The sequence below is a fragment of the Microbacterium aurugineum genome, from assembly GCF_023101205.1.
Lineage (GTDB): Bacteria > Actinomycetota > Actinomycetes > Actinomycetales > Microbacteriaceae > Microbacterium > Microbacterium aurugineum.
Genome location: NZ_CP078078.1, coordinates 565,309 through 678,017 on the forward strand (window position 1 = coordinate 565,309; position 112,709 = coordinate 678,017).

At 69.0% G+C, this 112,709-nt stretch carries 108 protein-coding genes and 1 pseudogene (2 of these 109 only partly in view); 60 read left to right on the forward strand and 49 right to left on the reverse strand.

Features of this window, described 5'->3' with window-relative positions; translation table 11 throughout:
• On the reverse strand, positions 1–823 hold the 5' portion of the coding sequence (xylA, locus tag KV397_RS02695; protein ID WP_131492297.1) for a xylose isomerase. Its footprint begins 368 nt before the window's first position; the window shows 823 of its 1,191 coding nt (coding positions 1–823); it begins with the start codon at positions 821–823; the stop codon falls past the left edge of the window.
• A gap of 123 nt (positions 824–946) precedes the next feature.
• On the opposite strand from xylA, the gene KV397_RS02700 reads away from it, so the two are divergent.
• The 3 genes from KV397_RS02700 to KV397_RS02710 all read left to right on the forward strand — a co-directional run bounded on the left by KV397_RS02700 (position 947) and on the right by KV397_RS02710 (position 4,658).
• Complete coding sequence (locus KV397_RS02700) at positions 947–2,101, forward strand: ROK family transcriptional regulator (protein ID WP_261812110.1); 1,155 nt, start codon at positions 947–949, stop codon at positions 2,099–2,101.
• Between the two features lie 74 nt (positions 2,102–2,175).
• Entirely contained in the window at positions 2,176–3,069 is an 894-nt protein-coding gene (locus tag KV397_RS02705) for a formylglycine-generating enzyme family protein (protein WP_261812651.1), read from the forward strand.
• Positions 3,070–3,155: 86 nt separating this feature from the next.
• Entirely contained in the window at positions 3,156–4,658 is a 1,503-nt protein-coding gene (locus tag KV397_RS02710; protein ID WP_047524431.1) for an arylsulfatase, read from the forward strand.
• 100 nt (positions 4,659–4,758) lie between these two features.
• On the opposite strand, the gene KV397_RS02715 is transcribed toward KV397_RS02710, so the two are convergent.
• Complete coding sequence (locus KV397_RS02715) at positions 4,759–5,772, reverse strand: LacI family DNA-binding transcriptional regulator (RefSeq protein ID WP_261812111.1); 1,014 nt, start codon at positions 5,770–5,772, stop codon at positions 4,759–4,761.
• Between the two features lie 127 nt (positions 5,773–5,899).
• Between KV397_RS02715 and KV397_RS02720 the strand changes: the two genes are divergently transcribed.
• The 7 genes from KV397_RS02720 (at position 5,900) to KV397_RS02750 (ending at position 15,385) form a co-directional block, all read left to right on the forward strand.
• Positions 5,900–7,135, forward strand: a complete 1,236-nt coding sequence (locus KV397_RS02720; RefSeq protein WP_197055682.1) for an amino acid ABC transporter substrate-binding protein — start codon at positions 5,900–5,902, stop codon at positions 7,133–7,135.
• Positions 7,136–7,145: 10 nt separating this feature from the next.
• Entirely contained in the window at positions 7,146–8,030 is an 885-nt protein-coding gene (locus tag KV397_RS02725; RefSeq protein ID WP_047524433.1) for a branched-chain amino acid ABC transporter permease, read from the forward strand.
• A gap of 73 nt (positions 8,031–8,103) precedes the next feature.
• A complete protein-coding gene (locus KV397_RS02730) occupies positions 8,104–9,129 on the forward strand; it encodes a branched-chain amino acid ABC transporter permease (RefSeq protein ID WP_047524434.1) in 1,026 nt (341 codons plus the stop codon).
• A gap of 20 nt (positions 9,130–9,149) precedes the next feature.
• Entirely contained in the window at positions 9,150–9,890 is a 741-nt protein-coding gene (locus KV397_RS02735; protein ID WP_131492331.1) for an ABC transporter ATP-binding protein, read from the forward strand.
• A complete protein-coding gene (locus KV397_RS02740; protein ID WP_131492300.1) occupies positions 9,880–10,632 on the forward strand; it encodes an ABC transporter ATP-binding protein in 753 nt (250 codons plus the stop codon). The genes KV397_RS02735 and KV397_RS02740 overlap by 11 nt, the downstream gene beginning before the upstream one ends.
• A gap of 100 nt (positions 10,633–10,732) precedes the next feature.
• The gene (locus KV397_RS02745; RefSeq protein WP_261812112.1) at positions 10,733–14,914 is read left to right on the forward strand and encodes a PQQ-dependent sugar dehydrogenase; all 4,182 of its coding nucleotides are present in this window, start codon (positions 10,733–10,735) and stop codon (positions 14,912–14,914) included.
• A 99-nt stretch (positions 14,915–15,013) separates the two neighbouring features.
• Positions 15,014–15,385, forward strand: coding sequence for a hypothetical protein (locus KV397_RS02750; protein WP_261812113.1), 372 nt, complete (start codon positions 15,014–15,016; stop codon positions 15,383–15,385).
• Here KV397_RS02750 and KV397_RS02755 read toward each other — a convergent pair.
• Positions 15,354–16,088, reverse strand: coding sequence for a GDSL-type esterase/lipase family protein (locus KV397_RS02755; RefSeq protein ID WP_261812114.1), 735 nt, complete (start codon positions 16,086–16,088; stop codon positions 15,354–15,356). The genes KV397_RS02750 and KV397_RS02755 overlap by 32 nt on opposite strands.
• Positions 16,089–16,174: 86 nt before the next feature.
• Here KV397_RS02755 and KV397_RS02760 point away from each other — a divergent pair, with 86 nt between their 5' ends.
• On the forward strand, positions 16,175–16,936 hold the full coding sequence (locus tag KV397_RS02760) for a glycosyltransferase family 2 protein (RefSeq protein WP_131492302.1): 762 nt from the start codon (positions 16,175–16,177) through the stop codon (positions 16,934–16,936).
• A gap of 1 nt (position 16,937) precedes the next feature.
• Here KV397_RS02760 and KV397_RS02765 read toward each other — a convergent pair whose 3' ends face one another.
• Both KV397_RS02765 and KV397_RS02770 read right to left on the reverse strand, forming a co-directional pair.
• Positions 16,938–17,828, reverse strand: a complete 891-nt coding sequence (locus tag KV397_RS02765) for an alpha/beta fold hydrolase (protein WP_261812115.1) — start codon at positions 17,826–17,828, stop codon at positions 16,938–16,940.
• Between the two features lie 65 nt (positions 17,829–17,893).
• A complete protein-coding gene (locus KV397_RS02770) occupies positions 17,894–18,493 on the reverse strand; it encodes a TetR/AcrR family transcriptional regulator (protein ID WP_261812116.1) in 600 nt (199 codons plus the stop codon).
• A gap of 34 nt (positions 18,494–18,527) precedes the next feature.
• On the opposite strand from KV397_RS02770, the gene KV397_RS02775 reads away from it, so the two are divergent.
• Both KV397_RS02775 and trpS read left to right on the forward strand, forming a co-directional pair.
• Positions 18,528–19,496 (forward strand): DMT family transporter, encoded by a 969-nt coding sequence (locus KV397_RS02775; protein ID WP_248570251.1) that lies wholly within the window; start codon positions 18,528–18,530, stop codon positions 19,494–19,496.
• Positions 19,497–19,636: 140 nt separating this feature from the next.
• Positions 19,637–20,680: pseudogene (gene trpS, locus KV397_RS02780) on the forward strand (tryptophan--tRNA ligase).
• A gap of 36 nt (positions 20,681–20,716) precedes the next feature.
• Here the strand turns inward: trpS and KV397_RS02785 are convergent.
• Complete coding sequence (locus KV397_RS02785; protein ID WP_261812117.1) at positions 20,717–21,472, reverse strand: class I SAM-dependent methyltransferase; 756 nt, start codon at positions 21,470–21,472, stop codon at positions 20,717–20,719.
• A gap of 106 nt (positions 21,473–21,578) precedes the next feature.
• Between KV397_RS02785 and KV397_RS02790 the strand changes: the two genes are divergently transcribed.
• Both KV397_RS02790 and KV397_RS02795 read left to right on the forward strand, forming a co-directional pair.
• The gene (locus KV397_RS02790; RefSeq protein ID WP_131492305.1) at positions 21,579–23,291 is read left to right on the forward strand and encodes a DHA2 family efflux MFS transporter permease subunit; all 1,713 of its coding nucleotides are present in this window, start codon (positions 21,579–21,581) and stop codon (positions 23,289–23,291) included.
• Position 23,292: 1 nt separating this feature from the next.
• A complete protein-coding gene (locus KV397_RS02795) occupies positions 23,293–23,748 on the forward strand; it encodes a MarR family winged helix-turn-helix transcriptional regulator (RefSeq protein WP_047524442.1) in 456 nt (151 codons plus the stop codon).
• A 556-nt stretch (positions 23,749–24,304) separates the two neighbouring features.
• On the opposite strand, the gene KV397_RS02800 is transcribed toward KV397_RS02795, so the two are convergent.
• Complete coding sequence (locus KV397_RS02800) at positions 24,305–24,460, reverse strand: hypothetical protein (RefSeq protein ID WP_261812118.1); 156 nt, start codon at positions 24,458–24,460, stop codon at positions 24,305–24,307.
• A gap of 53 nt (positions 24,461–24,513) precedes the next feature.
• On the opposite strand from KV397_RS02800, the gene KV397_RS02805 reads away from it, so the two are divergent.
• The 3 genes from KV397_RS02805 to KV397_RS02815 all read left to right on the forward strand — a co-directional run bounded on the left by KV397_RS02805 (position 24,514) and on the right by KV397_RS02815 (position 26,488).
• Positions 24,514–25,011, forward strand: coding sequence for a MarR family winged helix-turn-helix transcriptional regulator (locus tag KV397_RS02805; protein WP_261812119.1), 498 nt, complete (start codon positions 24,514–24,516; stop codon positions 25,009–25,011).
• Between the two features lie 37 nt (positions 25,012–25,048).
• Positions 25,049–26,137: an alkene reductase gene (locus tag KV397_RS02810; protein WP_261812120.1), complete on the forward strand. Its 1,089-nt coding sequence runs from the start codon at positions 25,049–25,051 to the stop codon at positions 26,135–26,137.
• Positions 26,138–26,227: 90 nt separating this feature from the next.
• Positions 26,228–26,488, forward strand: a complete 261-nt coding sequence (locus KV397_RS02815; protein WP_134352170.1) for a type II toxin-antitoxin system prevent-host-death family antitoxin — start codon at positions 26,228–26,230, stop codon at positions 26,486–26,488.
• Between the two features lie 128 nt (positions 26,489–26,616).
• Here KV397_RS02815 and KV397_RS02820 read toward each other — a convergent pair whose 3' ends face one another.
• The 3 genes from KV397_RS02820 to KV397_RS02830 are packed head-to-tail and all read right to left on the reverse strand — an operon-like array spanning position 26,617 to position 29,014.
• Positions 26,617–27,402, reverse strand: a complete 786-nt coding sequence (locus tag KV397_RS02820; RefSeq protein WP_261812121.1) for a DNA/RNA non-specific endonuclease — start codon at positions 27,400–27,402, stop codon at positions 26,617–26,619.
• Between the two features lie 32 nt (positions 27,403–27,434).
• Positions 27,435–28,175 carry a cache domain-containing protein gene (locus tag KV397_RS02825; RefSeq protein ID WP_261812122.1) on the reverse strand — a complete coding sequence of 247 codons (741 nt, stop codon included), beginning with the start codon at positions 28,173–28,175 and terminating at the stop codon, positions 27,435–27,437.
• 35 nt (positions 28,176–28,210) lie between these two features.
• Entirely contained in the window at positions 28,211–29,014 is an 804-nt protein-coding gene (locus KV397_RS02830) for a FadR/GntR family transcriptional regulator (RefSeq protein WP_261812123.1), read from the reverse strand.
• A gap of 117 nt (positions 29,015–29,131) precedes the next feature.
• Between KV397_RS02830 and KV397_RS02835 the strand changes: the two genes are divergently transcribed.
• From KV397_RS02835 to KV397_RS02850, 4 genes are all read left to right on the forward strand, one after another.
• On the forward strand, positions 29,132–30,199 hold the full coding sequence (locus KV397_RS02835) for an ABC transporter ATP-binding protein (RefSeq protein WP_261812124.1): 1,068 nt from the start codon (positions 29,132–29,134) through the stop codon (positions 30,197–30,199).
• 60 nt (positions 30,200–30,259) lie between these two features.
• Positions 30,260–31,441 (forward strand): extracellular solute-binding protein, encoded by a 1,182-nt coding sequence (locus KV397_RS02840; RefSeq protein WP_261812125.1) that lies wholly within the window; start codon positions 30,260–30,262, stop codon positions 31,439–31,441.
• A 76-nt stretch (positions 31,442–31,517) separates the two neighbouring features.
• Positions 31,518–32,345, forward strand: a complete 828-nt coding sequence (locus KV397_RS02845) for an ABC transporter permease (protein WP_261812126.1) — start codon at positions 31,518–31,520, stop codon at positions 32,343–32,345.
• Positions 32,346–32,350: 5 nt separating this feature from the next.
• Entirely contained in the window at positions 32,351–33,163 is an 813-nt protein-coding gene (locus KV397_RS02850) for an ABC transporter permease (RefSeq protein WP_047523422.1), read from the forward strand.
• 4 nt (positions 33,164–33,167) lie between these two features.
• Here the strand turns inward: KV397_RS02850 and KV397_RS02855 are convergent, their stop codons facing one another.
• The 6 genes from KV397_RS02855 to KV397_RS02880 all read right to left on the reverse strand — a co-directional run bounded on the left by KV397_RS02855 (position 33,168) and on the right by KV397_RS02880 (position 38,150).
• The gene (locus KV397_RS02855) at positions 33,168–33,374 is read right to left on the reverse strand and encodes a CDGSH iron-sulfur domain-containing protein (RefSeq protein WP_261812127.1); all 207 of its coding nucleotides are present in this window, start codon (positions 33,372–33,374) and stop codon (positions 33,168–33,170) included.
• Positions 33,371–34,411: an iron-containing redox enzyme family protein gene (locus tag KV397_RS02860; RefSeq protein ID WP_261812128.1), complete on the reverse strand. Its 1,041-nt coding sequence runs from the start codon at positions 34,409–34,411 to the stop codon at positions 33,371–33,373. The genes KV397_RS02855 and KV397_RS02860 overlap by 4 nt, the downstream gene beginning before the upstream one ends.
• 90 nt (positions 34,412–34,501) lie before the next feature.
• Positions 34,502–35,359: an endo alpha-1,4 polygalactosaminidase gene (locus tag KV397_RS02865; RefSeq protein ID WP_261812129.1), complete on the reverse strand. Its 858-nt coding sequence runs from the start codon at positions 35,357–35,359 to the stop codon at positions 34,502–34,504.
• Positions 35,356–36,753 carry an MFS transporter gene (locus KV397_RS02870; protein ID WP_131492319.1) on the reverse strand — a complete coding sequence of 466 codons (1,398 nt, stop codon included), beginning with the start codon at positions 36,751–36,753 and terminating at the stop codon, positions 35,356–35,358. The genes KV397_RS02865 and KV397_RS02870 overlap by 4 nt, the downstream gene beginning before the upstream one ends.
• Before the next feature lie 45 nt (positions 36,754–36,798).
• Positions 36,799–37,875 carry a carboxylate-amine ligase gene (locus tag KV397_RS02875; RefSeq protein ID WP_261812130.1) on the reverse strand — a complete coding sequence of 359 codons (1,077 nt, stop codon included), beginning with the start codon at positions 37,873–37,875 and terminating at the stop codon, positions 36,799–36,801.
• Between the two features lie 8 nt (positions 37,876–37,883).
• On the reverse strand, positions 37,884–38,150 hold the full coding sequence (locus KV397_RS02880; RefSeq protein ID WP_131492321.1) for a DUF7218 family protein: 267 nt from the start codon (positions 38,148–38,150) through the stop codon (positions 37,884–37,886).
• 123 nt (positions 38,151–38,273) lie between these two features.
• Here KV397_RS02880 and KV397_RS02885 point away from each other — a divergent pair, with 123 nt between their 5' ends.
• Positions 38,274–38,438, forward strand: a complete 165-nt coding sequence (locus KV397_RS02885) for a hypothetical protein (protein WP_017201713.1) — start codon at positions 38,274–38,276, stop codon at positions 38,436–38,438.
• Positions 38,439–38,518: 80 nt separating this feature from the next.
• Here the strand turns inward: KV397_RS02885 and KV397_RS02890 are convergent, their stop codons facing one another.
• Positions 38,519–38,728 carry a CsbD family protein gene (locus KV397_RS02890; protein WP_047524645.1) on the reverse strand — a complete coding sequence of 70 codons (210 nt, stop codon included), beginning with the start codon at positions 38,726–38,728 and terminating at the stop codon, positions 38,519–38,521.
• Positions 38,729–38,944: 216 nt separating this feature from the next.
• Here KV397_RS02890 and KV397_RS02895 point away from each other — a divergent pair, with 216 nt between their 5' ends.
• Complete coding sequence (locus KV397_RS02895; RefSeq protein ID WP_240740505.1) at positions 38,945–39,322, forward strand: hypothetical protein; 378 nt, start codon at positions 38,945–38,947, stop codon at positions 39,320–39,322.
• Positions 39,323–39,334: 12 nt separating this feature from the next.
• Here KV397_RS02895 and KV397_RS02900 read toward each other — a convergent pair whose 3' ends face one another.
• Positions 39,335–39,754, reverse strand: a complete 420-nt coding sequence (locus tag KV397_RS02900; protein WP_261812131.1) for a DUF1380 domain-containing protein — start codon at positions 39,752–39,754, stop codon at positions 39,335–39,337.
• A 223-nt stretch (positions 39,755–39,977) separates the two neighbouring features.
• On the opposite strand from KV397_RS02900, the gene KV397_RS02905 reads away from it, so the two are divergent.
• A complete protein-coding gene (locus KV397_RS02905) occupies positions 39,978–40,472 on the forward strand; it encodes an FBP domain-containing protein (RefSeq protein WP_131492322.1) in 495 nt (164 codons plus the stop codon).
• On the opposite strand, the gene KV397_RS02910 is transcribed toward KV397_RS02905, so the two are convergent.
• The 6 genes from KV397_RS02910 to KV397_RS02935 are packed head-to-tail and all read right to left on the reverse strand — an operon-like array spanning position 40,469 to position 47,253.
• The gene (locus KV397_RS02910; protein ID WP_131492323.1) at positions 40,469–41,308 is read right to left on the reverse strand and encodes a PaaX family transcriptional regulator; all 840 of its coding nucleotides are present in this window, start codon (positions 41,306–41,308) and stop codon (positions 40,469–40,471) included. The two genes, KV397_RS02905 and KV397_RS02910, sit on opposite strands and share 4 nt — an antisense overlap.
• Positions 41,298–42,536 carry a kynureninase gene (locus tag KV397_RS02915; protein WP_131492324.1) on the reverse strand — a complete coding sequence of 413 codons (1,239 nt, stop codon included), beginning with the start codon at positions 42,534–42,536 and terminating at the stop codon, positions 41,298–41,300. Before KV397_RS02915 ends, KV397_RS02910 begins: the two co-directional genes overlap by 11 nt.
• Before the next feature lies 1 nt (position 42,537).
• On the reverse strand, positions 42,538–43,575 hold the full coding sequence (locus tag KV397_RS02920; RefSeq protein ID WP_261812132.1) for an amidohydrolase family protein: 1,038 nt from the start codon (positions 43,573–43,575) through the stop codon (positions 42,538–42,540).
• On the reverse strand, positions 43,575–44,426 hold the full coding sequence (locus KV397_RS02925; RefSeq protein WP_131494227.1) for a tryptophan 2,3-dioxygenase: 852 nt from the start codon (positions 44,424–44,426) through the stop codon (positions 43,575–43,577). Before KV397_RS02925 ends, KV397_RS02920 begins: the two co-directional genes overlap by 1 nt.
• A 59-nt stretch (positions 44,427–44,485) precedes the next feature.
• On the reverse strand, positions 44,486–46,213 hold the full coding sequence (locus KV397_RS02930; RefSeq protein WP_261812133.1) for an amidase: 1,728 nt from the start codon (positions 46,211–46,213) through the stop codon (positions 44,486–44,488).
• Complete coding sequence (locus tag KV397_RS02935) at positions 46,213–47,253, reverse strand: agmatine deiminase family protein (RefSeq protein WP_261812134.1); 1,041 nt, start codon at positions 47,251–47,253, stop codon at positions 46,213–46,215. Before KV397_RS02935 ends, KV397_RS02930 begins: the two co-directional genes overlap by 1 nt.
• Before the next feature lie 80 nt (positions 47,254–47,333).
• On the opposite strand from KV397_RS02935, the gene KV397_RS02940 reads away from it, so the two are divergent.
• Together KV397_RS02940 and KV397_RS02945 are read left to right on the forward strand one after the other, a co-directional pair.
• Positions 47,334–47,993, forward strand: coding sequence for a TetR/AcrR family transcriptional regulator (locus tag KV397_RS02940; protein ID WP_261812135.1), 660 nt, complete (start codon positions 47,334–47,336; stop codon positions 47,991–47,993).
• Between the two features lie 10 nt (positions 47,994–48,003).
• Positions 48,004–49,377, forward strand: a complete 1,374-nt coding sequence (locus tag KV397_RS02945; RefSeq protein WP_131494233.1) for a pyridoxal phosphate-dependent decarboxylase family protein — start codon at positions 48,004–48,006, stop codon at positions 49,375–49,377.
• Positions 49,378–49,523: 146 nt separating this feature from the next.
• Here KV397_RS02945 and KV397_RS02950 read toward each other — a convergent pair whose 3' ends face one another.
• Positions 49,524–50,048 carry a TetR/AcrR family transcriptional regulator gene (locus KV397_RS02950; RefSeq protein ID WP_153242871.1) on the reverse strand — a complete coding sequence of 175 codons (525 nt, stop codon included), beginning with the start codon at positions 50,046–50,048 and terminating at the stop codon, positions 49,524–49,526.
• Between the two features lie 80 nt (positions 50,049–50,128).
• Here KV397_RS02950 and KV397_RS02955 point away from each other — a divergent pair, with 80 nt between their 5' ends.
• Complete coding sequence (locus tag KV397_RS02955) at positions 50,129–50,836, forward strand: MBL fold metallo-hydrolase (RefSeq protein ID WP_261812136.1); 708 nt, start codon at positions 50,129–50,131, stop codon at positions 50,834–50,836.
• Between the two features lie 17 nt (positions 50,837–50,853).
• Here KV397_RS02955 and KV397_RS02960 read toward each other — a convergent pair whose 3' ends face one another.
• The 3 genes from KV397_RS02960 to KV397_RS02970 all read right to left on the reverse strand — a co-directional run bounded on the left by KV397_RS02960 (position 50,854) and on the right by KV397_RS02970 (position 54,200).
• Entirely contained in the window at positions 50,854–51,411 is a 558-nt protein-coding gene (locus tag KV397_RS02960; RefSeq protein ID WP_261812137.1) for a cysteine hydrolase family protein, read from the reverse strand.
• Positions 51,408–52,850 carry a purine-cytosine permease family protein gene (locus KV397_RS02965; RefSeq protein ID WP_261812138.1) on the reverse strand — a complete coding sequence of 481 codons (1,443 nt, stop codon included), beginning with the start codon at positions 52,848–52,850 and terminating at the stop codon, positions 51,408–51,410. Before KV397_RS02965 ends, KV397_RS02960 begins: the two co-directional genes overlap by 4 nt.
• A 66-nt stretch (positions 52,851–52,916) precedes the next feature.
• On the reverse strand, positions 52,917–54,200 hold the full coding sequence (locus KV397_RS02970; protein ID WP_261812139.1) for a M18 family aminopeptidase: 1,284 nt from the start codon (positions 54,198–54,200) through the stop codon (positions 52,917–52,919).
• A 152-nt stretch (positions 54,201–54,352) separates the two neighbouring features.
• Between KV397_RS02970 and KV397_RS02975 the strand changes: the two genes are divergently transcribed.
• The 4 genes from KV397_RS02975 (at position 54,353) to KV397_RS02990 (ending at position 63,392) form a co-directional block, all read left to right on the forward strand.
• The gene (locus KV397_RS02975; protein ID WP_261812140.1) at positions 54,353–59,893 is read left to right on the forward strand and encodes a COG1361 S-layer family protein; all 5,541 of its coding nucleotides are present in this window, start codon (positions 54,353–54,355) and stop codon (positions 59,891–59,893) included.
• A gap of 236 nt (positions 59,894–60,129) precedes the next feature.
• A complete protein-coding gene (locus tag KV397_RS02980; protein ID WP_261812141.1) occupies positions 60,130–60,993 on the forward strand; it encodes an EamA family transporter in 864 nt (287 codons plus the stop codon).
• 108 nt (positions 60,994–61,101) lie between these two features.
• On the forward strand, positions 61,102–62,529 hold the full coding sequence (locus KV397_RS02985; RefSeq protein ID WP_261812142.1) for an HNH endonuclease signature motif containing protein: 1,428 nt from the start codon (positions 61,102–61,104) through the stop codon (positions 62,527–62,529).
• Between the two features lie 113 nt (positions 62,530–62,642).
• Positions 62,643–63,392 carry a TIGR00266 family protein gene (locus tag KV397_RS02990; protein ID WP_134352147.1) on the forward strand — a complete coding sequence of 250 codons (750 nt, stop codon included), beginning with the start codon at positions 62,643–62,645 and terminating at the stop codon, positions 63,390–63,392.
• A 68-nt stretch (positions 63,393–63,460) separates the two neighbouring features.
• On the opposite strand, the gene KV397_RS02995 is transcribed toward KV397_RS02990, so the two are convergent.
• On the reverse strand, positions 63,461–64,117 hold the full coding sequence (locus KV397_RS02995; protein WP_227991794.1) for a response regulator: 657 nt from the start codon (positions 64,115–64,117) through the stop codon (positions 63,461–63,463).
• A gap of 227 nt (positions 64,118–64,344) precedes the next feature.
• Between KV397_RS02995 and KV397_RS03000 the strand changes: the two genes are divergently transcribed.
• Positions 64,345–65,490, forward strand: a complete 1,146-nt coding sequence (locus KV397_RS03000; RefSeq protein WP_131494250.1) for a sensor histidine kinase — start codon at positions 64,345–64,347, stop codon at positions 65,488–65,490.
• A 243-nt stretch (positions 65,491–65,733) separates the two neighbouring features.
• Here KV397_RS03000 and KV397_RS03005 read toward each other — a convergent pair whose 3' ends face one another.
• On the reverse strand, positions 65,734–66,477 hold the full coding sequence (locus tag KV397_RS03005) for a GntR family transcriptional regulator (RefSeq protein WP_227991793.1): 744 nt from the start codon (positions 66,475–66,477) through the stop codon (positions 65,734–65,736).
• 169 nt (positions 66,478–66,646) lie between these two features.
• Here KV397_RS03005 and KV397_RS03010 point away from each other — a divergent pair, with 169 nt between their 5' ends.
• The 6 genes from KV397_RS03010 to KV397_RS03035 all read left to right on the forward strand — a co-directional run bounded on the left by KV397_RS03010 (position 66,647) and on the right by KV397_RS03035 (position 73,211).
• Positions 66,647–67,576, forward strand: coding sequence for a phosphate/phosphite/phosphonate ABC transporter substrate-binding protein (locus KV397_RS03010; protein WP_047524604.1), 930 nt, complete (start codon positions 66,647–66,649; stop codon positions 67,574–67,576).
• Between the two features lie 107 nt (positions 67,577–67,683).
• Entirely contained in the window at positions 67,684–68,514 is an 831-nt protein-coding gene (phnC, locus tag KV397_RS03015) for a phosphonate ABC transporter ATP-binding protein (protein WP_047524603.1), read from the forward strand.
• On the forward strand, positions 68,511–70,265 hold the full coding sequence (phnE, locus tag KV397_RS03020; RefSeq protein ID WP_261812143.1) for a phosphonate ABC transporter, permease protein PhnE: 1,755 nt from the start codon (positions 68,511–68,513) through the stop codon (positions 70,263–70,265). The genes phnC and phnE overlap by 4 nt, the downstream gene beginning before the upstream one ends.
• Positions 70,262–71,407, forward strand: a complete 1,146-nt coding sequence (locus tag KV397_RS03025) for a TIGR03364 family FAD-dependent oxidoreductase (RefSeq protein ID WP_248570226.1) — start codon at positions 70,262–70,264, stop codon at positions 71,405–71,407. Before phnE ends, KV397_RS03025 begins: the two co-directional genes overlap by 4 nt.
• Positions 71,404–72,111, forward strand: coding sequence for a phosphonatase-like hydrolase (locus KV397_RS03030; protein WP_261812144.1), 708 nt, complete (start codon positions 71,404–71,406; stop codon positions 72,109–72,111). The genes KV397_RS03025 and KV397_RS03030 overlap by 4 nt, the downstream gene beginning before the upstream one ends.
• Before the next feature lie 11 nt (positions 72,112–72,122).
• Entirely contained in the window at positions 72,123–73,211 is a 1,089-nt protein-coding gene (locus KV397_RS03035) for an alcohol dehydrogenase catalytic domain-containing protein (RefSeq protein ID WP_153242862.1), read from the forward strand.
• Positions 73,212–73,277: 66 nt separating this feature from the next.
• Here the strand turns inward: KV397_RS03035 and KV397_RS03040 are convergent, their stop codons facing one another.
• Together KV397_RS03040 and KV397_RS03045 are read right to left on the reverse strand one after the other, a co-directional pair.
• On the reverse strand, positions 73,278–73,691 hold the full coding sequence (locus KV397_RS03040) for a CBS domain-containing protein (RefSeq protein ID WP_131494260.1): 414 nt from the start codon (positions 73,689–73,691) through the stop codon (positions 73,278–73,280).
• Positions 73,688–74,167 (reverse strand): FHA domain-containing protein, encoded by a 480-nt coding sequence (locus tag KV397_RS03045; RefSeq protein WP_047524595.1) that lies wholly within the window; start codon positions 74,165–74,167, stop codon positions 73,688–73,690. Before KV397_RS03045 ends, KV397_RS03040 begins: the two co-directional genes overlap by 4 nt.
• A 189-nt stretch (positions 74,168–74,356) precedes the next feature.
• On the opposite strand from KV397_RS03045, the gene KV397_RS03050 reads away from it, so the two are divergent.
• The 3 genes from KV397_RS03050 (at position 74,357) to KV397_RS03060 (ending at position 76,658) form a co-directional block, all read left to right on the forward strand.
• Complete coding sequence (locus KV397_RS03050; RefSeq protein ID WP_021201203.1) at positions 74,357–74,704, forward strand: DUF7882 family protein; 348 nt, start codon at positions 74,357–74,359, stop codon at positions 74,702–74,704.
• 100 nt (positions 74,705–74,804) lie between these two features.
• Positions 74,805–75,689 (forward strand): SDR family oxidoreductase, encoded by an 885-nt coding sequence (locus KV397_RS03055; protein ID WP_131494262.1) that lies wholly within the window; start codon positions 74,805–74,807, stop codon positions 75,687–75,689.
• Between the two features lie 51 nt (positions 75,690–75,740).
• Positions 75,741–76,658 carry an EamA family transporter gene (locus KV397_RS03060; RefSeq protein WP_261812145.1) on the forward strand — a complete coding sequence of 306 codons (918 nt, stop codon included), beginning with the start codon at positions 75,741–75,743 and terminating at the stop codon, positions 76,656–76,658.
• On the opposite strand, the gene KV397_RS03065 is transcribed toward KV397_RS03060, so the two are convergent.
• Both KV397_RS03065 and KV397_RS03070 read right to left on the reverse strand, forming a co-directional pair.
• Entirely contained in the window at positions 76,630–77,409 is a 780-nt protein-coding gene (locus tag KV397_RS03065; protein ID WP_248570223.1) for a YidC/Oxa1 family membrane protein insertase, read from the reverse strand. The two genes, KV397_RS03060 and KV397_RS03065, sit on opposite strands and share 29 nt — an antisense overlap.
• Before the next feature lie 66 nt (positions 77,410–77,475).
• Positions 77,476–77,748, reverse strand: a complete 273-nt coding sequence (locus KV397_RS03070; RefSeq protein ID WP_047524590.1) for a DUF6412 domain-containing protein — start codon at positions 77,746–77,748, stop codon at positions 77,476–77,478.
• A gap of 133 nt (positions 77,749–77,881) precedes the next feature.
• Between KV397_RS03070 and KV397_RS03075 the strand changes: the two genes are divergently transcribed.
• Complete coding sequence (locus KV397_RS03075; protein WP_261812146.1) at positions 77,882–78,928, forward strand: NAD(P)H-dependent flavin oxidoreductase; 1,047 nt, start codon at positions 77,882–77,884, stop codon at positions 78,926–78,928.
• Positions 78,929–78,981: 53 nt separating this feature from the next.
• On the opposite strand, the gene purU is transcribed toward KV397_RS03075, so the two are convergent.
• On the reverse strand, positions 78,982–79,833 hold the full coding sequence (purU, locus tag KV397_RS03080) for a formyltetrahydrofolate deformylase (protein ID WP_047524587.1): 852 nt from the start codon (positions 79,831–79,833) through the stop codon (positions 78,982–78,984).
• A gap of 86 nt (positions 79,834–79,919) precedes the next feature.
• Here purU and KV397_RS03085 point away from each other — a divergent pair, with 86 nt between their 5' ends.
• Both KV397_RS03085 and KV397_RS03090 read left to right on the forward strand, forming a co-directional pair.
• The gene (locus KV397_RS03085; RefSeq protein WP_047524585.1) at positions 79,920–81,134 is read left to right on the forward strand and encodes a cation:proton antiporter; all 1,215 of its coding nucleotides are present in this window, start codon (positions 79,920–79,922) and stop codon (positions 81,132–81,134) included.
• The gene (locus KV397_RS03090; protein WP_261812147.1) at positions 81,131–81,601 is read left to right on the forward strand and encodes a glutaminase; all 471 of its coding nucleotides are present in this window, start codon (positions 81,131–81,133) and stop codon (positions 81,599–81,601) included. Before KV397_RS03085 ends, KV397_RS03090 begins: the two co-directional genes overlap by 4 nt.
• 1 nt (position 81,602) lies before the next feature.
• On the opposite strand, the gene KV397_RS03095 is transcribed toward KV397_RS03090, so the two are convergent.
• The 4 genes from KV397_RS03095 to KV397_RS03110 form a co-directional block, all read right to left on the reverse strand.
• On the reverse strand, positions 81,603–82,319 hold the full coding sequence (locus KV397_RS03095; RefSeq protein WP_261812148.1) for a glutamine amidotransferase-related protein: 717 nt from the start codon (positions 82,317–82,319) through the stop codon (positions 81,603–81,605).
• Positions 82,320–82,359: 40 nt separating this feature from the next.
• Positions 82,360–83,049 carry a substrate-binding domain-containing protein gene (locus KV397_RS03100; protein ID WP_261812149.1) on the reverse strand — a complete coding sequence of 230 codons (690 nt, stop codon included), beginning with the start codon at positions 83,047–83,049 and terminating at the stop codon, positions 82,360–82,362.
• A gap of 61 nt (positions 83,050–83,110) precedes the next feature.
• Entirely contained in the window at positions 83,111–83,425 is a 315-nt protein-coding gene (locus tag KV397_RS03105) for a hypothetical protein (RefSeq protein WP_261812150.1), read from the reverse strand.
• Positions 83,425–84,963, reverse strand: a complete 1,539-nt coding sequence (locus KV397_RS03110) for a PspC domain-containing protein (RefSeq protein WP_261812151.1) — start codon at positions 84,961–84,963, stop codon at positions 83,425–83,427. The genes KV397_RS03105 and KV397_RS03110 overlap by 1 nt, the downstream gene beginning before the upstream one ends.
• 115 nt (positions 84,964–85,078) lie before the next feature.
• On the opposite strand from KV397_RS03110, the gene KV397_RS03115 reads away from it, so the two are divergent.
• From KV397_RS03115 to KV397_RS03125, 3 genes are all read left to right on the forward strand, one after another.
• A complete protein-coding gene (locus tag KV397_RS03115) occupies positions 85,079–86,323 on the forward strand; it encodes an ATP-binding protein (protein WP_261812152.1) in 1,245 nt (414 codons plus the stop codon).
• On the forward strand, positions 86,316–86,972 hold the full coding sequence (locus KV397_RS03120; RefSeq protein ID WP_047524580.1) for a LuxR C-terminal-related transcriptional regulator: 657 nt from the start codon (positions 86,316–86,318) through the stop codon (positions 86,970–86,972). The genes KV397_RS03115 and KV397_RS03120 overlap by 8 nt, the downstream gene beginning before the upstream one ends.
• 103 nt (positions 86,973–87,075) lie before the next feature.
• Positions 87,076–88,275, forward strand: a complete 1,200-nt coding sequence (locus tag KV397_RS03125) for an Ig-like domain-containing protein (protein WP_248570218.1) — start codon at positions 87,076–87,078, stop codon at positions 88,273–88,275.
• Positions 88,276–88,294: 19 nt separating this feature from the next.
• Here the strand turns inward: KV397_RS03125 and KV397_RS03130 are convergent, their stop codons facing one another.
• On the reverse strand, positions 88,295–88,702 hold the full coding sequence (locus KV397_RS03130; RefSeq protein WP_047524579.1) for a DapH/DapD/GlmU-related protein: 408 nt from the start codon (positions 88,700–88,702) through the stop codon (positions 88,295–88,297).
• 98 nt (positions 88,703–88,800) lie between these two features.
• Positions 88,801–89,541, reverse strand: coding sequence for an alpha/beta fold hydrolase (locus tag KV397_RS03135; protein ID WP_248570217.1), 741 nt, complete (start codon positions 89,539–89,541; stop codon positions 88,801–88,803).
• A gap of 73 nt (positions 89,542–89,614) precedes the next feature.
• Here KV397_RS03135 and KV397_RS03140 point away from each other — a divergent pair, with 73 nt between their 5' ends.
• On the forward strand, positions 89,615–90,316 hold the full coding sequence (locus KV397_RS03140) for a helix-turn-helix transcriptional regulator (protein ID WP_131492428.1): 702 nt from the start codon (positions 89,615–89,617) through the stop codon (positions 90,314–90,316).
• Here the strand turns inward: KV397_RS03140 and KV397_RS03145 are convergent, their stop codons facing one another.
• The 4 genes from KV397_RS03145 to KV397_RS03160 are packed head-to-tail and all read right to left on the reverse strand — an operon-like array spanning position 90,317 to position 98,253.
• Positions 90,317–91,090 (reverse strand): DNA-formamidopyrimidine glycosylase family protein, encoded by a 774-nt coding sequence (locus tag KV397_RS03145; protein ID WP_131492427.1) that lies wholly within the window; start codon positions 91,088–91,090, stop codon positions 90,317–90,319.
• A complete protein-coding gene (locus tag KV397_RS03150) occupies positions 91,090–91,884 on the reverse strand; it encodes an EI24 domain-containing protein (protein WP_131492426.1) in 795 nt (264 codons plus the stop codon). The genes KV397_RS03145 and KV397_RS03150 overlap by 1 nt, the downstream gene beginning before the upstream one ends.
• A gap of 23 nt (positions 91,885–91,907) precedes the next feature.
• The gene (locus KV397_RS03155; protein WP_261812153.1) at positions 91,908–96,512 is read right to left on the reverse strand and encodes an ATP-dependent helicase; all 4,605 of its coding nucleotides are present in this window, start codon (positions 96,510–96,512) and stop codon (positions 91,908–91,910) included.
• 49 nt (positions 96,513–96,561) lie between these two features.
• The gene (locus tag KV397_RS03160) at positions 96,562–98,253 is read right to left on the reverse strand and encodes an ABC-F family ATP-binding cassette domain-containing protein (RefSeq protein WP_261812154.1); all 1,692 of its coding nucleotides are present in this window, start codon (positions 98,251–98,253) and stop codon (positions 96,562–96,564) included.
• Positions 98,254–98,536: 283 nt separating this feature from the next.
• Here KV397_RS03160 and KV397_RS03165 point away from each other — a divergent pair, with 283 nt between their 5' ends.
• Positions 98,537–98,821: a hypothetical protein gene (locus KV397_RS03165; protein WP_261812155.1), complete on the forward strand. Its 285-nt coding sequence runs from the start codon at positions 98,537–98,539 to the stop codon at positions 98,819–98,821.
• On the opposite strand, the gene KV397_RS03170 is transcribed toward KV397_RS03165, so the two are convergent.
• A complete protein-coding gene (locus KV397_RS03170; RefSeq protein WP_194239287.1) occupies positions 98,822–99,478 on the reverse strand; it encodes an alpha/beta hydrolase in 657 nt (218 codons plus the stop codon). It lies immediately after the preceding gene.
• A gap of 72 nt (positions 99,479–99,550) precedes the next feature.
• Here KV397_RS03170 and KV397_RS03175 point away from each other — a divergent pair, with 72 nt between their 5' ends.
• The 9 genes from KV397_RS03175 to KV397_RS03215 all read left to right on the forward strand — a co-directional run bounded on the left by KV397_RS03175 (position 99,551) and on the right by KV397_RS03215 (position 108,492).
• Positions 99,551–100,156: an NUDIX hydrolase family protein gene (locus tag KV397_RS03175; RefSeq protein ID WP_047524563.1), complete on the forward strand. Its 606-nt coding sequence runs from the start codon at positions 99,551–99,553 to the stop codon at positions 100,154–100,156.
• A 259-nt stretch (positions 100,157–100,415) separates the two neighbouring features.
• Positions 100,416–102,140 (forward strand): dihydroxyacetone kinase family protein, encoded by a 1,725-nt coding sequence (locus tag KV397_RS03180; RefSeq protein ID WP_261812156.1) that lies wholly within the window; start codon positions 100,416–100,418, stop codon positions 102,138–102,140.
• A 1-nt stretch (position 102,141) separates the two neighbouring features.
• Positions 102,142–102,597 carry a ribose-5-phosphate isomerase gene (locus KV397_RS03185; RefSeq protein ID WP_194239286.1) on the forward strand — a complete coding sequence of 152 codons (456 nt, stop codon included), beginning with the start codon at positions 102,142–102,144 and terminating at the stop codon, positions 102,595–102,597.
• 13 nt (positions 102,598–102,610) lie between these two features.
• Complete coding sequence (locus KV397_RS03190) at positions 102,611–103,351, forward strand: triose-phosphate isomerase family protein (protein ID WP_261812157.1); 741 nt, start codon at positions 102,611–102,613, stop codon at positions 103,349–103,351.
• Between the two features lie 30 nt (positions 103,352–103,381).
• Positions 103,382–104,104: a GntR family transcriptional regulator gene (locus tag KV397_RS03195; protein ID WP_131492420.1), complete on the forward strand. Its 723-nt coding sequence runs from the start codon at positions 103,382–103,384 to the stop codon at positions 104,102–104,104.
• Between the two features lie 112 nt (positions 104,105–104,216).
• A complete protein-coding gene (locus KV397_RS03200; protein ID WP_131492419.1) occupies positions 104,217–105,164 on the forward strand; it encodes a sugar phosphate isomerase/epimerase family protein in 948 nt (315 codons plus the stop codon).
• Positions 105,165–105,186: 22 nt separating this feature from the next.
• Positions 105,187–106,161 carry a 3-hydroxyacyl-CoA dehydrogenase family protein gene (locus KV397_RS03205; RefSeq protein ID WP_131492418.1) on the forward strand — a complete coding sequence of 325 codons (975 nt, stop codon included), beginning with the start codon at positions 105,187–105,189 and terminating at the stop codon, positions 106,159–106,161.
• Positions 106,162–106,172: 11 nt separating this feature from the next.
• Complete coding sequence (locus KV397_RS03210; protein ID WP_261812158.1) at positions 106,173–106,943, forward strand: SDR family NAD(P)-dependent oxidoreductase; 771 nt, start codon at positions 106,173–106,175, stop codon at positions 106,941–106,943.
• Positions 106,944–107,097: 154 nt separating this feature from the next.
• Complete coding sequence (locus KV397_RS03215) at positions 107,098–108,492, forward strand: MFS transporter (protein WP_261812159.1); 1,395 nt, start codon at positions 107,098–107,100, stop codon at positions 108,490–108,492.
• 83 nt (positions 108,493–108,575) lie between these two features.
• Here KV397_RS03215 and KV397_RS03220 read toward each other — a convergent pair whose 3' ends face one another.
• The gene (locus KV397_RS03220; RefSeq protein ID WP_261812160.1) at positions 108,576–109,643 is read right to left on the reverse strand and encodes a threonine aldolase family protein; all 1,068 of its coding nucleotides are present in this window, start codon (positions 109,641–109,643) and stop codon (positions 108,576–108,578) included.
• A 55-nt stretch (positions 109,644–109,698) separates the two neighbouring features.
• On the opposite strand from KV397_RS03220, the gene KV397_RS03225 reads away from it, so the two are divergent.
• Positions 109,699–111,162: an MFS transporter gene (locus KV397_RS03225; RefSeq protein WP_261812161.1), complete on the forward strand. Its 1,464-nt coding sequence runs from the start codon at positions 109,699–109,701 to the stop codon at positions 111,160–111,162.
• Positions 111,163–111,186: 24 nt separating this feature from the next.
• On the opposite strand, the gene KV397_RS03230 is transcribed toward KV397_RS03225, so the two are convergent.
• The gene (locus KV397_RS03230; protein ID WP_261812162.1) at positions 111,187–111,846 is read right to left on the reverse strand and encodes an SDR family NAD(P)-dependent oxidoreductase; all 660 of its coding nucleotides are present in this window, start codon (positions 111,844–111,846) and stop codon (positions 111,187–111,189) included.
• 131 nt (positions 111,847–111,977) lie between these two features.
• Positions 111,978–112,709, reverse strand: the 3' portion of a protein-coding gene (locus KV397_RS03235; RefSeq protein WP_261812163.1) for a DUF6421 family protein. 708 nt of this gene lie beyond the right edge of the window; the window shows 732 of its 1,440 coding nt (coding positions 709–1,440); its start codon lies off the right edge, out of view; it ends in the stop codon at positions 111,978–111,980.

The window sequence follows — 112,709 nt, forward strand, 5'->3', positions numbered from 1 at the left end:
GCAGGTCCACCAGGGAGAAGGCGTTGTGCAGGTCGCCGTGGCCGAACACGAGGTCCTGGTCGTACTTGATGCCGCGCTGGCCGTTGAGGTCGATGTGGAAGAGCTTGCCGTGGTACAGGGCCTGGGCGATGCCGGCCGTGAAGTTGAGACCCGCCATCTGCTCGTGTCCGACCTCGGGGTTGACGCCGACGAGCTCGGGGCGCTCCAGGGAATCGATGAACGCGATCGCGTGGCCGAGGGTGGGGAGCAGGATGTCGCCACGCGGCTCGTTCGGCTTCGGCTCGATCGCGAACCGGATGTCGTAGCCCTTGTCGGTCACGTAGTCGCCGAGCAGGTTGACGGCTTCCCGGTAGCGCTCCAGCGCGGCACGCACGTCTTTCGCCGAGTCGTACTCCGCGCCCTCGCGGCCACCCCACATGACGAACGTGCGCGCACCGAGCTCTGCGCCCAGGTCGAGCTGACGGAACACCTTGCGCAGCGCGAAGCGGCGCACCTGGCGGTCGTTCGAGGTGAAGCCGCCGTCTTTGAAGACGGGGGCGCTGAACAGGTTCGTGGTGACCATCGGCACGACGAGACCCGTGTCGGCGAGCGCACCCTTGAGGCGGTCGATCTGCGTCTGGCGCTCGGCATCCGTCGACCCGAAGGCGAAGAGGTCGTCATCGTGGAAGGTGAGCCCGTAGGCGCCGAGTTCCGCCAGCTTCTCGACGGCGTGCACGACGTCGAGGGCCGGACGCGTCGGACCGCCGAAGGGGTCGGAGCCGTTGTATCCGACGGTCCAGAGACCGAACGAGAACTTGTCGGCGCGGGTCGGGGTGAGGCTCATGATGCTCCTTCGCACGGGCGCACGGCGGCGTGCGCGTATATGTTGTTGACAGCAACTTATACGGAGAAGAGCAGGATGTCCAGCCTCCTAGACTGAGACACCGAGCGGGAATGCGAGGACCACGTGACCGAACCCGGGGAGGGCGCCGCCGCCAAGGACGCGAACGGCGGGGTGCGTGCCGGCAACCTCGCCCGTGTGCTCCGTCTCGTCCATCTGGGCGGCGAGCAGTCGCGCGCCCAGCTGACCGCCGTGACCGGACTGAACCGCTCGACCATCGCGGACCTCGTCGCAGAACTCGCCGGTGACGGCTGGGTCGTCGAGCGCGAGCCGGGACCGGTGGGCCGGGTGGGGCGCCCGTCGCCCGTGGTCGCCGCAGCTCCGACGACGGTCGTGATCGCCGTGAACCCCGAGGTCGACGCGGTCGAGATCGCAGCGATCGACCTCGCGCGCACGATCGCGGTGCGGGAACGGATCGAGTCGACCTCGCTGCTCGGTGCGGACGAGGTGGCGCCCCTCGTCGCCGGAGTGATCGACCGCTGGACACGCGGTGCGCTCGCAGGGATGCGCGTGATCGCGGTGGGGGTGGCGGTGCCCGGTCTGGTGCGTGCCGCGGACGGACTCGTGCGCAATGCGCCGCACCTGGGATGGACCGATCTGCCGCTGCGTGCATCCATCGCCGCGGCGACCGGGCTCCCGGTGGCGGTGGGCAACGATGCGAGTCTCGGTGCGCTCGCCGAGCACCTGTTCGGTGCCGCCCAGGGCGTGGACGATCTCGTCTACCTCAACGGCGGCCCCTCCGGCATCGGCGGGGGGATCATCGTGCACGGGGCGCCGGTGGGCGGTGTGGGCGGATTCGCCGGTGAGTTCGGCCAGAACCGCGTCGACGTCTCCTCCGATGCGGTCCTGGAAGACGTCGTCAGCAGGGCGCGGTTGCTGGCGGCGCTCGGTCTCGCGGTGGCAGACGAGGCGACGCTCGCCAGCGCGCTCGCCGCGGCGGCCGATGAGGACGCCGTCCGCGCCGAGTGCTCCCGCCAGCGGGCCTTCCTCGCGCAGGCGATCGCCGACGCCGTCAACATCCTGAACCCCTCCGTCGTCGTCCTCGGCGGATTCCTCGCCCTCCTCGCGAGCGTCGACGTGGAGGGCTTCGCCGCGGACGTGGCAGCTCGAGCGATGACCGAGAACGCGGAAGGTCTGCGCATCCTCCCCGCCTCCCTCGCGGCAGACCGCCTGCTGTTGGGTGCCGCCGAACTCGCGTGGACGACCGCCCGCGTCATCTGACACCCCCTCCGAGAACACCCTGCAGCCGCGGAGAGTCGGACACTACGCTGAGTCACGTGACGAACTCGCGCGACATGGTCCACATCCCGGGCGGCACGTTCCTGATGGGGTCCGAGGACTTCTACCCCGATGAACGCCCGGTGCACGAGCGTGAGGTCGCCTCGTTCTTCATCGACCGCTATCCGGTGACCAACGCGCAGTACGCCGAGTTCGTGGACGCGACGGGGTACGTGACCGTCGCCGAACGGGAGCTCGATCCGGCCGCATTTCCGGGCGCCGACCCTGCCGACCTCGTGCCCGGAGCGATGGTCTTCACGCCGACGTCGGGACCGACGAATCTCGGGGACTGGCGCAACTGGTGGCGTTGGCAGCCCGGAGCCTTCTGGCGTCGACCCTTCGGACCGGACTCCTCGATCGACGACCGGATGCAGCATCCAGTCGTGCACGTCGCGTTCGAGGACGCGGTGGCGTACGCGGACTGGGTCGGGATGCGGCTGCCCACGGAAGCCGAGCACGAGTACGCGGCGCGCGGCGGCCTGGAAGGCGCGCCGTTCGCGTGGGGGGACGAGCCGTACCCGGGCGGCGTCGCCCAAGCGAACTCCTGGCTCGGTCGTTTCCCCTACGACAACCAGGGTGTCGGCGGCACGGCGCCCGTCGGCTCCTATCCGCCGAACGGCTACGGCCTGTACGACATGATCGCCAACGTCTGGGAGTGGACGACCGACTTCTACACTCCGCGGCACCTGCGTCTCTCCGACACCCCGGTCGATGCGGGGAAGCGGACGAACCTCCTCGCCGCAGCGAGCGCGCAGGAGGGCTTCCCCGGCATCCCTCGTCGCGTGCTCAAAGGTGGATCCCACCTGTGCTCGCCGGACTACTGCCTGCGGTTCCGGCCTGCCGCGCGCTCGCCGCAGGCGGAGGACACGGGGATGTCGCACATCGGCTTCCGCCTCACCCGCTCCGAGTGAGGCGTCCTGGGTTTCGGCCCGTGGACCTGTTTGGCTTCGACCGAGGGCATCCGCCCCCTCTCACCGGTTGAAGCAAGGAGTCACCCATGGCCGAGAAGCCCAACATCCTCATCATCTGGGGCGATGACATCGGCATCAGCAACCTGAGCACGTACTCCGACGGTCTGATGGGCTATCGGACGCCGAACATCGATCGGATCGCCGATGAGGGCGTGAAGTTCACCGACTACTACGGCGAGCAGAGCTGCACGGCGGGACGTGCGGCCTTCATCACCGGCCAGAACCCCTATCGGACCGGACTCACCAAGGTGGGGATGCCCGGCGCGAAGCTGGGCCTCCAGCCCGAGGACCCCACGATCGCGGACGCGCTCAAGCATCACGGCTACGCCACGGGGCAGTTCGGCAAGAACCACCTCGGAGATCGAGACGAGCACCTGCCCACCGCGCACGGCTTCGACGAGTTCTTCGGCAACCTCTACCACCTCAACGCGGAGGAGGAGCCCGAGCACCCGGACTACCCGACCGACGAGGAGTTCCCCGGCTTCAGCGAGAAGTTCCGCCCGCGCGGTGTGCTCCACAGCTGGGCGAACGCCGACGGAACGCAACGGATCGAAGACACCGGACCGCTGACCAAGAAGCGCATGGAGACGGTCGATGAGGAGTTCCGCGATGCGGCGGCGGACTTCATCCGCACGCAGGCAGACGACGACACCCCCTTCTTCGTCTGGTTCAACTCCACCCACATGCACTTCCGCACCCACACCAAGGAAGAGAGCAAGGGGCAGGCGGGACGCTGGCAGTCGGAGTACCACGACACGATGATCGATCACGACGGCGTCGTGGGCAGTCTGCTCGACCTCCTCGATGAGCTGGGGCTGGCCGAGAACACGATCGTCATGTATTCCACCGACAACGGTCCGCACATGAACAGCTGGCCGGACGCCGGCATGACGCCGTTCCGCAACGAGAAGAACTCGAACTGGGAGGGCGCCTACCGCGTGCCCGCGATGGTCCGCTGGCCGGGTCACATCCCCGCCGGGACGACGCTCAACGGGATCGTGAGCCACAACGACTGGTTCGTGACCCTGCTCGCGGCTGTCGGCGATACGGACATCGCGGAGCGGCTGAAGTCGGGCACGGACTTGCACGGGACCGAGTTCACGGTGCACCTCGACGGCAACAACCAGCTCGACTACATCACCGGTGCCGTCGATCAGAGTCCGCGCCGACACTTCTTCTACGTCTCGGATGACGGCGACCTCACCGCACTGCGCTTCGACAACTGGAAGCTCGTGTTCCTCGAGCAGCGCGCCTCCGGGACCCTGCAGATCTGGCAGGAACCGTACATCGAGCTGCGATTCCCGAAGCTGTTCAACCTCCGCACGGATCCCTACGAGCGGGCGGACATCACGTCGAACACCTACTGGGACTGGGTGCTCGACCGGATCTTCCTGTTCGTGCCGGCGCAGGCATATGTGGCGCGCATGCTGCAGACCCTCGCGGAATTCCCGGCCCGGCAGGAATCGGCGTCGTTCACGATCAACCAGGTCATGGAGAAGCTGGAGGCGTCGACCGCCGGCAGCTCCTAAGCCCCCCTCCCGCGAGGCTCCGGTCGCGATATGGCAGCCAGAAATGGCCCGGAGGCTGTCATATCGCGACCGGAGCGACCGGAGTGGGGCGGAGCGGGGGTCAGTTCCGGGGCGGGCCGGAGGACTGACGGATGATGAGCTCGTGCGCGGTCGTGATCGTACGGGCCTCATCGCTCGCCGGGCGAAGGATGAGCGAGACCGCGTGCTGCCCCATCTCGAACATCGGGATCCGCGCGGTGGTGAGCGCGGGCGCGACATCCGGTGCGACGGCGATGTCGTCGAAGCCGACCACCGACATCTCTTCCGGCACGCGGGTGCCGTGCTGGCGCAGTTCGCTGAGAATGCCGATGGCCATGGCGTCGTTGAGGCCGACGATGGCCGTCACGTCCCGATCGAGTAGGTCTCTGGCCCCCGCGATGCCGCCCTCCCGGGTGAACTCCTGCGAGACCACGGTGAGTTCGACGTCGGTGTCGGCGGTGCCTTCGCGCAGACCCGCGATGCGGTCGGCGACCGTGTTGAGGTCCAGGGGCCCGGCGACGACGCCGATGCGGCGGTGTCCCAGCTCGGCGAGGTGACGGCCGACGGAGATACCGGCGCGGTGGTTGTCGGGGAGCACGGCGTCGACCGGAAGGTGGTGTCGACCGATGACAGCGGCGCGGCCACCGGCGAGGGTGAAGTCCAACAGGGCTTCGGACATGCCTAGCTCGCGGCGGTGGTCGGCGTAGCCGGAGCCGGCGATGATGATGGATCCCACGCGCTGGCGCAGCAGGGATTTGACCTGAGCGAGCTCGCTGTCGGGCGTGCGGTCGGCTTGTGCGATCTGCACGGAGCGGTTCTCGAGCGTCGCGCTGCGGATCACACCGCTCGCGATGTCCGAGAAGTAGGGGTCGCCGATCTCGTGCACGACGAGGCCGATCGTCGGGACGAGGCCGCCGGCGAGTCCTCGCGCGTGCATGTTCGGTTCGTAGCCGAGCCGATTGGCGACCGTTCTCACGTGTTCGGCGACCTCGGGCGATATCCCCGGTCCGCCCGTCATCGCCCGCGACGCACTCGCGAGGGAGACCCCTGCGGCTTCGGCCACATCAATGAGTCGTGGCGCGCCTTCACGCTTCACGAAACCTCCCCCTGTGGAGCAAGATCAACGCTGATTGCGAGGTAGGTTGCTCTTCGTTCTTCGATCCCACTATAGTGGCGGAAGCGCTTACGAAAGCGCTTTCGCTACGATGACGTAGGAGACTCGGATGACTGCACCCAGACACGGTCGACGGATCGCTGCGGCGATCGGGACGCTGTCGATCGCCGCGCTCACGGTTTCGGCCTGCTCGGCCCCCGGCGATGAGGCGGAGGGAGGTGGCTCGGACGATCCCATCGTCATCGGCATCTCGCTGCCGCTCACCGGCGACTTCTCCGAACCGGGCAAGGGTGTCGAGCGAGGCTACGAGGCCTGGCGCGACATCGTGAACGAGAGCGGGGGTCTCCTCGGCCGTCAGGTCGAGTTGAAGATCCTCGACGATCAGTCCAATGCCGACCGGGTGGTCTCGGACTACGAGTCGCTGATCGCCCAGGACGGCGTCGACCTGGTGTTCGGTCCGTTCTCGACACGACTGGTCGTGCCCTCGGCGCGCGTCGCGCAGGAGTACGGGATGTTGTTCGTCGAACCGGCCGGCGCTGCCGAGGAGGTCTTCGAGCAGGGCTTCGACAATCTCTTCTACGCGGCACCGGCCATCGCCAACGACCACTACAACAACCTCGCGGACTATCTGCTGGCCCTTCCTGAGGACCAGAGGCCGGAGACGGCCGCGGTCGCGGCGATGGACGACCCCTTCGCCCAGGGCACCGCCTACGGACTCCGGGACAAGCTCGAAGAGGCCGGCGTCGAGATCCTCGTGAACGAGGTCTACCCGCCGAACACCACGGACTTCTCCACGATCGCCGCGAAGATCGCGCAGTCGGATGCCGACATCGTGATCGGCGGCACGCAGTATCAGGATGCCGTCAACCTCATCATCGCGCTGCAGCAGCTGAACTATCAGCCGGAGCTCGCGGCGTTCTCGACCGCTCCGACGAATCCGGAGTTCGCCGCCGCGATCGGTGGTGCGACCGAAGGCATCCTCGCCCCCACGGGGTACTCGCCGAAGTCCCAGTTCCCCAGCAACATCGAGTTCGTCGAGAAGTACACCGAGATGCACGGCAACCCGCCGTCCGAGGACGAAGCCAATGCCTACACGACCGGTCAGGTCGTCGCGGCCGCGGTCGAGGCCGTCGGCTGCGCCGAGCAGGGGGACTGCCAGCAGGAGCTCATCGATTGGCTGCGGGACAACTCCGTCGACACGGTCGTCGGAGAACTCAGCTGGGATGAGACCGGCAAGCCCACGGGTGCGCACCTGATCCAGCAGTGGATCGACGGTGAGATCCTGATCGTCCTCCCCGAGGACGTCAAGGAAGCCGAGTTCCTCTACCCGAAGCCGACGTGGTGATCCGCACATCGTGAGTGGAGCACTGCTGCTGCAAAGCCTGATCCTCGGTGTCCTGCTGGGAGGGCTCTACGCCCTCCTGGCGGCCGGGCTCACGCTGTACTTCGGGATCATGCGCGTGGTCATGATCGCGCACTCGGCCTTCCTCATCCTGGCCGCCTACCTCGCGTGGTGGTTCAACAGGGAGACCGGGATCGATCCGCTCGTGTCGCTCGTCGTCACGGTGCCCCTGTTCTTCGTGACCGGTGTGGTGATGCAGCGGCTGCTGGTGTCGAGGCTCAAGCCCTTGACGCTGACCATGATGTCGGTGCTGCTCACGTTCGCGGTGGCGCTGATCATCGAGGGAGCGCTCGGGTTCTTCTTCACCGGTACCCAGCGGCGCATCCCGCTGCCGTACGCCAGCGCCAGCCTCGAGGTGTTCGGCGCGCAGGTGCCGGTGGTCAAGCTCATCGCCTTCGGGCTGGCGGCCGTGGCCCTCGCTCTCCTCTTCGTGCTGCTCAAGTACACGAAGTTCGGTCAGGCGCTGCGGGCGACCATCCAGCATCCGGAAGCCGCACGGCTGGTCGGCATCAACACCGATCGTGTCGCCGGCTACGGGTTCGGTCTCGGACTCGCGACGGCGGCGATCGGCGGCACCGCGCTCTCACTCGATGCCACGATCTACCCCTCGCTCCACTGGCACTGGATCGGACCGCTCATGGCGATCATCGTCGTCGGAGGGCTCGGCAGCATCCCCGGTGCCGCGATCGCGGCGCTCATCCTCGGCGTCGCGCAGAGCCTGCTCCAGCTTCCGCTGGGGCCGACCTGGGCGCAGACGGTCTTCTACGTCGCGCTCTTCGCCACGCTCATGTTCCGTCCGCAAGGTTTCTTCGGAGGTCGTCTTGCCCAGCGTTTCTAGCAGAGAGCCGATCGCCACCGAGACGGTCGTGATCGCGCCACCCGCTCCCGTGCGGAGAAGGTCGACGACGTGGGTGAAACTCGTCCTCCTCGTCGTCGGAGCCGCGCTCGTCCTCTCTTTCCCCACGATCGCCCCGAACCCGTACATCCTCTCGGCGGGCGTGGTGATCCTCAACTACGCCGTGCTGTCGACGGGGTGGAACTTCATGGGCGGGTTCACGGGATACATCTCCCTCGGACACGCCGCGTACTTCGGGCTCGGCGCCTACGGCACCGGTCTGCTGATCAAGTTCCTCGACCTTCCCGGATTCCTCGCCTGGATCGTGGCAGCCGTGGTCGTGGCGATCATCGCGATCCCGATCGGCATCGCCGCCCTTCGCGTCCGCGGTGCGTCCTTCGTGATCGTCTCGATCGCCTTCGTGCTGATCATGCTTCTGGTGTTCCAGAGCTGGCGCGACGTGACCGGTGGATCCGAGGGCCTGAACGTCCCGCGTCCGTTCGACGTTCTGCGGCCGGAGCACCACCGCATCTTCTACTACCTGTTCGCGGGACTCCTGGCGTTCGCGCTGGTGGTGTGGTGGATCATCGATCGGTCCAAGTTCGGCACAGCGCTCAAGTCGGTCCGCGAAGACGAGGACAAGGCGCAGTCGCTCGGTGTTCCGACCACGCGGTACAAGCTGATCGCCTACGTCCTGTCCGCGCTCTTCGTAGCGCTCGGAGGCGGTCTGTACGCGCTGTGGTTCGGCGACCTGGATCCGATCTTCCAGTTCTCGATCCTCATCGGCTCCTACATGGTGCTCATGGCGCTGCTCGGCGGGGTGCGGAACCTCTTCGGCCCGCTGCTCGGCGCTGTCGTGGTCGGGGTCGCCCTCGAGTACTTCAAGCTCGAGTTCGGAGACACGCAGTTCCACCTCATCGCCACCGGCATCCTGCTCGGCATCGTCGTGCTCTTCATGCCGGACGGCATCATCCCGGCCGTGAAGGGGCTCTTCACTCGCTCGTCGAACGCGGCCTCGATCCGTGAGGTCACCGCCGGCGAGCTGCTCGAGCAGAACAAGACGCGAACAGCGGATGCTTCGACGAAGGAGACGTCGTCATGAACGCCCCCACGGCTCAGCCCATGACCACACTCGAAAGCCTGAGCACGGTCTCGATGACGAAGTCGTTCGGCGGCGTCACCGCGGTCGACGGCGCCACGGTCACTTTCCAGGAAGGCAAGGTCAACGGTCTGATCGGGCCGAACGGCTCGGGCAAGACCACCTTCTTCAACTGCGTGACCGGGATGATCAAACCCGACTCCGGAGAGGTGCGCTACCGAGGGCAGGCGATCACGCGCAAGTCGCCCGACCGCATCGCGCGCGCCGGCATCGGGCGCAGCTTCCAGCTGTGCCGGGTGTTCCCGCGCATGACGGTGATGGAGAACCTGCTCGTCGCGGTGCGCAGCACGAACATCCGTCAGCAGCTCCGTTCGGCGCACGATCCGGAGGAGCTCGAGCGGGCGCGCAACTGGCTTCGACGCGTCGGAATCGACCACCTCGAGCACGCCGAGGCGCGAAACCTCAGCTACGGACAGCAGAAGCTCCTGGAGCTGGCAGGTGTGCTCATGGGCGAGCCCGACACGATCATGCTCGACGAACCCGCCGGAGGGGTGAACCCCGCGCTCATCGGCCGCATCGCCACGCTCGTGCGCGAGCTCAACGAAGAAGGCAAGACGTTCATCATCGTCGAGCACAACATGGAGATGGTCATGAGCCTGTGCGACCACGTCGTGGTCTTCGACCGCGGCCGCCAGATCGCCGAGGGAACCCCGGAGATCATCCAGCAAGACCCCCGAGTCCTGGAGGCCTACCTTGGAGTCTGAAGCGAAGAATCTGCTCGAGCTGCGCGACATCGAGGCCGGATACGGCCGTGCGGCCCTCGTGCTCCGCGGTCTCACGGTCGAGGTGCCGCCCGGGTCGGTGGTCTGTCTGGTCGGTCCGAACGGAGCGGGCAAGTCGACGGTGCTCAAGGTGGCCAGCGGCATGCTCAAGCCGCGGTCCGGAAGCATCCGCGTCGATGACCGCGACATCACCGGCGAAGGACCGCAGTCGATGCTGCGTCACGGGCTTGCACACGTCCTCCAGGGGCACAGTGTGTTCCGTGAGATGACGGTCGGCGAGAACGTGATGCTCGGTGCGTTCACGCTGAAGGACCAGACGGTCATCCAGGAGCGCATCGAGTTCGTCCAGAACCTGTTCCCGATCGTCGGGGAACGGTGGAAGCAGCTCGCGGGTCTCCTCTCCGGGGGTCAGCAGAAGCAGGTCGAGTTCGCACGCTCGCTCATGGTCAGCCCCAAGGTGGTGCTGCTCGACGAGCCGTCGATGGGACTCGATCCCAAGACCACGGAGAAGGTGTTCGAGCAGATCGTGCGGATGCGCGATGCCGGCACCGCCGTGCTGCTCGTGGAGCAGAACGCGCGGAGGGCGCTCGAGACCGCGGACATCGGTTGTGTCCTCGATCTCGGTCGCGTGCACATCTCCGGTCCGGCTTCCGAGCTTCTCGCAGATCCGACACTCGCCGCTCTGTACCTGGGCGGCAAGCCCTCGGTCACCGACGCGGGCTGAGGCCCTTCTCTCCTGCTCCTCCGCTGCAGTGCCGCCCCGGAGGAGACGCACGGTACTTATCGGCACGACACCGCACGACGATGACGTTGAGAGGTCTGTGATGCACGAACGAACCCTGCGACCGGCGAACCGCGAGACCCGAGGGGATGCGCCCCCGCGCTCCCGACGACTTCGACGGTCTGCAGCCGTGGTGGCCGCGGCGACCGTGGTCGGAGCCCTGTTGACGGCGGTGCCTGCGGCCGCCGCGGAACCCTTCACCGAGCTGATCGACTTCGAGGCATACGAGCGGGTCGCATTGAACGGGCAGGACGGGTGGGTGGCCTCGACGGCCCCGCGCGTGGTCGCCGACCCGTTGAACGGCAACAACCAGGTCGTCGAATCCGTCGGCGGAGGGCAGCAGTCGTACCGAGAGATCCCCGCGATCGCACAGGGAGAGACCGGCACGTTGTTCTTCCGGTTCCTGCGCACCGGGAGCGTGGACACCTCGTTCGGCCTCACCGATGTGGACGCGCCGAACGACTACGTGCACAGCCGGGCCTACGTGAACAATCAGAACGACGACATCCTTCGGGTGCGTGACGGCGGAGCGTTCAAATCTGCCGGTGTCTGGTCTCGTGACGCCTGGCAGTGCGTCTGGATCGTCGCCGACAATGCGACCGACAAGGTCACCGTTTACAGCCAGGGCGGTGCGTACGAAGAGAGGACCCGGCTGCCCGAAGGCACCGAGCAGCAGTTCGGCTTCCGTCAGGCGGTGAACGGCGCACTCGATCGATTCTTCTGGAAGAACGGCGCATCGAGCACAGGACGACTGCTGCTCGACGACGTGGCCGTCGACACCACGGGGGAGAACCTCGCGATCGCCACCGGGAACCCGGGTGACTGTGCACCCGGAGGCACCGCGACCGAACCCCTGCTCAACCCGCTCCCCGATCCCGCGCTCGCCGACCTCGGAATCGAGGTGACCGAGCTGGCGCAGCTGCCGGAGTCGCACACGACCCCGGCCACGCAGGACCAGCGCCTCGTGCGCCACAACCGGATCACGCACCTCGACGAGGTGCCCGACGGCTCCGGTCGGCTGATGGTGCCGGACAACAACGACATCCTGTACCTGGTCGACAAGGAGTCGGGCGAGTACGTTCCCTACCTCAACGTCCGCGACGAGTTCATCGACAATTTCCACAACAGCGCAGGCCTCGGCACCGGTCTGGGATCGGCGGAGTTCCACCCCGACTTCGCCGAGAACGGGCTCTTCTACACGGTGCACACTGAGGGCGGATCGGCTCTCACGGAGGACACTCCCGACTTCCCCGCCTTCGGGAACACCGCCTTCCACAGCGTGATCACCGAGTGGAAGGCCGACGACCCGTCTGCGGAGACCTTCGCGGGCACGCACCGCGAGGTGATGAGGATCCCGTTCGCCGGTCGTGTCCACACCGTGCAGCAGATCGCCTTCAACCCGACCGTCTCGGCCGGTGACGCCGACTACGGCAACCTGTACGTGCTCGTGGGCGACGGCGGCAACGGGGTCGGCAACGGCAATCCGCAAGACCTCGCCACACCGCAGGGCAAGATCCTCCGGGTGGACCCGACCGGCGGCGACAGCGCGAACGGCGAATACGGTGTGCCGACGGACAACCCGTTCGTCGACGAGTCGGATGCCCTTCCGGAGATCTTCGCCGTCGGCATGCGGGACCCCCACCGCATCAGCTGGGACCCCGAGGGCGACCACACGATGTACCTCGCCCACATCGGCGAATGGCAGGTCGAGTCGATCTACGCGGTCGAACCCGGGGACAACTTCGGTTGGTCTGTTCGCGAGGGATCCTTCGTGGCCGACAACCGGCAGATCTTCCCGCTTCCGGAGGACGATGCGGAGAACGGCTTCACCTATCCCGTCGCGGCCTACGATCACAATCGCGATCCCGGTCAGACCGGCGACGCGGGAGTGGCTGTGAACGGCGGATTCGTCTACCGCGGCGAGATCGCGGAGCTGCAGGGGCGCTACCTCTTCACCGATCTGGTGCGCGGGTGGGTGCTCTCCACCGATGCGGAGGAGATGATCCGCAACGACGGCGACATCGGTGACCTCGCCACGATCGAGGAGCTGCGGGTGTTCGCAGACGGCGAGGAGACGACGTTCCAGGACCTGGTCGGCGACAAGCGCGTCGATCTGCGATTCGGCTCCGACGCCGACGGCGAGCTCTACCTCGTGTCGAAGGCGAACGGGAAGATCTGGAAGGTCACCGGTGCGCGGACCGTCGACGAGCCCTCGTCACCGTTCGTGCTCCCGGCGCTCGCTCCGAACCTCGTCACGCACTACGACTTCGATCACCCCGACGCGGCGAAGCCGACCATCGAGACCGATCAGGGTCGCTCCGGTACCGACATCTCCCTGATCAACGGCGGAATCGAGATGCGGGTCGCCGATCGTGCCTATCCGGGCGCGGGCGAGGCGCTGCAGACGCAGCAGATGAGTCCGCGGACGGCGTCGAACGACGACTGGAAGGCGGGCATCTACGACGCCGACGGTGTCGAGTCGCTGGACAGGTTCGCCGGCACGGACAAGGCGTCCGTCATGGGCTGGTTCAAGCCCACCGGCGATCACCCGGCGCTGAACTCGGGCACGACGAATCCGGACGACGTGTACAACGCGATCGGTCTCGCGGGGGTGCTCACCGGAACGTCGGACGGACACGCGGTGCGCGCGTTGCTCGAGGTCATCACGGTCGGGGGCGAGCTCAAGCTCGTCGCGCTCGGGCGACGCGTCGACGGTGCCGGCTCGTGGACGTTCGCGGCCGATCTGCCCTGGAACGAGATCCTCAAGAAGGGGCGATGGGTGCATTTGGCGGCGACCTTCGACTTCGGCAAGGGCGAGATGAAGCTCTTCATGAACGGCGAGGAGCTCGCGGGGAAGTACACCGCAGCCAATCCGTGGGGTGAGGGCTCCACGTCCGACACCGCGCCTGCGGGCATCAAGATCGGCGGGAGCTTCCCGCAGAACACCCGAGAGGCCAATCCGTTCAACGGACGGATGGACGACATCATGTTGCTCGACACAGTGCCCACGGCCGAGCAGGTGGCCGCGCAGTATGCGCTGTACGACGTGCCGGAGGTCGAGCCTCCGACGCCGCCGACCTGCACGCCGGACGGCACCGTCATCACCGATGTGATGTCGCAGGATGACTGGGAGCCGAAGACCCCGGCCAAGTGGGACTTCCCCGGTGACCAGGTCATCCTCACGGAAGCGGGTACGAACCCGAACGACGGGATCCGCCGTCCGTTCGAGTACGCCGTGCTCACCGAGGGCCCGGAGCTCGGTTCGTTCGATCTCACCGGCCAGGTGCGCCTCGACGAGAAGGCGTCGGTCAACAACCGCGATGTGATCATCGTCTTCGGGTGGAAGTCCGACACGGAGTACTACTACGCGCACCTCTCGCAGGACAACTCCATCTATGCCCACAACGGCATCTTCAAGGTCAATGGTGCCGACCGCGAGCGGATCGACGACCAGTGGGATGGAACGGTCGGAGCGCCACCGGCTGTCACCGACGAGGAGTGGCACGAGGTGCGGCTGCTCCGATGCGCGGACAGCGGTGACATCGCCGTCTTCGTGGACGGGATCGACACACCGCTGATGACGGCGAACGACAAGACGTTCACCGAGGGGCGTGTGGGCTTCGGCTCATTCGACAACTTCGGACGCCTCCGTGATCTGTCGGTCACCATGGCGGCGACGGACACCACCGCGCCCACGGCGACCGTGAAGAGCGGCGCGACGTTCACCGTGGGGAGGGACGGCGTCTACAGCAAGGTGTCGTTCACGCTCCACGATGACGGAAAGGTCGACCGGTTGACGCTCAACGGCGTCGAGAAGGATCTGACGAACAACGCCTGGTCCGATCTGAACGCGGTGGTGCCCGGTGCCTTCGGCGCGGTGGAAGGCGCGAACACGCTGGTCGTGTACGACGTCGCGGGCAACGCGACGACCGTCCGCTTCACCCTCGATGCGACGGCTCCCACGGTCACGGTCAAAACGGGCGGCTCCTTCACGGTCGGCGCGAACGGCACGTACAGTCTGGTGTCTTTCAAGCTCCACGATGCCGGGAAGGTGGATCGCCTGACCCTCAACGGGGTGGCGAAGGATCTGACGGACAACGCGTGGTCCGATCTCAATGCCGTGAAGCCGGGTGCTTTCGGTGCGGTGGAAGGGGCGAACACGCTGGTCGTGTACGACGTCGCGGGCAACGCGACGACGGTCCGCTTCACCGTGACGGCCGGGTAGTCGCGTCGGCGGATGCGGGGTGCCCAGCGCCCCGCATCCGCCGACTGCCGGAACCCTGCTCCCATGCCCGCCCCAGCATCCCCGACTACCCTCAGTCACATGCGCCGTCTCCTCGTTCTGCCCCTCGTGCTCGCTGCCGGATTCCTCGTCGCCGGATGCTCGCAGGTCACGCAGCTGGCCGGTGATGCTCTCGGCGTCGACGTGCAGGTGACGTGCGCGACGATCGACGACGCCTACGGTCAGTACCAGGCGCTGCTCGAGCAGGGCGAGGTGTCGGCGGAGCAGGCGGATGCGGCGCGGGATCAACTGGTCGCGTCGCTCGACGGGCTCGCGGACGGCGTCGACGGGGCGCTGGGCGATGCCATCCGCTCCGGCGCCGAGAAGATCAGCGGGATGACCGATCTGCGGGCACCCGAGACCATCGAAGCGGTCGAGCAGCTCAAGGAGTCGGCGTCGGCGTTCTGCGGCTGAGCCGGATCGCGCCGGCGACCGTGGCGGCGACGAGCGCGCTGGAGCGGGCGCCGAGGTGGATGCCGTCGCGGTGGCTCGTCACGGTCCGGGCGGTGACCTCGAAGACGTCGATCAGGTCGATGTGGAGGTCGCTCGCCACGCGTCGCACCAGCGGGGCGACCTCGCTCGCGATGATCCGCTCATCGACGCCGCGGCGGTTCTCGAAGGCGACGGGTGGCGTCAGGAGGAACACGGTCGCTCCCCGTGCGCGGTAGCGTTCGGCGAAGTCGGCCAGCTCCGACGCGTATCGTTCCGGATTCCAGTTGTCGCCGCGCGCGTCGTTCGAGCCGAGCATGATGAGCGCGATGTCGGGCTGGGACGCGAGCGATGCTGCGGCGTGCGGAGTCTCGTCGTACGGCCAGTCGCCGTCGCGTTGCAGGGTGCGCCGGTTCACGCCGTAGTTGAGCACCTGATACCGGTCGCCGAGGATCCGCTGGAGGCGGCCGGGGTACGCGCGCCGCGCACGGCCTCGGAACAGCACGCCCGCGCCGTAGGTGTTGCTGTCGCCGACGGCTGCGACTCGGATCCGGTCTTCTCCGAGGCGGGGGACCGGCGGATACATGATCCTTCGATACATCACAGCGATGGTGCCCACCAGGAGGGCGACGCTCGCAGCGGCCGTGAGGATCCTCCGGCGCGCGTCGGACAGCACGGGACGGATCATCCGTCCATCCTCTCTCAATCCCCGTACCTGCGGGGGAAGGAAGGGAGACTGTCACTGAGTGCTGAGACGTGCAGAACAGGAGAGCGATGACGACCGTGTTCCCTCGTTCCGTCTCCGTCGTCATCCCGGTGCGCAACGACGCCCTCCTCCTGGAACAGTGTCTCCGCGCCCTGGAGCGGCAGACGCGCAGAGCCGATGAGGTCATCGTCGTCGACAACGGCAGTACGGATGACACCGTTGCGGTCGCCGAACGGCACGGAGCGCGAGTCGTGTCGGAACCCGTGCAGGGGATCCCTCGCGCCTCGTCGGCCGGCTATGACGCGGCGTCGTGCGACATCATCGCGCGCCTGGACGCTGATTCCCGCCCCGGACCGGACTGGATCGAGCGGATCGAGCGGACGTTCCGCGAACGGGACGACCTCGACTTCGTCACAGGCGACCCGCGCTTCTACGGCTCGACGCCGCTCGTGCACTGGGTGGGAGAACGCCTCTACATCGGTGGCATGTACGCCGCCCTCACTCCGCTGCTCGGACACGCGCCCCTCTTCGGCTCAAACATGGCCATGCGGGCCGAGACCTGGCGGATCCTGAGCGGTGAGGTGCACCGCGAGCCGCAGAACATCCACGACGACTTCGACCTGTCGTTCCACATCCGACCCGGGATGACCGTGCTGCGTGATCGTCGTCTCGTCGTCGAGGTCTCGGCGCGGCCGTTCCAGGACTGGGCTTCGCTTCGACGTCGGCTGAGCTACGTGCTTCCGACCGTGTGGCTGCATCTGCCGCAGGAGCCGCTGTATCGGCGACGGCAGGCCCGGCGGCGGGAGGAGTCGTCGGCGCGCGGCCGGTGAGTCAGCCGCGGGCGCGAGCGTACAGGTCGAGTAGATCCGCCGTCAGCTGGTGCGGAGTGGTCTCGCTCGGGCTGTGCCCTGTCGCATAAGCACGGAAATCCGCATCGATGTCGCGGGCGAACCTCTGGTGGGCGGCCAGCGGCCACAGGTCGTGCGCGCCGGCGACGACGAGTTTGGGCACCGGGAGTGCGCGCACGCTGCTGCGCAGGTCGGGCGTCGCCATCATCAGCCCGATGATCTCGTCGACGCTGCGCCTCCGTGTGAGGGCGAACCGGGAGCGCACGAACTCGAGCCGCCGGGGTGGCACGCGGTTCTTGTTCGTCACGATGCCCCAGATCATCAGGCCGGCGCCGCGCCGCGGGCTCGCGATCGGGGCGATCGGACCCAACCACTTCATGGTGGCGAAGACGTTGCCGGCGCCCGGGGGAGTCGTGAGAAGGGCGAGCGAGAGGACGAGCTCAGGGCGGCGGATCGCCACGGACTGCGCGATCGTGCCCGCGAACGAATAGCCCAGCAGATGGGCCGGGGCGCCTGCTTCGAGGAACGCGACGAGGTCGTCGATGAACAGGTCGTACGTGTAAGCCCGGTCCGCGCCGGCGGCATGCGATTCGTACTGGCCGGCAAGGTCGAAGGACTGCACGAAGTATCCGGCCTGTGCCAGAAGTGGCAGCATCAGCGCGAAATCCTCTTTGGATCCCGTCGCACCCGGCACCAGGACCGCACGAGGGTGCGTCGGATCACCGAGCGACACGACGGCCAGCTCACCGCTCGGCGCCGAGAACCACGACCTCACTGAGCCGGCGGGCGGAATCGTCCAATCGATGTCACCGATCGCGGCATCGAGCGCGGCGGCGGATCCGGCTGCCCGCTCACTTCGCGAATCCGTCGACACGCTGACACGGTACTCCCGCGCTCCGGTGCGCGGGCGGAGCGCGCGCCGGGAGATGCGCGGGCCGGTCAGTGTGCCCGGTCCTGCTCCAGCATCATCCGGGCGAGGTTGCGGGCCGAGTCCCATGGTCGATCGAAGGTCTCCATGCCGACCGTGACGATCGCCCCCTCGTAGAGCAGCATCATGGCCTGCGATATCTTCTCCGGGTTCGAGACGCCCGCTTCCTCGCACAGTTCGGCGAAGAGTTCGAGCAACCAGCTCTTCTGCCGAGCGACCTCGGGGAAGACGGGGTGGCCGTCGTGGCCGTCGCCGATCTCTGCGCGCGCGTTGATCGCGCTGCACCCCTTCGGGCTGTTGGCGTCCGACCAGGAGATCGCGGCGTCGAAGATAGCCAGGACGCGATCCGCGCCCGGATCCGGGACGCGAGCGAGGTGCTCGGCGACGTGGGCGCGCCAGCGCGCATCGCGGTGTTGCAGGTAGGAGACGACCAGGACTTCTTTCGAACCGAACCGGTCGTAGAGCGTCTTCTTCGTGACGCCGGCGGCTTCCGCGATCGTGTCGACTCCGACGGCGTGGATGCCGCGTTCGTAGAAGAGCGCTGATGCGGCGTCGAGCACGCGGGTGGCACCCGGTGTGAGGGGAGCGAGCTCAGGGATGGGGACGGCCATGACACCGAGTATACCAACCTGTATAGTCGAGCAGGTGAGTAAACAGATCGGTATACTTCACATCGGTGTGACGGTCGCGGCCTCCGTGGCGTTCGTCGTGACCTGGAGCTCCGGCTTCCTCGTGCCCGCGCTCGCCGCGGTGGAAGTCTCGCCGTTGACACTGCTGGTGTGGAGGTTCGTGCCTCTCGCTGTGATCCTGTTGGCCGTGGTCGGGTTCACCGGTGCGGCACGGGGTGTCTCCGCGGCCGATGTGAGGCGTCAGGCGCTCATCGGCCTGTTCGCCCAGTTCGGCTATTGCGTCGCCGTCTACGGAGCGATCGCCTCCGGTGTCGCTACCGGTACCACTGCCCTGATCGATGCCGTGCAGCCGCTCATCGTCGCGGTCCTCGTCGGCCCACTGCTCGGGTTGAGGGTGCGCGCGGCGCAGTGGGCCGGACTCCTGGTCGGCGCGGTCGGGGTCCTCCTGATCGTGCGCTCGCAGCTTGACGACTCCGTCGCGCATCCGGCCGCGCTCCTGTGGCCTGTGACGGCGATGGCCTGCCTCATCATCGGCACGTTCCTCCAGCGTCGGTCCCGACCACGGACGGGCACCCTCGTCGCCTTGACCATCCACGTGACGGTCACTGCCGCGGTGCTCGTGCCGGTCGCTGCGGCTTTCGAGGCGCTCGCACCGCCGTCATCCGCCTCTTTCTGGCTCGCCGCCGGATTCGCGGCTGTGTTCCCGACACTTGCGGCGTATGGCTTGTATTGGTGGCTGCTACGTCGGGTTGGCATCACGGCGCTGAACGCCCTGCTCTTCCTGATCGCGCCGACGACGGCACTCGCGGGTGCCGTCCTTCTCGGTGAGCCGCTGACGATCGTGACGCTCCTCGGCTTCCTCCTCTGCGCGGTGGGCGTGGCGGCGGTGCTCGTCGGCGAGGCTCGGCCCGCAGGTGCTGTCGATCACGGGTCCGTCCGGGTGAGAATGCGGCCGAGGCGTGGAGCTGGCGAGGCTGCGCGATAGCATCGACTCCATGAACTTCAATCGCTCCGCATGGTGGTGGCTGCGCTAGCAGCCGGTTGAAGTGTGTTCACGGGCTGCACGGCAGCTCGTGGCAGCACGCGAGGACTCCGTGTGGCTCCCTATCGATGGGAGAAAGAACGATGGAGTCCTTCATTGCGACGGCGCAGCGCTCGGCGGAGGTCGCGGCCGCCGTGGACCGACACCCGTAGCGGTTCCGAGTGCTCACGGGGGAGCGGCCGACCGGACCGCTGCACCTGGGGCACTACTTCGGGACGATACGGGAGCGCGTCCGGCTGCAACAAGCCGGAGTCGAGATGTTTCTCGTGCTCGCCGACTACCAGGTCATCACCGACCGCGATACGACGGACAACGTCCGTGAGAACGTTCACGGTGCCGTGCTCGACTACCTCGCCGCCGGAATCGACCCGGAGCGCACCACGATCTTCACGCACTCCTCGATCCCTGCTCTGAATCAGCTGCTGCTGCCGTTCCTCAGTCTCGTCACCGAGGCGGAACTGCACAGGAACCCCACGGTCAAGTCGGAGTACGCGGCGTCCGGTCGCGCGCTGAGCGGGCTGCTGCTGACGTATCCGGTGCACCAGGCGGCCGACATCCTCTTCTGCAAGGGCAACCTCGTTCCGGTCGGGAAGGACAACCTGCCGCACGTCGAGATGACCCGGGTCATCGCCCGACGGTTCAACGAGCGCTACGGCGAGCTCTTCCCCGTGCCGGATGCGCTCGTCACGGCGACACCGGAGGTGCCGGGGTTGGACGGACGGAAGATGTCGAAGAGCTACGGCAACGCGATCTCCCTCTCGATGACACCGGAGGAGACCGTCGCGGCGATCCGCCGAACACGGACGGATCAGGAACGGCGGATCACGTTCGATCCCGAAGCGCGTCCCGGTGTCTCCGCATTGCTGACGACGGCTGCGCTGTGCCTGGATGTCACGCCCGCCGAGCTCGCGGACGACGTCGGTGACGCGGGAAGCAACGCGCTGAAGACCGTGACCGCCGCGGCGGTGAACGACTTCCTGGCGCCGATGCGTGAGCGCCGGCGGAGTCTTGCCGCAGATGGCGAGCTGGTGCGCTCGGTCCTGCGCCGCGGGAACGAGCGTGCGAATGCGGAGGCGGAAGCGACTTTGGACGAGGTGCGCGAGGCGATGGGGACCGTGTACTGCTGAGGCGTCGAGTCGCGAGCCCCGAGCCCCGGGGCGCCGCTACGGGCGTCGGGCCTCGATCAGGTGACGCGTCGAATGCGCGACGAACGGTCCGTCGGCCTGGATCCTGTCGTGCAGGTCACGGAGCCGGTCGAGACTGTTCTCGACCGTGAACCCGGGCACCCACCAGATCACCTTGCGGAGCAGGTAGACCGCCGCGGCGACGTCGTGGATCTCGATGCGAAGCCTCACGGTTCGCAGATCGATGACCTCGAGCCCCGCAGCCCGTGCGGCGTCGGCCTCGTCGTCGGGGTGGCGTCCGCGGCGCGCTTCCGGCTGGGGGCCCAGGAAGAACTCGATCAGCTCGAACGCGCTCGCTCGCCCGACGTGCTGTGCGAAGTAGGTTCCGCCCGGCGTCAGCACCCGCGCGATCTCCGACCACCAGATCGTCGCCGGATGCCTGCTGGTGACGAGGTCGAAGGCTTCATCGCCGAACGGTAGTGGCGGCTCGTCGGGGTCCGCGACGACCACCACACCACGGGGATGCAGGAGCCGCGTCGCGCGACGCACGTTCGGTGGCCAGGACTCGGTCGCCACGGCGGCGGGCGGGAAGGCCGCGGCCTCGGCGAGAACCTCCCCGCCGCCGGTCTGGATGTCGAGCGACGCGGACGCACCGCCGAGGCGCTCGGACAGGAGACGGGCGTAGCCCCACGGAGGTCTCTCCTCGGTGGCTCTTCCGTCCAGCCAGCCGAAGTCCCATCCGGTCACGTCGGCGGTCCTTCCGGCTTCGATCAGTGCCTCGAAGGAATCGGTCATGGATCGATTCTCTCAGCGACCACCCCACCGGAGTCTTTAGTTGCACTTTAGCAACTAAAGGCGTATGGTTGACCTCGATCAACTTTCTACGCAGGAGCATTTCCCCTTGGCACACACCCCATCCGCAGTATCCGAGACACGCTCGGCACGCGAAGTCTTCACCGCGATCTCCGGGCTCGTCGTCGGCATGTTCGTCGCCGTGCTCTCCGGCACGGTCGTGTCGACCTCGATGCCGGTCATCATCGCCGACCTCGGCGGCACGCAGTCGCAGTACACCTGGGTGATCACGGCGAGCCTGCTGGCGACCGCGGTCTCGACCCCGATCTGGGGCAAGCTGGCCGACCTGGTCGACCGCAAGGTGCTCGTCCAGATCTCCCTCATCCTCTTCACCGTCGGCACCGTGATCGCCGGCTTCTCGACCGACACGAACATGCTCATCGCCGTCCGCGTCGTCCAGGGAATCGGTGTCGGCGGCCTGATGTCGCTGGTCATGATCGCGGTGGCTCTCATCATCTCCCCGCGTGAGCGCGGCAAGTACATGGGCGTCGTCGGTGGCATCATGGCCCTCGGCACCATCGGCGGCCCGCTGCTCGGCGGACTCCTCACCGACGTGTGGGGCTGGCGCTCCAACTTCTTCGTCGGCGTGCCCTTCGCGATCCTGGCCCTCGTGCTGCTGCAGTTCACCCTGCACCTGCCCAAGCCGCAGCGCGACTCGAAGGTGTCGATCGACTACTTCGGCATCGTGCTGCTCGCGGTCGGTGTCTCGACCCTGCTCATCTGGGTCTCGATGGGCGGCAACCAGTTCGACTGGGACTCCTCGACCAGCATCATGCTCGCCGTCACGGCCGGCGTCGCCATCGCCGCATTCATCACGGTCGAGTTCTTCGTCAAGGAACCGATCGTGCCGATGTCGCTGTTCCGCAATCGCACCTTCACGCTGTCGGTCGTCGCGTCGATCGCGATCGGCGTCTCGATGTTCGCCACCTCGGTGTTCCTCGCGCAGTACTTCCAGCTCGCTCGGGGCGCCACGCCCACCGAGTCGGGTCTCATGACCATCCCGATGATCATCGGTCAGATGGGCGCGTCGATCATCATCGGCCAGCTCGTGAGCCGGTTCGGCAAGTGGAAGGGGTGGATGCTGACCGGTTCGGTCCTGGCGACCGTGGGCGTCAGCCTGATGTCCACGCTGCGCTACGACACCCCGTTCCCGCTGGTCGCCGTGTACATGTTCGTCCTCGGTGCCGGACTCGGCATGGTCATGCAGAACCTCACGCTCATCGTGCAGAACGACACCGCCCCGCAGCAGCTGGGGGCCGCCTCGTCGAACGTGAACTTCTTCCGCACGATCGCGGGCACCATCGGCGTGACCGTGATGGGCTCGCTCCTGTCCACCAGCGTCGGCACGTACGTCACGGACGGGCTCGCCGGCTTCACGCCGACCTCGCAAGAAGAGGTCGACGCCTTGAAGCACCTCGCCTCGGGTGACGTCCCGAAGGTCGGGCAGCTGCCGGACACGATCCGCTCGATCGTCGAGAGCGCCTACGGTCATGGCATCGCCGACGCCTTCATCGTCGCGATTCCGCTCGCCGTGATCGCCATCGTCGCCATCGCGTTCATCAAGAACAAGCCGCTGTCGACGAAGAACGCCGCGGAGCAGATGCTCGAGCAGGCGGAGGAGTCGGTGATCGAGGTCTCCGAGGCCGAGGTCGGCGCCTCGCTCTCGACCGGAGCCATCCGGATCGACGGCGGGGAGTCCGCGACTCCGAAGACCGGTTCGGTGGGAGTGCTCGAACGCGAAGATCGGGACCAGGAGCGCTGACATGTCGTCCCCGGGAGCGGTCGCCTCGACGGATGTCGACAGTGCGCTCGGCGACCTGCAAGCGCATCTGAACCTCATCTTCGCGCGGACCAGGTCGCTGTGGAAGGAATCTGCAGCTCGGGTCCACCCCGAGCTGCAGGTCGCCGGCTACAAGCTGCTGACGTTCATCGATCGAGCGGGTACGGCCAACGCGCACGAGCTCGCAGACCGGTTCGAGATGGATAAATCGGTCATCAGTCGCCAGGTGCGGATGCTGGAGGAGCTGGCGCTTCTGGAGTCACGACCGGATGAGCGCGACGGACGACTCCGGGTGCTGACGGTCACGGCCGGTGCGGGTGCGGCGCTCGCGGAGGTCCGCCGCGAGTACGGCTCCCGCCTCCAAGCCGTGATCGATGAGCTCACCCCCGAGGAGATCCGCGCCGCGTCCAAGGTCTTCCGGCTGCTCGCAGAAGTGTGAGACGAAGCCCCGCTGTCACGATCGACAGCGGGGCTTCGCCGTACACTGGCGTTCTCGTGCAGTCCGTGGCGGGGGCTCGCGGCCCGTACCCGACATCGACGGTCACATCCAGATCCGATATGCCCGTGGCGAGCTTCACCTTGTGAAGGATCGGATTCTGGCTGCGTTGGTGCGGCGAACCCATCAATAGGGGACCTCACCCCGCCTCACGAGCTACAGCATGCCGCTCGTTCTTGCGTATCCAGGGTGATCGCACGCACCGCTTGACGCGTGTTGCGCGCTCTGTCGTGTTTACTCCGAATAGAGAGCCGCATCTAGTCCCGTGGCCCGATAGGGCACCGCAACAGGCGTAAGCAGAACTGGGAGTCCGCTATCAGCCGCGTATTTGTCCTGGAATTCGTACGCGTCATCTTCGACATCGAAAACACCGATGAAACCAGGAGTATCTTCCAAGTGCACAATCCACACCCTCATGAACGGAATGTAGCACTGACCTCCGGGCCGCTCCGCCCCTCGAACGTCCTCAACCGGCACCGACGTCGCCCTCGCGGCGCGACTACAGACCGTCACGTGCCGGTGCGGCAGGCCCATCGTCCGCAGGGTCTTCATCCGGTGATGGGGAACTGGGCGAGCCCGCGGTGAGCGCGAGCGCCGTGACAGCGGCGGTGGCCGCTGCTGCGATGCTGCGGCGCAGGTGACGAGCAATGCTCATGGTGGGACAGTAGCGCAGCAGCTGGCCACCCCCTTCGCCGTACACTGGCGAGCATGAGCGCCTCCTCCGACGCCCCCGCCGAGACCCCCGCATCCGACGCCGACGCGGAACTGTTGGGGGACGCGGAGATCGATCACGCCATCACCCGGGTCGAACAGGAACTCGGGCGTCTCTTCGCACGGATCCGGGTGAGCTGGCGTGAGGCCGCGGCCACCGTGCACCCCGACCTGCAGCCCCTCGGCTACCAAGTGCTCACCTCCATCGCGACGGGCAAGGCGACCTCGGCCGGGGCGATCATCGAACGCCTGCAGACCGACAAGTCGGCTGTGAGTCGCCAGGTACGCCAGCTCGAACAGCTGGGACTCGTCGAGAGCATCCCGGATCCGGAGGACGGCCGGGCGCGCGTCCTCGTGGCCACCGACCTCGCCCAGGAGCGGGTCGCGCTCGCGCGGTCGCAGTACGAGGGGCGCATCGGGGAGCGGCTGCGCAGGTGGACGGCAGCCGACCTCGACCACTTCGCCGACCTGCTCGCGGCGCTCGGCGGGAACTGAGGGAATACGGGGAGCGCTCCGGGCCTTACCTCCCACTGTGAATCTCTACGAACCCGCCCGCTTCGGCGCGCTCCCGCTGACCAATCGCGTCGTCATGGCGCCGCTCACCCGCACGCGTGCCGATGACGACGGTGTGCCGACCGCGACGATGGCGGAGTATTACCGACAGCGCGCAGGGCAGGGACTGATCATCTCCGAAGGTGTCTGGCCGGCTCTTGAAGGCAAGTCCTACTCCGGACAGCCGGGCATCGTCACGCCCGCACAGATCGAGGCGTGGAAGTCGATCACCGCGGCGGTCCACGCCGAGGGAGGAACGATCGTGATGCAGCTCATGCACGGCGGTCGTGTGGGTCACCCCGCGATCTCGGGGGAGCCCCGGGTCGTCGCTCCGAGCGCGCTCGCCGCACCGGGACAGACCCACACGCCCGAAGGCAAGGCCGATCTGCCCATCGCCCACGCCCTCACGCTGGAGGAGATCCCCGAGGTCGTCGAGCAGTTCGCTCAGGCCGCACGTAACGCGATCGCCGCCGGCTTCGACGGCGTCGAGGTGCACGGTGCCAACGGCTACCTGGTGCACGAGTTCCTCTCGCCCGTGTCGAACGTCCGCGACGACGCGTACGGCGGGTCTCCCGAGAACCGGGCACGCTTCGCGATCGAGGTCGTGTCGGCCGTCGCTGCCGCCGTCGGAGCCGATCGCACCGGCATCCGTCTCTCGCCGCAGCACAACATCCAGGGTGTGCTGGAAGAGGACGACGCCGACGTACACGCGACCTACACGGCCGTCGCCGAGGGGCTCGCGCCGCTCGGCCTCGCCTTCATCGACGTGCTCAACGCCGATCCTGCCGGCGAGCTCGTGCAGCACATCCGCCGCACGGCGGGCGCCCCGCTGATCGTCAACACCGGCTTCGCGATCGAGACGACGCGGGACGCCGCAGAGGCACTCGTCGCCGACGGCATCGCCGATGCGGTCGCTGCCGGGCGTCCGGTGATCGCCAACCCCGACCTGATCGAGCGCTGGCGTCAGGACTCCGAGCTCAACGAACCCCGCCCCGCGCTGTTCTACGGCCGGACCGCGGAGGGGTACACCGACTACCCGTCGCTGGAGTCGGTGCGCGTCGGAGCCTGACCTACGGTTCCCGGCGGACGTCGACGAACGAGAGCGGGCGGAATCAATGCACTTATCGCAACTTATGTACATAAGTTGTATAACGTCGTTATGAACACGATCAGCCGCAGTGTCCCATCGAAGGATCTGCGCGACAGCCTCGCTGACGTCCTCGGGGGCGTCGCTTACGGTTCGGAGCGCGTGGGCGTCACGCGTCACGGGAAGCTCACTGCCGTGGTGATCAGTGTGGACGACCTCGAGCTGCTTGAGGAGCTCGAGGCCGCCCGCGATGCGGCAGAGTTCGCCGCGGCGCGCACGGCCGATGATGGGCAGCGCGTCACGCTGGATGAACTGCGCTCGGAAGTTGCGTGACTGCGTATCGGGTCGAGTTCACGACGGCGGCCGCGAAAGAGGTCCGCAAGCTGGATCCACAGAATCGTCGCCGCATTCTGGGTGGCTCACCGGCGTGACGTCTACGAGATGTGAGCGGACGACGGTCGTCAGAGCGCGATGTCACCGGCCGTGTCGAGAGGTCGCCATCCGGTCTCCCGTGCTCCCGGCTCCACGAGCACGTCGGAGGCGAGCAGTGGCCCGAGGTCGAGCCCGGTCAGGGTGGCGATGTCGGAGATGGGCACTTGGAACGTGCGGAACGCCGCCAATGGTGGGACGACGAGTGTCGTCTCACGGGTGTCGACCAGCGCGGACTGATCGAGCACGAAGCCGGCCGCAGCGAGCTCGTCTCCGCTGCGCCATGCGGCGATCTTCCAGAAGCGGCGCGGGATCCGGACACCCCGGTAGGGCGGGTCATCGTCGGCGAGGATCGGTGCGGTGAAGACCGACACGCGCTGGTCTGTGGTCTCGGCGTAGGCGAGCACGTGATCCTCGAGGCCGAGCCAGAGCTCCTTGGACTGGTTGAACGCCGCCGCCTGGGGTGCGGCGTTGGGATAGAAGAAGGTCGCCTCCGCCGCCGACCTCGCCTCGGAGAGCTCGCCCCAGCCCGGGTCGCGCCGCCGCACCAAGTGGCCGCGATCGAGATCGTTGCGCGCGTAGACCGCCGGCCCCGTCTGCTCATTGGCGGGGATGCGGGGATCGAGCCGCCACTCGCCCGTGCGGGGGAGTTCCCGGAGCCGGGCACCGTCGATGTTGACCGCCGTCACTGCAGCCAGTCTGCGTGCGGGGTCGAGCAGCACGGTGAAGCGCGGGTAGGGAAGTTCACGGCTCGGTTGCGCGGGGCGCGGAAGTGGCAGTGGCGTGCCGAGGAAGTCCGGGTCGTAGCCGTCAGTCATGCTCCTATCGTGCACGGGGCCTCCGACGAGGGCTATCCGGATCGAAGGGCACTACCTCTTTCGTCACCGGGCTCGACGATCACGTCGAGCGCAACTCCCTCGCAGCCGACGCGCGGAAGAGCGGCGAGACCGCTGCCGCGCACGGAGTCTCCCGTGGCCCATCGAGGATCGGTCGATACCACGACCCGACCGACGCCGTTCGTCAAGGTCACCTCGCATCCGAGTGCGGCGAAACGCGGAGTGAGGTCCTGTTCGACGGCCGACACCAGCAGGTCGAGTCCGGCGACTCCGATGCGCGCACCGTCCACCTCGGCGGGGACCGCGATCGTGATCGTGTATTCGTCGCTGCACAGGTAGTCGACGTAGGGGCCTGCGACGTGCGGCTCTCCGGTGGCCATCGGCACCCGGAACCACTCCAGCGCGCTGTAGTCGATGTTCTCCTTGTTCAGTGACTGGGAGGCGAGAACGAGCTGTCTCCGATCCTCGCCCTGCCACCAGGCGAGGTGACTGTGCGCGTCGGTGAGGAGGTCGATCGCCGCGATGAATCCTGCTCCGTAGACGGGTCTCTCCTGCAAAGCAAGAGTCGTCAGGGCGTGGGGTTCCACGAGCGTGTCGATCTTCGAACGGGTGAGCGCGCCGGTCGCTCTCGCCTCGGAGACCTGGGCGGCGAACGGGTCCACCCAGTCGAGGAGCGTGCGCACGGGCGCCGTGAAGTAGTCCTCCACGATCGCCGCTGCGGCCTGGATGGCGGTGTCGGTTGCTGTGTTCATCATCGCGTCCTCCTGTGCACGTCGATGGGGGCTGTGTTCTAGCCGGTGGCGGCCTGGAGCCGGATCAGGGCATCGATGGTCTCCGCCGCCATGAGCTCGGTTCTCGCCCCGGCGGCATCGGGGTCTCCGGCCTCCACGGCGTCGATCACGGCGGCGAGGTGAGCGGCCTGCCGTCGGAGGTTCTCGGTCTCGTAGGCGACGAGGCGCAGAAAGGGGGAGAGCTCCGCCTGCAGCTTCATCTGCTCGCGGGTGAGTCGCGCCGACTGGCTCAACGCGACGATCTCGATCTGCACGTCGTCGAGGAGGCGGCGCTGTGCTTCGGGGTCGAGGTCTTCGATCCGCTCCAGCCGGCGACGCACCCGCTGTGTTTCGCTGGGATCGGCGCGCCTCGCCGCGAGTCGGACGCATGCTCCGGTGATGGCGGCGTAGTGGGCACCGAGGTCTCGCAGTGCCAGGCGCGACGTGCGGCGCACGGCCTCTCTGGCGAAGGTGAGCGGATCGGCGTGCGCGGCGACGAAGCTGCCTCCGTTGCGCCCGCGGCGGGTGACGACGAGGCCGCGGCCCCGGAGGGCGAGGAGCGCTTCACGTACCGTCACGGGGGCGACCCCGAGGCTCTTGCTCAGGTCTGCTTCCGATGGGAGTCTCTCACCGGCGCGGAGGTGCCCGCGCGTGATCGCATCGACCAGGCGACGCTCGACGAGTTCCGCCCTGCCTTCGTCGCCGATCGGCTGGAACAACGCCCCCTGGAGTCGATGCGGCTGCGCATGCTCCGTCTCTGTGTCGAGTCCGGGGGAGAGCTCCGCAGAGGCGTGCGTCGGGTGCGTCGTCGAGCTCGATCCCATCCTGCGATTCTCCCTTCCGTGATCACGATACCCAAGAAGTTCCTGTTGACATATTACCTATGGGTTTATATGTTTTGGTGAATCTTCCGAGTTCGACGACGATCTGAGGAGCGCGAGATGATCGCCACGGCACCCGCAGCACCCACAACACCCGAGGGCACACGCCCGGACGGGACGGTGACTCTGAGCGGCGTCACCAAGTCCTTCGGCGAATTCACCGCCGTCCGCGACCTCGACCTCGAGGTCGCGTCGGGTGAGTTCCTGTCGATGCTGGGCCCCTCCGGCTCCGGCAAGACCACGGTGCTGCGCATGATCGCCGGCTTCGAAGACGTCACCGCGGGCAGCATCCTCCTTTCCGGAGTGGACGTCACGCGTACGCCACCGCATTCGCGCCCGGTGAACACGGTCTTCCAGGACTACGCGCTCTTCCCGCACCTGACCATCGCCGACAACGTCGGCTACGGGCTCCGCGTGCGCGGCGAAGGCAAGGCCGCCCGGGCCGCCCGGGTGCACACCTCCCTCGAGCAGGTGCGCCTCGACCATGTCGCCGACCGACTGCCCCACCAGCTCTCGGGCGGCCAGCGTCAACGCATCGCCCTGGCCCGAGCGCTGATCCTGCGCCCGCAGGTGCTGCTGCTCGACGAGCCGCTCGGCGCGCTCGACAAGCAGCTCCGCGAGCAGATGCAGATCGAGCTCAAGCAGATCCAGCGCGAAGTCGGAATCACCTTCATCTTCGTCACCCACGATCAGGAGGAGGCGCTCACGTTGAGCGACCGGGTCGCGGTGTTCAACGGCGGCCGGGTCGAACAGGTGGGTGCCCCTCGAGATGTCTACGAGCGACCGGAGACGGAGTTCGTCGCGCGCTTCCTCGGCCTCTCGAACCTCATCGGCGGGGAACTCGCCGAGGCCCTCACCGGTGACCGGCGGACGATGAGCGTGCGACCGGAGCGCATGCGGTTGACGGGCCGCGATGCGGCGCTCTCCCCGGGGGAGGTCTTCCTCGACGGCACGATCACCGAGATCGTCTACACCGGCCCGGCCACCCGCTACCTGATCGCGACCGACGCGGGGATGGACGTCACCGCCGAACGTCCCAATGCCCGGCACTCCGCCGCCGACGACCTCGCCCGCGGTCACCACGTCCGTGTCGTCTGGTCTCCCGACCAGGCGGCTCGGCTTCCCTGAAGAACGCAACAACCGAACACCCGATGCACACCTGCAGCACTGATCACGAAGGAGCGATCCATGCGTAAGAAGATCCTGGCCACCACGGCGATGGCAGCCGCCGCCGTCCTCGCCCTGTCCGGCTGTACCACCGGAGGTGAGGCCACCGAAGGCTCCGGCGAACTCCAGATCGACGTTCCCGACATCGCCATGCAGGATGCCCTCGGCGACTACGAGGGAGAGGTGAACATCGTCGCCTGGAGTGGATTCGTCGAGCCGGCGTGGAGCGACGCCTTCACGAGCGAGACCGGGTGCGTGGTGAACCGTCGTGTCGCCGGTACCAGCGACGAGATGGTCCAGCTCATGCGCACCGGCGACTACGACCTGGTCTCCGCTTCGGGGGATGCGAGCCTGCGTCTGATCGCCGGCGGCGACGTGCAGCCACTCAACCTGGAGCTCATCCCGAACTTCGGCGACGACATCGTCGAGGGCATGAAGGGCCAGATCTACGACACGATCAATGGCAAGTCGTACGGCATCCCGATCGGTCGAGGTGCGAACATCCTGCAGTACAACAGCGAGATCGTCACCGAGGAGCCCACCAGCTGGGACGTCGCCTGGGAGAAGGACAGCCCGTATGCGGGCAAGGTCATCGCCTACGATGCTCCGATCTACATCGCCGACGCCGCGGTGTACCTGATGGCGCACGAGCCCGACCTCGGCATCACGAACCCGTACGCGCTCGACGAGGAGCAACTGGAGGCGGCGATCGACCTGCTCAAGCGGCAGAACGAGATCGTCTCCGAGTACTGGTCCGACCCCGCGGCACAGATCACGTCCTTCGCGGGCGGGACCACCGTGCTCGGCACATCGTGGGAGGTGCTGCGCAAGCTCACGGAGGATGACAGGTTCCAGAGCGTGCTGCCCGAAGAGGGCTCGACCGGCTGGTCGGACGCCTGGATGCTGGCCACAGAATCGAAGAACCCGAACTGCGCGTACGCATGGATGGACTACTCGTCTTCCCCGGAGGTGAACGGCGCGATCGCGATGAACTTCGGCATGGCGCCGGCCAACGCCGCCTTCTGCGACACCAGCGAGGAGGCGAAGGCGCACTGCGAGTACTTCAACGCGACGGACGAGGAGTACTTCAAGAACGTCTGGTTCTGGACGACGCCGATCGAACAGTGCATCGACGGCCGCACCGACGTCACCTGCACCAACTTCCAGCAGTGGACGGACGCCTGGCTCTCGGTCAAGGGCTGAGCCGCCTCGAGGGGGTGGGTCGGCAGGCCCATCCCCTCATCCGCCCGCATCTTCCGCAACCACGAACGGGATCGACATGAAGCGCCGCCTCCGGATCGCCGGGCTCCTGGCCCTCCCGATGACCTGGCTCATCGGGATCTACATCTTCTCGCTGGTCATGCTCCTGGTGACCGCGTTCTGGATCACCGACCCCTTCACCTCGAAGGTGAAGCCGGGGTTCACGCTGCGCAACTTCGAGCAGCTCCTCGTCAATCCCGCCTACCTGTCGACATCGATGCGGACGCTGGGCATCGCGCTCGCGGTGACGGTGCTCGCCATCCTCATCTCGGTGCCTCTCGGCATCTTCATGGCCAAGATCGCGTCGCCGTGGCTGCGGGCGCTCCTGGCCGTGTCGATCACCCTGCCGCTGTGGGCCGGGTACCTGGTGAAGGTGCTCGCGATGCGCATCACCTTCACCGAGCAGGGGTTCGCGAATTGGTTGCTGGCACCGTTCGGGATGTCCGGTCCGGGGTTCAGCGTGCTCACCGTCGTGCTCACCCTGACCTACCTGTGGCTGCCGTACATGGCGGTCCCGGTGTACACCGCGATCCGCCAGGTGCCGCCCAACCTCTTCGATGCGTCCGCCGACCTCGGTGCCGGATCATGGCGAACGATCGCATCGGTGGTCCTGCCGATCATCAAGCCGGCCCTCATCGCCGGCTCCGTCTTCACGTTCTCCCTGAGCCTCGGCGACTATCTGGTCGCCCGCTTCGTCGGCGGGGACACGCAGATGATCGGCAGCGTGATCGCGTCGAACATCAACCTGAACCCGCCGCTGGCGGCCGCGTACTCGCTGGTCCCCATCGCGTTCGTCGTCATCTATCTGGTGAGCGTGCAGCGCACCGGTGCTCTCGAAAGGATGTGAGTCGCATGCTGAGACTGTCCCGCACCTCGAAGGTCGTGCTCGGCGTCATCGTCGCGGTCGTCCTCGCCTTCATGTACATCCCGCTCGCGCTCGTGGTGCTCAACTCGTTCAACGCCGCGCGCATCGTGAGCTGGCCCGTGAGCGGGTTCTCGCTCGAGTGGTGGGGCAAGGCGTTCACCAGCGAACCGGTGCGCGCGGCGCTCCTGAACTCCGTGCTGGTCGCTTCCGGCGCAACCGTGATCGCCGTGATCCTCGGCACGCTCGTGGCCTTCGCCCTCCAGAGGTATTCGTTCTTCGGACAGCGCGCCGTGAACCTCCTGGTGGTGCTGCCGATCGCGTTGCCGGGCATCGTCACCGGCGTCGCCCTCAACAACACGTACAACCAGATCCTCGAGCCGATCGGCATCCAGGTCGGCTTCTACGGCATGATCATCGCGCACGGCACCTTCTGCATCGTCATGGTGTTCAACAACGTGCTCGCCCGGCTGCGACGAATGAACCCCGGCATCGAAGAGGCCTCGAAGGACCTCGGTGCGAGCCCGTGGCAGACCTTCCTGCTGGTGACCCTCCCGCAGTTCCGCAGTGCGCTGATCGCCGGAGCGATCCTCGCCTTCGCGCTCAGCTTCGACGAGGTGTACGTCACGATCTTCACGGCTCCGCCGGGCGTCGACACCCTGCCGCTGTGGATCATGAACCAGATGGCGAGACCCAACGAGGCCAACGTCGTCAACGTCGTCGCGACGGTCGTCATCGTCGCGTCCTTCATCCCGGTGTGGATCTCACAGCGGCTGGGGAAGGAGGTCGACGAGCGCGACTGACCGGTCAGTCGTCGGTGCGGAAGCCGGCCGCCTTGTGCGTGCCGTCGCAGAAGGGCTTGAGGGCGGAGAGGCCGCAGCGGCAGAGGGCGACCGTCCGGCGGTGCGGCGCGATCGGATCCCCCTCGACGGTCAGCACCTCGATGTAGCCCCGTACCAGCAGCGGGCCGTCGGGGTACGGCGTGATCGTCACAGGCTCCCGTGCGGCGCTCATACGCCCGCCCGCTGCCGGAGCGCGGAGGCCCCCGCCGTCCACGCCTCCAGAGTGGCGGTGCCACCCCAACCGTCCACCGTCAGGCAGGCGGCGGCCCCGAACATGATGTCGGGGAGTAACTCCGGATGGTCTTCGGCGAGGCTTCCCGCCAGATCACGGGCGGCGATCTGCTCGTGCACCGCATCCGCTTCCACATGCTCGTCGAAGTACGCCGTCACCGCGTCGTCGAAACCCAGACGACGCAAGCCGTCGGCGTACAGGCGGCAGGGGATGGAGGACGTCATCTCGTAGGCCGCCAGGTGTCCGACGATCGCGCCCACCAGGCGGCGGTTGAGGCCGAACAGCGACATCATGTTCAGCGAGGCGAGGGTGAGCGCGGGCAGATCGTCGATGTACGCGCCATAGGTCGCGTCGAGACCCGCGGCCGTCATCGCACGAGCGAAGAGAACGGCGTGCACACGCTGGGGACGCCCGCCTCCGTACTCGTCGGACTGGATCTCGACCAGCGCAGCCTTGGCGCGACCGTCCAGCCGCGGGATCGCCCACGAGTGCGGGTCGGCCTCGCGCAGCGTGTAGGCCGAACGTTGGATGAGCATCTCCCGCGCCTGCTCCTCGGTCGCCTTCTTCACGAAGTAGCGTGAGAGGCTCGGCCCGGTGTCGGCCTCGGCGAGGGCGAAGAGGGCGCGGCCGACGGCATCCACGGTCGGGTCCGGCAGGTCGGGCGTCGGAATGCGCGCGCGCAGTGACCTCTCGAACGCCGCCTCGAGGGCCTGTCTGGTCTGCAGGAGCGCGGGGTCCCACTCGAGCTCGGCGTCCAGCTGCGGCAGCGATCCGTAGGCGGAGGCGTAGAGGACGAACAGCGCGAGCTGGATGTCGTCGTCGCGCACGACGTCGGTGCTCGCTGCCATGGCGTCGGCGGCGAGTGCGGTGTGGTCGGACGCGGTGCCCTCCGTGAGATGTGCGATGACTGCGCGGCTCAGCGGGCCTCGATCGCGGAAGGTGAGGGCAGTGGGGGCGACGAGGGTGGATGCGGTCATAGGTCGGGCTCCTGACGATGGGGACAGGAGCATCCTGTGCGCAAACCTGTGACAGGTACAGGGACTTGACGCGGAGGCTCCGACGCCTCTCTAAGGGCAGGTCTCGAACGCGTACCCGTCGTCACCGGGCGTGACGAGATCACGGTCGCGGAGGACCATCGAGGAGGGCGCGTCGCCGTCTGCGCACATCTCGATGAACGGGCGGGGGAGTTCATCCGTGTACTCGATGTCGATGACGTGCTCTCCGTAGACCGCGGTGTACACGCCGCACTCCCGGTACACCGCGCATTCCTCGGTGACCGCGAAGTCGAAGCCCGCTTGCTCGTGCAGTGTGGATGCGTCTTCCGCGGCGTTCTTCTGTCCGGCAGCAAGCCCCGCCGCGTGGGCGGCCTCGACGTAGAGGGTCGCCAGCGCGAGGTTGTCCTCGAGCGAGAGCGCGCCGTCCGACCGCGAGTACGAGTCGAGGTTGTCGAACTCCACGGCATCGAAACCCGACTCGGCGCAGCCCTCGATCCACGCGGTCACGGTGTCGGCGATCCGCTCGCGGCGCTCGGCGCTCGCCGTGTCGAGCAGGGCCTCATCCGGCCAATCCGGATCGAACACGACCTCGCCGTCGTGCCGCAGCAGGAGATCGTCGGGCCAGGAACCGAGCTCAGCCGGTTGGGTCTGGAAACCGTTGACGTAGCAGATCGAGTAGACGCCCGGTGCGGGATCGGCACCACGGTCGCGCCCCACGATGCCGACTTCCGACGCGGGATCATAGGCACCACCGAGCTGATAATCCGGAACGGCACCGGCCGGCGGGAGCGCAGGGGCGCGCTCGGACTGGGGCGTCGCCGGAGCAGCTGCACACCCTCCGAGCGTGAGCACCAGTGCCACGAGGGCGGAGAGCGGCGCGCCCCGGCGCGTCCGACCGTCGGGTCTGCGCGGGCCCCTCGACGAGGTCAATGCGGATCCGTGCCGGAGGCCGCGATGTCCGCCGGGACGGGCTCGGCCGGATTGCGACGGATGCCGATCCACGACACCACCCCGCCGATCACGAGCAGTATCGCGGTGACCCACGCCGCACTGTGGAACCCGTCGAGGTCGAGCTGCCCTCCGACGATCGTGGAGAGCATCGCGACCACGAGCAGCCCGGCGACGCGGGAGACGGCGTTGTTGACTGCCGAGGCGATGCCGGAGTGGTTCTCATCGATCGCACCGAGAATCGCGGCGGTCAGCGGGGCCACGGTGAGAGACAGACCGAGACCCATCACGATCATCGCGGGCAGCACCTGCCACCAGTAGTCGAAATCGTCGGCGACCGACAAGAGCATCAGTGCTCCGACGGCCATGATCAGCGGTCCGACCGTCATGAAGATGCGCGGACCCCACCTGCCCGCCCAGCGACCGGCGCGCGAGCTCACCAGGATCATCAGGATGGTCATCGGCAGGCTCGCGAGGCCGGCGGCCGTCGCGCTCAGCCCGGCACCCTGCTGCAGATAGACGCCCACGACGAAGCCGTTGAGCGACAGGGCGGCGTACACGAAGAGGGTGGCGAGGTTTCCCCAGCCGAAGTCGCGCACGCGGAACAGCCAGAGCGGCATGAGCGGGGAGGCGGAGTGCTGCTGGCGCCACAGGAACAACCCGAACAGCGCGGCGCCGGCGACCGCGGGGATCCAGATGGCGGGCGACTGCCATCCCATGTTGGGCTGCTCGATCAGCGCGAACACCACGGCGCCGAGCCCGATCGCGCACAGGGCACCGCTCCACCAGTCGACCTTGATACCGCGCGGATGCTCGGGCAGATGCAGACGGGCCAGCAGGAACAGGGTGATCGCGATGGGGACGACGTTGATGAGGAAGACGAACCGCCAGGAGATGAAGTCGACGAACAAGCCGCCCAGCAGCGGCCCGACCAGTTGCGCCCCCGTGGTGAACGCGGTCCACACCCCGATGGCCCGGGCCTGGACATCGGCGCGCATGGTCGCGGTGATCAGCGCGAGCGAGCTCGGGACCAGCAGTGCTCCGGCGGCGCCCTGTGCGGCCCGGGCGACGATCAGCATCAGCGGGTCGACGGCGGCGGCGACCGCGATGGAGGCGATGCCGAAGGAGACCAGGCCGATGCGCATCACGAGGACGCGTCCGTACGCGTCGGAGACGGAGCCTGCGAGCAGGATCAGGGCGCTGAGAGTGATCAGATACGCGTCGACCACCCACTGCTGTGTGGTGATGCCGCCGCCGAGTTCACGACTGATCGCCGGCAGTGCGACGTTCACGACCGTGCCGTCGAGGAACGTCACGAACGAGGCGAGCACGGCGATCGAGATCACGAGGCGCTGGAGAGGGGCGAAGGATGCCACAGGCCGACCTTACTCCCGGTGACGGACCCCGGGGGCGGTGGGGGGTCAGGCCACCGGTGCCGGGGTGCCTGCGGCGAGCAGACGGGCGAGCATCGGCGTCCCGCCCTGGTCGAGGGCCCGACGTTGCCGGTCGGCGCCGGTGCCGACCGCCCGCAGTCGGGCGATCCCTTCGCGGACTCGCTCGTCGTCGCCGAGGTCACGGAGAGTGGGGGCGATGACGGCGAGCATCCGATCGGCGACCGCCCAGGCGGCGGCGACCGCTCCGGTCGTGGGATCGATCATGCGGGCGTCCATCCCGTGGCGGGCGGCCGTCCACAAGGAGGCGTCGAGGCCGTCGATCCCGGCATCCCCGTGCGGCTGCTCGTCGGTGAGGACGATGGCGCGGGAGAGGACGGCGGCGAACACGGCATCCTCCGCGGTCAGCTGCGCGTCGAAGACCCGAAGCTCGACCGTGGGGAAGCGATCCGAGATCCGCGCCGCCCAGGAGAGGGCCGCCGGGTCGGTGATCGCCCGCAGATCGACGAGCCGCTCCACCTGCGTGCGGTAGTCGTCGACGTCGCGGAACCGGGGTGGGCTCCACGATCCCGGCAACCGGCGGATCAGGATGCTCCGCCAGCTCGAGAAGCTCGAGTCGCGTCCGCCCGCGAAGGGGCTGTTGCCGGTGAGGGCGAGCAGCACCGGGAGCCAGCCCCGCACCCGGTTGAGTGCGCGCACCCGTTCCTCGTCGTCGAGCACCTCCACATGCACATGCAGGCCGTTGACCTCGTGGTCACGGGTGAGGTGGCCGAGCCACGACGCGACGTCGTGGTAGTGCGCGGAGGGCGACACCGTCGAGGAGCGGGTCGTCGCGAAGGGGGTGCCGGTACCCGCGGCGATCGCGCTCTGCTCGCGGGCGTGCCAGCCTATCAGGCCGCGGAGATGGGTCGACTGCTCCTCCGCATCCGCGGCGGTCGACACCGGTTCCGTGAGGCATTCGATCTGCGAGGTCAGGAACTCCTTCGTGACCTCACCGCCCGTTCGCAGCCGGGTGATGCGCTCGCGGGTCCCTGCGGCGAGGGTGACCGGCGTGAGCGAGTGCGCATCGACGAAGAGGAACTCCTCCTCGATGCCGAAGCGCGTCATCCGCAGCCTCAGTGATCTCTGAGCGCGGAGATCAGCTCCGACTTCCGTTTTCCGCTGTAGCCGGTCAGACCCAGCTCCTTGGCTCGTCTGCGCAGCTCGGGGACCGTCCAGTCCTCGTAGTCGCCGTGCTCCCCGCCGCGGCGCCCGACCGCACTGCGGCCCTCTTTCGCGGCGGCGTTCGAGATGCGCGCGGCTTTCTCCTTGGATGCCCCGTCGTTCCGAAGCTCTTCGTACAGTTCGGGATCCTTCAGCGAGTTCTCGCGTCTTCCTGGCATGTGCTCGTCTCCTTCGCGCACTCGGAGGGTGGAAGTCAACCCCCTCGGGCAGATGGTCTTCTCGGGCTAGCGTGAGGGCACCGCAGTCGGGCGTCCGCGCCTGCCGAAAGAAGGGAAAGACCGATGAACATCCTCCTGATCATCGTCATCGTCGTCGCCGTGATCCTTGCGATCACCGGAGGACTGGTGCAGTCGCTCCAGTTCCTCCTGTGGGTCGGGCTCGTCCTCCTCGCGATCGCTGTGATCGCCTGGTTGATCCGAGCGATCAGCGGCAGCCGCAAGGTCTGACGACTCACAACGTCTGACCCATCGAGGTGAGGCCCGCCCTTCGGCGGACCTCACCTCTTCGGTGTCCGGGGGACCGGTCCTTACTTCTTGTCGAACGCGTCGCGGACGCTGTCTCCGGCCTTGCCGGCTGCGTCCTTCACGTCCTCGCCGGCCTGCTTGGCCGAAGCCTTCACCTGGTCCGCCTGGCCCTCGGCCTCGAGTCGCTCGTTGTCGGTGAGCTTTCCGACGCCTTCCTTGACCTTTCCGGCGGCCTTCTCGGCAGCGTGCTTCATGTCGTCTGCAGCACTCATGTTCTGCTCCTCTCGTGGGCGGATTCGATTGGGTCCGACCTTTCCACGCGGGCGCGGAAGCAGCTACGGGATTGACAATCGAGGCGGGTCGTGTCAACGTTCTGCCCCCCATCGACGCAGCGGGTGCGGAGGACTAGCCTGGCGCCAGGCGGGTGGTCGTGCCCGTCGACCCGACCGAGGAAGCGGTGTGCGATGGACTCGATGATGATGGGCGCCATGTCGAAGAACATGGAGTCGATGCCGGACATGCAGATGATGGACATGTCGGTGGTGCAGGCGTGCATGGATGCGTGTGCGGCGTGCGAACAGGCCTGCACGGTGTGTTCGACGCAGATGATGGACTGTTCTCCGGCCTGCATGAACTGCGCGGACATGGCGAGCACGATGATGCGATCGATGCTGCGGATGCAGGGGATGACGCCGGCCTCGATGATGGCCATGCTCGATGCGTGCATCGCCATGTGTCAGACCTGCATGGATGAGTGCATGGAGCACGCCGACATGAGCGAGGTCTGCCGCCTGTGCGCTCAGGCCTGCCAGGCGTGCATGGACGCGTGCGCGGCGATGAGGGACATGATGATGGCGGGTGCCTGAGCCGCGGTCGGCTCAGACGGCGGCGACGTTGAACTGCGTGCGTCCCACCGCGAGGACCGCGTAGCGGGCGTGCAGCGCCACCGGTGTTCCGGGCCCCGCCTCGAGTGCCGCGCCCGAGGCGTTCCACAGCGCGTGCACGGCGCCGTCGAGCGTGCGCACGACGAGGTCGCCCGCCACCGGGTCGGACGCCTCCACGATGCCGTCGACCCATTCCGCGGAGGTCGCCGAGGCGATGCGCGCCTGGATCAGGTGCAGAGCGTGACCCGGAGCGAAGGACGAGCAGCGGCCGCCGTTGCTGCACATGCACGCCGCACGCTCACGCACCGGGACGGGCGAAAGGCGGTTGAGCGGCGTGGACACGGTGGTCTCCTTCGCATCGATGTTCTGAAAAGAGTAGGTCGCCTGCCGATCCCGGGCGAGGCGGCCCGACATGCGGCGAAACATACGGGTGTAGAATCGCCGGGTGCTGTCGTCGATGAGCGCCCCTCGGGCGCAGAGCGGAGCTGCAGGCGCCCCTCGCGCCGCAGACAGAGGCTGAGGACCGGCCGGAGGCGGAACCCCGTCGCCGGTGTCGCGTCGTACCCGGCTTCCCTGTCCGGGCTCCTCACTCCGATCGACTCGCCCGTCGCGGCGAAAACCTGAAAGCACTGCTCCCATGCGTCCCATCGACGAGCGCGCCATCCGCGCCTCCTTCCTCAACGCCTCCCGCAAGGAGGTCTCCGACCTGTCCCTTCCGCCCGGCTTCGCTGAGATCGACTTCGAGCGGCTCGACTTCCTCGGCTGGGTCGACCCGAAGATCCCCCGTCGGGCCTACGTCGTCACCTGGGTCGACGACGCCGTGGTGGGCGTCTTCCTGCAGCGCGCCGAGCAGCGGGTGCTCGCCCGCGCCCAGTGCTCGTGGTGCGAAGACGTCACGCTCCGCAACGACGTGCAGCTGTACGTCGCGCGCAAAGCCGGACCTGCGGGGCGCAAGGGCGACTCCGTGGGCGTCCTCACGTGCGCCGAGTTCGGCTGCAACCGCAACGTGCGCATCCTGCCGCCGCTGGCCTATCAGGGCTTCGACCGGGAGTTCGCGCGCGACTTGCGCATCCTGCGCCTGCAGGAACACGTGGCGGGATTCCTCGCCGAAGTCGGCGGGCGCGCGGACTAGACGGAATGTGCGCGCTCGGTGATCCGGGCGCGCACATGCTCCCACGCAGGTTCCGCCAGAGCCGCCGACCGGCGGGCGAACTCGTCGAAGCTGCGCCGACCGGGCCAATCCGTCGGCAGCATCGACGGCGGCAGGCCCGGGTCGGTGTACGGCAGCACCCGCCAGCGGTCGATCAGCTGCACAGACGCGGCGAAGGGCTCCGTCGGCAACGTCGCGAGAGACGCCTGGAAGGCGAGGTGCTCGGCGCGCAGCGCGTCGAGGTCCCACCACTGGGCAGCCGCCTCGACGAGCGTGCCGGCCGGGGCAGGGGCGGAGGCCAGGAACAGCGTCGTCCAGCGCCGCGCGTCGAGCTCGTGGAGGATCTGCAGGGCCTCGTCCTTGAGGTGCCCGGGACAGATCCACAGCGCGGGCGACACGACTCCGGCACCGATCCACTGCAGTCGGCGACGCAGTTGATGACGGGTGCTGCGAGCGCTCTCCGGGATCGAGAAGGAGACCAGGCACCACGGGTCGGTATCCGTCATCTCGCGCATCTCGAAGATGCGACGGTCGCCGCGCTCCAGCATCGGGATCGCGGCCGGGTTCAACCGGTAGCCGATCGTGTCGTCGCGCTCGGCGAGCAGCAGCCCTTTCTGCTTGAGGCGGGTGATACCGGTGCGGGCTTGCGTGGGCGGGATGCCGAGGTCTCCCGCGAGTGCCACCAGGTCCGCCGCCGAGATCCATCCGCCGAGAGGACGCAGGAAGACGCCGATGAACGTCCGCAGCAGCGAGGCCGTGCTGCCGGGACGCGCATCGATGTCGTCGAGGACGGGGGCGTCCGGGAAGTCAGAAGTCACCGGACTCCAGCGCGTCGCGGACGGCGAGCACACCCGTGATCGTCTCGACGTGCGAGGTGCTCAGCGGGGAGAGGCCGAGGCGGATGCCGTCGGGGAAGCGAAAGTCCGGGATGATCCCCTCCGCCCACAGCTTCCGCGTCACGTCCCGGAAGTCGGCATGGCCGATCGTCACGTGTCCGCCCCGGAGTTCGGCGTCGCGCGGGCTGAGCAAGCGCACCCCGAGGGGCGCGAGGACGGCATCGTAGGCGCGGACCGCCAGATCGGTCAGGGACCGGGATTTGGCACGCACGCTCTCGATCGTCGACCCCTCGATCAGGTCGAGCATCCCCTGCATCGCGAGCATCGATGTGACCGGCGGTGTGCCGCTGAGCAGCTGGCGGATATCGCCGGACGGCACGTACTCGGGGCCCATCGCGAAGATGTCGGCGGCACTCCACCACCCCTGGATCGGCTGCCGCAGCACTCCGTGGAGCCCGCGGCGGAGGTACGCGAAGGCGGGGGATCCCGGGCCACCGTTCAGGTACTTGTACGTGCAGCCGACCGCGAGGTCCACGCCCCAGTCGTCGAGCTGCATCGGCACGACGCCGGCGGAGTGACACAGATCCCACATCATCAGCGCGCCGGCCTCGTGCGTGACCGAAGTGATGCCGGGCATATCCGCCAGGGCTCCGGATCGGTAGTCGACGTGGCTGAGCGACACCAGGGCCGTGCGCTCCGAGACGACCGCGGCCACGTCGGCGACGGTCACTCCGGCCACGGGGTCGGGTTCCAGCCAGCGCAGGGTCAGGCCGGTCTCGGCGGCGACGCCTTCGGCCAGGAAGCGGTCGGTGGGGAAGTTCCCCGCCTCGATCACGAGTTCCGTCCGGGTGGGATCGGCGGTCGCGGCGGCACGCATGAGCTTGTAGATCAGCACGCTGGTCGAATCGGCCACGACGGTCTGGCCCGCGCCGGCTCCGAGTGCCACGCGTCCGATGCGGTCGCCCAACTCCATCGGCAGCGCCATCCACTGTTCGTCCCAGGAGCGGATGAGCCGGGTGCCCCAGTCCTCGCGCACGAACGCGGCGAGCTTCTCGGGGATGTCGCGCAGCGGACGGCCGAGGGAGTTGCCGTCGAGGTAGGCCGTGACCCCCGGGGCGTCGGCGAACGCGTCGAGGTGCGAACGCAGCGGGTCGGCGGCGTCGAGGGTGCGCGCGAGGTCGAGCAGTTCACGGTCGAGGGGGTCGGTCATGTCACACCTTCAGGTCTGCGGGGATGAGGGGGCGGGCGGCGAGCGGGTCGGCGGTCGGGGGAGAGGCGCCGGGAAGGAACAGGAGCGTCGCCGACGGGGCGAGCGGATCCATCGGGGCGAGCGCGTGCAGGAGCGCATCGGAGTGGAGGCCGGCCTCGCGGAGGGCGGCGATCTCCCGGGCGTTCAGGTCGTTGGGCATCGGCCCGTTGCCCAGGTCGGTCCCGTAGAGCACGGTCCCTCCTGCCGCGTGGAAACGGCGGACGTTGTCGATCGCGATCGCGCGCGCGGGGCCGTCGTGGATGGCGAGGGTCGAGATCCACGATGTCGAGGCCGCCTGCCGAGCGATCTCCTCGTCTTCGAGGCGTTCCGTGAACGGGGCATGGGCGAGGCGGGCAGCGCCGAGGGCAACGACGCGCTGCGCCTCACCCGGTCCTTCGGCGTGGGCGACGACCGGGAGGGAGTGGCTCGCGGCGATGCCGACGATCGTGCGGAACAGGTCGTCCGAGAAGACCGGTCCGGCCGTGCTGTTGCTCGTGACCTTGAGACACGACGCCCCGGTAGCCGCCATCTCGGCCACCACGTCCGCTGCTGCTCTCTCGTCCGCGACCTCGCGCACCGAGCCTTCCGGCGCCCACTCGCGGTCGGAGGGGTATCCACCCGGGGCGGCGACGAACGCCCCCGCGAACTCGACGCCGACCCCGAGCGCGTGCGCATGCGGGTGCGGGTGCGGGTACGGGATCGAAAACGTGCCGGAATCGCGGGTCGCGGGCGCGTTTTTGATCCCGCCACCCGCGAGTCGGCGCAGCACGCCCGGGTTGCCGCCGAGGTCGACCACGCGTCCCAGGCGCGAACCCGACAACTGCGCGTGGTCGACGAGTTGCAGGTGCACGTGGTGGTCCGTGAACCCGCCCAGCACGACACCGTCGAGGCGGGGGAGGTCGGCGTCGGGGTGCCCATCGCTCAGCCGCACCCGCCCGTCGACGAGCTCGACGACGCCCTCACGCCAGCCGACCCCGTCGAAGAACGTCGCGGCGTGCATCAGCTGCCGATCTCGGTGCGCACGGCGTAGAGCTCGGGGAAGAACGTCAGATCCAGGGCGCGCTGCAGGAAGCCGACGCCGCTGGATCCGCCGGTGCCCACCTTCATGCCGATCGTGCGGGAGACGGTCTTGAGGTGCCGGAAGCGCCAGAACTGGAAGTTGTCCTCGAGGTCGACCAGGTCTTCGCACGCTTCGTACAGGTCCCAGTACCGGTTCGGGTCCTGGTAGATCTCGCGGATCGCGGGCACCAGCTCCGGGGTCTCGCGGTACGGCTCGCGCACATCGCGGTCGAGGATCGACGACGGCACCGGCAGTCCGCGCCGGGCGGCGAACCGCAGGAACTCGTCGTACAGGGTCGGCTTCTCCCACTCGGCCGTGAGCAGCGCGAGGTTCGCGGGGTGGTCGGCGAAGACGTTCAGCATCTTCTCGTTCTTGTTGCCGAGGGCGAACTCCACCGCGCGGTACTGCACGGACTGGAACCCGGACGAGTTGCCGAGCGCTCCGCGGAACTGTGCGTACTCGGTGGGCGTGAGGGTGGCGAGCACCGACCACTGCTGCGTCATCACGTCCTGGATGCGCTTGACCCGGGCGATGCGCTTGAGTGCTTCGCGCAGGTCGTCACGGGCGAGCAGCTCCCGAGCGGACGAGAGCTCGTGCAGCAGCTGCTTGAGCCACAGCTCGGTGGTCTGGTGCTGGATGATGAACAGCATCTCGTCGTGGTGCTGCGGCTCGCTCACCGGGTGCTGTGCCGTGAGCAGCTGGTCCAGCGCCAGGTACGACCCGTAGGTCATCCGGCCGGACAGATCGGTGACGATCCCGGATTCGAGGGCGCGTTCGTTCTCGGTGCTCATGCGCCGAACATATCACTTCTGTGGCGAGCGTCACAGGTGTGAAATGTTCTCGATCCGCATCAGTCGTCCGACGGCAGGGCCGGTGTGCGCGGCGGGGGAGTGCGCCGCGTGCCCGGAGCGCCGGTGGCTTCGAACGCCGCGGCCAGGCGCAGCAGCATCGTGTCGTCGTACGCTCGTCCGGCGAAGGTCAGGCCGATCGGCATGCCGATGTCGCTCATCAGCCCCATCGGAACCGTGACCGTCGGGATGCCGAGGTGTCGGATGGCGAGGTTGCCGTTCGCGATCCAGGTGCCGTTACGCCACCCCAGGTCCGCGGAGTCCGGGTTCACGTCCATGTCTGCCGGACCCACATCCGCGACCGCGGGGAACACCACGGCGTCGAGGTGGAGCGCATCCAGCCACTCCTCGAAGTCGCGGCGACGCGTCTCCTCCAGGCCCCGCAACCCGTCTTCGAGCTCGGGCATGTCCGTGAAGGGGGCATCGGGGTGGCTCCGCACCCAGTCCGGATACTCGGCGATGTCGTCGTCGAAGCCGGTGTAGCGGTCGGGGAGGGCGCCTTCCGGGTGCGGGAAGATCGTGGCCCCGTCGACCTCCGTGAGCGTGCGGAGAGCCGGATCGCCGTTCGCCTGCAGGAAGTCCTCCCACGCCCACGCCGAGAGGTCGACGATCTCGCGTCGCAGGTACTCGGGCGACACCAGTCCACGCGTTGGGAGGGTGGCGGCGCCCGGGCGGTCTCCCTCGTAGTTGGACACCACCGGGAAGTCGACCTCGATCACGGTCGCCCCGGCGGCGCTCAGGTCGCGGCGTGCCGCCTCCCACCGTTCGATCACACTCGCTCGCGTCTCGATGCGCCGACCCGTCGGGCCGCCGATGCCCGGGGCCTGGGCGCTCCCGGCATCCGGATCCGCATTGATGTACATCTTCGGGATGCCGATCCGCATGCCGTCGAGCGCTGCCGGGGTGCCGGTGGCGAGGGCCGCATACGAGTCCGGTCGGACCGAGGCGGCCGAGGGGATCGGGACCCACGGCTGTGCTCGCCAGAAGTCGCCGCGGGAGTCGGGGTCGTCGGCGACGATCACCTCGAGCACTTCGAGCAGGTCGGCCATGGTGCGGGTGTGCGGCACCACCACGTCCATCGTGGGAACGAGCGGCCAGTTGCCCCGGGTCGAGATCACGCCGCGGGAGGGGGTGTAGGCGCACAGGGCGTTGTTGGTCGCAGGGCCGCGACCGGAGGACCAGGTCTCCTCTCCGAGCCCGAAGGCGGCGAAGCTCGCGGCGGTCGCGGTGCCGGAGCCGTTGGAGGAGCCCGACGCGAAGGGTGCGGTGAGGAACGCGGCGTTGTACGGGCTCTCCGCTCGGCCGTAGACCCCAGGTTGCATGCCGCCGTTGGCCATCGGCGGCATGTTCGTCAGCCCGAGGCAGATCGCTCCGCCCGCGCGCAGGCGCTCGATCGTGAAGGCGTCGCGCTGGGCGATCAGATCTGCGAAGGCTGGGCTTCCGGCTGCGGCGGTGAGCCCCCGCACGAGGTAGCTGTCCTTCGCCGTGTACGGGATGCCGTCGAGGGGGCCGAGCACCTCGCCTCGGGCACGGCGGGCGTCGGAGGCTGCGGCCTCGGCGCGTGCGTCGGGGTTCGCGATCACCACCGCGTTCAGGGCGGTCGGCGTGCCCGGCGCATCGAAGGCGGCGATGCGAGCCCGGTAGGCGTCGACGAGGTCGACCGCGGTCGTGGTGCCGCTCTCGAGCGCGCGGCGCAGATCGGCGATGGAGGCTTCGACGACGTCGAACATCAGCGCGACCCGTCCACGGAAGGCTGCTGCTGCGTGATGCAGTGGATGCCGCCGCCGCGGTCGAACAGCGGGCGCGCGTCGACCGTGACCACGCGGCGTCCGGGGTACGCGTCCGCGAGGATCTCGCGGGCCGCGGCATCCGCCTTCTCGTCGCGGAACCCGCACGCGACCACGCCGTCGTTCGTCACGAGATGGTTGACGTAGCTCCAGTCGACGGGCCCTTCGCCGTCGCTCAGCGTCGAGGGCGCGGGCAGGTCGATCACTTCCACGCGGCGACCGGCGGCATCCGTCTGCTCGGAGAGGAGGGCGCGAAGGTCGCGGGAGACGGCGTGGTCGGGGTGCTGCGGGTTCTGCTGGTCGTGCAGCAGGAGCCGGCCGGGGGAGACGATCGTGGCGACGATGTCGACGTGGCCGTTCGTCCCGAAGTCGTCGTAGTCGCGAGTGAGCCCGCGCGGCAGCCAGATCGCCTTCGTCGCGCCGATCGTCCTGGCCATCTCGGCCTCGATCCGCTGTTTGTCGGCGTAGGGGTTGCGTCGCGGGTCGAGCTGCACGGTCTCGGTGAGCAGCACCGTGCCTTCGCCGTCGACGTGGATGCCGCCGCCCTCGTTCACGAGCGTCGAGCTCACGAGCTCCGCCCCGACGGCGCCGGCCACGATGCGGGCGTGCTGTGCGGCCTTGCGCCACTCGGCCCAGTCGGGAGCGCCCCAGCCGTTGAAGATCCAGTCGACGGCGCCGAGCACGCCCGGGCGCTCGTCGTCGACGACGAAGGTCGGGCCGGAGTCGCGCATCCAGAACTCGTCGACCGGTGCCTCCAGGATCTCGATGCCGGCACCGAGCATGCGTCGGGCCCGCGGGATCTCGCTCGGGTCGACCAGCATCGTCACGGGTTCGAACTCGGCGACGGCGTGGGCGACGGCCGTCCAGGTCGCGTACCCCTCTTCGCGCTCGGCATCCGTGGCACCGAGCGTCTCACCCTCCGCGGGGAACGCCATCCAGGTGCGCTCGTGAGGGGCCGTCTCGGCGGGCATGCGCCAACTCATCGTGATCTCCTCGTCGACGATCTCGGGCGGACGGAATCCGCTGTTGAACACGTGATCAACGAGTGATACCGTAGCCCGCGATGAAGATCACGTCAAGAAGCACCGCGCCGCGGCGGATGCCCCCGGAGGAGCGCGAGCGATCGATCGTCGACGGCGCGATCGCCCTGGCGCGCGAGGGCGGACTCGAGGTGCTCACGGTGCGTGCGGTGGCGGCGCGCGTCGGTGTCACCCCGGCCCTGGTCGCTCACTATCGGCCCGTCATGGACGCCTTCGTCGCCGAGATCTTCGGGCACATCGTCGCGGCCGAGCGCGATGAGGTGATCGCGGCCTTCGATGGCGTGGGCGACATCCGCGCGGGTCTGCACGACCTGATCGAGACCCTCCTCGACGGCGAGCGCGACGACGTGACACTGATCTGGGTGCAGGCCTGGGCGCTCGGTGCCCGCAACGACATCCTCGCTGCCCGCGTGCGGTCCGAGATGGACGGGTGGCAGAGCGCTCTCGAGCAGATCTTCGTCCGAGCGGCGGCAGCGGGAGTGATCGCCGACGGCCGTGCCGACACCGCCGCGTGGCTCCTGCTCGCCATGGTCGACGGCATGAATGCGCACTCGCTCGTGAAGTGGGCGCCGAGCGATCGCGCCGACCTCGCCCGCCGCGCGCTGTCCGCCGTCCTCGACAGCGCCGCACCCCACGCCTCCTCCCTCGCTTCCCCGACCGAACCCCGCACCGAAGACCAGTAAAGGAACGCTCATGGATGCTGTGCGCATGCACGCGGCTTCGCCCGAATCGACGGCGATCGTGGATGCCGTGCTCGACTACTCGCGCCGTCGCATGCTCGCCGCCGATGTGCCACTCGACAAGCCCCAGACCGAGGCGGAACTGAACCGTCTCGTGGGGGCGACGATCACCGACGCCGGGCTCGGAGCCCAGCGCGCACTCAGCGTGTTCGAGCACATCCTCGCGCCGGCTTGTCTCACCACGAGCCACCCGCTCTACCTGTCCTTCATCCCGACCGCCCCGACCATGGCGGCCATCGCGTTCGACCTCGTCGTCTCGGCATCCGGTCTCTACGGAGGGAGCTGGCTCGAAGGGGCAGGTGCGGTGCACGCCGAGAACGAGGTGCTCGCGTTCCTCGCCGGGGAGTTCGGGCTGCCGGACACCGCGGGCGGTGTGTTCGTGCAGGGCGGCACGATCGGCAACCTGTCGGCCCTCGTCGCGGCGCGCGAGGCCGCCAAGGCTCGGCTGGTCGCCCAGGGCAAGGAGCTCCCGGCGCGCTGGAAGATCGTGTGCAGTGCGGAAGCCCACTCCTCGAACAAGTCCGCCGCGCGGGTGATGGATGCCGACGTGGTGCTCGTGCCCGCGGGTGACGACGGCATGCTGCGTGCCGACGCGGTGCGCGAGGCGCTCGACACCCACGGCGACGAGATCTGCGCCGTCGTCGTGACCGCGGGTTCGACGAACTTCGGCATCGTCGACGACATCGAGGCGATCGCCGCGCTCAAGGACGAGTACGACTTCTGGCTGCACGTGGACGGTGCGTACGGGCTCACCGCGATGCTCGCGCCTGCCGCGCGTTCCCGCTTCCGCGGTGTGGAGCGCGCCGACTCGGTGATCGTCGACCCGCACAAGTGGCTGTTCGCGCCGTTCGACTGCTGCGCGCTGATCTACCGTGAGCCGGACCAGGGCCGCCGCGCGCACACCCAGCACGCCGAGTACCTCGACACGCTGACCGATGCCGAGGAGTTCAGCCCCTCGGACTACTCGATCCAGCTGACCCGTCGCCCGCGCGGGCTTCCGATGTGGTTCTCGCTAGCGACCTACGGGGTGGATGCCTACCGCGAAGCGATCGGCGCGACCATCGCCCTCACTGAGCGCATCGCCGCAGAGATCTCCCGCCGCCCGGAGCTGCGCCTCGTGCGGGATCCGCAGCTGTCGGTCGTGGTGTTCGAGCGCGACGGCTGGGAGCGCGCCGACTATGACCGCTGGTCGGCGGAGCTGCTCGACTCCCAGCGCGCCTTCGTCGTGCCCAGCTCGCACGCCGGTCGGCCGAACACGCGCTTCGCCATCCTGAACCCGCTCACGACCTTCGAAGACCTCACCGGCATCCTCGACACCATGAAGTAGATGGCCGTGCCGGATGTCGGGAGGATTCCCGGATGTCGGGGGAGTCGGCCCGATCTTCCCGACATCCGTCCTTCCTCCCGACATCCGTACCGGCGGCGGGAGCGGGTGCGGGCGCCGGGTGCGGGAGCGGCGCTCGGGGCGGGAGATCAGCCGCCCATGCCGGCGATGAGTCGCGTCAGCCCGTACTCGAAGGCGCGGTCGACGTCGCCGCCGAGGCGGAAGGCGCCGGCGAGCTCCATCTGCAGGAAGCCGGTCGCCCACGCCGTGAAGAGACGGGCGGCGTCGAGGGCGTCGTCCTCGCCGACCAGAGCGGAGGACGCCCGGATCACCGGCGCGGCGGAGCGCGCGAGGGCATCCTGGGGGGCCGCGATCGTGAACATCAGCCGGAACCCCTCGGGGTTCTCCTTCGCGAAGCCGCGGTAGACGTGCGCGAGGCCGGCGAGGTCGTCGCCCTCGTGCTCGAGCCGTGCGGTGAGGGCGTCGATCGTGGACACGGCGACCGCGGTGTGCAGGGCGTCCCGATCGCGGATCCGCTTGTAGAGCGAGGGGGCACGGACGCCGACGCGAGCCGCGACCGCCTGCATGGTGAGTCCCGCGGGTCCGGCGATTTCGAGGATCTCCCGTCCGGCGGCGACGATCTCCGCGATGGACGTGCGTTCGGGGGTCGGCATCGGTCCTCCTGGATGGCTATTGACATTAGCCATGATAGCTACGTATCGTAGCTATCGCAACAATCCCGAGAGGATCCGCCATGAAGCTCGCACCCCACCTGCACCGACTGGGCAACGACATCGTCGCCTCCTACCTCATCGACCTGCCCGAGGGGATCACCCTGATCGATGCGGGTCTTCCCGGGCACTGGCACGACCTCCAGCGCGAGCTCGAGCTGATCCGCCGTCCGCTGTCCGATATCCGTGGCCTCGTCCTCACCCACGGCGACAGCGACCACATCGGTTTCGCCGAGCGGCTGCGCACCGAGGCGGGGGCGCCGGTCTTCATCCACGCGGCCGACAGCCACCGCGTGCGCACGGGCGAGAAGCCGAAGACGGCGATGGGGCCTGCGAGGCTCGGGCCGACGCTCGGATTCTTCGCCTACGCCCTCCGCAAGAACGCCCTGCGCACACCGCACGTCTCCGTGGTGACGGAGGTCGCGGATGGCGACGTGCTCGACCTGCCGGGCGCTCCCGTCGTGATCGGGATGCCCGGTCACTCGCCGGGGAGCGTCGCGGTGCATGTCCCGGTCGTCGACGCCGTGTTCGTGGGGGATGCGCTCACGACGAGGCACGTGCTCACCGGCCGTACCGGCGCACAGCCCGCGCCCTTCACGGATGAGCCGGAGGCCGCTCTGTCCTCGCTCGATCGCCTGGCCGCGGTGTCGGCCTCCTGGGTGCTGCCGGGACACGGCGCCCCGTGGCAGGGAACGCCGTCCGAGATCGCAGCGGCCGTGCGGGCGGCCTGAGCGGGCGACGCCCTGGTTCAGCCGAGGATCGTGTCCGTGTCGCTGACGGTGATCTGCGGGGGATAGAGCCTCATCACCTGCAGTGCGGCCTCATGGTTCTCCGCCGTCGATCCGGCGCAGGCGTCTGTGGCGATCGTGACGTGGGCACCCGCATCCGCGGCGGCCAGCGCCGTCGAGATCACGCAGCAATCGGTCGAGACGCCGGCCAGCACCACGCGGCCTCCGCGGCCGACCACGGTTTCGAGCTCGGGCCCCCACTTGCCGAAGGTCGGCAGGTCGATCGTCGGGTGGGTGCTCACGGTGGCCGCCTCCGGCACGAGCGCGAACAGCGGATCGCTCGGCGGCTGATCCGCGAACGGCCAGGCGTCGAAGTACGCACCCCACGACGTCGTCCGGTCGGCGGTCGGCATCCAGCGGGTCACGAGGACGCGGTCACCGAAGGCGTCGGCCAAGGTGCGGATGCGGGGCATCGCCTCGTCGAAGAAGGGGGACCCCCAGGCGGACTCCGGCGCGGCGAAGATGGCCTGCGGATCGATCACCACCAGCCAGGTGTCGTCGAGCAGGCCCGCACTCACGCGTCCTCCTGGCGCCGGATCTTCCCGGCCCGGGCGAAGTACGTCACGAGGAACGACAGCACCAGCGCGAAGAACACCCCGAGGTTCGCGTAGGCCCAGTCCCCGTCCCTGCCGCCGACCAGGAACAGCAGATAGCCCTGCCAGTTGTTCCACGCGGCATCCTCGGCGAAGTTGTTCACGACCAGCCCCCACCCGATCACGCTGGTCACGACCATGGTGCCGATCGAGGTCCAGTCCCAGGCGCCGTAGCGGCCGCGGCTGTCGAACAGGGCATCCTCGTCGTAGTCCTTCCGGCGGCGCAGGATGTCGGCGATCAGGATGCCCGCCCAGGATGCGAGCGGGACACCCAGTGTGATCAGGAAGCTCTGGAAGGGCCCGAGGAAGTCGGTGGCGAAGAACACGACGAAGACCGTGCCGAGGGTGAGGATCACTCCGTCGATCGCCGCCGCGGACGGACGGGGGATGCGGATGCCGAGGCTGAGGAGCGTCAGCCCCGAGGAGTAGATGCCCAGCACCGCCCCCGAGACGAGGGCGAGCACCGCCGTCAGCAGGAAGGGCACGAGCACCCAGGTCGGCAGGATCGACGCGAGGGCGCCGATCGGGTCTGCGGCGATCGCATTCATCAGCTCTTCGTTCGAGCCGCCGAGCAGCAGGCCGAAGACGACCAGGATGACCGGCGCGACCGAACCGCCGATGGTGTTCCACACCACGATCGCCCCGTCGGACGCTGTGCGCTTCTGGTAGCGGGACCAGTCGGCGGCGATGTTGATCCAGCCCAGTCCGAATCCGGTCATCACCATGACGAGTGCGCCGATGACCTGGCCGATGCCGCCGTCCGGGCGGGCCAGCACCGCGGCGAGGTCGATCTGCGGCGCCGCCAGCACGATGTAGAGCACGGTGACGACGCCGGTGATCCAGGTGAGCACCGACTGCATCCGCATGATCGTGTGATAGCCCAGCACGGATGCCGTGACGATCAGCGCCGCGACGATCACGGTCGCGACGATCTTGAGTCCGATGCTGTCTCCGTCGCCGCCGAGCTGGGTGATCACGGTCGCGGTCGCGAGCACGGCCATGATCGCGAGGAAGGTCTCCCAGCCGATCGAGGTCAGCCACGAGACGATGCCCGGGACCTTCTGGCCCTGCACGCCGAAGGCCGCGCGCGAGAGCACCATGGTCGGCGCCGAACCGCGCTTGCCGGCGATCGCGATCAGCCCGCAGAGCAGGAACGACACCACGATGCCGAGGACCGATACGAGGGTCGCCTGCCAGAACGAGATGCCGAAGCCGAGCACGAACGACCCGTACGACATCCCGAAGACCGACACGTTCGCCGCGAACCAGGGCCAGAAGAGGTCGCGGGGTCGCGCGGTGCGCTCCGACTCGGGGATGATCTCGATGCCCGCGCGCTCGATGAGGGCTGGCTTGATGTCCGTCATGCTGACATCCTGGCACTGCCGCCCCGTCGCCGGGCGGACTTCTGCGGTCGAACCGCGCCAGAAGGCTCAGCCGGCGAAGAACGCCTGTGCGGTGCGCGTGAGGTCGTGGAGGTCGGAGACCCCGGCGAGTTCGCGGGCGGAGTGCATCGAGAGGATCGGGATGCCGACGTCCACCGTGCGGATGCCGAGGCGCGTCGCGGTGATGGGGCCGATCGTCGAGCCGCAGGGCACGCTGTTGTTCGACACGAACTCCTGGGCCGTCACCCCGGCCCGCTCGCACCAGGACAGCCAGGACGCGGTGCCGACGGCATCCGTCGCGTACCGCTGGTTGGCGTTGATCTTCAGGATCGGCCCCGACCCGAGCACCGGCTGCACGACGGGGTCATGCTTGGCGGCGTAGTTGGGGTGCACGGAGTGTCCGACATCGCTCGACAGGCACCACGACGACGCATACCCTCGGCGCCGCTCGGAGGCATCGGCGCCGAGCCCGGCGTACAGGCGCTCGAGCACGTCCTCCAGGAACGGGCCGGCCGCTCCGGAGCGCGACTCGGAACCGAGCTCCTCGTGGTCGAAGGCGGCGAGCACGGCGATGGGGCCACTCGCCCTCGGCTCGTGCGTCGCGAGCGCGACCACCCCGGCGTGCACCGAGGCGAGGTCGTCGAGACGGCCGGAGGCGAAGAAGGCGTCGTCCTTGCCGAACACGGCGCCGCGTGCGCTGTCGGCGATCACCACGTCGTATCCGCGGATGTCGGCGGCCGCCACGTCGGCGGAGGCGGCGAGCTCGGCGAGGATGTCGGCTTCACTCGCGTCGCCCAGGCCCCACACCGGCTGCGTCTCGACCTGCTTGTCGAGGGCGAGGCCGTTGTTGACGCCGCGGTCGAGGTGGATCGCGAGCTGCGGCAGGCGCAGGAGAGGGCCGGTGTCGGCGAGCACCACGCGTCCGTCCGCGAGGGCCAGGCGTCCGGCGAGACGCAGCTCGCGGTCGAGCCAGGAGTTCAGCAGCGGGCCGCCGTAGACCTCGACGGCGGCCTGCAGCCAGCCGCGCGACCCCGTGGTCGGCTGCGGCTTGAGCTTGAAGCCGGGGGAGTCGGTGTGGGCGCCGAAGATCTGCACGGGTGTCGTCGCCGTGGCATCCGCGGGCACCGTCCAGGCGATCGCCGCGCCGTCGCGGACCACCACATACCGCCCGCCCGCGGGTGCGGTCCAGGCGTCCTCCTCACGCAGCCGGGTGAACCCTGCGCTCTCCAGGCGTCGAGCGACCTTCGCCGCCGCGTGATAGCTCGACGGAGAAGCGGCGACGAAGTCGGCGAGATCCTCGGCGTGGGCGAGCGCGGCGGGGGTGACAGGCATGTGGCGACCTTCCTTCGGATGTGCGGTCCTTCGAGCGTAGTCCGGGGTCTGCATTCGGAATCAGCGCTACCGCGATTCCGCTCACCCGGGTTAGCCTGCCAGCGGGGGAGACGCCGGTTCGGGGTCTTCCGGGAACCGGGGAGAAACTTCACATGCGTGCGAACACACGTCTGTCCGTCCGTCGCGCCGTCGCGGCGGCCACATCGGCCTTGCTGCTGGCAGCGGGCCTCACGATCGTGACGGAGGCCGTCGCACCGACATCGGCGTCGGCAGCGCAGGATCCGACCAGTTGTCAAGGAACCGTCGCGCTCCAGAACGGCGGGTTCGAGGCGCCGGTCATCCCGAACGCCTCGGTGTCGCTGCTCAATCAGTCCCAGGTTCCCGCGTGGTTCACCACGGACACGCAGAACGCCATCGAGCTCTGGAGCAGCGGCTTCAACGGCGTCACCGCAGCCGCCGGCCGTCAGTTCGCCGAGCTCAACGCCTACAGCCCGAGCAGGCTCTTCCAGGACGTGGCGACGACGCCGGGGCAGACGCTCTCCTGGTCGTTGAAGCACCGGGGACGCGTCGGCACCGACGTGATGCGCGTCGTGATCGGCACGCCAACCGGCGCCCTCGTCCAGAGCGGTCCCAACCTCTCCGACGGAACCGGCGCCTGGGGCACGCACACCGGCACCTACGTCGTCCCGGCGGGCCAGACGGTGACGCGCTTCGGATTCGAGGCGGTCAGCTCATCGGGCGGCAACGCCTCCGTCGGCAACTTCCTCGACGACATCACCTTCGGCACCGGGCCCTGCCTGATCACGACCAAGTCGGTGACCAACCTCACTCGCGGTGGCACGACCGCTGAGGTGGGCGACACTCTCCGCTACACCGTCACGACGAACAACGGCGGAGGGAACCCGGCGGCGCAGTCGGTGTCATCCGACGTCCTCGCCTCCGGGATCGACTTCGTCCCCGGCTCCCTCAAGATCATCAGCGGCGCGGGCACGGGCACCCTCACCGATGCCGCCGGCGACGACCGAGGCTCCTACACCTCGGGCGATCGCACGGTGCAGGTGCGCCTCGGCGACGGAGGGAACGCCACCGTCGGCGGGTCCATCGGCGTCGGCGCCAGCACCAGCTACACCTTCGACGCCAAGGTCAATGTCTCGGCCGCGGCGACCACGATCATCAACGAGGCCCGGGTGGCTTTCCGGGACAACGTCGTCGGACAGGACCGCACGTCGGTCAGCCAGGAGACCCAGACGCCGGTGAACCCGGCCGCAGATCTCGCGATCACCAAGAGCATCGACACGGATCCGCTCGTCGCCGGCGAGCCCGTCACGTTCACGATCGGGGTGACGAACAACGGACCGCAGACCGCGACGGGTGTGACCGTCACCGATCCTCTCCCCGCAGGCATGACCGACGTCACGGTCGATTCCGGTGACGTGATCTGCACGGTCGCGGCGACGGTGACGTGCGACGTCCCCGACTTGGCCGTCGGTCAGAGCACCCAGATACAGGTGACCGGCACACTGTCTCCCTCGGCTGACCCCGGCGCCTCCGTGTCGAACACGGCCACGGTCACCGGAACCCGTACCGACCCGAACCTCGCGAACAACTCCGCCAGCGTGGTGAGCACGCTGTCCGCGGCGACCGACGTGTCGATCGTCAAGACGTTCTCCCCCTCCACGCCGGTCGCCGGTGAGCAGGTGACCTATACGCTCTCGGTCTTCAACGCCGGACCGTCCGAGGCGCGCAACGTCGTGGTCACCGACCCTCTGGACCCGGACACGACCTTCATCAGCGCTGACCCCGGTCAGGGAACGTGCTCTGCCCAGGCATCGCTCCTGACCTGCCAGGTCGGAACGCTCGCTCCCGGTGCCAGCTCCGTGGAGACCTTCGTCGTGGTGGAGATCAACCCCGGCGCGACAGCCGTCCTGCAGAACACGGCGTCGGTGACGACCAGCACGACCGACACGAACCCGGCCAACAACGTGTCGTCCGTCAGCTTCCAGCCCGACGTGATCGCCGACATGGCTGTCGAGAAGACGGCGTCCGCGGCGCAGGTCTCCGCGGGGGACACGATCGATTTCACGCTCGCGGTCCGCAATCTCGGAGCCTCCGACGCGGTCAACGTGGTGCTCGCCGACACTCTGCCCGAAGGATTCAGCGTGACCGGCGTCGACGGCCCTGCGGGAGCGGACTGCACCTCCACCGGGACTTCCATCCTGTGCGACTGGGCGTCGTTCCCGGTCGGCGGCCCTGCGAACGTGGTCGTGCACGCCGTCGTGGCCGCGGACGCCCCGATCGGGACGGTGACCAACACCGCGGCGGTGGCCGCTCCCGCGGACGACCGCGACACCACGAACAACGCCAGCTCCGTCGACGTCGAGGTCGTGCAGAGCGCCGACCTCAGCATCCAGAAGACGGCGCCGGCCACCGGTGAGCCCGGCAGCGCCTTCACCTACACGCTCACGGTCACGAACGACGGTCCGTCCGTCGCGCGCGGTGCATCCGTCACGGACACGCTCCCCGCCGGATTCCTGGATGCCACGGTCGACGACCCCGGCTGCTCCATCGTCGGGGGCACCGTCGGGTGCGAACTCGGTGACATCGCGCCGGGAGGATCGGTGGTCGTCGAGGTCACCGGAACCTGGAGCACCACGGCGACCGGGGTCGTCTCGAACACCGCGACGACCACGTCGGCGACCCCCGACCCGAACACCGACAACAACACCTCGACCGCCGATGTCACGCTCGCACCGAACGCCGATGTGAGCGTCGTCAAGACCACCTCGACGCCGACGGTCCCGCTCGAGGGAACCGCGACCTTCGAGGTGACCGTGACCAACGACGGTCCGTCCGCGGCTGCCGGCGTCGTGCTGGACGAACTCATGCCCGCCGGTTTCACACTCACTGGAGCAACGCCCTCCGTCGGCACCTGGTCGATGGAAGACGCGCAGTGGACGGTGGGGACGCTCCTGCCCGGGGAGTCGGCGACGATCACCGTGACGGCGACGGCCACCATGGAGGGCGCTCTCGTCAACACGGCTGTCGCGAGTTCACGAACACCGGATCCGGATACGTCGAACAACACCGGCACCGCGACGGTGACGGTGACGCCGTCGGCTGACCTGGCGATCGAGAAGACGATCTCCGCCGATCCGGCGCCCCTCAACGGCGCCGTGACCTACACGCTGGTCGTCACCAACAACGGCCCGAGCCCCGCATCCTCCGTCGTCGTGTCGGACGCGCTCCCCGTCGAACTGCTGAACCCGTCGACGACCACTCCCAACTGCGCGATCACGGGATCGCAGCTGGAATGCACGCAGCCGACCCTCGCCGTCGACGCCACCTTCACCGTGACCGTGACCGGGACGGTCGACCCGTCGACCGCGGGAACGGCGCTGTCGAACACGGCGACGGTGACCTCGGACACGCCGGACCCCGATACGGACGACAACACCTCGACCGTGACCGTCCCGGTATCCGGCACCCCGCAGGTCGAGCTCGTCAAGAGTGCCGGCGCTCCGACGGATACCAACGGGGACGCCCGCATCGGTGCCGGCGATACCGTCGCCTACACCTTCACGATCCGCAACACCGGCGACGTCACGCTCACCAGCGCGGTCATCACCGACCCGCTTCTGGGCGGCGCTGTGGCCTGCGCGGCGTTCTCCGCACCGCTGGTGCCGGGGGCATCCGTCACCTGTGCGCCGGTCGCTTACACGCTGACGCAGGCGGACGCGGACGCGGGGACCGTGAACAACACCGCCTCGGTGACCGCGCAGTCCGCTCAGGGGCCGGCGACCGACGATGCTGAGGCGAACGTCACGATCGCGGCGACCAACAGCATCAGCCTCGCCAAGACCCCGTCGACCGTGGTCGACGTGGACAACGATTCGGCCGTCGGCGCCGGTGACACCGTGGACTACACGTTCCGGGTGACGAACAACGGGACCACGACACTGCGCGACGCCGTGATCACCGACCCGATGCTCGGCGGCACCGTCACGTGCCCCGAACTCAGCGGCGCAGAGCTCGCACCCGGGCAGTCGGTCTCGTGCACGCCGATCACCTACACGCTCACGCAGGACGACATCGACGCCGGGCTCGTGCACAACGAGGCCTCCGTCACGGCGGACGCTCCGATCGGTACGGTGACCGATGACGCGCAGGCCGACGTCGACATCACGGGGACCGCCGCGATCGAACTGCTCAAGAACGTCGGGCGGGTGCTCGACGCGAACGGCGACGGATTCATCGGTGCCGGGGATACGGTCGACTACACGTTCTCGGTGCGCAACCTCGGAACGACGACTCTGAGCGCAGTGTCGATCTCGGACCCACTGCTGGGGGCCGGCGAACTGTGCACGATCGGCACCCTCCCGCCAGGCACATCATCCGCCTGCGGCACCTTCACCTACACGCTCACGCAGGCGGACGTGGAGGCGGAGATCGTCCGCAACACGGCGACGACGACCGGCACCAGCCCCCTGGGGCCGGTCACGGACGACGCCTCGGCCGACGTCGTGATCACCGGCACGAGTGCGATCGAGCTGAGCAAGACGGCGGGTGCGATCGCGCTCGGAGCGGACGGCCGGGCCGGTGCCGGCGATACGGTCGGCTTCACCTTCACGATCCGCAACACGGGGACGACGATTCTCCGGGACATCGTGCTTGACGACCCGCCGCTCGGAGGCTCGGTCGCGTGCGCTGCGCTCGACGGACTGGCGCTCGACCCGGGCGATGAAGTGATCTGCGGGCCGGTCGACTACACGCTCAGGCAACAGGATGTCGACGACGGCGTCGTGCACAACGTGGCCACTGTCGAGGGGCAGTCGCGCAACGGCAGTGCGGAAGACGATGCCGAGGTCGATGTGCCGGTCGTCGGGGCGGACGACATCGCTCTGTTGAAGTCTGCGGCGGCCGTGGTCGATGCGAACGACAGCGGACGCACGGATGCCGGTGACACGATCGCGTACACGTTCACCGTGACGAACACGGGCACCACGACCCTCTCGGATGTCACGGTCGATGACCCGCGCCTCGGCGCTGCCGTCACCTGCGATGCGACGGAGCTCGCGCCGGGGGAGTCGACGGTCTGCTCCGCCGGAGCCCCCGCGGAGCTCACGCAGGCCGAGATCGACACCGGGGAGATCGAGAACACGGCCACGGCCACGGGGACGGGCACCTCGGATGTGCCGCCCGTAGCCACCGATACCGTGGTGACCCCGCTCGCGGCACAGCCGGCCATCGCGCTGACGAAGACCGGCGGAGACTACGTCGACGTCGATCGCGACGGGAAGGTGACCGCGGGAGACACCATCGCCTTCCGGTTCACGGTCACCAACACGGGAGCAGTGACGCTGACGGACGTTCAGATCGACGACGGGAAGCTCGGCGGCCTCGTCGACTGCACGATCCCCGATCTCGCACCCGGGGCCACGGCGGACTGCGGTCCGGTGACGTACGTCCTCACGGCGGCCGATGTCGTGGCGAGCACAGTCGTCAACGTGGCGACGGTGAGCGGGATCGGCGGGACGGTGACGGTCACCGCCGCCGCGACCACGACGGTCGACCTGAACGGGCTCGCGGCCACCGGTGGCGTGATCACCGGGCTCGGCTGGGCTCTCGCCCTGCTCGCGGTCGGAGCCCTCGTGCTTCTGATCGCGCGCGTTCGTCGCCGCGAGATCCAGGTCTGACCCGGCTTCTGCCGCGTGAAGCGCCCCGCTCCAGGTTCGAGCGGGGCGCTTCGCGTTCCCGGGTGTTCACCACGGCGCGGTAGGGTCTTCTCGATAGCGCCTAGGGTTCCGGGGTTCACGCCCGTCTGGTCCGAGCGGCGCCACGGCACTCCTCCGCAGGAGAGCCGTCATCTGACAGGACAAAAGCCCGGAGGACCCTGTTCGTCGCGCCGTGCGTCGGACGGAAGGGTCTCGCCGTGTCGCCTCTCGCCTTCGTCCTGGTCTTCGGAGCCGCCATCGCCCACGCGGCGTGGAACATCATCGCGCACGGCATCAGCAGGGCCGGAGCGCCGTTCCTGTGGTGGGGTGCCGTCGGGAGCACCGTCGTGTGGGCCGGAGCCGTGCCGTTCACGGGCGGCCTCGGTACCGACGACGTGGGGTCCTTCGTCCTCGGTGTCGTCGTCTCGTCGATCCTTCACGTCGGCTACATGGCGGTCCTCCAGCGCGGGTATCAGCGAGGCAACCTCTCCACCGTCTACGCGACCGCCCGCGGCACCGGCCCCTTCCTCTCCGTGATCGTCGCCGTGCTGGTGCTGGGGGAGCGCCCGTCTGCGGTCGCGCTCGTGGGCGTGGCGGCGGTGATCGTCGGGGTCGTCGCCGTCGGTCTCGTCGATCGGGGCAGAGGGGCGGGGACGGGGCGGATCGATCCCGGCATCGTGTTCGGCCTGCTCACCGGCGTCGCGATCGCGATCTACACGATCTGGGACGCTCACGCGGTGCGCACGTGGGACCTCTCGCCCGTCGCGTTCATGGTCGGGACCACGGTGCTGCAAGTGCCGTTCTACTCGATCGCGGTTCGTCGCCGCTGGGATGCGGTGTGGGCGCTCGGCCGCACGCAGTGGCGCCGCATCCTCGCTTTCGGGATCCTCTCCCCGCTGTCGTACATCCTGGTGCTGACGGCGATCCAGATCGCTCCGGTCGCGCTGGTCGCACCGTTGCGCGAGGTGAGCGTCGTGCTGGTGAGCCTCTTCGGGGTCTTCGTCCTGCGGGAATCGCGTCCGGGATGGCGGATCGCCGCATCGCTCGTGGTCGTCGCAGGCATCGTGCTGCTCGCGCTCTGAGCGTCGTGGTCCGCTCCCCGCCGAACGCATTCCGGGATATCGCGAAACACCTCCTGAACAGGCCTGTTTCGGGCTCGAAATGTCAGTGGTCGGGCGTTGAATGAGGGCATGCACCCGCTCCTGGACTCTCTCGATCAGCTGGTCACCGACCTCGATCGCGTGCTGTCCAGCGGAGGGTTGGCGGGGCAGACCGATGCCGGGCGGATGGAGGTGCTCCGCACCGCAGGAGAAGCACTGCGGCGGGTGGAGGCGGTGATCGTGGAGGCGGTTGCATCGACCGACCAGCGGTTCTCCGACGGCTTCGGGTGCCGCTCACTGAACGAACTGCTGCAGAGGGTGCTGCGGCTCGACGCGCCGGGGGCCTCGCGAGTCGTGAAGGCAGCCTCCGCCGTGCGTCGCGAGGTGTCGTTGTCGTCGGGGGAGCGACTGCCCGCTCGGTACCCCGCGCTGCGTGAGGCACTCCTCGACGGTGCGATCGGCGTGACCGGCGTCCTCGCGGCCACGACCCCGATCGATCAGGCGGGCGATCGCATCGGCGCCGCGGAGCGGCTGGTGGCCGACGCGGCACTGGCAGACATCGCCCGCGGCTGCCCCACTGCGGACGACATCGCGGATGCCGACTCCGCGCCGCCCGCGACACCCGACGACCTTCGTCAGTTCGCGCAGGTGCTGGCCATGACGCTCGATCCGGATGGCGCTGAGCCGTCCGACCTCCGGGCACAGCAGCAGCGGTTCGTGACGGTCGGGCGCCTCCGCGACGGGGTGCATCCGCTGCGAGGCAATCTGCTGCCGGATGCCGCGGCGCAGCTGCAGCTGATCCTCGACGCGCAGTGCAATCCGAAGACCGGCGGTCCGGTTCCGCCCGGGGTCGTCTTCCGAGGCTCCGAGGGAGAAGCGCCGAACGCTGAGCCGTGGAACACGGATCCGAGGCACGTGGTCGACGGGCGCTCCGCGGCGCAGAAGCGACATGATGCGCTGACCGCCGCGTTGGGGATCGCAGCGCGCCATGACGAGATGCCGAGCCTGGGCGGCGCCGCCCCGACTCTGGTCGTGCAGGTGGGGGCCGAAAGTGTGGCGACCGGCACGGGATGGGCCACGATCGCGAACACGCAGGCGCCGGTCCCTCTCGGAGTGGCCTCGCAGGTCGCGTGCGCGGGAGCGATCCAGCGTGTCCTCACCGACGAGGGGCGGATCATCGGCGTGACGGTCAGCGATCGGGTGTTCACCGTGCACCAGCGGCGCGCGATCGTCGCGCGCGACGGGGAGTGCCTGATTCCGGGGTGCCACGTTCCCGCGTCCTGGTGCGAGATCCACCACGTGGTCGAACATGCCCGGGGTGGCCCCACCCAGACCGACAACGGCGTGCCGTTGTGCTGGTGGCATCACCGTTCGCTGGAGACCTCCGGATGGGAGATCAGGATGAGCGAGGGGCTTCCGCAGATCCGCGGTCCCGCGTGGTGGGATCCGGGGCGTCGCTGGCGCGCTCCCCATCGTCCGGTTCTGTCGAGCGTTGCGGGGACATGCCTCGCGCAGTGACCGCTGTCCTTCGGTGATCGCCGTCTCTCAGTGATCGGCGTCGCGGAAGAACGCATTCCGGTATATCGCCAAATCCCTCATTTGGCACGCTTTATAGCAGTTATCCTTGCTGCATGTCAAGCTTTGAACTTCTTCCGAATGAGGGTGCCGCGACCGGCTTCGGCTACCGCGTCGACTACCGGCCCGCCTTCCCCATGGCCACCGTGGGTCTTGCCGCCGGCGCGTCGATGGCAGCCCAGGCCGGGGCGATGGTCTCGATGAGCGCGTCCGTCGAGCTCACCTCCAAGATGGAGGGCGGGATCATGGGGGCGATCAAGCGCTCCGCCGCCGGCCGCTCGGCGTTCGTCTCCACCTTCACCGCGGGATCGCAAGGCGGCGAGGTCGTCCTCGCACCGGCCACCCTCGGCGATGTCGTCCCTGTACGGCTCGACGGGGAGTACCTCATCGCGGCTTCCGGCTATCTGGCCAGCGAACCGGCGATCGACATCGACACCCGGTGGGGTGGCTCGGCGGGCTTCTTCGGTAGCAACAGCCTGTTCATCCTGCGTGCGAGCGGCTCCGGAGTGATGTTCCTCACGGCGTTCGGAGCGCTCCACCAGAAGCAGCTTGCCGCGGGCGAGGAGTACATCGTTGACACGGGGCACGTGGTGGCCTGGGACTCGACCCTGAAGTACAAGACCAAGAAGGCTGCGAGCAGCCTGTTCCGCTCGGTCACCTCGGCCGAAGGACTCGTCGCGCATTTCACGGGGCCGGGCGTCGTCCTGATGCAGACCCGGAACGTCGAGGCCTTCGCGGGTTCGCTGAGCCCCTTCATCGGTGCGTCCAGCGGCTCCGGCGGCGACACCGTCAGCATCTTCGGCTGACGCCACTCGCCGCTGAGCCCCGCGTCCCTCCTGTCGACCGAGTGTCGGGGGGAGGGACGCGCTGGTTCTCAGCGGAAGTTGACGAGGCCGGCGTGCGCGGCCGTGACCAGGATCTGCACCCGGTCGCGCAGGTGCCACTTCGACATCATGCGTCCGAGGTGGGCCTTCACCGTCCCCTCGGAGACGATCAGTGCTTTGGCGATCTCGGCGTTCGACATGCCCTTCGCGAGGCATTGGAGCACCTCCGCCTCCCTCTCGGTGAGCGGCTCGAGGGCATCCACATCGGCGGTCGCGGGGGTGGAGTCGCGGACGTGCTTGATGAGCATCGACGCGATCCGCGGGGAGAGCGAGCTCGCTCCGCTGTGCACCTCGCGCACCCCGATGACGATCTCTTCGGCGCTGGAGTCTTTGAGGAGGTAGCCGGAGGCGCCGGCGCTCAGCATGGGGAGGACCGTGTCACTCCCGTCCAGCGTCGTCACGGCGAGCACTCGGACGTGCGGCCAGCGTTCGGCGATCACACCCGTGGCCTCGATGCCGTCCATCTCGGGCATCTGCACGTCCATCATCACGACGTCGGGCTGCTCGCGCTCGACGGTGGCGATCGCCTCGAGCCCGTCCTCCGCCTGGGCGATGACGGTGATCTCGGGGTCACGGGAGACGAAGTGAGACAGCGCCGAGCGGACCAGCGGATCGTCGTCGACGATCAGGACACGGATTTCCTGCATAGAGGGAAGCCTAACGGCGTGAGCGGCTCGACGACCGCATGTAGACCTTTGGCTATAAAGGTCTGGACTTGAGGCAGATGTGCCCCGTGAAGATCACCGAGAAGATGAATACAGACATCGACGAACGACTACATGATGGAGGTGAACACGATGACTTTCTGGCAGCAGGTGGGCAAGTTCTTTGGTCTCCACAACTAAGATAGTTGGCAAATAGGAGATAGTGAAGCATGGCCTTCGACCAATCGACACGGGAAACTGCGGACACGCTCCGCCTGACCCGAGGCGAGAAGCTCAGCGCAATCGAACGCATCGTCGTTCTGGTGATCCTCGGGATCACCGTCGCTGCAGATCTCATCGGCTTCTTCACCACACCGGGTGTGAACCCGGTCGCGCTTCTCCTGAGCATCGCGACCACGTCTGTGTTCGCGCTATACCTCTGGAAGCCGCTCATCGCGACATGCGCCCTCGGCGTTGTGTTCGCGCTTTCCTTCCTCCCCGGATCAGAACTCCAGGTCCTCACCGCGGCTGCAGTCGCGGCCAGCTTGGTCATGAGGCTGGGGTGGACTTCGCTGATCCTCTCGTATACCGGCGCGTTCTTGGTCGCCGCGGCAATCGTCCCGTTTGCCGCTGAGCCAGGCGTGACCGTCAATGTTGGTCTCTATCTCGTCTTCGCCACGGTGGCCGGAGCCGTCGGGTTCGCCCTTCGGCTCGCGTTCGCCCGTGGCAGCCGCCTCGAGCGCGAACTCCAGGCGGCGGCCGAACAGGAGCGCCAAGCAGTACTCGCCGAGCGGCGCTGGATCGCCGGTGAGTTGCATGACAGCATCGCTCACCACCTCACGGTGGTGTCGTTGCACGTGCAGATGCTCGAAGACCCCCAGACAAGTACAGATTCGCAAGAGGCGATTCGCGTCGCCGCACGCAAGGCGATGACCGATCTCCGATTCGTGATCGAGCTCGCCGACGACGCGCCGCAATCCTCGAGCGTGCAGACCGGTGACCTCGCTGCGGCGATCGACGAGGCCCAAGAAGAGTTCGAGGCTGCAGGTCACTCCGTGGACCGCGTGGGAGATCCTCGTGACGAGCGCATCCCTCGTGCGGTCGAGATCGTCCTCGCGCGCATCACGCGCGAGTCCGCCACGAACATCCTCAAGTACGCCGGCCCCGGCGAAGTGCAGATGCACCTCGCGGTCGACGACGAGGTCGCGCATCTCATCCTCCGGAGTCCTCTCCCGACCACCCCGCGCCGGGAGCTCTCCTCGAGCCGTACGGGCCTCACCCGCATGGCGGAGCGTGTGATGGGAGCGAGCGGACAGTTCAGTGCCGGCGAAGAGGAAGGATTCTGGGTCGTGTCGGCCCGCCTTCCGGTCGTCTGATGCTCTAGAGTGTGTGAGCACGCTTCGTCGATGACCGCAAAATCTGGACAAAAGTCTAGATAAACCTCGACGTTCGGCCCTACGTTTCGGGTTGAGTCTCTCCGTATTCTGGAGGCTCCCCAGATAAAGCGTCCCCAGCGCTGCGATCGCGAGCGCGGTCTTTCTGGCTTCTGAAACACTTTGCGCGCTCGCGATCGCCATCTGCGTTAACGGGCGATTTTCCGGCCCCGTTCTGGCCCCGGGCTACGCGCCCACCGCTCGCATGTAGTGCCCATCGGTGGAGATTCCCGACGCGGCGACGGTGAAACGCACGACCTCGCTCAGGTAGCGGTCCTCCGACGCCTCGAAGATCCGTCCCTCCGCGTCGCGCGAGGTGCGGGTGAGGCGCAGGATCGGCGTGCCGCGCGGTACGCGCAGGAGTGCGGCATCCTGGTCATCCGCTGCGACCGCGTCGATCACGTGCTCCAGGGTGACGATGGGGTGTCCCACCGACGACAGATACTCGGTGATCGAGACCTCATCCAGGTTCACCTCGAACAGGTGACGCCCCGCGACCTCGGTGTAGTTGAGGCGCTCGAGCATGGTCGGGCGTCCGTCGAGGAAGCGCAGCCGTACGACGCTCACGATGGTGTCGCTCTCGTCGACGCCGAGCGCCGCCCCCAGGGTACCGGCGCGCCGCAGGCTCAGCTCCTGGGTCTGGGCGCCGGGCGAGACCCCGAGTTCGCGCGCCCAACGTGTGAACGGCACCGACACGTCCACCGCCTGATTGGCCTTGCGCGCCACCACGCGCGCGGGGCGGCCGCGCGTCGTCTCGATCAGGCCCTCTGCGCGCAGAGCCGCCAACGCATTGCGGATCGGGCCGCGCGAGGTCTGCCACCTCTGCGCGAGCTCCGCCTCGGTCGGGACGTCGTCTCCTGGGCGCAACCCGCCGTCGGCGATCCGAGCGCGGAGGTCGTCAGCGATCTGGGTGTACACAGCTTCAGCCACATAGGTACATTACTTCGTCATGCCCGCTCGCGCGATCGCGTTCCAGGAGCGTTCATCCAGGCGAATGGCCGGTAAACGAGTTCTGAACTCTTCCGAGTTAGGTACATATCTCGGTGCGGCACCTGTCAGAGTCTTCCGTGGATCACCCCTCCCACTCTGAAAGGTCCTCATGAAGCTTCGCGCTCTCCCCGCCCTCGCCGGTGTCGCGATCCTCGCGCTCGGTCTCGCCGCCTGTTCGGGCTCGGCTGAGGCGACCGGTGCCTCGGGCGCCGACGGGTCGTCCTCTGCGAGCGGATTCGCGGTCGACGAGAACACGCTCGTCTTCGGCGTCGTGCCCGACTCGGTCGACACCGAGACCAACTACCAGCCGCTGATGGACTACATCGCCGACCTCACGGGCAAGTCCGTCGAGTACCACGAGTCGACCGACTACGCCGCGCTCATCGAGGCGGCCGTGGCCGGCAAGGTCGATGTGGCGTCGTTCTCGGGCTTCACCTACGTCACCGCCACCAACAACGGCGCCAAGCTCACTCCCATCTCCTCGATCGTGACCGAAGAAGGCCAGGAGCCGGGCTACTACTCGCAGGCGATCGTCCCCGCAGACAGTGACATCACGAGCATCGACGGCTTCAAGGGCAAGAAGGTCTGCTTCGTCGACCCGTCCTCGACCTCGGGCTACCTGTTCCCGTCGTACAACCTGCTCGAGGCCGGCATCGACCCGAAGACCGACATCACCCCGGTCTTCGCCGGCAAGCACGACGTCAGCGTCACCAAGGTCGGCGAGGGCGTCGAGTGCGAGGCGGGCTTCGCCGAGGACTCCGAAGTCGAGAAGTCGGACAAGGTGAAGGTCATCGACGAGACCATGGTGCCCGGTGCACCACTCGTCTACTCGTCCACGCTCCCCGACGACGTCTCGAAGAAGCTCATCGACGGACTCTCCGAGATCACGATCGACGACATCATCGCCGCAGGCATCGACAGCGCCGACACCGACTCCTTCCGCAGTGTGTTCTACGCCACGAAGCCGGTCGACGACGCGTACTACGACCTGATCCGCGACATCTGCAAGGAGACCGAAGCGGAGCAGTGCAAGGCCTGAGCCCGGCCTGACCACCTCGCCTCATCGGCGCCCTCCGTCCCGTCCGCCTCGCACGGACGAGACGGAGGGCACCACCGCACGACTCACCACACCACAGGAGCCACGACATGACCGCCTCGGCATCCGACGCCCTCATCCGCCTCGATGGCGTGACGAAGACCTTCGGGACGACCACTGCATTGAAGGACGCCTCCCTGGAGGTGTCCCGCGGCGAGATCGTCGTGCTTCTCGGGCTCTCCGGCTCGGGCAAGTCGACCCTGCTGCGCCACCTCGACGGCCTCGAGATCCCCACCTCGGGCTCGGTCGAGGTGTTGGGAGCCGAGGTTCCCTCGCTCAAGGGCCGGGCGCTGCGCGACCTCCGCAGCCGCGTGGGCTTCATCTTCCAGCAGTTCGAGCTCGTGCCCTCGCTCACGGTGCTCGAGAACGTCCTCACCGGTTCGCTCTCCGACCTGCGCGGACCGCGCCTCGGGCTCTGGGGGTACTCGCGAGCCGCGAAGGTCACCGCGCTCGAGCACCTCGATCGGGTCGGGCTGCTCGACCGCGCCTACCAGCGCAGCGACACCCTCTCGGGGGGACAGCAGCAGCGCGTGGCCATCGCCCGTGCCCTCATGCAGAAGCCCGACATCCTGCTCGCCGACGAACCGGTCGCCTCGCTCGACCCGGAGTCGAGTGAACAGGTGATGGCACTGATCCGCGAGATCGCCGCCGACGAGGGACTCACCGTCGTGTGCAGCCTGCACCAGGTCGACCTCGCGATCAGCTGGGCCGACCGCATCGTCGGACTCCGCCACGGCGAGGTCGTGCTCGACACCCCGACCGGTGACCTCACCAAGGCCGAGGTCATGGAGATCTATGGCCGCGTCGCCACCACGACCGCCGAGATCCGTGCCGTCCAGGAAGAACTCGTCGAGGCGGCGGCGCAGGTGGCCGCATCATGACGGCTCTCGATGCGTCGACGGACTCCTCGACGCGGGGCGGCGGCGCGGCTCCTCGGCAGGCGGGACAGGTGAGGGAGCGCGCCCCGAAGCGGGTGATCTCCCCGGAACGCATCGCCGCATCCCTCACCCTTGTCGCGCTCCTGGTCCTCGGTATCCTCGCCGTCCGTGACGTCGACATCTCGATCCCCGCCATGGTGCAGAGCTGGGGCAACGCCGAGAACTTCATGGCCCGCATCGGCGGACTCACGTTCCCCGCGCCCGGGGATCTCGTCTGGCTGATCGCACTCACCGTCGGTCTCGTGCTCGTCGGAACCCTGCTGGCCGCGGTTCTCTCGGTGCCGATCGCCTACCTCGCCGCGTCCAACACGACTCCGGGCAACGGCTGGCGTGCCGCCGCTCGATTCATCGGCGTGCTCACCCGTGCGCTCCCCGATGTGGTCCTCGCGATGGCGTTCGTGCTGATGTTCTCGCTCGGCACCCTTCCCGGCATCCTCGCCATCGGCATCCACTCGATCGGCATGATCTCGAAGATGTTCGCCGATGCGATCGAGCAGATCGACGAGGGTCCCCGTCTCGCGATCCGTGCCGCGGGCGGTTCGAAGATGCAGGAGTTCTCGGCGGGGATCCTCCCGCAGGTGCTGCCCAGCTGGGTGGCAACTGTGCTGCATCGCAACGACATCAACCTGCGAAGCAGCGTCGTGCTCGGCTACGTCGGGGTGGCCGGTCTGGGCCTGGAGATGTCGTACGCCTTCAAGTCGCTGAACTACGGCAAGGGCCTCGGCATCGCGCTGGTCATCTTCCTCCTGTGCATCGCGATGGAGGTCATCTCGAGCATGGTTCGCGGCGCGATGCTGGGCGAGCAGAAGCACACCCGCTCGTGGATCGACCGGATCCTCCACCCGCGCCTCGGAGCGAACACCGCAGCCGCGCCGGTCGGTCGCCCTGCTTGGGCCACGAGCCCCGAGACCGCCGTGCGTCGCCCCTGGACCTCCCGACGCGTGCGCCACACCGTCGCCGGCGTCGTGGCGGTGCTCGTCGTCATCGGCAGCATCGTGGTCAGCCAGATCAACTGGATGGACCTCATCACCTTCTGGGCCAAGCTGCCCGAGGTCGCCGCGCTGTTCTGGCCGCCCTCCTTCGGGAACTACGACGCGAGCGCCATGTTCGAGGCGATGCGGGAGACGGTCGCGATCGCGCTCGCCGCCACGGTGCTCACCCTCCTCCCTTCGCTCGTGCTCGGCTCGCTCGCCGCCCGCAACGTCGCGCCGAACTCCGGAGCACGGGGGACGGCACGACTCCTGCTCGTCGGCATCCGCGGCATCCCGGAGCTGATCCTGGCGATCGTGCTCGTCGTGATCACGGGACTCGGCGCGCAGGCCGGCGTCATCGCCCTCGCGATCGGCGGGATCGGGCTCCTCGGCAAGCTCATCGCCGACTCGTTCGAAGAGGTGGATCGCGGCCCCGAGCGCGCGCTCCGGGCCGTCGGGGCGACGCGTCTGCAGACCTACGCCTCGGCCACGGTGCCGCAGGGGACCCAGGCGCTGATCGGTCACAGCTTCTACATGCTCGACACGAACATCCGTGCGGCGACCATCCTCGGGATCGTCGGTGGCGGTGGGGTCGGCTACTACCTGCTCAACGCGAGCCAGGGTTCGCGCTACGAGACCGTGACGGCGATCGTGCTGATGATCCTCGCCACCGTGCTCGTCGTCGAAGGCCTCGCCATGTGGATGCGGAAGGTGTTCCGATGAACCCGGATCGCTCCGCGGACTCTGCGGACGTCGTGGTGGTCGGGGCCGGGATCGTCGGTCTCGGCGCGGCCTACGCGGCGGTCCGTCGCGGGCTGCGGGTGATCGTGGTCGACCGCACCGATGCACCGGTCGGCGCCACGATCCGCAACTTCGGGCACCTCTGCATCGGAGCGCAGGGCGGCGAGGCCCGGCGGTATGCCGACACCTCGCGCGAGCTGTGGCTGCGTCTCTCCCAGGACGCGGGCTTCTGGCTGCGCGAGTCGGGAACGCTGGTCGCCGCCCGCCACGACGACGAGATCGCGGTGCTCGAGGCGGCCGCTCACGACGGCGGGATCCGGATGCTCGAGGCCGACGATCTCCTGCAACTCGCACCGCTGCGCGCCCAGGGCCTGGTCGGCGGCGCACACATCGAGAGCGACCTGCAGACCGATCCGCGCACGGCGGCGTCTGCGATCGTCCGCCACCTCGCAGCCCTCGGCGTGGACTTCCGCTTCCGCACCGGCGTGACCGGAGTCGGGCGCGGCCGGGTCGACACCACCCGCGGACCCCTCACCTGCGGCAGCGTGGTCGTCGCCGTGAACCACGACATCGACCAGCTGCTGCCCGAAGTGGCCGAACGACACGGGATCGTCCGCTGCGCCCTCGACATGGTGCGAGCGGCCGTGTCGTTCCGGCATCCGCTCGCGGCGCCCTTGCTCACCGGATGGTCGCTCGTGCGGTACGGGCGCTTCTCCGACGGACCGGAGGCCGCCGTGCTGCGCGAACGTCTCCACGCCGAACGGCCTGATCTCGCCGCGCTCGACCTGAACCAGATGTACACACAGCTCCCCGACGGCACGCTCATCATCGGGGACTCGCACGCGACCGCCGCGGCTCCCTCGCCGTTCCAGCCCGAGGCCGCCTTCACCGCGTTCCTCACCGAGGCGGAAGCGCTGTTCGATGCGCCGGCGCCGCGGGTGATCGAACGCTGGCAGGGCGTGTACGCCAAGGGGAGGCAGGAGTTCCTGATCGATCGGGGCGACGACGGTGTGCTCGTGCTCGCCGCCACGACCGGGATCGGGATGACCACGGGCCTGGGTCTCGCGGAACACAATCTCACCGCCGCCTTCGGATGGGCGGCAGCAAGGGAAGGAACAACATGACCACTCCCCTCGAACTCGTCGTCCTCGACATGGCGGGAACCACGGTGCTCGACGACGGCGTCGTGGAGCAGGCGTTCCAGCGCGCGGCCGAGCGCACGGGCGTCGCGGATCGGATGCCGTGGGCGGAGGCACTCGACCACGTGCGTGCGACGATGGGGCAGTCGAAGATCGACGTCTTCACGTACCTCTCCGGCGGCGATGCCGATGCCGCGGCACGGGCGACCGCGGCCTTCGAGGGCGCTTACGCCGAGATCATCACCGAGCAGGGCGTCTCCGAGATCCCCGGTGCGGCGGACGCCATCCAGAGCCTCAAAGACGCCGGCCTGCGGGTCGCGCTGACCACGGGCTTCGCTCCGATCACCCGAGAGGCCCTGCTCGACGGTCTCGGTTGGCGCGGCCTCGTCGACCTCGCGCTGTCGCCGATCGATGCCGGACGCGGTCGCCCCGCTCCCGACCTCGTGCTCACGGCGCTGCTGCGCACGCAGACCTCGTCGGTCTCCGCGGTCGCCGTCGCGGGCGACACCGTCAGCGATGTCGAGTCCGGACGCCGGGCCGGCGCCGGCTTCGTCGCCGGCGTGCTGACCGGTGCCCATGATCGGCCGGCCTTGAGCGCAGCGGGCGCCGATGCCGTGCTCGCCGACGTCACCGCGTTGCGCGGAGTGCTCGCCCAGCGCGAGCTGCTTCCGCTCGTCACGACCTCCTGAGAGACCGTGACATGGGAACGCTGCTGATCCGTCCTCCCGGGCACCGCAGAGACGTCGCGCTGCGCCCGGCGGCGACCGCGATGGTCTGGATCGGCGCCGGACACCCGCACGAGACGATCGCGGTGCCGGGAGTGGCGCTCGCCGATGGCGACGTGCTGGTCGCGGTCGAGATGTCGACCATCTGCGGCTCCGATGTCCACACCGTGCAGGGGCGCCGCTCCGCCCCGGTGCCGCTGGTGCTCGGGCACGAGAGCGTCGGGCGTGTGATCGCGACCGGCGACGCCGGGGCGAGCGGGGTCGACGGCACCCCGCTGCGCATCGGCGATCGCGTGGTGTGGTCGGTGACCGTCTCCTGTGGGAGCTGCGACCGCTGCCTGCGCGGGATACCGCAGAAGTGCCGCGACCTCGGCAAGTACGGTCACGACCGGGTCGGTGTCCACGGCGACCTCACCGGCGCCTTCGCGAGTCACGTGCAGCTGCGCACCGGCACCGCGATCGTCCGCGTGCCGGAGGCACTCCCCGCCGCAGTGCTCGCTCCCGCCTCGTGCGCCACGGCGACCGCCTGGGCAGCGGTGGCCAGGGCTGCCCAGGGACGGGACCTCGACGGCGCCGCCGTGCGGATCCACGGCGCGGGATTGGTCGGGCTGTCCGCCGCGGCCATCGCCGTCGAACAGGGCGCGACGGTGGAGGTGCTCGACCCGAACCCGGAGCGCAGGGCGCTCGCGACACGATTCGGCGCGACCGTCGTGGACCGCGAGCCCGATGTCGTGATCGAGGCGTCCGGTCACGCGGTCCGCGACGCGCTCGAAGGCGTGGCGGTCGGCGGCACGGTCGTGCTCGTCGGCAGCGTCTTCCCCGCGGACCCGGTACCTTTCGACGCCGAGAGCATCGTGCGGCGCCTCGTGACGGTCGCCGGTGTCCACAACTACACGGGTGCCGAGCTGGCGGAGGCGGTCGGCTTCCTGGCCGGACGCGGTCGCGCGTATCCCTTCGGTGACGCCGTCGGCGCGGTCCGCGGGCTCCTCGAGATCGACAGGGCCTTGGAGGAGGCAGCCGAGCCAGGGGCGCCGCTGCGGATCGGGCTGGTCCCGGGGCGCTGACCCCCCGGCGCGCTGACCCCCCCCCGGCGCGCCGGCCTCCTGCGCGCCGGCCTCGTGGACCTGGGCTCAGCGGGAGATGCTCTCCACGGTCTTGCCCGTCGTGGCCGCCGAGAGCGATCGGGCGATGTCCGCCTGGCTCACGATGCCGACCAGGCGGCGGTCCGCGATCACGGGCAGACGGCGCACCTGGTTCTCCTGCATGCGCTCCAGGGCCACGCGGATGTCGTCGTCCGCGCCCACCGTGACGGGTTTCCCCTTCGCGAGCGCTTCGACCGGTGTCGTCTCGGGATCCATCCCCAGAGCGACCGCACCGACCACGATGTCGCGATCGGTGAGCATGCCCTTGAGGCGGCTGTCCTCTCCGCAGATCGGCAGCGCGCCGACGTCGAGCTCGGCCATGACGGATGCGGCGATGCGGAGCGAATCGTTCACGCCGATGCAGCGCGGACTCGGCGTCATGAGGTCGCGCGTGGTGGTCATCGCTCTTCGCTCTCGTCGTAGTCGGGACGCGGCGGCTGCAGCGGCTGATCGGAGTACTCCCCGCCCGCGCGCCCCCCGTACGGACGTCCGTGGTCGGCGAACTCGTCGCGTGCGAACACGAACGTCCAGGGCCCCGCCGTGAAGTGCGCGCCCGTGCGCAGCGTCTCGGAGGACTCGTCGGTGTGAGTCGCGTCCACACCCAGGCTCGCGTTGGTCTCGCCCTCGCCGTTCAAGGTCAGCACGTACTCGTCGCGGTCGTCGTGCGTGATGGTCGCGTGCACGGGGTCGGTCTCGGGGAGGCGCAGTTCGTTGCCCTCGGCCGACCCGATCCGCACCACGTCGGCCTCGAGCGCGAATTCGGTGCGTTCGTCGTCTCGGCTGATGCGCAATCGAGGGTTCCCCGCGCCCCATTCGGCATGCGTGGTCGTGGGGGTGTATCCGTCATCCGGGCGGTCGTCGATGTGTCGGTCGTTCATGGCAGTCCTCCTCGAATCGCGTGTCCCGAGGCTAGGGTCCTGCCGTCGCTCCGCCGAAGGGGGTTGACTTCGGTGCAGCGAGTCGCCAGCGCGCGGTCGACCGCACTCGGAGGCGATAACCTTCTCCCGAGTACGGGAGAATGAGGTGAGCCGTCGTCTCGGCCCGGCAGCGACCAAGGAGCACCACCCATGGGTAAATTCGTCTACGAAGGCGGCGTGAAGACCGAGATCGAGGATCGCGCCCTCACCCACCTTCAGCTCGTCATCACCGCGAAGCTGCGCCGCGGGGAGCCCTTCCCGTTCAGCTGGCGTGAGGATGCGAGCGTCGGCGGCGGGCGCACCACGGTGTGGATCCAGCCGGGGAGCTCGCTCGTCTTCAAGTACTTCGGCAGCCGTCAGCCGTCCATCAACCGGGCGTGGATCGAGGCACTCGCCTTCACCGCGAACGCGCCGAGCGGGCTGTACCTCGTGCCCGAACCCGCCGAGGCCGGCGACGAGCCCGGTGCCGGCGAGGTTCCGGTCACCCCTCCGCTCTGAGCCGGGACCGCGGCTCCGAGCCCGGGATGTCAAGCCCCTGACCACGGGCGGGCAAGGGTGGAAGTGTGGGCCTCATTCGACGAGACGAGGAGGATCGGCCATGACCGACGACACCACCGACCCCCGGCACGCGCACCGCGAAGAGGGCTTTCCCGACCAGCACCAGGACCAGCCGGGGCTGACCGAGCGGACGCGCCCCGAACCGGACCACGGCGAAGGAACCTACGTCGGCCACGGGCGCCTGGATGGTCGCCGTGCTCTCATCACGGGCGGTGACTCCGGGATCGGTCGGGCCGTCGCGATCGCCTTCGCCCGGGAGGGCGCCGACATCGCGATCGCGCACCTGCCCGAGGAGCAGGACGACGCGGAGGACACGCTCGCCCTCGTCCGCGAGACGGGGCGCACGGGTGTGGGCTTCGCAGGCGACCTGCGAGAAGAGGCTTTCGCGACCGACATCGTCGCCCGCACGCGGAGCGAGTTGGGTGGGCTCGACGTGCTCGTGCTCAACGCGGGCTATCAGCACGACATCGACGACTTCGGGAGTCTGGAGACGGACCGCATGCGTCGGGTGTTCGACACGAACCTGGCGGGCATGCTGTTCTCGGCGCGGGCGGCCTACCCCGACCTCCAGCCCGGAGCGAGCATCATCGTGACGGCTTCCATCCAGGCCTACAACCCCTCACCGGGATTGATCGACTACGCCATGACCAAGGCGGCGCAGATCGCGTTCGTCAAGGCGCTCGCCGAGGAGGCGGGACCCCGCGGGATCCGGGTCAACGCTGTCGCGCCGGGACCGGTCTGGACACCCCTGATCCCCGCGACCGGATGGGATGCCGAGCGGCTGGCGACCTTCGGTGCCGACACTCCGCTGGGGCGGGCGGGTCAGCCGGCGGAACTGGCCGGCGCCTACGTGTACCTGGCATCGGCGGAATCCTCGTACACGTCCGGCTCGGTCATCGCGGTCACCGGCGGCAAGGGCCTCTGACACGTGCTCAGGCGGCGGCACCGAGGGGGAGCCGCCGCCTAAGCTTGTGGAGTGCAGAAGCCGGCCGCGTCCCGTCCCCTCGTCGGAGTCGCGCTCGTCATCGGCTCCTGCCTCTCGCTTCCTTTCGGCGCCGCCGTCGCGGCCCAGCTCTTCCCGGTGCTCGGTCCGTGGGGGGTGACCTCACTGCGCGTCGCCATCGCCGCGATCCTCCTGGTCGTCATCGTGCGCCCGCGGCCCGGGAAGTGGACCCGCCCGCAGTGGTTCGCCGCGGTGCTCTTCGGCGTCTCGCTGGCAGCGATGAACGGCTTCTTCTACGCGGCGATCGACCGCATCCCCCTGGGCCCCGCCGTCGCGATCGAGTTCCTCGGACCACTCGTGCTCGCGGCCGTGCTCACCCGGAAGGTCACGGACTTCGTCTGGGTCGGAGTGGCCCTCCTCGGAATGATCGTGCTGGGCATCGACGGCCTGATCGGTGCCGAGCCGCTCGATCCGCTCGGTGTGCTGTTCATCCTGATCGCAGCGGCCTTCTGGGCCATGTACATCCGGATGAGCGCCCGCGTCGGCTCCCTCATCCCGGGCAGCAGCGGCCTGGCGATGGGACTCGTGGTCGCTGCCGTGCTGCTCATCCCGGTCGGCATCCCGGCCGCGTCGACGGTGGCGATGGATCCGCAGCTGCTCCTGCTCGCGGCGATCACCGCGGTGCTGTCGTCCGTGATCCCCTACAGCTTCGAGCTCGCGGCGCTGCGCCGTCTGCCGCAGCGCGTGTTCGGGGTGCTGCTGAGCCTCGAACCGGCGTTCGCGACGCTCGCCGGCTGGCTCATCCTCGGGCAGGACGCCACGCCGCTGCGGATGCTCGCCGTCGCCCTCGTGATCGCCGCGAGCGTCGGGACCACGCTCGGGGTGCGGAGGGAACGCCGCGACGACGGTCCCTCCGGCCCGTTCACTGCACCGATACCGCTGCCCGACTGACCGCGGGGACCGGCAGCGGGTACCGGCGACGCAGGATCACGCGCTGCACGAGCGTCCACACCACCGTGACCGTCAGGTAGAGCGCGGCGGCGAGAGGCACGAACACGGCGAAGACCGCGGTCGCGTAGTGCATCGCCGAGACGACGCGCAGCAGGGTGGGGGAGTTCAGGGGGGAGTCGTCCCCATCGACCGGCGTCGGGCGGAACACGCGGCGGGTGATCTCGGCGACCGCGAGCATGACCGCGAGCAGCACCCCGAACACGAGGAAGGTGGCGGGTGTCGCGGTGCCCCCGAACAGCGCCGACACCAGGCTCGTGCCCAGCGGTGCGCCGAACAGGTCGTGCGCGAGCAGCTCGTTCGGGTGTCCCGCGATCTCGGGCCGGAGGAACAGCGTGTAGAGGATGCCGACCACGGGGGCCTGTGCGAGCACCGGGAGCATCCCCGCGAACGGCGACGTGTTCTCCGCGCGGTACAGCGCCAGCGTCTCCTGCTGCAGGCGCTCGGGGTTCTTCTTGTGGCGGCGCTGCAGCTCGCGCAGCTTCGGCGCGAGACGCGCCCTGGTCTGCTCGGCCTTGGCCTGGGAGATGCCGACGGGGATGAGCAGTACCCGCACGAGCAGTGTGACGAGGACGACGGCGAGAGCGGCAGCGGAGGCACCGGCGATGGGGGTGAGCAGGTCGGAGAGCCCGGTCAGCGCGCCGTAGGCGGCGTCGAGGAGGGCGGCGAGGGGTGGAAAGGCAAAGGGGTCCATGGAAGTGTCCGTTCGAGGTGTCGGGAAGGGTCGGCGAAGGCCGCGCGGTCCCGTCGAAAGAGCGGACTACGCGGCGGTCGCGACTCCCGGCGCCCGAGGGCGCGGATGCCCGGCGGCATCAGGATCACTCTGCGTGAGGAGGGTGCCGACGTCGATGGCGCGCAACGGATGCGGGGCACCGGTCGAGGCCTCGGGGCGCACACTCAGCACGATCGCGAGGGTGAGTGCGGTCACCGCGAGCAGGGCGACGGCGAGGCCGAGAGCCGTGGCATCCGGCATCGACACGAGGCCGAGCGCGGTCGCGACGATGCTCAGCATCTGCCCGAACCACTCGCTCATGCGCGCTCCCTTCCTGTTGTGAGGGTAGCACCGGGGGCCGCCGCCGCTTTCGAATCGCGCGAATGGTGCGCTCCCGGCCACTTATGCCGCACAGTGCGCGATTCGAAAGCCGACGGGGCGTACGGTCGAAAGCATGAGTGACCTTCGCGCCCTGTTCGGGATCGAGCATCCGATCATCCTCGGCCCGTTCGGCGGGCTCTCCTCGACCGCCCTCACGGCTGCGGTCAGCGCTGCGGGCGGCCTCGGTTCGTTCGGACTCTACGGCTACGACGGCGACCGAATCCGTGCGACCGGCGCGGCGCTGCGGGCGGCGACCGATCGTCCGTTCGCGGTCAACATCTGGCTCCCCACCGGCGACGAGGTCGAGCCGAATCCGCAGCACGCGGTGTTCGCGCAGGCGCTGCACCCCTTCTACGAGGCGGTCGGCATCGATGTCCCGGCGCGCCCGGAGCGGTACCTCCCGGCGCTCGAGGAGCAGCTCGACGCGATCTGGGAGATCCGGCCCGCCGTGCTCAGCACGGTGTTCGGGGTGCCGTCGGCCGAGGTGGTCCAGGAGGCACAGCGCCGGGGGATCCGCATCGTCGGTACCGCGACCACCGTCGCCGAGGCCGTCGCGCTCGCCGACGCCGGGGTGGAGGCGGTGGTCGCCACGGGTGCCGAGGCGGCCGGGCATCGGGTGTCGTTCCTCCGTCCCGCTGAGGACTCGCTCGTCGGCACGTTCGCGCTCGTCCCGCAGGTGGTCGATGCGGTGGACGTGCCGGTGATCGCGGCAGGCGGCATCGCCGATCGACGGGGAGTCGCCGCGGCGTTCTCGTTGGGGGCGACCGGCGTGCAGGTCGGGACGGCCTTCCTCGCGACGGCGGAATCCGTGGCCACGCCCGCGCATCGCGCCGCGATCCGTGCGACCGCCGCCGAGGAGACGGTGCTCACCCGTGCCATGAGCGGTCGCCTGGCCCGAGGCGCCCGCAACCGTGCGGTGCGGGCGATCGAGGCGAGCGGCACGATCGCACCGTTCCCGATGCAGAACTGGCTCACCGGACGCTTCCGGGCCGCGGCGGGGGAGCAGAATCTCGGGGAGCTCCAGTCGCTGTGGATGGGGCAGGCGGCGCCGCTCGCACGCCATGACAGCGCCGCCGAGGTGTTCGCGGAGCTGACCGCCGGCGTGCCGCGCCCCTCCTGACCGCTCACCGCCTGCGCCCTGCGACCGGAGGAGGGCCCAAGGGGCGTCGGGGCCTAGAGGATGACGGTGGACTTGCCGTGCACGATCACACGGTCCTCGGCGTGCCACTGCACGGCGCGGGCGAGCACGAGACGCTCGACATCGGCCCCGCGGCTCTGCAGCTCGGCCGCTGACTCGGAGTGGGTCACGCGCGTGACGTCCTGCTCGATGATCGGCCCCTCGTCGAGGTCGGCCGTCGCATAGTGCGCGGTCGCGCCGATCAGCTTCACGCCGCGGTCCTTGGCGCGGGCGTAGGGGTTCGCCCCGATGAACGCGGGCAGGAAGGAGTGGTGGATGTTGATCACCGGCGCTTCGAGGCGGGTGATGAAGTCGTCGGTGAGGATCTGCATGTAGCGCGCCAGCACGACGAGGTCGACGTTCCCGCGCAGCAGTTCGAGCTGTCGCTCCTCCATGGCGGCCTTGTCGCCCGAGGGGATGTGCACGAAGGGTACGCCGAAGGAGCGGACCGACTCGGCCAGGTCGGGGTGGTTGGAGACGACCATCGTGATGTCGATGTCGAGCTGGCCGCGCTGTGTGCGCCAGAGCAGCTCCATCAGGCAGTGGTCGTACTTCGAGACGAAGATCGCCACGCGCTTGCGGCGGGCGACGTCGTGCAGCGACCACTCCATGCCGAAGCGTTCGGCGACGACGGCGATGTCGGCTTCGAGCGCGGGGCGTGCGGCGGCGAGTCCATCGAGGTGGATCACGGTGCGCTGGAAGAAGCGTCCGCCCTCGGAATCCGTCGAGTGCTGGTCGAGCGAGATGATGTTCGCACCGTGCTGGGCGAGCACGCCCGCCACGGCGGCGACGATCCCGGGCTGGTCGTCGCAGGCGATGAGCAGGCGGGCGGTATCGGGCTGGGACATGGAGGCTCCTCGAGGGTGTGCATCGATTCTGCCGTGGATGCACACCGGGGGCGAATCGCGAGAGGCGACTCGCTACTCTGAGAATCGTGGAAGCGAGCGATCTCGGCCTGGTGCTGATCCCCCTGCTGGCCGTCGCCGCGCCCCTGCTCGCCCGCGGGGTCCGCCCGGTGGTGCGGGTGCCGATCGTGGTGTTCGAACTCGTGCTCGGGATCCTCGTGGGGCCGGCGGTGCTCGGCTGGGTCGAACCGGGGCCCCTGCTGGAGAAGCTCAGCGACTTCGGTCTGGCGCTGCTGTTCTTCGTCGCCGGCACCGAGATCGACTTCAAGACCGTGGCGGGCAAACCGCTCGCCCGCGCCTCCCTCGGCTGGCTCCTCAGCGTTCTGCTGGGCATCGGCCTGGGCTTCTTCTTCGCCCCCGGCGAGGGGATGGTCGTGATCGGCATCGCGCTGAGCTCCACCGCGCTCGGCACGCTGATGCCGATCCTGCGCGACGCCCGCGAGCTGGACACGCCGTTCGGTCGTGCGATCAGTGCGATCGGCGCGGTCGGCGAGTTCCTGCCCCTGATCGCGATCTCGATCTTCCTCAGCACGCGCACCACACCGATCGCCACGGCCGTCCTGCTGACGTTCGTGGTGCTGGCCGGGCTCGCAGTTCTGCTCGCGCACCGTGTGCCGCACGGGCGGCTGCACCGCATCGTCCGTGCGACGCTGCACACGTCCGACCAGTTCGGGGTGCGCTTCGTGATCCTGCTCATCGCGGCGCTGGTCGGCCTGAGCGTGATGCTCGACCTCGACATGCTGCTCGGCGCGTTCGTCGCGGGAGCGGTGTGGCGCATCATCATGACGCGGGCACCGAAGGAATCCGCCGAGGAGGTCGAGAGCAAGATCGAGGCGATCGCATTCGGATTCCTCGTACCGATCTTCTTCCTCTACACGGGCGTGACCTTCGACCTGCAGGCCCTGCTCACCTCGCCGACGGCCCTCGCCCTGGTGCCCATCTTCCTGATCGCGCTGCTGGCCATCCGTGGGGCGGCCGCGCAGCTCTCGGCCCCGGTGGGAATGAGTGTCCGCGACCGTGCGGCCCTCGGGCTCCTCGCCGCCACCGGACTGCCGATCATCGTCGCCGTCACCGCGATCGGCGTCGACGAGAAGATGCTCGACACCGGCACCGCGGCGGCATTGGTCGGAGCGGGCATGCTCTCGGTGCTGCTCTATCCGTTGATCGGGATGACCCTGCGCGGGGATCGCGCCGACGTCGTCGGACCCGCCCGTGCGGGCGACGCCGTGCAGGGGGAGCTGTGACGAGTGCGTCGGCGCTCCTGACCCGTACGGTGCAGAGCCTCGACGGCATCGCGAAGGAAGGGCTGGGCGAGCAGCGCGTCTCCCGGTGGCGCGGGCGCCGCATCGTGCGGGTCGGCGAAGCATGGCATCTGGGCGTGCTGCTGCTGACCGACTCGCACGCGCTGGCCACGGCCGAGGTGCTCCGCGCGGCCGATCCCGGACGCCGCGGCTACACCGCCGAGTCGGCCAGAGCACGCGCCGAACGTCGTGCCGAAGCCCTGCGGGGTGGCTTCGACGAGGGTGACGTCGTCCACGTGGGATGGAGCGTGATCGACGTCGACGCCGTGGATGCGGGCGGCTCCTCCGGTCCGCTGGCGCTCGTCGACGGCGTCCCCTCGGTGCGGTGGAGCGCGGCCGGCGGGTTCATGCCCCTGGAGGCATACCTGCGCGAGCGCGTGTCCCTGTTGCGGGATTCGGCGGAAGGCTGAGTCAGGCGAAGGTCTCGCCGAAGCGGCGCAGAAGCGCGGCGCCCTCGGTGACCGATGCGGCGAGCACCTGCTGCTGCACCGCGTCGAACTCTTCCGGGTCGAAGTAGCCGGTGGTGCGGTAGAACGTCATCCGGTCCGCGAAGTCGCGGGGAGTGGGCTCCGGATGGAACTGCGCTGCATACAGGTGCGTGCCCACGCGGTAGGCCTGCACCAGGCAGGCCTCATTGGTCGCCAGGAGCACCGCGCCCGGCGGGGTGCTCGCCGAACTCTCCTTGTGTGCCGTGAACACCGTGAGAGCGGGGCCGCTCGGCCCGAACACGGGATCGGCGGCGCCGGCTTCGGTCACATCGATCACGGTGGCGCTCGCGGGCTCGGGAGTGTCCGTCACGACCTCGCCCCCGAGCATGCGGGTCACGACACCGATGCTGAAGCAGGTGAAGAACACCGCGATCTCGGCGGCCATCGCCGCGTCGGCCAGTGTGCGGAGGTCGGCTTCGACCCGCAGCTGCTCCGCGGACTTCACGGTGTCGGAGACGTTGAACGGGGAGCCCCCGACCACGACGCCGCGGTATCCGCGTAGACGCTCGATGTGCAGCGGTGTCTGCAGCAGGTCGAGTCGATCGACGACGTCGACGCCGAGCGCCCGTCGGAAGGACGCATGCTCGGCGTCCGCCGCCCCGATCTCGGGTCGCACGCACACGTAGAGAAGCGAGGCCATCAGGAGATTCTAACGAGCGCGCGGAGCCGGGCCGACGCGGTCACCGGGAGGAGTTCGCGGTCCGGCCGCGGACGATGCCGACGAAGGTCTCGACGTCGGGCGTGGTGCGATCGCGAGGCCAGACCAGCGCCACCGTGGAGGTCGGACCGTCGGCGAGCACGCGGTGGTCGGCATCCTTGCGGTGGTGCAGGCGAGCCAGCGACATCGGGACGATCACGATGCCGAGGCCGGAGGCCGCCGTGGCGATCGCCTCTCCGGTCGGCAGTGCGGCGAAGGCGGCCGGGAGTGTGCCGGGGAGGTCGAGCGGGCCCAGCACGTCATCGGACAGCCCGATCACGACCTCGCCCTCGAGATCCGCGGCGGAGAGCTCTTCGGCCGCCATCAGGTGCGAGTCGACCGCGGCGATCACGACCGGCACCTCGTCGTACAGAGGGATGATGTGCAGGGACTCGTCCGTGAGCGGCAGACGGACCAGCGCCGCATCGATCGCGTCGAGCGCCTCGCGCTGGGTGGCGACCTCGATCGGGACGAGCTCGAGCGGCACTCTCGGCATGCGCTGCTTCCACGCGTCGATCCACTTGCCCGGTGTCGCGCCCGGCACCGCGCCCAGACGGAAGGTACGCGGTGCCTCGGGCTCGGGCTGAGGGGCATCGAAGACGACCTTGGCCGTCTTCTTCTTCGGCTTCTGCGGCGGGAACCGCTCGGCGGGGGCGGCCTTGTTGCGACGCACAGGGGTACCTCGACCTGCGCCCTTCCCGGGCCGCCTTCCCTGATTCGCCATGGGGTCCAGGCTACTCGGCGGGGGAGGCGGGCACGTCCGCGACGGCGACGGGGTCCGTCGCCGTCGCGAGTTTCCGCTGTGCACGGCGGATGAGCCCTGCGGCTCCGCCGACCAGGATCAGCACGCCCACGGTCAAAAGGAGGATCGTGACGATCGTGGTCGGCGTCAGAGCGAGGAGCCCATCGGCGACGGTGTCCCTCCGGTCGGCGTCGGCCAGCATCCAGAGGGCGACCGTGGCGATCGCGGCGAACAGGAGGCCCCAGATGATGGCGGCCCAGCGCGTGCGGGGAGGGGAGGGGGCTTCGACGATCGTCGGCGTACTCATCACTGGTCTTCCTTCGCGGGCTCGTAGAGGGTGACGGAGATCACTCCGCTGGTCTGATCGATCGTGACGGGTTGTACGAGGGTGGGCTCGGTGTCCTCAGCGGCGACCTTCTGCAGGACGATCGACTCCCCGTTCCTGCGCACGGGAGTCCAGGTGCCGTGCGCAGTGATCTGGCCGGTCTCCTCATCCACTCGGCTCCACGAAACGGTCGCCGATCCGACGACGGCGCGCAGATCGAGCTCGACGCCCGACTGGACGTCGATGTACGTGTTGCCGGATCCCTTGTCCACGACGATCGACCGCGCACCGTCCTCGAACGGATTCAGCGTGAGGAACGTATCGCCGAAGGGCTGCCGGACGTGCGCGGATTCGTTGTTGCCGAGCGCGATGTAGCCCAGCGTGACGCCCGGGAAGGCGGAGAAAGCGCCGGCGACGAGTCCGCCGATGAGCGTCACCACGGTCGCGAAGGCCAGGAACCCGCTGCGCCGACGGAACGCCCCGGCCACGATCATCCCGAGTGCCAGGATGAGCGCCGCCGCGAGCAGTCCCAGGGCACCGCCGAGGGCCTCACCGCCCGTGACGAGACCGACGGCAGAGCCCGTGATGATCGCGAGGCCGACGATGGTCGCGGCGAACGCGAAGCCGGCCCGGGGGTTCGAGGCACGGCGGAGGCGTCGGCGCTCCGCGGCTTCGGTCGCGAACACCGCAGCCTCGGCCTGGCGTTCACGACGCAGCTGGTCGCGGGCGGCACGCTCGATGTCCTGCTGCTGGCGGCGCCACGCCTGATCCTGTTCCTTCCAGGCCGCGTGCTGGGCGCGCCAGGCCTCGAGAGCGGTGGGGTCCTGTGAACCGGGCGGGAGGGGGGCGGGCGGTTCCGGGGGAGTGAAGGCGAGCGCGGTGTCGGAGACCTCATCGGCGAGAGTGGCATCCCCCCCCTCAGCGGTACCCGAATCGCTGAGGGGGTCGGATGCGGCCGGGGCCGCCCAATCTGCGGAAGCCATCGGCAGATCCGGCGCGGAAGCACCCGGGGTGCGGCGCATGGCGCGCACGATCAGGAAGAGCAGACCGGCGACGAGCACGAGCCCGACGATCCAGCTGACGACGGAGAGGGCCGACCACCCGTCGTAGCCGAGTCCGAAGAGACGTCCGGCCAGTGGTGCGGTCGGGAAGAGACCGATGACGGCCATCGCGAGGATGCCCCACTGCGCCGGCTGATAGTCGCGGCGGAACAGATCGCGGAGGTGGACCCGTCCGTCGATGTCGGGCAGCAGCGCCCAGGCCGCGGCGTACAGGAAGATCACCGGCAGGCCGAAGAGCGCCGCGACCACGAGGATCCCGCGGACGATCAGCGGATCGATGCGCAGCCGGGCAGCGATCCCCGAGGCGACACCGCCCAGCCAGCCCTCGGACCGGGCGACGCCGAGGCCGGCGACCCAGAGGAGGAAGCGTTCGGCTCCGCGGGGGATGCCGGTGCCCGGTGCGCCGACGGCCGGAGTGGCCTGGTCGGCAGGAGGCGGGGGTGCAGTCGGAATCGTCATGATTCGATCCTGGCGTCATCCGTGGGGCCCCTGCCATGGGGGGAACCCCTGAGTGGCCCCTGATTCTGGCCAGGGGAGGACCCGGAGCACCCATGCGGATGATTGGATGGGCGACATGTCCTCTTCGGCGCACGCTCCCGCGCGATCAGCGCCCATCGCTGCGCCGCGCCCGCCGCTGACCCGTGATCGCGACTGCCTGGTGGCCGGGGTGAGTGCGGGCCTCGCGCGACACCTGGGCGTGCGGGTGGGGCTGGTGCGTGCACTGTTCCTCGCGCTGACGCTGTGCGGCGGCGCCGGCATCCTCCTCTACGCCTGGTGCTGGGCCTTCACGCCGTGGAGCGAGGGGGAGGAGTCCCCGACCAGACGCGTACCGGTCGCCTGGCTGCTGCTCGCTCCCGCCGGTGTCGGGATCCTCATCGTGCTGGCCTGGCGCGGCGGCAGTGACTGGTTGAGTGGATCCATCCCGCCCGATCTCGCCGCGGTCGTCGTCGGCGGCACCGTGGGCTTCGCGACGGGCGCCGGGCTCTGGGCGACCCTGATCGATCGCACCGACACCGCGCGCGGACCGCGACACACGATGACCGTCCGGATCCTGGCTCTCCTGCTGCTCGCCCTGCTGTTCACGGTGCTGCTCTCCTGGCCCGTCGCGCGCTCGGGGGTGGCACTCGTGCTCCTCCCTCTCGCCGGGCTCGCTGCGGTGATCTCCTCGGCCCTGATCCCGCGATGGCGCGAACTGTCCGGCGAACGGGTGCGCCGCATCCGCGAGGAGCAGCGCAGCCAGATGGCCGCGCACCTGCACGATTCGGTGCTGCAGACGCTGGCGCTGATCCAGAACAGGGCAGGAGCCTCCAGCGAGGCGGCCCGCCTCGCCAGGGCACAGGAGCGCGAGCTGCGCGCATGGTTGTACGACGGCGACGCACCGGCCGACAGCGACCTCCCGACGGATCTGCGTGACTACGCAGGGGCCCTCGAGCTCGACTATCCGGTGCGCATCGACGTCGTGTCGGCGGGCCTCTCCACCGAGCGCGCCAGCGGGGAACTCGCGGCGGCGGCCCGAGAGGCGATCCTGAACGCCGCGCGGCATGCCGGCGGGGACATCTCGGTGTACATCGAGGGGAGCGCCGCGGGCGTCGACGTCTTCATCCGGGACCGCGGCGAGGGCTTCGACCTCGACGATGTGCCGAGCGATCGCCTCGGGGTACGGGAGTCGATCATCGGCCGGATGCGTCGTGCCGGTGGTACCGGAGCGGTCCGCAGCGACGCGAACGGGACCGAAGTGCATCTGAGCATTCTGGCGGCCCCGCCGTACGACCGGGCGGCGGGGCGACCGATCCCCACCCGGGAGGACGACCATGCCTGAGAGCATCCGCGTCGTGATCGTCGACGACCACTCGATCTTCCGCTCCGGCCTGCGTGCCGACCTCGATGCGAGTGTCGACGTGGTCGGCGAGGCGGCGGACGTGCCGTCCGCGATCGCCGTGATCGCGGAGACACAGCCGGACGTCGTCCTGCTCGACGTGCACCTGCCGGGTGGGAGTGGCGACGATGCCGCGGGCGGAGAAGCGGTGATCCGCGGGTCGGCCACGGCAGCGCGGTTCCTCGCGCTCAGCGTCTCGGATGCTGCCGCCGACGTCGTGCGCGTGATCCGGGCGGGCGCCCGCGGCTACATCACCAAAGGGTCATCGGGCATCGAGGTCAGCAGTGCCGTGCACGCCGTGGCGGACGGGGATGCGGTCTTCTCACCACGGCTCGCCGGGTTCGTGCTCGACGCCTTCGGAGCGGTCGCCGGTGAGACCGCGACGGCGACCGACGAACTGGATCGCCTCTCCGCGCGTGAGCAGGAGGTCATGCGGCTAATCGCCCGCGGCTACGCCTACAAGGAGGTCGCTTCGGAGCTCTTCATCTCGATCAAGACGGTCGAGACGCACGTGTCATCCGTGCTGCGCAAGCTGCAGCTCTCCTCCCGCCACGAACTCACCGCGTGGGCGTCGGAGCGCCGCCTGCTGTAGTCGTGACGCAGGATCGGCTTGTGCGTCGGTTCGATTCGCGAGACTCTGGCCTGGAAACGAACCGGGAGCCGAGCCATCGGCAGCACAGCAGAACGGAGCGATCATGCGCGTACGCAGGGCCTTCGGAGCGATCAGTGCGGTCTCGGTGCTGGCCTTCGCTTTCGCGTTCGCCTCGCCGCCACGGCAGGCTTCGGCCGTCGAGATCGGAGACGTGTTCACGTCGATCACGATCTCGCCGGTGCTGGGAACGCCGTGGCAGCAGACAAGCGATCCCACAGCGGTCCCCGATGGATCGCTCGTCGATGTGTCGTTCGCCTTCGCCCTCCCCGACGAGGCCACAGCCGGCGATACCGCCAGCATGACGTTCCAGAGCACCGGGGGCGTCACGACATCGGTCGCCGACCTGGCACCCTTCCCCATCCTGTCCGAAGACGGGGAGACGATCGCCACCGTCACCGGGGCAGGGGACACCGTGACGGTGACCTTCGCTCCGTATGTGGACACGCATACCGCCGTCAGCGGATCCGGGACCTTTCAAGCCAGAGTGAGCGCCGCGGCTGCCACGCCGACGCCGTCAGCGTTCGGCATCCCCATCGCGGTGTCCAGCGGGCAGTTTCCTGCGACCGTGAGGATCTACCGCGTCACCGAGCTCATCACCGAGGTCACGGGCGTGCGTGGAGCGGTGCTCGACGACACCTCCCTCGAGTGGAGATACTTCAGCGCCATCCCGCTGTACAACCTCGATCTCGCCCTGATGGATGGTGCGACCGCTGTGGATTGCGCGGCGCTACAGCTCGAATACCGTGATGCCGCGTGGACGACCGGCGATCCGTATCCGAGCGACGCGCAGTTCGGCGCACCGGTCGACGTGGCCACCGCGAGTTGCACGCCCGTATCCTCGGGACTCGACGCGGCTTCGCAGGTCGTCAGCGTCGTTCCGGAAGCGCAGGTCCCCGCCGGGACGCTCCGCGAGTTCCGGCTCATCGCCGGCATCACCTCGGACGAGCAGCCCGAGTTCCAAGCCGTGCTCGCGACAAGCGATGCGGGGTCCACGCAGACCCTCGCGTTCGTCGGGTTCGCGGAACGACAGACCGCACGTGGCGTCGGGCAAGGAACGCTCATCCCGCTCCCGCCCGAGCCGGACCCGGACACGTCGGGCGGCGGCACGACGCCACCCGACACTCTGGCAGACAGCGGAGTGAACCCGAGCGGGCTACCGGGACTCGGCCTGGCCCTGGTCGCGCTCGGTCTCCTGGTCGTCGCCGGTGCGCGCCGGGTCAGGCACACAGCGATCCAGGAGTGACGACCCGGCTGTCACCCCGTCAGGCCGCGAGCCACAGCCCCTTCTGATCCGTCGCGATGGTGAGCCCGGCCGCGACGGTCTCGTCGTCGCCGATCCTGGCGCCGCGGATGATGCGCGCTCCGGCGCCGACATCGGTGCGGACACCCACGTAGGCGTGGTCGCCGATCGCGGCACCCTGGCCGATGTGCGCGTGCGCGTCGACGAACGCGCCCTCCCCGACCACGGCGTCTTCGTCGATCCAGGCGCCGCGGGCGATGGTCGCCCCGGCGCCGACGCGCGCGCCCGGTTCGATGTAGGCACCCGCCTCGATATGCGCCTTCGGATGCACCTTCGCGCCATGCGCGACGAGACCCCGACCGTTCGCGTGCTTGCGGTACCGCAGCGTCGCTCCCTGGTCGTTCTCGATGTCGACGTAGTTCTTACCCACGATTCCTCCCGTGCTCCGGAGTCTCTTCCGGATATATCAACAACCACGGCAGGGGTGGATTCATTCCCTCGGATGGATGTCCTCGGTGTCCGCGGTGCTCAGCTCACGCGCGAGGCCGCGTCGCGGATCGCCATTGCGAGATCCGCGGGACGGCTCCACATGGGCCAGTGGCCGGTGGGCAGGTCCACGAGCTCCAGATTCTCGAGTGCGTCGACCTCGGCGAACATGGGGTGTCCGGCGCGGGCGAGTTCCTGCAGCTGCGCGCTCGGGATCGAGCAGCAGACGATGGTGGTGGGGATCCCGCGGCGCGCATCGTCGGAGAGGGGCACCGGAGCTCGGAGCACGGGTCCCGGCTCGGGGACCGCGCGTTCGCGGAAGCGGTCGAGCATCGCGGTGCTCAGGCCCTCGAGGCTGGCCTGCTGTCCGAGAACGTCGAACGGTGGCAGGGGCAGCGCCTCCACCGTCTCCGGGAGGTCCGGTGCGAACACGCTTCCCGGCGCGACCGGGCCGGAATCGACCCACACCACACGGCGGACGAGCGCGGGGTGCCGATCGAGGACGATGCTGACCGGAGCATTGGCTCCGCTGTGCCCGACGAGCGCGACCGGCTGCTCCGCCGTGGCTCCGGAGCGCAGGACGGCCGCTTCGATCGCCGCCGCCTGCTCGTCGAGGGTCCGCGAGGAACGGTCGGGGTCATCCGGATCCAGGCCGGGGAGTGTGAGCGCGATGGCGTCCGATCCGTTCGCCGCCAGGTGTGCGCGCACCTCGTCCCAGGCCCATGCGCCGAGCCAGTGGCCCGCGATCAGGAGGATGGTCGGAGTACTCGATGCTGTCGTCATGACCCGATGCTCGCACGGCGTGCGGACAGCTGTATGGCACTATTTCTGTCATGAATTCATCGGAGTGTGCAGAGTGAGGCGGACCGAACGACTTCATGCGCTGTCCGAGATGCTGCGTCGCGGCGGAACCAGGGGTTACCCGGCCGAGCGGCTGGCGGCGGAGTTCGAGGTGTCCGTCAGAACCGTCAAGCGAGACCTCGCCGCCTTGGCGAGCAGTGGCGCGCCCGTCTGGTCGAGACCCGGACCCGGAGGAGGCTACGGACTGGCTCCGAGCGCGAATCTGCCGCCGATCACCCTCTCGCCGGCCCAGGCGGTGGCGCTCCTGGCGGCTGTCTCCGCGGCGTCCGACGCCCCGTACGCCGATCTGGCTTCGGCCGGGGTCCGGAAGATCCTGGACGTCCTCGATCCCGCCACGCGCGGCCGCGCGGCCGACCTCGCACGTCGGATCTGGGTGGCGGGGGCGCCCTCGTCCGCACGCACCGTCCGGTCGGTCCTGGAGGAGGCGATGTCCGCGCAGCGTACGGTCCGCATCCGCTATACGTCGCGCGTCGGGGCCACGACCACGAGGGAAGTGGAGCCCGTGATGTTCGCCTCCACGAACGGGCAATGGTACCTCGTCGGGTGGTGCCTGCTGCGCGACGCGATGCGCTGGTTCGTCGTGTCGAACATCGAGAAGGCGACCCTGACGAGCGCGGCCTGCAGCGGCCATACCGTTGCGGAGGTCGGAACCCCTCCGCCGAACGCCAGGCCCGTGCTCGTCAGCGACGGCGAGTGACTAACGCTGACACGACGGGCACCAGAAGGTCACGCGTTCGCGTGTCGGATCCGCGCCCTGTTCGCCGCGTCGGATGAGGGTGCCGCAGCGGCGGCAGGGGCGCCCGGCGCGGCCGTAGACCCAGGTGCCCTGACCCGGTCGATCGATGCCCGTGAAGGTCCTGCTGCGGCGGTCGCGGTTGGCGCGGATGGTGCGCACACCGAGGTCGAGAAGCGCGGAGACATCGACCTCCGGCGTCGGCGTCGTCGGCAGGATCCCCCGGAGGAACAGGAGCTCTGCAGCGTACTCGTTGCCGAATCCCGCGACGTTGCGCTGGTCGAGGAGGGCGACGTGGATACTGCGGGCGTCGGCACCGAGCCGCCGGTTCGCCTCGTCTGCATCCCAGTCATCGGCGAGCGGGTCCGGGCCGAGATACCCCACCAGCTGTTCCTCGTCGCGGGTCGGGACGACCTCGATCTCGGCGAGATCGACACCGACGGCCTCACGGTCGGCCGTGCCGATGATCGCACGGACCTTGAAGGCCGGATGCCGCCACTTCTCGCCGTGGCGGTAGACGAACCACGCCCCGTCCATGCGCAGATGGGAATGCAGGGTGCTGTCGCCGATGCGCGCGAGCAGGTGCTTGCCCCGGGGCACCACCGCGTGCACCCGCTGACCGGTCAGATCCAGGGTGGCGAAGCGGGGGACACGAAGGTCGAACCGGGTCACCTCGGACCCGGCCAGAGCCTCGTCGAGGCGTCGCGCCGTGCGGAAGACCGTGTCGCCCTCGGGCATCAGGGAGCCTCGGACGGCGCGGGTGGAGGCGGGAGCAGCGGGGGGTGAGGGGAGGCCGTGACGGCGGCACGAGCGAGCATGTCGCGCGCCAGCACGGTGCTGCCGGCGACCGCAGCCGGCATCACCGCGACGGCACCACCGGGAATCAGGAAACAGAGCTGGGTGGCGACGCCGAAACCGAGCACCCGCGCCCGGCTGCCCGAGAACAGGGCGGCACGGTCGGCCGGACTGAGGTCACGAGCGTCGAAGGCACGCCCGGTGAGTTCGCGCGCCAGCAGTCGGCCGGTCAGCACCACACCCGCGATCGCGCCGAGGAATCCCCCCACGGCAGGGAGGAAGCCGATCAGGAGGACCAGGATCGCGATCAGGATGCCGAGCACCACGAGACGCAGCCCCTCGCCGATCGTGGTCCAGAAGCTGCCGCCGTCGGCGGGAGGAGCATCACCGAGATCGACCTCGACGGCGTGCCAGATGCGCTGGTAGAACGGGTCGCCGATGGTCAGCGTCAGTGCGCTGAAGACCACGCTGGCGAGGGCGAGGGCGGCTGCGACGACCACGAAGCCCACGGCCGCGCGCAACAGGCCCTTCCACGGCTCGATCCATCCCTCCGCGAACGGCGTGAGCCACGCGGAGACCGAAGGCATGCCGATCACGAGCGGGATCAGCGCTGCGGCGAGGATCAGGACCGCGATGATCGCAGGGATCAGACCGAGCATCATGAGCCCGGGGCGCGTGCGCCACAGCCCGAACCCGTGCAACAGCGTGCGGACGCCGGTGGCGAACTCTCGGATCATGGCTTCCAGCGTAGGTGCATCGTTCAGGTGACCTTGCGGAGGGTGTAGCCGCGGGGCGTCGCCACGAACCCCGCCTCCTGCAGGGCGAGGGCGAGCTCGGTGCCGTAGACGCCCTCGCCGTTGATCTTCTCGACCGTGAGGGTGTCGAGCCGGCGTGCGCGTGCGGTCGCCGCGAGATCGGTGGCCGCGGCCCGCAGCACGTCGCCGTCTTCGCTGAACGCGAGCACCGTGCGTCCGCCGCGCTCGAGGGAGAGGACGAGTGTTCCGTCGACGAGGACCACGAGCCCGCCGGCCTTGCGCCCCGGGCGGTGCGAGACGCCGTCGAGCTTGGGCCAGCTGAGAGCGGCACCGTAGGGGTTGGCGGGGTCGGTGGCGGCAAGGGTCACGGCATCGCGTGGGGGCGGATCGGCGAGTCCCGCATAGGTGCGCAGACGATCGACCGTTCCGGACGCGGCGAACTGGGCGGCCCCAAGCTTCTCGATCACGTAGCCGCGACGACAGTGCCCGGCCTCTTCGAAGCCGGCCAGCACGCGGTACGCCTGGGCGAAGCCGCCGGGGAGGCCCTCCGCCTGGACCGCACCGCGGGTGACGACACCGTAGCGATCGAGGAGGAGGCCCGCGGTCACGGTGGCCCGGCGGGAAGCATCCTTCTCGGTGGGAGGCAGCAACGACCATCGGCCTCCGATCGACGGCGGCCTCGGCGCGGCGGAACCGGTGAAGGACACACCGCGGTAGGTGCGGGCGCGGGGGGCGCGGCGTTTCACCTTGTGCGCCTGCGAGCCGCCGGCGAGCAGGGAGCGGATCGGCGCGAAGGTGTCGTTGGTCACGTAGCCCGACCAGGTCAGCGACCACAGCGCTTCGAGGACGGACTGCTCGTTCTCGGCGGCTGCCATGTCTTTCAGCTGCCCTGCGAAGTACGCGCCGCCGACGTCGAGGGCGATGAGGATCCGCGACTCCAAGGAATCGGAGGCAATCTCGGCATCGGGCTCCGGCAGCGTGAACGGCGCGAGATCGGCGGGGTGCATCGACACCCAGCCGTCGCGTCCCGGGAGCGTGCCGTGGCCGGACCAGATCACCTCGCCGGCTGCCGTGAGCTCGTCCAGAAGGGCGGGCGTGTAGTCGCGCACGCGAGAGGGCAGCACCAACGATTCCCACGCGCTCGCAGGGATCGGCACGCCCGCGAACTGCTCGATCACGGCGAGCACGCCGTCGACGCCTTCGAGAGGGCGACCGATGTGCTGCCAGTCGGGGAGGAAACGGGCGTAGGCCTCGGGGGAGACCGGTTCGACGGATCCGCGGATCGCGGCGAGCGAGCGCATGCGGAGCCGGCGGAGCACCTCGGCGTCGCACCACTCGATCGCGTCGCCGCTCCCGGCGGCCTCGGGGAGGAAGTACCCGCTGGTGAGGCGCCCCGCGGTCTCCAGGCGCTGAAGCGTATGACGGGCGACCGCGGCGCCGAGTCCGAACCGGGTGGCGACGGCGTCCGTCGTGAACGGGCCGTGCGTGCGGGCATACCGGGCGATGAGATCGCCCAGCGGATCGGCGACGGGTTCGAGGAACGCGACCGGGATCCCCGTCGGGAGTGCGGCGCCCAGCGCATCGCGCAGTCGCCCGGCATCCTCGATGGCGGCGACACGGCTCATCCCGCCGACCGTCACGGGGATCGCGCGCCGGGCCGCGACCAGGTCGCCCAGCAGCGCGGCGGCGGCATCCGCCCCGACGGTGCCTCCCGCTGCGCCGGGCACGCTCTCCGGGTCGAGGCGCAGGGCCACTTCCTCCGCATCGAGCGGCCCGAGCATGCGCAGCAGATCGGCCACGCCCTCGATGCCACGTGCGCGACGGTCGGGGTCGAGCCGCTGGGCCTCGCGCTCGAACTGGGCGAGCACCTCGGGGTCGAGGAGTTCACGCAGTTCCACCGTGCCCAGCAGCTCGCCGAGGAGCGCAGGGTCGACCGACAGCGCGGCTGCCCGGCGTTCGGCGAGGGGCGAGTCGCCCTCGTACATGAACGCGCCCACATAGCCGAACAGCAGATCGCGGGCATAGGGCGACGGCTGGCCGGGCTCGGTCTCCACCAGGCGGATCCGGCGGTCGGCGATCGACGTCGCGAGGGCGCGCAGGGAGGGGAGGTCGTAGACGTCTTGGAGTACCTCGCGCAACGTCTCGAGGATCACGGGGAACGTGGGGTGGCGCCTGGCCACTTCGAGCAGCTGCGCCGACCGCTGCCGCTGCTGCCACAGCGGGGTGCGCTTGTTCGGGTTCATGCGGGGCATGAGCAGCGCGCGTGCCGCGCACTCGCGGAAGCGGGAGGCGAACAGGGCCGAGCCGCCCACCTCCTCCGTCACGATGTGCTCCAGCTCTTCGGGCTCGAACACGAACAGTTCGGCGCCCGGCGGCTCCGCCTCCGCGTCGGGGATCCGCACGATGATGCCGTCGTCACTCGCGACCGCCGACCCCTCGACGCCCAGGCGTTCGCGCACGCGGGCGTTGATCGCCAGAGCCCAGGGCGCGTGCACCTTCATGCCGTACGGGGAATGCAGGATGACCCGCCAGTCGCCGACCTCGTCGCGACCCCGCTCCACCGTGAGCGTGCGGTCGGTGGGGAGCGTGCCGGTCGCCTCGCGCTGCTCCGTGAGGTGCGCCAGGAGGTTCGCTCGAGCCTGCTCGTCGAGGCCCGCATCGATCAGTCGCTGTGCCGCCTTCTCGGGAGGTGCCGTCGACACCTCGCGCGCGAAGGCGCCGAGCGCCTCGCCGAGCTCGAACGGCCGGCCGATGCCGTCGCCGTGCCAGAACGGCACCTTGCCGGGCTGTCCGTAGGCGGGGATCACGTTGACACGGTCGTGGGTGATCTCGGCGATCCGCCAACTGGTCGTGCCGAGCGTGAACACGTCGCCCACCCGCGATTCGTAGACCATCTCCTCATCGAGCTCGCCCACGCGGGCACCGGTGGTCTCGCCGGCCACGAAGACCCCGAACAGTCCGCGGTCGGGGATCGTCCCGCCGCTGGTCACCGCGATGCGTTGCGCGCCGGGCCTCCCGGTCAGCGTCCCCGCGTCGCGGTCCCAGACGAGTCGCGGACGCAGCTCGGCGAACTCATCGGACGGGAAGCGTCCGGCCAGCAGATCGAGCGTGGCCTCGTACGCGGAACGCGGGAGGGATTGGAACGGTGCCGAACGACGGACGGTCTCGAACCACTCCTCCACGCTGATCGCACCGAGGGCGCTCGCCGCGACGGTCTGCTGGGCGAGGATGTCGAGCGGATTGCGCGGCACCTGGATCGCCTCGATCTTCCCCGCCAGCATCCGCTCGGTGACGATCGCGGTGTGCAGCACATCGCCGCGGTGCTTGGGGAAGAGAGCGGCACGGCTGATCTCGCCCACCTGGTGTCCTGCGCGTCCGACGCGTTGCAGGCCGGAAGCCGCCGACGGCGGGGCCTCGACCTGGATCACGAGGTCGACCGCACCCATGTCGATGCCGAGTTCGAGGCTGCTCGTCGCGACGACGCAGCGCAGGACGCCCGACTTGAGCTCTTCCTCGACCTGGGCGCGCTGCTCCTTCGACACCGATCCGTGATGTGCCTTGGCGAGCACGGGATCGGCGCCGGCCGTGGCTCCGGCCTGCGCCATCATGGCTGCAGGGACGGTCGCTGCGGGCAGCTCGACGCCGATCCGCTCGGAGTGGATCTCGTTGAGACGACCTGTGAGCCGCTCGGCCAGGCGCCGCGAGTTGGCGAACACGATCGTCGAGTTGTTCTGCAGGATGCGGTCGACGATCGCCTCCTCCACATGCGGCCAGACCGAGCCGGTGACTTCGGTGTACTCCGCATCCCCGGTCTCGCCCGCGACACCGGGCGGGGGCGGCGGATTGGTCATGTCGTCCATCGGTACGACGACCCCGAGTTCGAAGGTCTTGGACGCCGGCGGTGCCACGATCTCGACCGGAGCCGACCCGCCGAGGAACCGCGCGACCTCGTCGATCGGACGCACGGTGGCCGAGAGGCCGATCCGTTGTGCCGGTGTCTCGATGCCGTTCGTGCGGCGCAGCGCGTCGAGGCGTTCGAGACTCACGGCCAGGTGCGCGCCGCGCTTGGTGGCGGCGACGGCGTGCACTTCGTCGATGATCACGGTGTGCACGCCCCGCAGCGTCTCGCCCGCGCGGCTTGTGAGCATGAGGTACAGCGACTCGGGGGTGGTGATCAGGATGTCGGGCGGATCAGACACCAGCTTGCGGCGGTCGCTCGACGTGGTGTCGCCCGAACGCACTCCCACCGTGACCGCGGGCGCGGGCACACCGAGGCGGCGCGCGGACTGGCCGATGCCGATCAGCGGGGAGCGCAGATTGCGTTCGACGTCGACGCCCAGTGCCTTCAAGGGGGAGATGTAGAGGATGCGGGTTCGAGGCTCGCCCTTCGCCGGGAGCGCGGCCTCTGACGTGCGTTCTCGGAAGACGCTGTCGATCGACCACAGGAACGCCGACAGCGTCTTTCCGGAGCCCGTGGGCGCCACGACCAGAGCGTGCTTCCCGGCGGAGATCGCCTCCCACGCACCCGCCTGGGCCGGGGTGGGCGCGGGGAACGCACCCCGGAACCAGTCCTGTGTGGCCGGGGTGAAGCGGTCGAGCACGTCGCTCATCCCTCCATCTTCGTCGAGGCCGGGGACATCCGGGCCGTCCTCCCGCGCGTCAGGGCTCCAGCGAGACCTCCCGCAGCGCGCCGTCCTCGTCGATCTCGAGGGTGAGGTCGAGGTCGAGCCGACGCAGGAACGCGTCGTCATGACTCACCACGAGCACCGCACCGCGGTAGGCGCGGAGGGCTTCGACCAGCTGGTCGACCGTGTCGAGGTCGAGGTTGTTCGTCGGCTCGTCCAGCACCACGAGGTGCGGGGCGGGGTCGGCGAGCAGCAGCGTCGCCAGCGCGACGCGGAAGCGCTCGCCACCGGAGAGGGCGGCGACCGGTCGCTCCGCGGTGGCCCCTCGGATGAGGAACCGGGCGAGGCGGTTGCGCAGTTCCTTCTCCGGTACGTGCGGCGCCGCGGCGGCGATGTTCTCGAACACCGAGCGCTCCTCGTCGAGACCGTCGACCCGCTGCGGCAGGTAGCCGACCAGGTCGGTGTGGGCCTCGGCATGCCGGCTCGGGCGTTCAGAACTCAGGACTTCCGTCTCGGATCCGCCTTCCTCCGCCCTCGGCGCCTCGAGGGGAGCCGTTTCTCCTGAGTTGTGAACGCCGCCGGCCACCAACCGCTCCAGCAGGGTCGTCTTCCCGGCACCGTTGCGCCCGATCAACGCCACCCGCTCGGGGCCCTGGATCACCCAGGCCCGCTCGTGATCGCCGATCGTCGCGATCCGGCGGCTGCGCGATACCCCGGGATCGGGCAACTCGATCTTCATCGACGCCTCGGAGCGCACGCGTCTCCCGGCGTCGTCGAGCACCGACCGTGCGGCATCCTCTTTCGCCCCGACCTCGGTGCGGAGCCTGCCGGCCGACACCTCGGCCGCCATCTTGCGGCCGTGGGCGATGATCTTCGGGACCCGCTTCTCGATCTCGGCCTTCTTCGCCGTGCGTGTGCGGTGGGCGAGCTTCACCTCGGCCTCGATCCGCTGGCGCTTCTCCTTGCGGAACGCCTGGGCGGCGGTGACCTCGGCCTGTTTCGCCGCATCCTGCTCGGCATCCAGCCAGGCGCGCCACTGCGAGTACGGTCCGCCGAACACACTGAGTGTCTGGGCGTACAGCTCCGCGGTGTCGTCCATCAACTCGAGCAGGGACAGGTCGTGGCTGACGACGATGAGCGTGCCTTTCCAGGCGCGCACCATCGTGCCGAGCTTCGCCCTGGCGTCACGGTCGAGGTTGTTGGTCGGCTCGTCGAGCAGCGTGATCGGCGCGCGGCGCAGGCGGATGCCGGCGATCGCGACCAGGACCGCTTCGCCGCCGGACAGCTCGCCGACCCTGCGATCGAGGAACTCCGGCGCGAGGCCGGCTTCCGCCAACGAGGCCTCGGCGCGCGCCTCGATGTCCCAGTCGTCGCCGACGGCGTCGAAGTGCGCGGGATCGATGTCGCCCGCGCCGATCGCCCGGACGGCGTCGAGCGCCGCGGAGACGCCGAGAAGCTCCGCGACCCGACGGTCGACATCGAGCGTCAGCTGTTGCGGGAGATACGCGACATCGCCGGACGCCGTGACGATGCCCGAGGTGGGGTCGAGCTCGCCGGCGATCAGCCGCAGCAGTGTGGACTTGCCGGCGCCGTTGCGACCGACCAGGCCCGTGCGACCGGAACCGAAGCTGCCGGAGACGCCGTCGAGCGCGATCGTGCCGTCCGGCCAGGCGAAGGCGAGCCGGTCGAGGGTGACCGATGCGTGAAGGGAAGTGGGTGTTGACATGGGTGTCTCCTGTCGAGTGCGGGGGTGCACTGACACCGAGCACCGGCCGGACGTGTGGAGTCACAGGTCGCGGAGGAGCGGGTCTGCCGTGGAGTCGGCGATCGTCGGGTCAGCGCGCGGGAAGAGAGGCGCGGAGGCGACGGATCAGATCAAAGGACTTCCAGACACGGCGGACAGGACTCCCCGACGATACCCGGGCGTGTCGGTGCCGCGCAACCCGGGCGTGTCGCGCATCCGTCGCGCGGGGGATGCCGCCGTGCGCAGGGATGCGTAGCCTGGAGGCATGGCAGATCGAGGTCCGAGTCCCCAGGAGTCCCGTTCGCGGATGGGGCTGGGCGTCGGTCTCGCGCTCGGAATGGCGATCGGCGTGTCCCTCGGCTCCGCGCTGCAGAACTGGGCGCTCGGCATCGGGATCGGGATGGCGATCGGCATCGCGCTCTCGGTCGCCATCACGTCCGGCGGCACGTCACGCCGCCCTGCCGAGGGTGAGGCCGAGGACGAGGAATCCGAGGACGGGGACTCTCTCCCGGGCGAGCCGGATGCCGACGGGAATCGGCCCCCGCGCTGATCAGGGCGACGGGATCCGCTCGAGCCACTTCGCCAGGAACCGATGCACGTCGACCAGCTCCTCTTCGGAGATGCTGTGGGTCAGACCCGTGTACACCCGTCCGGAAAGTTCGGAGTGTGCGGGGAGCCACTGTGCCGTGTGGTCGATCAGTGCGGTCGGGATGACGTCGTCGTTCGTGCCTCGGCCCCAGAACACGGAGGGGCGCAGTTCGGTCAGCGCCTCGTCGTTCGGCAGCTCGCCCGGTGCGGCGTATCCGCTCAGCGCCACCACGGCGTCGATGCGCTCGGGCGCGAGTCGCAGCGCTTGCAGTGCCACCGCGGCGCCCTGCGAGAAGCCCAGCAGAGCGACCGACGGGGCATCTCCGACGGCCGTGGCGAGCCACTGCAGGAAGGCCTCCCCGGCAGCGGTCACGGCCTCGGGGGCGCGCCCTTCGAGCCCCTCGATCGGGTACCACGAGCGGCCCGGCATCGGCCACGGAGGCGTGAGGGGTGCAGCGACGGAAGCCACGGCGATGCCCTCCGGCAGATAAGGGGTGAGCCCGAAGAGGTCGTGCTCGTCGGCCCCGTAGCCGTGCAGAAGGACCAGCAGCGGCATCCGTCCGCGGTCGAGGGACGACCATCGGGTCGCGGTGTCGTCGATCGTCAGGTTCTCGCTCACACCGTCATCCTGCCAGCAGCCGCCGACGTGGGGCCGGTGTCGGTCCGAGGAGGCGGCTGGTAGAAAGGACACATGGCGGTCCGTACACCTGATCCCGACCCGGAGCCCGAAGACGAAGGTCTCGGCGCCTTCCGAGACGCGAACCCGCCGGCTCCGGATGCGAACCCCGGCTGGCTGAGCGAGTTCGAGCTGGAGGAGGCGCGGCGGCGACTGCCGATGCTCTACGTCGAGGCGATCCCCGTGCGCACCGACGGCTCCGGCCAGGTGACCGAGATCGGCATCCTGCTGCGGTCCACCCCGATGGGGGAGATGACGCGCACGATCGTTTCCGGACGTGTGCGCTTCGGGGAGACGATCCGCGAGGCGCTCTTCCGACACGTGGAGAACGACCTGGGCCCGATGGCCTTCCCGCTGCTCCCGCCGCAGCCGCTGCCGTTCACGGTGGCCGAGTACTTCCCGATCCCCGGTGTCAGCGCCTTCCATGACGATCGGCAGCACGCCGTGTCGCTGGCCTTCGTCGTGCCCGTCACCGGAACGTGCGAGCCGCGCCAGGACGCGCTCGAGGTCACCTGGTTCTCGCCGGAGGCCGCGGGATCCGACGCGGTCGCGGCCGAGATGGAGAACGGTCGAGGCACCCTGATCCGTCAGGCTCTCGCGAGCCTGGGTCTTCTGCGATAGCACCCGCGCCCGGCACCCTTCGCGCCCGCCAGCCCCCGCGCCCGGCACTCCCGCGCCGAGACCCCGCCTGCGCACCGAGACCCCGCCTGCGCACCGAGACCCCGTCCTGTCCGCGTCAATAGCGGGGGGCTTCGGCGCGCAGGTGGGGTCTCGCGCGTGCCCGCACCGATCTCTGCGCGAGGTGAAGACTCCTGTCATCCCATTTCCTATAGGATCGACGAAAGATGTAGCCCGCATCTGATCCGCAGAGGAGACCGCAATGACGCGTTTGTTCGATCAGCCCGACGATTTCGCCGCAGATTCCGCCGTCGGCTTCGTCGCCGCCTCGAGTCGCTGGGTGCGTCCTGTGAGCGGCGGTGTCGTCCGCTCGACCCGGGGTGCCGACCCGACCGTCGCGGTGGTGATCGGCGGCGGGAGCGGGCACTATCCCGCCTTCGCCGGTCTGGTCGGTCCCGGCCTCGCGCACGGGGCCGTCATGGGCAATCTGTTCGCCTCGCCGTCCGCGCACCAGGTGCACGCGGTCGCCACGGCTGCCCACGAGGGGCGCGGAGTCCTCCTCAGCTACGGCAACTACGCGGGCGACGTGCTCCACTTCTCGCGAGCGCAGGAGCGGCTCCGTGCAGCGGGGATCGACTGCCGGACGGTCACCGTCACCGACGACATCTCCAGTGCCCCGGCGTCGGAGCATCGGAATCGGCGGGGCATCGCCGGGGATCTGGTCGTCTTCAAGATCGCGGGCGGCGCGGCCGAGGAAGGGATGTCGCTCGATGATGTCGAGCGCGTGGCCGTCCTCGCCAACGAGCGCACCCGATCGCTGGGTGTCGCCTTCAGCGGCTGCACACTGCCGGGCGCCGAGGAACCGCTGTTCACGGTCCCCGAGGGGCGCATGGCGGTCGGTCTGGGCATCCATGGCGAGCCGGGCATCGACGAGGTGGACGTGCCGACGGCGACCGGCCTGGCCGAGCTGTTCGTGTCGTCGCTCCTCGCCGAGGTTCCGGACGGCGTCGACGTCGCCGGCGCCAGGGTCGTCCCGATCCTCAACGGTCTCGGAAGCGTGAAGTACGAGGAGCTCTACGTGGTCTACGCCGCTGTGGACCGGCTGCTCTCCGAGGCAGGACTCACCGTGGTCTCGCCGGAGGTGGGGGAGTTCTGCACCAGCTTCGACATGGCGGGAGTCTCGCTCACGCTCCTCTGGCTCGACGAGGAGCTCGAGCGCCTCTGGCACGTGCCCTGTGACACTCCCGCGTATCGCCGGGGCGCGGTCGGCGGTCGCATCGCTCGCGACTCGGTGCTCCTCGCCCCGGAAGACGAGGTCGTCATCGGCCCGGCCAGCGAGGCCTCCCGTCGCGCCGCCGCCACGATCGGACGAGCGCTCGATGACATCGCGCACATGTTGCACGCCCAGGCCGAAGAACTCGGTCGCCTGGACCGGATCGCCGGCGATGGCGACCACGGCATCGGGATGCAGCGGGGGAGTAGAGCAGCATCCGCCGCTGCGGCGACGGCCATCGCTGCCGGAGCGGGAGCGCGTACGGCGCTGCACCGTGCCGGCGACGCCTGGGCCGACCAGGGCGGCGGCACGTCGGGGGCCATCTGGGGCGAGATGCTCGGTGCCCTCGGCGCGGCGCTCGGTGATGACGCGGTGGTCGACGCCGCGGCGGTCGGCGGCGGGATCGTACGGATGAAGGAAGCCGTCATGTCCTACGGCAAGGCGACGGTGGGCGACAAGACGATGATCGATGCGATCGTCCCGTTCGCGGACCGGCTCCGCGCCCGCCTCTCCGCCGGCGACGATCTCACGGTGGCGTGGGCGGATGCCGCGGAGACCGCGAGCGTCGCCGCGCGGGCCACCGCGACGCTCACCGCCCGCCTCGGCCGTGCCCGCTCGCACGGGGACAGGAGCCTGGGTACCCCGGACCCCGGCGCGATCTCGTTCGCGCTCATCACGCACACCGTGCACCACATCCTGGAAGGGGATGACTGACATGACACTTCGTCTCGTCATCGGTTCGGACGACGCCGGACACGTCTACAAGGAGCGCATCAAAGCCGACCTGCTGGCCAATCCGCAGGTCACGGAGGTGGTGGATGTGGGGGTCGACGCCGACGGTCACACGCACTACCCGGCGATCGCCACGACCGCTGCGGAGAAGGTCGCTGCTGGAGAAGCGGATCGAGCGATCCTCATCTGCGGGACCGGTCTGGGCGTCGCGATCGCCGCCAACAAGGTGGCGGGCATCCGCGCGGTCACCGCACACGACTCGTTCAGCGTCGAGAGATCCGTCCTCTCCAACGATGCGCAGGTGCTGTGCATGGGACAGCGCGTGATCGGGGTGGAGCTCGCGCGTCGCCTGGCGGCGGAGTGGCTGACCTACACGTTCGATCCGGAGAGCGCCTCGGCGGCGAAGGTGCGCGAGATCCGCGCGTACGAAGGATGCTGAACGCGGGCCCCGCATGCTGATCGGGGCGAGCCTGAAGATGTACTTCTCCCATGCAAGGACACGGGAGTGGGTGTCCGGGGTGGAGGAGCTGCTCGACGCCCATCCGGCGCGGGACGCCGTCACGGCCTTCGTGCTCCCGCAGTATCCTTCGATCCCGGCCAGCATCGCGCACGGCGGGCGGCTCCTGGTCGGTGCGCAGGATGTGGCCGCCGAGGACCGCGGCCCTTTCACGGGGGAGGTGTCGGCGGAGGTCCTCGCGGAGCTGGGCTGCCGGTTCGTCGAGGTGGGGCATGCCGAGAGGCGCCGTCTCTTCGGTGACACGGAAGAGGTGATCGCGGCCAAGGTCCGGGCGGCTCTGCGCCACGGGCTCATCCCGATCGTCTGCGTCGGTGAGGCGGAGCGCGTGGATGCCGACGATGCCGCGCAGGTGTGCATCCGCCAGGTTCGCTCGGCTCTCGAGGCGGCGGATGCTGCAGATGTGGGCGGCGAGATCGTCATCGCCTACGAGCCCGTGTGGGCGATCGGCGCCCCGGAACCCGCCGATCCTGCGCACATCCGCGGGGTGTGCGGGCGACTGCGCACGCAATTCGGGAGCGGTGCGCGCGGGGCGAAGGTGATCTACGGAGGAAGCGCGGGACCGGGGCTGCTGAGCGGCATCGCCGAGAGTGTCGATGGGCTCTTCCTCGGCCGATTCGCGCACGATCCGGCCGCAGTTCGTGACATCCTCGATGAAGTGGACGCGCTGACTCGGTGAGCTGCGTCCCCCTGATCCGGAAGAGGGACGATGGCCACAGCACGTGACGGCAGCCTGAACGGGCTCGACGCGACGATCGAGCGCCGAGGGCTGCGCGACCACGTGTACGAGCGCATCCTGCGGTTGCTGCTGAGCGGAGAAGCGGCCCCGGGGGAGCGGCTCTCGATCGACACGATCGCCCGTCAGCTCGACGTGTCGCCCACGCCCGTCCGCGAGGCCATGGTGCAGCTCGAACGCACCGGGCTCGTGACCCGCGAGGCGCTCAAGGGGTACCGGGTCGCCCCGCCGCTCGGTCTCGCGCAGTTGCGGGAGCTCTTCGACGCGCGCATCATGCTCGAAGCGCGCGCCGCTCGCATGGCGACGCCGGCCACCCCGCAGATGCTCGAGGAGCTCCGCGTCGCGGAAGAGGCGCATCGTCACATGGGCGAGCGCGTGATCACGGCTCTGCGCGCCGGTGCCACCGACGTCGAGCTGACCGCCGCGTACTTCGCGGCCGATGCGGCCTTCCATCGCGTCGTGTTCGCCCACTGCGGCAATCGCTATCTGACCGAGATGTCCGAGACGCTGGGGGCGCAGCTGCACCGCATGCGCCAGTCGATGCTGCATGGGGTGACGGACGTGCGCGAAGCGATCGCCGAGCATGAGGCGATCGTCGATGCCTTCGCGAGCGACGATGCGGACGCCCCGGAGCGACTCATGCAGCACCATGTCGAGCAGGTGCGGGCTCGCTCGCTCGATCTCGAGCAGGACTGAACGCACGGAGAGCGCCGCCGGGATGACCGCGCGAAGCGTTGCTTGACTCTATGCCTATTTCCTATAGGATCTACGAAGAGTCGCTCGGACTCATCACGTCAACGGAGTCGTCATGAACGCATCGCTGCACCCCTTCACCCGCGAGAACTGGCCCATCGCCGTGTGCATGCACGGATTCGCGCCGATCGCCGCTGACGGCAGTCGCCTGCATGACGCCTCGGGCGAGAGCTGGGACGCGATGTTCCGACAGATCGCGCGCCTGGGCTTCACCGCGGTCGAGATCGCCGACAGCCACATCCGACCTGCCGACCTCAGCCCCACCCGTCGCGCCGAGCTCGCGGCGATCGCGAACAGCCACGGGGTCGAGCTCCTCTCCGTGCACGTGCAGCGTCAGAGTGTGATCCAACCGGGCAGGGGCGAGCAGAATCTCGCCTACGCCCACCGGGCCATCGATGCGGCGGCCGAGCTCGGCATGCGCGTGTTCTCGACGGGTCTGCATCAGCCATTCACCGAAGCACAGCGCGCGGCGCTCTGGTTCTGGACGGCCCAGGGACCCGTCGACCCCGACGACGCCGAGACCCGTGCCCTCGCCGTGCGCCGGCTGCGCGAACTCGGCGAGCACGCCGGCTCCGTCGGTCTGCCGATGTCGCTCGAGATGTACGAGGACACGTATCTCGGCACCGCCGACAGCGCCGTGCGCCTGATCGAGGAGATCGGGCTCGACAACGTCGGCCTGAACCCCGACATCGGCAACCTCGTGCGCCTGCATCGACCGATCGAGGACTGGCGGGAGATGCACGAGAAGACCCTGCCGTACGCGAACTACTGGCACGTGAAGAACTACATGCGCGACGAGGCCGGCGACGGTACGTGGCAGACGGCGGTGCCGACCAGCCTCGAGCTCGGCCTCATCAACTATCGGGCGATGGTCGCGCACGCGGTCGAGGTCGGGTTCCGCGGGCCCTTCCTCATGGAGCAGTACGGGGGAGACAGCCTCGGTGTCTGCGCCTCCAACCGTGACTACCTCCGAACGCTGCTGCCGGACTCGACCGACGCCTGAACGAGAAGGACCAAGAAGAACCATGAAGAATGAGAACGGACGTCCCGTATACGCGGTGGTCGGCAGCGGGTACATGGGCGGAGGCATCGCCCAGTCGCTCGCGCTGTCGGGGGCGGACGTGCGCATCGCCGACGTCGACATCGAGATCGCCCGCGGCAATCGTGATCGCCTGATCGCCGAGGCGGCGCAATTCGCGGCGGACGAGCTCTTCCCCGTCGACGCGGCGGCCATCGTCGCCGAGCGCCTGACCGCGGCCACGATCGAAGACGCCGTCGCCGGGGCCGACTTCATCGAGGAAGCGGTGCCGGAGAAGATCGAGATCAAGCACGCGACGCTGCGCCGCATCAGCGCCGCCGCCGACCCCGCGGCGATCATCGGGAGCAACACCTCGACGATCCTGATCGGTCGTCTGGCGGAGGCCGTCACGAACCCCGAGCGGTTCCTCGGTGTGCACTTCTCCAATCCCGCACCGTTCATCCCCGGAGTCGAGCTGATCCCTCACGCCGGCACGGACGAGGCGGTGGTGTCCGTCGTCGAGGGCATCATCGCCGCCACCGGCAAGGAGACCGCGCGCGTCACGGATGCGACCGGTTTCGTGCTCAACCGCCTGCAGTACGCACTCTTCCACGAGGCGACCCAGCTGGTGGAGGAGGGCGTGGCGACACCGGAGGACATCGACACGATCGTGCGCACCACCTTCGGCTTCCGGCTTCCGTTCTTCGGGCCTTTCGCGATCGCCGACATGGCGGGACTCGACGTGTACGCCTTCTGCTACGCCTCGCTGCAGACGGAGTTCCCGGAGCGGTTCGCGACCCCGGCCATCCTCGAGGACCTCGTCTCGGCAGGGAAGCTCGGAACGAAGTCCGGCGCAGGATTCCTCGACGTCCCCGCGGATCGCGTCCCCGAACTCGTCGCCTACCGCAACAAGGCGTATGTCGCGATGAAGAAGCTGAGCGACGAGCTCGGCCCCGCCCCGGTCCGTCCCCTCCAGAGCTGAAGGAGTCCGCCGTGGCATCCCGCTTCCCCGAAGAACGCACGGTGATCCTCACCGGAGCGGCGAGCCCCCGCGGCATCGGCCGTGCGGCCGCCTTCCATCTCGCCGCGCGCGGGTGGAACGTGGGCATCATCGACCTCGACGTGGAGGCCGCCACCCGCACCGCGGCCGAGGTCGCCGAGACCCATCACGTGCGCGCTGCCGGAGTCGGGGCCGACGTGTCGGACCACGACCAGGCCGTCGCCGCGGTCGATGCCCTCGAAGGGGCACTTCCGCAGATCGTGGCGCTGGCGACCTTCGCCGGTGTCTCGTCGCCCGTCCCCTACCTCGACGTCACACCCGAGGAGTGGCATCGCGTGCAGCGGATCAACCTCGAAGGGACGCACTGGGTCACCCAGCGCGTGGCGCGCACACTCGCCGAGAACGGCGTCGGCCGGCTCGTCGGCATCTCCTCGGTCTCCGCCCAGCGCGGCGGCGGCACGTTCTCGAAGACCCCGTACTCGGCGTCCAAGGCCGGCGTCGTCGGACTCATGCGCTCGATCGCCCGTGAGCTCGGCCCGCTCGGCATCACCGCGAACGTGATCTCGCCCGGTCCCATCGACACCGACATCATGGGCGGCACGCTGACCGAGGCGCGGAAGACCGCGATGGCCGCGGACGGCGTGCTTCCCCGTATCGGCACCCCGACGGACATCGCCGCGGCGGTCGCCTACCTGATCAGCGAAGACGCCGGTTTCGTGACGGGACAGACCCTGAACGTCGACGGCGGCCTCTACATGCACTGAAGGAGAAGACCATGAACGGCACCTGGTCCCGGGGTCGCATCGCCTTTCTCGCGCTCGGTGTGATCTGCGTGGCCGTCGGCCTCTTCCTGATCATCCCGGCACTGGGCGCCTGAGCCCACCGTCCCTCGTGAGAAGCACTCAAAGGAGAGTCCACATGTCACCCATCCCGTCCGATCCCACGACACGGGCAGACGCCGACGTCGCGTCGGATCTGCTGTCCAGTCCGCATCTCGCCAGCGGCATCAAGAAGGCCACTTTCCGGCTGATGCCGATGCTGATCATCCTCTACTTCGTCGCGTTCCTCGATCGCACGAACGTCGGTTTCGCGGAGGCTGCGCTCGAGGTGGACCGCGGCATCACCGCCGGTGCCTACGCCCTCGGTGCGGGCATCTTCTTCATCGGGTACGCGCTGTTCGAGATCCCCTCGAACCTGCTGCTGGACAAGTTCGGGGCGCGCTTCTGGCTCGCCCGCATCGCGATCACCTGGGGCATCGTCGCCGCCGCGTTCGCCTTCGTCAACGGTGAGCCGATGTTCATCATCCTGCGCTTCCTCCTCGGCGTGACCGAGGCCGGCCTGTTCCCCGGCGTGATCATGTTCCTGTCGCAGTGGTTCCCGAACAAGCGTCGCGTGCAGATGTTCGCGCTGTTCTACCTCGCTCAACCCTTCTCGCAGATGCTCGGCGCGCCGCTTTCGGGCGGACTGATCAGCTTCGGCGACCAGTTCACCCCGTGGGCCGGGTGGCAGGTGATGTTCTTCGTCGAGGGCGCGCTCGCGGTACTCGCCGGAATCGCCGCGTTCTCCTTCCTCGTCGACTCCCCGCAGAAGGCGAAGTTCCTCGATGACGACGAGAAGCGCGCGCTCAAGGAGGTCATGGCGCATGAGGATGCGGTCAAGGAACAGGACGGTCCGCGCGGTATCGGGGCCGCGCTGATCAGCGGGAAGGTGTGGTACTTCACCACCATCTACTTCTGCCTGCAGATCGCCGTCTACGGCACGACCTTCTACCTGCCGCAGCAGGTCTCGAGCCTGATCGGGGAATCCGTCGGGTGGCAGGTCGGCCTCGTCTCCGCCATCCCGTGGGCCTGCGGTCTGTTCGCCTGCTACTACGTCGGCAAGCACGCCACGACGGTGCGGCGTCGCCGGACCTGGGGTGCGCTGTTCTTCCTGATCACAGGACTGGCGATCCTCGTCTCGGCCTGGGCCGGCGCGAACGGGCAGGGCCTGCTCGGTATCGTCGCGATCACCGTGGCCGTCGCGGCGTTCCTGTCGACGGGTCCGATCACCTGGTCGTTCCCGACGTCGTTCCTCACCGGAGCGGCCGCTGCGGCGGGTATCGGTCTGATCAACTCGTTGGGCAACCTCGGAGGGTTCGTCGCGCCGATCATGCGCACCGCCGTCAACGAGTCGATCCCGACGGACAGCGGCGCGTGGGGAGTGGTGTCGCTCGGTGTCTTCGCGTTCCTCGGAGCGATCCTGATGTGGGCGACGCGGTTCTTCAGCGCGAAGGCCGATGCCCTGCTGGGCCCGGAGAGGGCGTCCGGAGACTGACGCGGACGGAAGCGGACGGGCGGGCGCGCATCCCTCGGGGTGCGCGCCCGTTCCAGGAGCACCGCGCCGAGGTCGGCCCCGGGTCAGCGCCGCGTGAGGCGGGAGAGCTCGGCGACGAACGCGTCGACGTCGGCCTCCTCGGTGTCGAAGCCGCACATCCAGCGGACTTCCTTGCGGGCGGCATCCCAGTCGTAGAACCGGAACGAGTCGCGGAGCTGGTCGGCGACGCCCTCGGGCAGCGTCGCGAACACGCCGTTCGACTGGGTCGGCTGCGTGAAGCCGACGCCGTGGATGGATCCTTCGGCGATGCCGGCCTCGATCTCGGAGCGCAGACGGGCCGCCATGGCGTTGGCGTGCTGGGCGTTGCGCAGCCAGAGGTCGCCGTCGAGCAGCGCGATCAGCTGGGCCGAGACGAAGCGCATCTTCGACGACAGCTGCATGTTGAACTTGCGCGAGAATCTGAGGCCTTCGGCGGCGTCGGGGTTCAGCACCACGATCGCCTCGCCGAGCATCGCACCGTTCTTGGTGCCGCCGAACGTGAGCACGTCGACGCCGACGTCCCGGGTGAAAGCACGCAGGGGCAGGTCGAGGGCGGCGGCGGCGTTGGAGATGCGGGCGCCGTCGAGGTGCAGCTTCATGCCGCGCTCGTGCACGTGATCGGCGATCGTGCGGATCTCTTCTGCGGTGTACAGGGTGCCCAGCTCAGTGCTCTGCGTGATCGAGACCACCAGAGGCTGCGCCCGGTGCTCGTCGCCCCAGCCCCAGGCCTCGCGGTCGATCAGCTCGGTGGTGAGCTTGCCGTCGTCGGTGGGAACCGTCAGCAGCTTGAAGCCGCCGATCTTCTCCGGGGCGGCAGCCTCGTCGACGTTGATGTGCGCGGTCGACGCCGCGATCACGGCGCCCCACCGGGGGAGCATGGACTGCAGGCCGGTCACGTTCGCACCCGTGCCGTTGAACACGGGGAACGCCTCCACGCCGTCGCCGAAGTGCGCCTGGAAGACCTCCTGCAGGCGGGCGGTGTACGCATCCTCGCCGTAGGCGCTCTGGTGACCGCCGTTCGCCGCGGCGATCGCCGCGAGGACGTCGGGGTGGATGCCGGAGTAGTTGTCACTGGCGAAGCCGCGGATCGCGGGATCATGCTGGATGCTCACCGCTCAAGCCTAATCGCCCTACCGAATGTCCCCGCCCCGCCCTACCCTCTATCCCATGGAGCGCACCGCAGCCAAGAGGGCTTTCGGCAACGTCCTCGTCAACACGCTCATTGCGAACGTGACAACGAGCTTCCTCTGGTTCGCGCTCACGTTCTGGGTCTACATCGAGACGCAGTCCGTGCTGGCCACGGGCATCATCGGTGGTGCGTACATGCTCTTCATCGCGTTCTTCGCGATGGCGTTCGGCACCATCGTCGACCGCAACCGCAAGCACACGGTCATGGTCATCTCGAGCGTCATCTCGGCGGCCGCCTTCCTGGTCGCCGGCGCTCTGTATCTCTGGCAGCCCGAAGCAGCGCTCCTCGATCTGGGCGGCCCGTGGTTCTGGCTGTTCTCCGGCGTGATCCTGTTCGGCGGAGTGATCGAGCAGCTGCGCAACATCGCCCTCTCGACCACCGTCACCCTGCTCATCCCTGAAGACCGCCGCGCGAACGCCAACGGCCTCGTGGGAACCGTGCAGGGCATCGCCTTCCTGGTCACCAGCGTGTTCTCGGGGCTCTCGATCGGGTTCCTCGGCATGGGCTGGACCCTCGCGATCGCGATCGCTGCGATGGCGCTCACCTTCGCGCACCTGCTCTTCATCCGCATCCCCGAGGGGACGCCGAAGCCCGACCCCGAGGCGTCGAGCGCTCTCGACTTCCGCGGCAGTGTGAAGGCGATCCGCCTCGCTCCCGGGCTGTTCGCGCTCATCATCTTCTCCACGTTCAACAACCTCATCGGCGGCGTCTACATGGCGCTGATGGATCCGTACGGGCTGACCCTGTTCGACGCGCAGACCTGGGGCTTCGCCTTGGCGTTCGCGTCGACCGGCTTCTTGATCGGTGGTGCGCTCGTGGCGAAGTTCGGCCTCGGCCCCAAGCCGATGCGCACGATGCTGCTCGTGGTCATCGCGATGGGACTGCTGGGCTCGGTGTTCATGCTGCGCGAGTGGTGGCCGCTGTACGTGGTCGGCATGTGGGTGTACATGGCACTGGTGCCGCCGGTCGAGGCCGCGGAGCAGACCGTGATCCAGAAGGTCGTCCCGTTCGAGCGACAGGGGCGGGTGTTCGGGGTCGCGGCGGCGATGGAAGCAGCGGCGGCGCCGATCACCGCGTTCCTGATCGCCCCGATCGCGGAGTTCCTGATCATCCCGTACATGAACACCGCCGAGGGGCAGCAGCAGTGGGGGTGGCTGCTCGGCGAGGGCGAGGCCCGGGGCATCGCCCTCATCTGCCTCTTCGCGGGACTGATCATGGTGGTGGCCGCGACGCTCGCCTTCTTCACCCGCTCGTACCGCAAGCTCACCGAGCTCTATGCGCAGGCGCCGGAGCAGGACATCCCGACGCCCGAGGGAGACGCCGAGGGGGCGGCGCCGCACACCTCGGACGCGAGCGGGGGAGAAGAGCCGGAAGAGCACGCCGATGTCCGGCACGTGGAGGCCCCGCCCGTCGTGCCGGGCATACCGCCGGAAGCCCGCTGAGCGCGGCGGAGATCCCGTCCGGACTCACTCCAGGTCGAACACCCGGTCGTTGAGGTCGGCGGCGTCGGCGTCCCACAGCGAGAGGATCCGGGTTGCGAGAGCCTGGGGGTCGAGAGCCTTGGCGCGGAGCACGACGGAGGCGGTGCGCAACGGTACCCCGGCTTCCCGCGCGGCCTTGGCGTACCCCTGAGCAACCGCCCGCGCCCAGGCCTCACTAGCGGCCTTGACGGCGGCGTAGTTCGCTCCGCCGGCGAGGGGTCGTGCGACGGCGGTCGACGACACGATCGCGAATCGTCCGGCCTCGGAGGCGCGCAGCGCGGCGTCGAAGGCCCGGCTCGTGGCGCGCACGGATTCGAGGGCGGGGAGCAATGCGGCGAAGTCCTCGTCCGACTGCCCGGCGAGGCCGCCGCCGCCGCGCCAGCCGCCCACCAGCGGGATCACCGCGTCGACGGCTCCCGACCGCGAGGCGAGTGCGGTCATCTCCGCGAGGGAGGTCGCATCGGCGACCACGACCTCGGCGCCGGCATCGGCGAGCTCCTGCAGTCTGTCGGCGGAGCGACCGGTGGCGATGACGTGCGCACCGGCTCCGTGCAGGGCACGCGCGACCGCGAGACCCGCAGTGCTGGTGGCTCCCGCCAGCACGACCCTGCGGCCGGAGAGTCTCGAATCCGTCTGTTCAGCCATGTCTCCCACTCTTCCGCGTCGGAGGGGCTTCTGCGGCCGGAACCCGCGGAAGAATCCGCAGAACAGGTTCCGGCCGCAGCGCGGTGCGCCCCAGCGTCACACTCGGAACGCGCGCGGTGCGCGCGTGGTCATCAGTCGTCCGTGCCGCGGATGCCGACGGTCGATTCGATGACCGGCTTCATCTTCTTGTGGAGGGTCTCGAAGAACATCGACAGCGGGAACTCGTCGTCCATCACCGCGTCCGTGTAGCCCTTCGGTGCGCCGGCGAGGATCTCGTCCGACAGACCGCGCGCCCACTGCGAGGCGGGATGCGGGGTCAGCGTGCCGCGGACGAGCTCGTATGCGGCGAGCCAGTGCGCGACCTTCGGGCGGTCGATCGAGTGCCAGTACAGGTCGTCGATCGCGTCTCCCAGAGCGACCACGGCGTCGGGCACGTTGTCCCAGTCGAACGCGAGGGCGGTGTCGGTCCAGTGCAGCACACCGCGCTGGTGCAGCCAGGCGAACAGCAGCTGGCCGCCGACCGCATCGTAGTTGCGGGTGCGGGTGCCCGTGATGGCGAACCGGAAGATGCGGTCGAAGATCACCGCGTACTGCACGAGGTGCGCGTAGTCGTGCATCTCCTGCTCGGTCTCGGTGAGTTCCTCGCCGGCGGCGATGCGGGCTGCGAGCGCGCGCTCGATCTTCACGGACTCGCGGAACGCCGTCATGTCGCAGCGCATCTCCTCCAGCGAATAGAGGAAGAACGGCATCCGCTGCTTGATCATGAACGGGTCGAACGGCAGATCCCCGCGCATGTGCGTGCGGTCGTGGATGATGTCCCACATAACGAAGGTCTTCTCCGCCACCTGCTGGTCGTCGAGCAT

Coding starts and splice junctions, on each gene's coding strand:
- KV397_RS02705 (WP_261812651.1), top strand. CDS start 2,176: ATGGTCCACATCCCGGGCGGCACGTTCCTGATGGGGTCCGAGGACTTC.
- KV397_RS02710 (WP_047524431.1), top strand. CDS start 3,156: ATGGCCGAGAAGCCCAACATCCTCATCATCTGGGGCGATGACATCGGC.
- KV397_RS02720 (WP_197055682.1), top strand. CDS start 5,900: ATGACTGCACCCAGACACGGTCGACGGATCGCTGCGGCGATCGGGACG.
- KV397_RS02735 (WP_131492331.1), top strand. CDS start 9,150: ATGACCACACTCGAAAGCCTGAGCACGGTCTCGATGACGAAGTCGTTC.
- KV397_RS02745 (WP_261812112.1), top strand. CDS start 10,733: ATGCACGAACGAACCCTGCGACCGGCGAACCGCGAGACCCGAGGGGAT.
- KV397_RS02750 (WP_261812113.1), top strand. CDS start 15,014: ATGCGCCGTCTCCTCGTTCTGCCCCTCGTGCTCGCTGCCGGATTCCTC.
- KV397_RS02755 (WP_261812114.1), bottom strand. CDS start 16,088: ATGATCCGTCCCGTGCTGTCCGACGCGCGCCGGAGGATCCTCACGGCC.
- KV397_RS02760 (WP_131492302.1), top strand. CDS start 16,175: ATGACGACCGTGTTCCCTCGTTCCGTCTCCGTCGTCATCCCGGTGCGC.
- KV397_RS02770 (WP_261812116.1), bottom strand. CDS start 18,493: ATGGCCGTCCCCATCCCTGAGCTCGCTCCCCTCACACCGGGTGCCACC.
- KV397_RS02785 (WP_261812117.1), bottom strand. CDS start 21,472: ATGACCGATTCCTTCGAGGCACTGATCGAAGCCGGAAGGACCGCCGAC.
- KV397_RS02795 (WP_047524442.1), top strand. CDS start 23,293: ATGTCGTCCCCGGGAGCGGTCGCCTCGACGGATGTCGACAGTGCGCTC.
- KV397_RS02800 (WP_261812118.1), bottom strand. CDS start 24,460: ATGAGCATTGCTCGTCACCTGCGCCGCAGCATCGCAGCAGCGGCCACC.
- KV397_RS02805 (WP_261812119.1), top strand. CDS start 24,514: ATGAGCGCCTCCTCCGACGCCCCCGCCGAGACCCCCGCATCCGACGCC.
- KV397_RS02815 (WP_134352170.1), top strand. CDS start 26,228: ATGAACACGATCAGCCGCAGTGTCCCATCGAAGGATCTGCGCGACAGC.
- KV397_RS02820 (WP_261812121.1), bottom strand. CDS start 27,402: ATGACTGACGGCTACGACCCGGACTTCCTCGGCACGCCACTGCCACTT.
- KV397_RS02825 (WP_261812122.1), bottom strand. CDS start 28,175: ATGATGAACACAGCAACCGACACCGCCATCCAGGCCGCAGCGGCGATC.
- KV397_RS02830 (WP_261812123.1), bottom strand. CDS start 29,014: ATGGGATCGAGCTCGACGACGCACCCGACGCACGCCTCTGCGGAGCTC.
- KV397_RS02835 (WP_261812124.1), top strand. CDS start 29,132: ATGATCGCCACGGCACCCGCAGCACCCACAACACCCGAGGGCACACGC.
- KV397_RS02840 (WP_261812125.1), top strand. CDS start 30,260: ATGCGTAAGAAGATCCTGGCCACCACGGCGATGGCAGCCGCCGCCGTC.
- KV397_RS02845 (WP_261812126.1), top strand. CDS start 31,518: ATGAAGCGCCGCCTCCGGATCGCCGGGCTCCTGGCCCTCCCGATGACC.
- KV397_RS02850 (WP_047523422.1), top strand. CDS start 32,351: ATGCTGAGACTGTCCCGCACCTCGAAGGTCGTGCTCGGCGTCATCGTC.
- KV397_RS02855 (WP_261812127.1), bottom strand. CDS start 33,374: ATGAGCGCCGCACGGGAGCCTGTGACGATCACGCCGTACCCCGACGGC.
- KV397_RS02860 (WP_261812128.1), bottom strand. CDS start 34,411: ATGACCGCATCCACCCTCGTCGCCCCCACTGCCCTCACCTTCCGCGAT.
- KV397_RS02875 (WP_261812130.1), bottom strand. CDS start 37,875: ATGACGCGCTTCGGCATCGAGGAGGAGTTCCTCTTCGTCGATGCGCAC.
- KV397_RS02880 (WP_131492321.1), bottom strand. CDS start 38,150: ATGCCAGGAAGACGCGAGAACTCGCTGAAGGATCCCGAACTGTACGAA.
- KV397_RS02885 (WP_017201713.1), top strand. CDS start 38,274: ATGAACATCCTCCTGATCATCGTCATCGTCGTCGCCGTGATCCTTGCG.
- KV397_RS02890 (WP_047524645.1), bottom strand. CDS start 38,728: ATGAGTGCTGCAGACGACATGAAGCACGCTGCCGAGAAGGCCGCCGGA.
- KV397_RS02895 (WP_240740505.1), top strand. CDS start 38,945: ATGTCGAAGAACATGGAGTCGATGCCGGACATGCAGATGATGGACATG.
- KV397_RS02900 (WP_261812131.1), bottom strand. CDS start 39,754: ATGTCGGGCCGCCTCGCCCGGGATCGGCAGGCGACCTACTCTTTTCAG.
- KV397_RS02905 (WP_131492322.1), top strand. CDS start 39,978: ATGCGTCCCATCGACGAGCGCGCCATCCGCGCCTCCTTCCTCAACGCC.
- KV397_RS02915 (WP_131492324.1), bottom strand. CDS start 42,536: ATGACCGACCCCCTCGACCGTGAACTGCTCGACCTCGCGCGCACCCTC.
- KV397_RS02920 (WP_261812132.1), bottom strand. CDS start 43,575: ATGCACGCCGCGACGTTCTTCGACGGGGTCGGCTGGCGTGAGGGCGTC.
- KV397_RS02925 (WP_131494227.1), bottom strand. CDS start 44,426: ATGAGCACCGAGAACGAACGCGCCCTCGAATCCGGGATCGTCACCGAT.
- KV397_RS02930 (WP_261812133.1), bottom strand. CDS start 46,213: ATGTTCGACGTCGTCGAAGCCTCCATCGCCGATCTGCGCCGCGCGCTC.
- KV397_RS02935 (WP_261812134.1), bottom strand. CDS start 47,253: ATGAGTTGGCGCATGCCCGCCGAGACGGCCCCTCACGAGCGCACCTGG.
- KV397_RS02940 (WP_261812135.1), top strand. CDS start 47,334: ATGAAGATCACGTCAAGAAGCACCGCGCCGCGGCGGATGCCCCCGGAG.
- KV397_RS02945 (WP_131494233.1), top strand. CDS start 48,004: ATGGATGCTGTGCGCATGCACGCGGCTTCGCCCGAATCGACGGCGATC.
- KV397_RS02950 (WP_153242871.1), bottom strand. CDS start 50,048: ATGCCGACCCCCGAACGCACGTCCATCGCGGAGATCGTCGCCGCCGGA.
- KV397_RS02955 (WP_261812136.1), top strand. CDS start 50,129: ATGAAGCTCGCACCCCACCTGCACCGACTGGGCAACGACATCGTCGCC.
- KV397_RS02965 (WP_261812138.1), bottom strand. CDS start 52,850: ATGACGGACATCAAGCCAGCCCTCATCGAGCGCGCGGGCATCGAGATC.
- KV397_RS02970 (WP_261812139.1), bottom strand. CDS start 54,200: ATGCCTGTCACCCCCGCCGCGCTCGCCCACGCCGAGGATCTCGCCGAC.
- KV397_RS02975 (WP_261812140.1), top strand. CDS start 54,353: ATGCGTGCGAACACACGTCTGTCCGTCCGTCGCGCCGTCGCGGCGGCC.
- KV397_RS02985 (WP_261812142.1), top strand. CDS start 61,102: ATGCACCCGCTCCTGGACTCTCTCGATCAGCTGGTCACCGACCTCGAT.
- KV397_RS02990 (WP_134352147.1), top strand. CDS start 62,643: ATGTCAAGCTTTGAACTTCTTCCGAATGAGGGTGCCGCGACCGGCTTC.
- KV397_RS02995 (WP_227991794.1), bottom strand. CDS start 64,117: ATGCAGGAAATCCGTGTCCTGATCGTCGACGACGATCCGCTGGTCCGC.
- KV397_RS03000 (WP_131494250.1), top strand. CDS start 64,345: ATGGCCTTCGACCAATCGACACGGGAAACTGCGGACACGCTCCGCCTG.
- KV397_RS03010 (WP_047524604.1), top strand. CDS start 66,647: ATGAAGCTTCGCGCTCTCCCCGCCCTCGCCGGTGTCGCGATCCTCGCG.
- phnC (WP_047524603.1), top strand. CDS start 67,684: ATGACCGCCTCGGCATCCGACGCCCTCATCCGCCTCGATGGCGTGACG.
- phnE (WP_261812143.1), top strand. CDS start 68,511: ATGACGGCTCTCGATGCGTCGACGGACTCCTCGACGCGGGGCGGCGGC.
- KV397_RS03025 (WP_248570226.1), top strand. CDS start 70,262: ATGAACCCGGATCGCTCCGCGGACTCTGCGGACGTCGTGGTGGTCGGG.
- KV397_RS03030 (WP_261812144.1), top strand. CDS start 71,404: ATGACCACTCCCCTCGAACTCGTCGTCCTCGACATGGCGGGAACCACG.
- KV397_RS03035 (WP_153242862.1), top strand. CDS start 72,123: ATGGGAACGCTGCTGATCCGTCCTCCCGGGCACCGCAGAGACGTCGCG.
- KV397_RS03040 (WP_131494260.1), bottom strand. CDS start 73,691: ATGACCACCACGCGCGACCTCATGACGCCGAGTCCGCGCTGCATCGGC.
- KV397_RS03045 (WP_047524595.1), bottom strand. CDS start 74,167: ATGAACGACCGACACATCGACGACCGCCCGGATGACGGATACACCCCC.
- KV397_RS03050 (WP_021201203.1), top strand. CDS start 74,357: ATGGGTAAATTCGTCTACGAAGGCGGCGTGAAGACCGAGATCGAGGAT.
- KV397_RS03055 (WP_131494262.1), top strand. CDS start 74,805: ATGACCGACGACACCACCGACCCCCGGCACGCGCACCGCGAAGAGGGC.
- KV397_RS03065 (WP_248570223.1), bottom strand. CDS start 77,409: ATGGACCCCTTTGCCTTTCCACCCCTCGCCGCCCTCCTCGACGCCGCC.
- KV397_RS03070 (WP_047524590.1), bottom strand. CDS start 77,748: ATGAGCGAGTGGTTCGGGCAGATGCTGAGCATCGTCGCGACCGCGCTC.
- KV397_RS03075 (WP_261812146.1), top strand. CDS start 77,882: ATGAGTGACCTTCGCGCCCTGTTCGGGATCGAGCATCCGATCATCCTC.
- purU (WP_047524587.1), bottom strand. CDS start 79,833: ATGTCCCAGCCCGATACCGCCCGCCTGCTCATCGCCTGCGACGACCAG.
- KV397_RS03095 (WP_261812148.1), bottom strand. CDS start 82,319: ATGGCCTCGCTTCTCTACGTGTGCGTGCGACCCGAGATCGGGGCGGCG.
- KV397_RS03105 (WP_261812150.1), bottom strand. CDS start 83,425: ATGAGTACGCCGACGATCGTCGAAGCCCCCTCCCCTCCCCGCACGCGC.
- KV397_RS03110 (WP_261812151.1), bottom strand. CDS start 84,963: ATGACGATTCCGACTGCACCCCCGCCTCCTGCCGACCAGGCCACTCCG.
- KV397_RS03115 (WP_261812152.1), top strand. CDS start 85,079: ATGTCCTCTTCGGCGCACGCTCCCGCGCGATCAGCGCCCATCGCTGCG.
- KV397_RS03120 (WP_047524580.1), top strand. CDS start 86,316: ATGCCTGAGAGCATCCGCGTCGTGATCGTCGACGACCACTCGATCTTC.
- KV397_RS03125 (WP_248570218.1), top strand. CDS start 87,076: ATGCGCGTACGCAGGGCCTTCGGAGCGATCAGTGCGGTCTCGGTGCTG.
- KV397_RS03135 (WP_248570217.1), bottom strand. CDS start 89,541: ATGACGACAGCATCGAGTACTCCGACCATCCTCCTGATCGCGGGCCAC.
- KV397_RS03145 (WP_131492427.1), bottom strand. CDS start 91,090: ATGCCCGAGGGCGACACGGTCTTCCGCACGGCGCGACGCCTCGACGAG.
- KV397_RS03150 (WP_131492426.1), bottom strand. CDS start 91,884: ATGATCCGAGAGTTCGCCACCGGCGTCCGCACGCTGTTGCACGGGTTC.
- KV397_RS03155 (WP_261812153.1), bottom strand. CDS start 96,512: ATGAGCGACGTGCTCGACCGCTTCACCCCGGCCACACAGGACTGGTTC.
- KV397_RS03160 (WP_261812154.1), bottom strand. CDS start 98,253: ATGTCAACACCCACTTCCCTTCACGCATCGGTCACCCTCGACCGGCTC.
- KV397_RS03165 (WP_261812155.1), top strand. CDS start 98,537: ATGGCAGATCGAGGTCCGAGTCCCCAGGAGTCCCGTTCGCGGATGGGG.
- KV397_RS03175 (WP_047524563.1), top strand. CDS start 99,551: ATGGCGGTCCGTACACCTGATCCCGACCCGGAGCCCGAAGACGAAGGT.
- KV397_RS03180 (WP_261812156.1), top strand. CDS start 100,416: ATGACGCGTTTGTTCGATCAGCCCGACGATTTCGCCGCAGATTCCGCC.
- KV397_RS03185 (WP_194239286.1), top strand. CDS start 102,142: ATGACACTTCGTCTCGTCATCGGTTCGGACGACGCCGGACACGTCTAC.
- KV397_RS03190 (WP_261812157.1), top strand. CDS start 102,611: ATGCTGATCGGGGCGAGCCTGAAGATGTACTTCTCCCATGCAAGGACA.
- KV397_RS03195 (WP_131492420.1), top strand. CDS start 103,382: ATGGCCACAGCACGTGACGGCAGCCTGAACGGGCTCGACGCGACGATC.
- KV397_RS03200 (WP_131492419.1), top strand. CDS start 104,217: ATGAACGCATCGCTGCACCCCTTCACCCGCGAGAACTGGCCCATCGCC.
- KV397_RS03205 (WP_131492418.1), top strand. CDS start 105,187: ATGAAGAATGAGAACGGACGTCCCGTATACGCGGTGGTCGGCAGCGGG.
- KV397_RS03215 (WP_261812159.1), top strand. CDS start 107,098: ATGTCACCCATCCCGTCCGATCCCACGACACGGGCAGACGCCGACGTC.
- KV397_RS03225 (WP_261812161.1), top strand. CDS start 109,699: ATGGAGCGCACCGCAGCCAAGAGGGCTTTCGGCAACGTCCTCGTCAAC.
- KV397_RS03230 (WP_261812162.1), bottom strand. CDS start 111,846: ATGGCTGAACAGACGGATTCGAGACTCTCCGGCCGCAGGGTCGTGCTG.